Below are 115343 nucleotides of genomic sequence, written 5' to 3' on the forward strand. Positions count from 1 at the left end.
CCTCGCCCAATCGGTTCGGCTCGATACCAATACCGTTGTCCAAGATGCTGACCTCAAGCAAGCCACGCTCGACAAATGCTCGCATAGCGATGTCGGCCCCTTCAGCAGAATAGTGGCTCGCATTGAGTAGAACGTTACCTAAAGCTTGGGCAATTCGATCCGGATCGCAGTGCAGCCTGATGGAACGATCTGCCGTCTCCACACGCAGGAATTGCGCGCGGGCTGTAATCGAGGTGAAAGCGAAATCTACTGCGCGGTCGAGCACTTCGCCAACGTCGCTGTCGCGCGTCGCAATAGGCATGGCTTCTGGACCATCTAACCGAGCGGCTTGAAGCAAATCATCGATAAAGCGTGAAAGCTGCTTTGCTTGGCGCTCGACAACATGCGCCATGCGTGCGATCGAGGCGTCCACAGACAGCACTCGCATAGCAGTTGCCGCGCTCATGATCGGCACCAGAGGATTGCGCAGCTCATGCCCGAGCATCGACAGGAAAAGCGAGCGATCTTTGTCGGTGGCCTTCGCCTGGTCCTCGAGACGGCGACGCTCGCTAATGTCAGTGAGGGCGCAAAGCGACCCAGCCAGGCAGCCTGCGCCGTCGAAGAGTGGTCGAGCGTGAAAGACGAGGCGCCGGGACTGTCCATCCACGGCTTCCGCCAACAACTCCGTTGGAGGGACTTCCTTGCCTACAGCCGCCAAGGCGGGCGGCGAAAGCGCTGCGTCGACCGGACTTTCGTCAGGTAGCCAGAGCGCGACAAATCCACTCCAGCGGCCAGTATGCGAGTTGGGCCTGCCGCCCCACAAACGCTGCGCGGCTGCGTTGTACGACACCACGACTCCATGCGAGTCACAACGGAACGCCGGACAAGGCATCTGGGCGATTGCCCAATCCCAAGCTTGCGACCACTGGTTGCTATGCAGCAGGTGACTCGGCAAAGCGGAGTTATTGTCTCTACTCATCGATTTTGATTAGCGCAACGGCAAGCGCGCCCAATTGGCGCTGAAACGGGTCAATTATGGGTCAGCTCAATCCAAGTTGTGTAGGAATAGTTCTCATTTCGCTGTCAGCATGGAGCGTGAGAATTGATCGGCCTTTGAGCGTTCGGTTGATGACCAAGCAGCCCTGAATGGTATCGCGCATGGGCCTTATACGGGCATCCGATGGGAAGACTTACCCAAGAACTGGGCTATTGCAGCAGCATGACCTGGTGGCGACGACTGCGCAATTGGCAGGCCGCTGGCGTTTGGGACAAGTTGCACTGGCGATGCTGGTTAGGTTGCGCGAACACGATCAGATTGACTGGAGTCGCGCCAGGATCGACGAGGCAGCGTGGCCAGCCCCCGGGAAGCGGAAACTGGCCCAAAGCCAACGGACGAGGAAAACTGGGCAGCAAACGGCACATCGTCGTCGACGCTAGCGGCGTTCCGCTGGCTATCACGGTCCTGGGGGCAAACCGGCATGATTCGACAGCGTTCGAAAGCACTGAAGCGATCCCGGCCGTGCTAGGTTTGGATAGGCGACCGAGGAAACGCCCCCGCACACTGCATGCTGACAACGGCCAGGAATATACTCGATGCCGACGTTATTTGCGTAAGCGCGGCATCACAGCGCGCATTGCCCGCAAAGGCATCGAAAGCAAAGACCGCCTGGGTCGGCACCGCCGGGCCGTCGGGCGAACACATTCGAGGTTCGCCGGTTTCGGGAAGCTACGAATCCGTTTCGAACGCAGGCTCGATAGCCAGAAGGCGCTGCTTTCCATCGCAGCTGCGGTCATAACTTCACGCTTGGTAGATGACTTGTGTTAGCAGAGCTTAGTGCCGGTCAGTATCGTGCGAGGCCGCGGCGGCCTGTCTCCCTATCATGAAGCTAACTCAATGGGAGAAAACATGAAGTTTCCGATCCTGCCGCTGCTGACGGCACAGCTGACCGGCCGCGCCGCTGTGCTGTCCGCCAACGCACGCGCCGCCGTGGCGGGTAAGACTTACGTGATTACCGGCGCCTCCAGCGGTTTCGGCAAGGGCGTCGCGCTGGAACTGGCGGCGATGCGCGCCAACGTGGTACTGGCCGCGCGCCGCACCGGGGCGCTGGACGCCGTGGCCGCGGAAGCGACGGCGAAAGGCGGCAATGCCCTGGTGGTGACGACGGATGTCAGCCGGCAGGAAGAAGTGCAGCGCCTCCTCGATACGGCCGTGGCGCGCTTTGGCCGGGTGGACGTGTGGATCAACAATGCGGCCGCCGGTGCCATCGGCGTGTTCGACACGATTCCCGTCGAGGATCACGCCCGCGTGGTGGACGTCAACCTGAAAGGCCTGATATACGGCAGCCACGTGGCGCTACGGCAGTTCCGCAAGCAGGGCGCGGGGACGCTGGTTAACATGGGGTCAGTCGAGAGCGTGGTGCCGCAGGCGTATCACACCTCGTATTCGGTGACCAAGGCCGCCACGCTGGCGCTGGGCCGCGCGCTGAACGAGGAATTGCGGCTGACCGGTGCGCGCAACATTAAGGTGGCCACCGTGCTGCCTTGGGCCGCGGATACGCCGTTCTTCACGCACGCGGCCAACTACAGCGGCGGCACGCCGCGCATGCCGCTGATGGACGAACCGGGTAAGGTGGTGGATGCGATTGTGGGGGTGTCCGTGCACCCGCAGGAAGAGTTGGCCGCGGGATGGAAGGCCAAGGCCGCCTGTGCCGGTGCGCGGCTGTCACCCGACCTGGCGAACCGCTTCGCGGGAAACGTAATGCACCACTATCAGTTCGACACCGCACCGCCGGCACCAGTCACCGACGGCTCGCTGCACAGGGCGATGTTGGAAGGGACCGGCATCGACGATGGCCACCGCGACCGCATCGAGCGGGAAAACGCGGCGCGCCGTGGCAACTGACTGTAGAAGACAGTACGTAATTACGGAAAGACGAAGGCAACGCCGCATGGAGCTTGGGTTAGCGGCTCTTCGTAGCCCCTTTCTGCAGCTCGCATTCTCGTGAACGCTTTTTTGTTTCCGTCTTTTATGAACCTACTTCGGTCTCCCAACTTGAACAAGTCCCTCCGCTTAGATGGTCAACCGCTAGATGACGCTGCTTTGATAGCTGATCGCCAGACGTTGGTCGACCAGTTCAATGCTGCCGTCGGTTCACCAAGAAAAGCCATCGAAGAAATGTAAAGGAATTTTCCGAGATATCGCTGGCGCGCTATGTGTTCTGCGTTTTTACACGGACTGACATGAAGGAGGTGATTCGCCCAGCCACGCGAAAAACCACGCCAACGAAATGTGCTTTGAGAGCTGGCGAAGCTCACCAAAGGGCCGCACATAGACTCACCTGATGAGTAACGTTTCAAAAACGGCTAATGCCAAGCCATATGGACGACTTGATAGGCTATCCGCTGCACACTAAATGCGGCGCTAGAATCCGGAAATTTTTCTGTTTTAATGATGAGTTTCTCGATAAATCAATTGGATCTCAGATTTGTAAGGTGGGTGAAAAGTTTAAATTGGTCAGAGACGCCTGATCGCCCAGTTCCTGGAACGTCACTGCCCGGATTCAGGTGATGCGTTATTGACAGATGAACGCCATCTGCGCTGCCATGGTCGTGTCAGAACCCTTGATGCTATCTCGATCGAAATGTCTTTCTCGCAAAGGTAGCTCGCTGCAGCCCGAGTGCCCAGCATTTCCTGCATAACCAAGCTAACCTCTACTTCATCAGCACAAAGACGATCCGCCCTCAACTGTGCCGTATCATCATCGACTGAGTCCGTTGCCCTACGCTTAGCATCATTCATTGGTTTGCTCCAATTTTGGTCCAGTCTATGCTATCTGATTAGCTCGTACGACGATGCCAATAGACAGGACATCATTCTGTCAGAATTTGCGTACATCAAAAGTTCAGCAACCCCTGCATGGGCTACCGATCACACACTATGAATTAGCGTACATATCAGCAGAGTGCCCCAAATAGTCAAACAAGGGGGACCACAGCGCAAGATTGAAGGATCGCAGGGTAGGTCAAACCTTGGAAGTATTGAGCGCTTCTGCTTTTTGCACTCGCATCGGGTTCATCGTTGACAGTTTTCCTATAAGGTCCAAGTTTTGCTTCAACCATTGTTCCGCTGTGGCCACGCCGAGTTGGCGCAAGTGAAGTAGAAATGGCAACTCGGTGTTAAATTTGCTTGATAAGTGCAGCTTCTGAAGTTCTTCATTAGCACTAATCAGATGCAGTCGAACATCTGCTGAATGTATGCTGTCACTGTCTTCGACGTCGATTATCCCGCCCAGATGACGTATCTCGCTGATATCGCGCACGAAGCTGATATTGAAAGCGATTTCGCTAGTTCTGCTCATGATGTCGCTCATCGTCTTTGGTAGGCCAGGGCGCGCTATTGGATTATTCTGTACGATAACGATGTCAGCCGGACCTCTCTCAACCAGGGGTGATAGCGATGGATTGCCCACGAAACTACCATCCCAGTAAGATTCGCCATCGATCACTACAGGCGCGAACACGTACGGCAAACATGATGAAGCTGCAATCATCCGCGCGTCTAGTTCGCTACGAGTGAAAATACGGCCTGTGCCACTACGGATATTCGTAGCTGGGACGTATAACTCGATCTCTTCGCAAGCACGTACGCGCTCAAAGTCAATGAGCGTGCTTAGTAGAGGAATCATTGGATTCATGCTCAGCGGCGAAATAGGGGGTGCCAGAATCCCCGCAAAAAGTTGCATCAATTGGTAGCCCGGCGAAGTGGCCAATGTACCGCCGCCCGTTGCCCAGTCGACTGGCGAAGGGCGTGCTGGACTAACCATTGATGCCATAGAACTTAGCCCGTACCAAAAACGCTCCAGTGCAGCGCGAGCGCCTTCGCGACCGCCACCACGGGCATAGCCGTCGGCAACTACCGCGGCATTTACACTACCGGCGCTTGTACCGCTAATTGCAACAATCTCAAGCGCCGTTTCCTGCAAGAGGCGATCGAGAACACCCCATCCGAAGGCGCCCAGCGAGCCGCCCCCTTGTAGCCCGAGGCTAATTCGCTTGGTTCCGGCCGTCATTCATACTCTCCATCTAGGTTAGCCGAGAAGTCTATCTCAGCTCGGCTAATTGCACCGTACGGTACCGCGCGTCAAGATATCAGGACGGGCGCTTGGCTCCCTTCCTGCCTCCTTGCTAACCAGTAAGGGGGGCGCGCGCTCGTCCGCATGCATCGACACATGTTCGGACCGTTGCCGTCGAGCAGGGCATGGGGCAGGCAGTAGGGCGGGATGTGATCGGACACGCGGACCTGTCGTCGGGCAAGTTGGACAGCAAAAGCAGGGAACAGCACATTGCTGAGGACGCTGCTCGCTTTATGCACAGAACAAGTATCCGGGAAGCTAGTAGCGGTCACCCGCCTTGGCTTGACTCGGGCAGTTCTATACTCCTTGTGCAAGATAGAAATATTTTTTCGTGCTGCCGCTGTGCGCGCTCCCAGAGCGAGTATGGTTGTTCAATGTTTGCTGTCTTCCATAGGTCCACCACCTCATAGGAGGTGGCGTCGGCGGCGATGGACAAAGTCATAGCTGAGGCGGAACCACGAATTATGGAAACGAAGTTGCTTGTCACGAAACAGCGAAACCTGATTGCCAGGCCAAATGCCACCCAGTGTTCGACAGACAAAGCCCGAGAGCGTTCAAGAGTGTTACGTCACAGGCTGCACCTGCAATGTGTGCGTCGAGGCGGCTCCATGAGGATTGGAAACGTCACTCTGACGTTCCCTAACTGCTAACCAAAAGGGAATTTCCCCTTTCCTAAACGCGCAATATCCCTAAACGGATGGCGACGCCAACTTGGCGGCGTGCCATCTAAAAGGAATTTCAGCGAATGATCGCATCAATCTTCTTGACACAAGGCATAACCATGGATGAAAGAAATTATCATAGACAAGACCTTCGAACAGCGGGTGCTATTGACCACGGACTCGCGATACAAGGCATGGGCGGTCCAGCAATGGCAATGGAACACCTGTTGAGAAGCAATATTGCCATGCATACAATTCGTCGGGTAATGTCGAGCCCTAATGAGCGCAGACGCATTGGCGACGTCGGGTGTGGACATGACGGGACGTGGGGACTTTATGCCAGGGTGCACCGCTCAGCCTTGGACGAGTAATTGGGAGAAATCAACATCCATTTGTTCTTTTCTACGAAACTCACTTTGCCTCAGCGTGGGACACAACTCGACATCAATGGCATCTCTGACTAGCTTAACTTTTTCACATACCTTACACAGCTGGTCTGCCGTTGACATGGTAGGTAAAGAACTATCGACGCTGAAGAATGTGGGAACTTTAGTGCCACATTTCGTGTGCAGCGGATAATCGTGTAGATTAACCGCAGTACGTTCTAAAGCGTAATTTAACCACGCAACTTCCGAAACGTCGCTCAGTAAATGAATCTTATATCCCTTCGGCAAGCTCCGCCAACTAACGTACATGGCTCTGCGCGGAGTTAGCTGCGGTGGTGGTCTTTTCGACATTGCTCATAGGACTCCTATTTGTTGCTAATGCAACATTAATGCCGTACGTTCTGATGCACGCTACGATAGCACCTGTACTAGCGAAGAATCATTATCTCACGAATACGATGTGATATCTGCTTTGGTGATAAGTGTTCGATTGGTGGGATTGAGCCGGTCTATCTAAATCCCTTCATGCTCTGGGTAAGGCCACAACCCCGTCATAATGGTACGTAGATGTTGATTGCAGCGAATGTGACCTACTTTGCCCAATAATTTGGATCTGAGTCGGTCCCACGGTTAAGAACGCCTAACAAAACCTCTCGACATACCGCTAACAGATGAGCGAGCAGGCAAGCGACAGAAACGCTTGATGCATATCTGCTCGCCGTTCATGCCGGATGCGCAACCTGCGGAAGCGGTGCAGCCAACCCAAAATTCGTTCGACGACCCAACGCCACCGCCCAAGCCTTTCACGCGACTCTACTCCGTAGCGCGCGATGCGAGCGGCGATGCCCCGACTACGCAGCCAAGCCCGATGGGCTCTTGAAGCGTACGCTCGGTCGGCATGCAGCTTACCTGGACGCTTGCGGGCACGGCCTGCCAGCCCTTTAACCGCCGGGATTGACTCTACCAATGGGATGAGGAAACGCGAGTCGTGTACCTGCGCGCCCGAGATCTGAGCTACTAGCGGAAGCCCGCGCTCATCGACCAGCAAATGGTGTTTGCTCCGAGTTTGCCGCGATCGGTCGGGTTTCTGCCCGTGTGCTCGCCTCCGGCAGGGGCCGGTACGCTTGCAGCGTCAACGCAAGCTCAATCCCACATGATCTGGTCGTGCTCTCGGAGCCGTCGAAGTATCGCCTCGTGGATACGCTGCCAAACGCCGGCTAGCATCCATTCCTGAAGGCGACGCCAGCAAGTCATGCCACTGCCGCAGCCGAGTTCGCGCGGCAGGTATTCCCACGGTATTCCAGTTTTGAGGACAAAGAGTATTCCGGTGAACGCCGCCCGATCATCGATCCGTGGCCGGCCGCCTTTCGGTGATCGGTGATGGGCTGGAAGGTGAGCTGCTACAAGCGTCCAGAGGTCTACAGGAAGAAGTGCTCGTGCCATGGCATCAGTCCGTCTACGAATACTGACGCCATCTTAGTGCTCGGACGGAGCCTTCGCACGTCCGCTATCGACCCGAAGCGGACCTAAGGAAATCGCGTTATTAACGAGGTATCTGTACACTAAATTCCGTGCCATTTAGGTCGTCAGAGGTAACTGAGATGTCGCCGCCATGCGCAGTGGCAATTTGCTTTGCAATATAGAGACCGAGTCCAAGACTGCTTCGTGGCCTCTGCCCACTGACGTGCTCTGTCGCCTGCACTAACGAAGTGAAAAGGGTTGGTAAAACGTCTTTTGGAATCGTCTGTCCTTGGTTCTGAACTCTCAGAAGTACACGATCAGGCTCGCCCACGATGTGGACATTGATTGGGGTATTCGGTGCACCATATTGTGCGGCATTAATTGCTAAGTTTGTAAGCAATTGCTGAAGTCGTGATTGATCGAACGCACCTATCAGTTCTCCAGTTGCATGAAAATCGAACTGCGCACGGGGGTGCGCTGCGTTTGCGTCTTCAATAGCCCACTGACCCATTTCGAGGAGGTCGCATTCTTCGCGAACGATTGCAATGCCTTCGCCTAGCTGTGTACGGGCTAGTGCTAGGAGGTCATTGACCATTCCATTCATGTTTGCTGCGCTACGTTTTACACGCACACCGATCTGCTGAACCCGGTCGTCAAACGCACCCGGTCTTAGTAGATAAGTGCCAGCTGTCGCCATTGCAGCCAAGGGACTACGTAAGTCGTGCCCAAGAATTGCTAAAAACATGTCGCGAGTTTCGTTCAGCTTGTCAGAGTAGGCAACGGCCGCGTCTGCTAGTGACTGATCAATTGCTTCGTTAAAGCGCATGATGTCCTCGGGATTTTCGACTAACGCAGCAGCCCCGTCCTCCTTCCAGAGTTTGAGAACACTTGCTCGAAGCGCTCGATATTCTGCAATCAGTTGCAGAAGGGTAAACCCGCTGGCGTAACGTAACCTGCCATGAGTAACCGAAGCGCTGTCGTCTGAAGCTGAGGTCGGTTGCTCACCACGAGACTTTGCGTCAGTTTGTTCTGAGGTCTGGTCCTGTTCAATGTCGCGCGCTACGAACTCTAGAATCTGCCTGGCATGGTCTCTCAACTCAAGGCTGGACATCTTGTCTGAAGCTGCGCCAAAAGTTGCAGCAAATGCTTCCCATTCGACAAGAATCTTCTCCATATGAGTGATGATGTATTTTGAAAGATTCATAGTGCCAATTGTGAGAATAGGAAGAACGCCAGGACGGCGAAGCAATTTAACTTTCAGCATAGCCTAGCTAGCTGAGAACTGCAGCTCAAGAACCACAGGCGTGACAAGGTCTGCTTGTGGCCGAAAGTAGCCGTTCGGAATGGCTCAGTGTACGATGTTGCTATCAGGACAAGCAAGGCGTTTTGTTAGGCGCTCTAAGACACAATCCTGCTCAACAAGTTGAGTAGACCGGAGTGATTGACGTGGCATAACTAGGCATTATTTGACACTGGCACATTCGCGGCAAGGCGCCCTTGGAGGGAGCGCCAGACGCTTAGGCATCTCAAGAACAGTGTCCGGCGCGCTGGCTCTAGCTGCGCGCGGACGAGCCGGCCTAGGCCGAGCAGCGCTCTCGCAGCGCAATCGACACCCGCTCGGTCCAGCAACTTCAGCCATGCTTAAGACCGAGGCAGCTCGATCCAGGAAGCAGCGAGGTACGCTAATGCAGATCCATAAGGACCTAAAGGAATTGGGACTGAGGGGGCATACGACAGGGGGGCAGCGTGGAAGGAAGGACACACTGAGCGGGTCAATCCATCAGCAAGCGAACATCAGTAGCTGCTCACAGCAGGCGAGACAGCAATTCCCCGCTCGTTGAGGACGCTCTGCAAAGCCTCTACAATGGTTTCGAGTTTCGCTGGTTTGGTCAGGCAGCAATCGAATAGTGGGGGGCCGGCGTAAGCTCTTCCTTCTGACCCATGCCAGCCACTTAGGGCAAGGATCGCGACGTTGTCCCAGCCGGGCAGGGAACGGATCGCTTTTGCAGTTTCGTACCCGTCCAGAATTGGCATTCGGATATCCAAGAGGATAACCTTCGGTTGCCAAGTGTTCAGCACTCCAAGCGCCTGATTGCCTGAGTACACCGCCATTGCTGTGATTCCACATACCTGAAGCAGGTCAACCAACATGTCAGCGACAAGCACATCATCATCGACAACCAAGACAGGAATTGAATGCATATCCATTTGGCAATAAATTTTTGCGTACGCGATGACATGAAGTGTATCCTGGCAGCTGCTCACAATGAGTGTATCCGTGTGTAAATATCTGGATGTGCGGCGTAGATGTCACACGTTGTTGTTTTCTCGATGCCACAAGGTCAACCATTGATACGCCTCAACCCGTCCTGCTGATATGGGCTTATCGTAGAACGGGGGAGCCATGGTAAACACCAAACGGATGTCAATAGAAGCTGGCGGAGATGCCTTACAGCACCTGGCAGATGAGCTGGCCCTGACACATGGCGAGATGTTCAGCGCATACTTTTTCGAAGAGCACTGGGAGGCGATTGAAAGAGTGATCGAAAGGCTAGTCAACGATGACTAGCTTAGGCTCCCCTTCCAGGCAATTGCCTTGCGATTGAGACAGTACGCTAACTCAGTAGGCCGTGCGTTGACGCCTCTCGCCCAGTGGGTGTAGGACGCGAACAGTAACTTTGTACCCTACGCCTTTGCTAGCGAGAAAGGCCGAGCACGATCCAACTTGCCTTCCATTGCAAGTCGGATAGCAGCTTCAACGAACGCCTCGTGTAGGTGGTTTCGTCAACGATCTGGGATCACGGCTGCAATGCTTACGGCGTTATAGTGTACGGATGCTGTCACGAAGTAGCCCGGCCTCTAGAAGCCGTTTTCTGTACTTTATCGATACTTTGCAAGCCCCTGGCGCGATGGTAGGTCAGAGAGTCGCTGCGTTTTGGCTGGCGCACATACAGTGCCTGGCCCAATGCCCCGATCACAAAATTGGTTCACATCGAACTGCTTACTCGTCCTTCCTCCCAGGCGTCAGCGACCACCTTACCACTGAGGTATTGCGCCGACAAAACGGCCCTGCGACACATGCACGGCCAGCAATATCACGGTGATTGCCAAGCAACTTGCTTTCATGCACAAGACTTAGGAACGGAAAATTGCCTGGGTTTGCGACGTTGCACACTACGCCAAGTCGTAGCCGAATGAATGCCGGACCCATTCAGCTTTCATGACGATGCCGCGTGCGAGAACGGAGGTATGCGGCATCAGGAGAAAGTGACGCGTATGGAGGTTACCCAAGCGCGGCGCGACGACAAGACGACGCCGATGCACTTGCAAGCCAGCCGTATTGGGCAGCTGGACCAACTGCCATCTGCAACTTGCACATCCGGTAAAGCGTGTTCTCAGCACGCACCTTCACCAGTCAGCCATACAGTGCTGTCTTCGGACAGTCGCCTCGCGCCACCTCAACCGGCCACGTGCCTAGCGTCCGCCAAATACCCCTCATCCGCTTTACACGCATCGCTGTCCTGCACCGACCGTTAAAAAATACTTGTTTTGACGCGACTGTTGCGTGAACCACTCACAATTTCACATTCTTTCAGGTATTCTTTTTTTCAGGAGGAAACAGTGATGACTCAAGACGGCTTATCAACCTGCCGTCGCTCCGATTTCGCACGAGCCGCTCTTGTTGAGACTGCAATCCGATTGCAGGCCGAGCATGGTTCGGTTGTAGCTGTGGAGTTTCTTATCTCAGCGAACCTGCGGCCCGAAGCGATAAATCGTGTCCTTTCCGAACCAAGTGAGAGACGGACAGCACCTTTTCGATAGCTATGGCGATGGATGCTTCCCAAGCGCCTGACCCGAGGAGGCCTTGCTCCGAGTGCTGATGTGGGTGGTTTATCGCACGATAATGTTGAACCAATTCAGCTAAGCTGGCCGTTTGCTGACTCGGAGAAACTTTCAAATGGGAACCCGCACAGACGTGCTTACCGGACAACATTTGCAAGTTGCACTCGTCTTCAAGAAAATGCTGGGGCTCGAAGAGGCAATAGCATATTTGCGTTCTGCTCGCGTTGAGCAACATCTAATTGACCGCGTACTTCTCAGCGATAATCATCGACACTTCCCATACCCCTCACAAAGTGATACCGGAATTAACGCGCGCAATGATTAGCCTATTGTGCTCTGCAGCAGGATTGGCACGCAGGAACGCGCAATCTCATTCCCTGCCATAGGGCTAACTACTGTGCGCTGCTGCGCCTCAAAAGTGCGCTGCCCACTTTCGTCATAGGATATGCTTCGCTAAAATTCGGAGATTTGGGCTGGCATATGTTCGAATACACCGTGGTGAGCTGCCGCCGTCGCAAATTTGTGCAGGCAGCGGTTGTGCAGGCCGTTACCAAATTGATGCATAAGATCAGCGAGCAGCGGGTGCTCAAGCTGCTTACCGATGAGCAGGTGCCGATCCATGTCATTGAGCGCGTCCTGTCACCGCTTGGTTATAGACGCGCGATGATCCATACGCGATTGCCGATGCCGAACCTGTCGATGCATTCCGGTTGGCTGCGCCTGACGCATGCCACGCCAGATCAAACCCTCGCTGCGATATGGCTTGGCCGATCCCATTTACTACAGCACAAAGACGGGTGAATTGCCATCCTAGGATATCTATAACGCCAGCGGCCTTGGTTTGCTTCGGGCGCGCCAATGCTACGGGATGGAATACGACTGCTGCGCCACGTGGAGTTCGCAGACCGCTTCGAGCTCGTAGGGCTGCGTGCTGATGCCCCCCTTTGCATCGTAGGGTACAACTTTTGGGACCAACCTTGGTACCGGCGCTGGAACCGACGCTATCCAGCAGTGTAGCTGGCGGAACATCTCCACCTTCAGCAACGCACTGAATATTGGTAACGCGTCAGACAAGATTGACGTTCAGGATGACAGTGATCTTGCCCACGTCTGCGCCCGCTTTTTGCCTTTCGTAGGACAGCAGCATGGGTTGCAACAAAGTGCTCGCTTCTGCATGGACAACGCCATGTTGTTTCAAATACTGCAGGTCTTGTTCCGCTACTTGAAAATGTTCAATTGAGTAGGGGACGTTCGCCTGGATGCAGCCAGCGGCGGCCAATTTTCGCAAGGTGCGACGACACTGATCGTCAACGCTCACATCGTCAACCCGAACCAATAGTGGTGCCGCTGGCTTCCTGTCGTGCCGTGACCGACGATTACGGGCGCCATCTGGTACCGGTCGCGGTAAGGCTGCGACCTCCCTCGGCTCTGCACTGGTATTGGTCCAACGGTGGGCGCTGTCAGCCCACTGCTCGCTTCGTTCATCGTCAGCCGTTTCGTGTCGCATAGTCACTCCTGCTGTATTGCCAACCTCTTCGGAAGCTAGCGCTACCATTTGTAGCTTGTGTTTCGCAACGCAGCAATTATGACATCTTAGTGACCAGGTGTGCAGTCTTGATAAGGCCGACTGGAGGCGCTTGAGCTTTGCGTCTGAAGTTGACACGTTGTGGAAATATTATGGCTCTACGATAGATGGCTGGTTTTCTTCCCATTTTGTTCGGAGCATCCATGACGTCTGTCCAGATCCACGTTCCCCTCACGATTACCGTATCGCTCGGCGACGCGACCATAACGCCCATCCCTGTGGCCTTGACCCAGGCCGGCCCGCTTTCTACCGGTGGCCTGGAACGCCTCGACATCGATCCCGATTACGCGGGGCGCCGTGGTTACGACCCGGATTTCCTGGGGGTGCCGGTACCACTGCCAGTCCTGGACGATGAACAACGCCGCAATGCGGCAAAAAATGCCCGTGCCAGGGAGGGGCAGGATCCGACCGTCCTGCCTTATCACCACTTCTCCATCGTCATGAACCGTCGCAGGCAACTGGCGTACTACACGGCAGTGAACATCGACGGTGCGCAGGCTAAACAGCCAAAGCGCGAACGTGATAGCTGGCACTTCGATCCGCGGATTGCCCAGTCCGAGCAGATCGGCGAGGCGCTCTACGCGCGTAATGCACTGGATCGCGGCCACTTGGTACGGCGCCTCGATCCCGCCTGGGGAGTGAGGCGCTACAGGCAAACAACGACACGTTCCACTTCACCAACTGCTCGCCGCAGCACGCCGATTTCAACCAGAGCAGTGAGACATGGCTAGGCATCGAGAATCACCTGCTCGGTATGGCAACGGGTCAGCGGCAACAGCTGACAGTGTTTACCGGGCCAGTCATGACGGACGAGGATCCCCTGTATCGCGGCGTACGCTTGCCTCGGCACTTCTGGAAGATCGCCGCATATCTTGGGGGCGACGACTCCCTGACCGTCTCGGCGTATCTGCTCGGCCAGGAAGGTTTACTCGATGGTCTGGAACGGTTCAATCCAGGTACGTGGCAGGTGCCGGTCGCGGAGATCATCGAGCGCACCGGGCTCGACTTCAGTCCGTTGTTGGCGGCGGCGGTCGCGCTGGATCGTGGACCGGGCTTGGAGGCAGCGGGGCAGGGTGGTCGTCGTCGTCTCGACTCCGTCAACGACATCGTTGCTATCTGAAGTGGGCGTGCAGAAGCTGCGTCCCGTGTACGCGCAAGCAAGTCGCCGGCTGGATCAGAAAGCCGGTACGCATGCGCAAACCCATGACCATATCGCGCGCCGCACGGTGCGGCTCCTTGATCCGGTGGTGACCGCCATGCGCGCCAGGCGATTGGTGCAATCGCCCTTGGTGGCGACGGCGTTCGATAACGACGTGGCGCAGGAACTGCGACAGCAGCCTGATGCTTGTCAATGGAGCAAGAAGGCGCAGACCCAGCTGGAACGGGTAGTCAACGATGCTGACTTTCTGCCAGTGTGGTTCCTGCAGCGCGGCGCCGATCTGCGGCGGACGGTCGCGCAGGTGCAAGCCCGATCACCAAGCGGCGTGCAAATGCATGGTACTGGCTTCCTGGTCGGGCCAGGTTTATTGCTGACCAATGCCCACGTACTGGACTGGTCCGATAACGGCGGCGAATCGCTCAATGACCTCGTACGTGAGTCGACGGTGGTATTCGATTTCGAGCAGCGTTTCGATGGTTCCTATGCGCCGATGGTCACTTTCCGTCTTGACCCAGATACGTTATTGCTGAGCAGCCCTTGGAACGAGCTCGATTTCGTGCTCGTGGCCCTGCAGCCTCACAGCGTCGATAGGCAGGCGGCAATCGCAGACTACGGTTTCAATCGCCTGACTGCAGAACTGGGCAAGGTCGCGCGGGGCGAGCCGATCTTCATCATCCAGCATCCGCTGGGAAAGGAAAAGCAGGTAGTGTTACATGGGAACCGCCTGATTGAGCGCGATGAAGCAACGACGGTGCTGGTGTACGAGGCAGACACGAACAGTGGCTCGTCCGGCGCGCCCGTGTACAACCGCCAGTGGGAAGTCGTGGCGTTGCACCATGCGCCGCAGATTGGTCGCAATCCAAACGGCGACGTGCTGGCGATCGACGGCAGTGTCTGGACCGAGGCGCATGGCGCAAGCTAGGTCAAGTTTTTGGCGCTCAACGAAGGCATCCGGATTAGCAGCCTGCTGTATCACCTTGAGAGACTGGCCAGCGGACATCGGCAGACAGGTAAGATCGCGGCGCCGCACCGCGTGACCTCGGACGGCGCGGTACGGTTGCAAGCGATGCTTCAGACAAAGCAAGCGCAGCAACCCTCCGCGCTGGTGCAGCCAGTGCCGGTAGCGGTCAAGACGCCGGTGCAGTCCGTACAGCCGGCGCGGCGATATCCTCAGCCCGACTGACTTTGTCTCAGATGTTGCGATGACGACATGCCAGCGGGCTAGGGATTTCGGTCTTACGAAGATTTACCAGGCTTTGCCGGGGTTCCTTGTGCTGCCTGTCCACCCTGTGCATTGCCTTTGAACGAAGCATGCTCGCCCTCTACATCGACCTGTGCGCTGCCATTGGCACCATCGCTCGACGACTGCATGCTGCCATGGTGCGTGCTGCCGTTGCCACGCTGCGCGCCGTCAAACTGGAACGGATCGCGGAAGTTTTTCAGGGATTCTTCCTGGCGGCGGACCGTACGATCGGTCTCGTCGGCAGCGGTACGTGCCACCTGGTCGGCCAAGGCTTGCGCGGTGCGGGTGGTCTCCTGCACATGCTGTTCCGTGACCTTGGCAAAGCTCACCTGGGAATCGGCTGCAACGCGCGAAATATGTTGCTGGTACGCGCGCAGCTTTTCGGAGGCAGGTTGGACGCGGGCTGCCGAGACGGAGATCAGATCGCTAGGGCGATCAGAGCTCAGGAGCTGGTGGCCCACGATAGTGCTTTCTTCGAGCAGCGTCTGACCTAACTGGATAGTGAGCTGGCACATCTCCTGGAAGGACAGCGACAGCGATTTGGACATGTCGTTCAGGAATGCGGCCTGTGCATTCAGGTGATTACGGACTGCCGGCGTGACGGATTGCAAGAACGGGAACATGGATGACCTCGTGAGGTGATTTTGCCAGTAGGTGACCCGCCATGATCACTCACTGGCAGGACAAGTTAGAGGCCACTAACTGCTGAGCGGCCGGTCGCCGCACTCGGTAGTGGAGTGCGAAGTGGACTACCGTATGCCCCGCATGTGACAGGCATTTGACAGGGACCGGACAAATTTTCATGCGAACAGCGCATTCATGGCGGCGGGCGAATTAGCGCGTGGCATCGACGCCGAACATATCGCCCAAGAAGCAATAGCGGTAGGACTCGTGTTCATCGACATTCGCCCCAATGAACCAGACCGAATGTTGGGAGAACGTCGCGACCGGAAACAGGTAAGAAGCGTCGATCGTACCGTTACTGATGTTGAGGCGCGCGCCTAGTACAAAATCGCAGGGACGTGGTGAGCGAAGGGTGATCTTCCAAGGGCGAGCGTGCTCTTCGTGTCGACAGCAAGACACTGCGACCCGAACGAATGCCGTCGATTACACGCAGCAGCCCTCGGCCTAGCCGTTTACGCCACGCACCGGCAGTGGGGACCCTCTTTTCGACCTGCGGCTCAAGCTGATCCTGCAGCGCAAAGATGGCAGCCTTGGTCCAGGCGGTGCGAGCTGTTCGCTCCAGTAGCGCTTTTGGATCGAACGAGCGCTGCTCTTGAACATCTGTGCTGCAGTTTGGCCAGTAGCGTTTGCTTAACGATCCTATTCTTCATCCTTGTGGCGGCGCTGCCAAGAGTAGCCCCGGTGTTTTCCCAGATGTATCGCCGATCGTATGGCGTCTTCGGTTTTTCGCGTGGAAGCTCTGCGCAGGCTGCTCACAAGAATATGATAACCTTACCGACTGCGATTGATTCGAGCTGTTGCTGAGCAGCTATTCGTGCTGTCCACAGTGCTGAGGCAATACCGAAAAATTGACCACTGGAATCGAACTCAAGAACCAGTTGCATTTGTCGGTACTTTTGACGGTACTTTTTGGCAAAACGATGTTTCTTGCGCTCTATAGTGCGATTCCGGTCAGCGGAACATGTGATCAGGTTATCGGGTCGCCGACAGGCAGGCAGTCGTCAGGCAACGTCGATCAGGGACGAGAGTCGCCGTGAAGGGAAGGGCGTGGGCTAGCAGTGCGCAGTGCCGCTTAGATTATTGATTGGGGCATTGCGCGTTCACCGAGAGCATTGCGCCGCCCACGCTAACATTAATTCTCGGCGCTTATTGAAGAGGTCGCTCCGGAAGTACGCTGCCTCAGTTGAATTCTTTACTGAGTGCGCAAGGGCCGCTTCGCAAACCTCCCGCGGGAAGTTAGTCTGCTCGGCAGCCCAGTCTCGGAATGTCGAGCGGAAGCCATGCATAGTAAATTTCATTCCCTGCTCGCGAAGGAGTAGTAGAAATTTGTTCTCCCAGAACGCCTTGCCGTCCGGCGTAGGGAATACCAGGTTGCTTGCGCTGGCATTGCCTTCACACTCGTTCTTACGCGCCTTCAGAATCGCCAAGGCGCGTGGCGCAAGCGGCACACGGAACTCGACGCCGGCTTTCATGCGCGCTGCAGAGAGAGTCCATCTTTGCTCTTCGAGATCGAATTCGTCCCAGGTTGCCAGCCGGACCATGCCGATTCGCGCAGCGGTCAGGATGGCAAATTCCATAGCATGTTTCACGACCGCGGATGCCGCAGAGGTTTGTATCGTCCTGATGACAGCTCCAACCTGCACATAGGGGCAGGCCGGGAAGTGAGTTGGTTTGTGCAAATCTTTGATTGCAGGAAGGGCGAGGGCAATCTGGTCCCACAGAAGTGGATCGTGCACCGTCCGAAGGTCGCGTGCCGACGCCCAATCCAGCACTGCTTTCACGCGTTGGCGCACGCGGTTTGCCGTGTCGGTGCGGGTGAACCAAATGGGTTCGAGTGTCGCCAATATCTCTCCCTTGCCAATCTCATTGATGTCCAGTTCACCGAGAATGGGGAAGACATATGTCACCAGTGAATCGAACCATTGCTTGCGTGACTTGGGATTGCGCCAGATGTTGCTGTGCGTTGCATGATATCTGGTAGCACACTGGCGAAAGGTCTGCACTTTACGCGCGGCATCATCTACCTTCTGTCTTTGCGCCTTGCGATGCTCGATCGGGTCGATGTGGGCCAACAGGAGCTGGTGGTACTGCACTACCTCCTCTCTGGCCTGGGCGAGCGGCTTGTAGAGCACTGAACCGAGGCCCATCTCCCTGGCGCGCCCACGTAACATGTAGCGGAAGATCCATGACTTGGTGCCGCCCGGCGCCACGCGCAAGTACAGGCCGTTGCCATCAGCGTAGTAGCCCGGGTCTTTTTTGGCCTGGATACCCAGGGCCGTTAACGCTTGCTTGCGATGCCTTGCCATATCATCTCTCCATGGGCTTTGCCCACAAAATTGTTTTCAGGGCGTCCCACAAATCTGCCCCCAAAAGTGTCCCACAAACCTGCCCACAAATCAGAACGCGCTCGCGTGATATTTCGTGAGCCATCTGGAGACGCGTGACTTGAACGACGCGCTCTTTTCTCTGTGAGCGGCGTGCCATTTGAGCTACGGTGAGCCGTCCCGAGATTCCCGATCAGCAGAGACAACGGCTGGTGTTGGCGCATGGCGCGCTGCCATTCGGCATGCAACGTGTCGTCGAAGCAGCGGCGATTCGCCAAGCCCGTCAAGCCGTCGCGCGTGGCCAGCTGTTCGAGTGCGATCTGGGCCTGCTTTTCCTCCGTCATGTCGCGCAGCGTTTCCACGACCGCCGCGAGGCGGCCATGCTCGTCGCAGATCGGGCTCACATCCGCCGCCAGATAGCGGCGCTGTCCGGCATTGGGCATGTCGCACCAGCCTTCGGCGCTCAGGTGGCCCGGCTCTTCGCAGGCGCGGCTGTGCGCGTCGTACAGCGTCGAGGCTTCACTGGTGCGTTGCTGCACCACGAGGTCGGCCAGCGTGGGGCGTTCGTCATGGTGGAAGCAGCGCCACGTGTCGGCACTGCCAAGCACCTCATAGCCGGACACCCCCGTGAGGCGTTCACACGCGCGATTCCACACGATCGCGCGGCCGCGCGCATCGAGCACGAACGCCGGAATGGCCAGCAGTTCGAGCAGCCTGAACGCTTCGCTCCGCGAAGGGCCTGCGTGGGGAAAGTCCATCAGGTGCTGTGCTGTCTGCAAGTTGTTCATGGGCGACCTTGCGGTAGGAGCGGATGTCATATTGATCGTTATTTCAGCTTTTCTTGCGTTGAGTCTTGATTTTGCAGCGCGGTATGGCGGCATTATTTGATCAGGAACAAACATGCGGTCGAGACATACGGAAGCGCGCTGGACGACATGGCGACTGTGCCGCGCGTCGTTGTATTGCTGAGGATCAAGGTGGTTGGGTGGTTCGCTGCCGGTGCAGCGGGCCGGTGTGGACAGTCGATACCGCCCGGGCGTTAGGGCGCGCGCGGCTTTTGGCCTATAATCGAGGGTTCGCCATTCGGCCATGCTCGCCCGCCCCGGTTGCCGGCGGCCCGGCCCATCAGGATCCAACGTGACTTACAGTATCAAAGAAATTTTCTACACGCTGCAGGGCGAGGGCGCCCACGCGGGCCGGCCGGCGGTGTTTTGCCGGTTCGCCGGCTGCAATCTGTGGACCGGCCGCGAAAGCGACCGCGCCACCGCCACGTGCCAGTTCTGCGACACCGACTTCGTCGGTACCGACGGTGAGCGCGGCGGCAAGTTTGCCTCGCCGGAGGCACTGGTCGCCGTCATCGATGGCTTGTGGCCGGACACTTATCCGGCGAGCAAGTACGTCGTGTTCACCGGCGGCGAACCGCTGCTGCAGCTCGATGCGCCGCTGATCGATGCGATGCACGCCGCGGGTTTCACGATCGCCATCGAAACCAACGGCACGGTTGCCGTCCCGCCCGGCATCGACTGGGTGTGCGTCAGCCCGAAAGTGGGTTCACAGCTCGTCGTCTCGAAAGGCAACGAGCTGAAAGTGGTGATCCCGCAGGCGAACCAGGACCTTGCCGACTATGAGCACCTGGATTTCGACAACTTTTTCGTGCAGCCGATGGACGGCCCGCTGGCCGCCTTCAACACCACGCTGGCGATCGAGACGTGCAAGCGCAATCCGAAATGGAAGCTGTCGCTGCAGACCCACAAACTCCTGAACATTCCCTGAATTGCCTCTCCTATGCTGACCATTACCCGCAAGCTGGAATTCGATGCCGGCCACCGCATTCCCGACCATAAAAGCCAGTGCCGTAACCTGCACGGTCACCGCTATACGCTGGAAATCACGCTGGCCGGCGAGGTGATCTCCGCCGAAGGCAATTCCGACAACGGCATGATCATGGACTTTTCCGACGTGAAGGCGCTTGCCAAGGAACACCTCGTCGACGTCTGGGACCATGCCTTCCTCGTGTACGACAAGGACGCGGCCGTGAAGGAATTCCTCGCGTCGCTGCCGGGCCACAAGACCGTGGTCATCGACCGCATTCCCACCGTGGAAAACCTGGCGGCCGTGGCGTTTAACATCCTGAAGGCGGCCTACAAGGACCGCTATGGCACCGGCCTCAAGCTGCACAAGCTGGTCCTGCACGAGACCCCGAACTGCTGGGCCGAGATCACCGATGCCTGAAGTGCAGGCCGGTGACTTGGCGCACGACCGTGAGGCGTTCATGCGCGAAGCCCTCGTCGAGGCGCAGCGCGCATGGGATCTCGGCGAAGTGCCGGTCGGCGCGGTGGTCGTGAAGGATGGCGTCGTCATTGCGCGCGGATTCAACCAGCCGATCGCCGGCCACGACCCCACGGCGCATGCCGAGATCGTGGCGCTGCGCGCCGCCGCGCAGGCCCTCGGCAATTACCGGCTGCCCGGCTGCGAACTGTACGTCACGCTGGAGCCCTGCGTGATGTGTTCCGGCGCGATGATGCATGCCCGGGTCGCGAAAGTGGTGTACGGCGCGCGCGATCCCAAGACCGGTGCCGCCGGGTCGGTCGTCGACCTGTATGCGTCCGCGCAGCTGAATCATCACACGCAGGCCGTCGGCGGTGTGCTCGACGAGGAATGCGGCAAGCTGCTGAAAGCGTTCTTCGCCAGCCGCCGCGCCGCGTCGCGGGCCGCCCGCGCGGAGCGGGAGAAGGAACAGGACCAGGAGCAGGAGCTGGGGTAGTAACAGGAGCTGCCAAGGGGCGCGAACATCCCGCGCCTTGCTGGCATCGGTACCGGCGGGTAAGATGGCTGCGCCATCGACAACCACGGATCGACCTTGAAAGACATTGGTATCGCGATCGCCGCCCCCGGCGGCTATGCGCTCGACGAAGCGGCCCTGGCGCGCGGCATCGCCCGCCTCGAGGCGGGCGGCTGCACCGTCCACAATTATTACGAGCCGGCCAACAGGTTCCAGCGCTTCGGCGGCACCGATGCGGGCCGGCTCGCGCAACTGGAAGCGGCGGCGCGCGACCCCGACGTGCAGGTCGTCATCGCCCTGCGCGGCGCCTATGGTATCTCGCGCATCCTGCCGCGCATCGACTTTAAGCTCATGGCCGACAGCGGCAAGCTGTTTACCGGCTACAGCGATTTCACGGCCTTCCACATGGGCATGTACGCGGCAACGGGGCGCAAGAGTTTTGCCGGCCCCATGGTCTGCGACGACTTCATCCGCGATGAGCCGGTGGCGTACACGCTCGATCAGTTCTGGGACTGCCTGCGCGGTCCGGTGCACACGGTGCGCGGCACGGCCACCGGCAACCCGGCCGTCGACGTCGAAGGGCGGCTGTGGGGCGGCAACCTGGCCATGCTGAACCACCTCGTCGGCACACCCTATTTTGCCCGCGTGCCAGGCGGCATCCTGTTCGTCGAGGATATCAATGAGCACCCGTACCGCGTCGAGCGCATGGTGCTGCAACTGCTCTACGCGGGCGCGCTGGAAGGCCAGCATGCGCTCGTGCTGGGTGACTTTTCCGGCTACCGGCTGGCCCCTTTCGACAATGGCTACGATTTCGACACCATGCTGGCCTACCTGCGCGAAACGCTGCCAATCCCGGTACTTGCCGGCCTGCCGTTCGGCCACGTGAAACACCGCTGCACGCTGCCGTTCGGCGGGCTGGCCCGCCTGGTATCGGATGCGGAAGGCTTCGACCTTACCGTCACCGACTATCCGACGCTGGCCCGGCCGTACGTGTGACGGTCGCCATTGCCTGGACCGTGCCGGGCAGGCAATGGAAATGATAAAATGCGCGGTTCATCGAAATACATCTACGCAAGGGCTCATCAGTGCTATCCACCGCAAACATCACCATGCAATTCGGCGCCAAGCCGCTGTTCGAGAATATCTCCGTCAAGTTCGGCGACGGCAACCGCTACGGTCTGATCGGCGCCAACGGCTGCGGCAAGTCCACCTTCATGAAGATCCTCGGCGGCGACCTGGAGCCGTCGGCCGGCAACGTCATGCTCGACGTGAACGAGCGCCTGGGCAAACTGCGCCAGGACCAGTTCGCGTATGAGGAAATGCGCGTGCTCGACGTGGTCATGATGGGCCACACCGAGATGTGGGCCGCGATGCAGGAACGCGATGCGATCTACGCGAATCCGGAAGCCACCGACGACGACTACATGAAAGCCGCCGACCTGGAAGGCAAGGTTTCGGAATACGACGGCTACACGGCCGAGGCGCGTGCCGGCGAACTGCTGCTGGGCGCCGGTGTCGAGATCGAGCTGCACCAGGGGCCGATGAGCGCCGTGGCGCCGGGCTGGAAGCTGCGTGTGCTGCTGGCGCAGGCGCTGTTCTCGAATCCCGATATCCTGCTGCTGGACGAACCGACCAACAACCTGGACATCAACACGATCCGCTGGCTCGAAGATGTGCTGAACCAGCGCAATTCGACGATGATCATCATCTCCCACGATCGCCACTTCCTGAACCAGGTGTGCACGCACGTGGCCGACATGGATTACGGCACGCTGAAGATCTATCCGGGCAACTACGACGAATACATGCTCGCTTCCACGCAGGCGCGCAACCAGCAGCTGGCCAACAACGCGAAGGCCAAGGAAAAGGTCGCCGAACTGCAGGACTTCGTGCGCCGCTTCTCGGCCAACAAGTCCAAGGCACGCCAGGCCACGTCGCGCGCCAAGATGATCGACAAGATCAAGGTCGAGGACATCAAGCCTTCCTCGCGCGCCTATCCGTTCGTGCGCTTCGAGGGCGAGAAAAAGCTGCACCGCCTGGCCGTCGAAGTGGACAGCATCTCGAAAACCTACGACAAGACCCTGTTCAGGAATTTCAGCATCATGGTCGAGGCAGGTGAACGCATCGCGATCATCGGCGCCAACGGTGCCGGTAAAACCACCATGCTGCGTTGCATCGCCGGCGAGCTGGCCAACCTGCAGCCCGATACCGGTTTCGTGAAGTGGGCGGAAAACGCCAATGTCGGCTACATGCCGCAGGATCCGACCGAGGACTTCGCCACCGATGCGAACCTCACCGACTGGATGGGCCGCTGGACGAAAGAAGGCGACGATGACCAGGCCGTGCGCTCGATCCTCGGCCGCCTGCTGTTCGGCGGCGACGAGGTGAAGAAATCCGTGCGCGTGCTGTCCGGCGGCGAAAAAGGCCGCATGATGTACGGCAAGCTGATGCTGGGCCGCCACAACGTGCTGCTGCTCGACGAACCCACCAACCACATGGACATGGAATCGATCGAATCGCTGAACATCGCGCTCGACAAATACGCCGGCACGCTGATCTTCGTCTCGCACGACCGTGAATTCGTGTCGTCGCTGGCGAACCGCATCATCGAGATCAAGGAAAACGAAGTGGTCGACTTCCGCGGCAACTACGAGGAATACCTGACCAGCCAGGGTATCAACTAAGTCGGGACAGAGCGATGAACAGCGTAGCCATACCAATTAAAACCGTCGAGTACGAGAAGCCGCTGCTGGAGGAGAACGAGCAGGGCGGCAGCTGCGTGGCCCACGCCTGGGCCCGGACGCCGGCCCCCGTGCCGGCCGATGAAAAGATCCTGCTGAAGGAGCGCATCCGCACCTTGCTGCGCGAACGCGATGCCGTGCTGGTTGCCCACTACTACGTCGATGGCGACCTGCAGGACCTGGCCGAGGAAACCGGCGGGTGCGTGTCCGATTCGCTCGAGATGGCGCGCTTCGGGCGCGACCATCCGGCGAAGACGCTCGTCGTCGCGGGCGTGAAGTTCATGGGCGAAACGGCGAAGATCCTGTCGCCGGAAAAGACCATCCTCATGCCCGACCTGGATGCAACCTGCTCGCTGGACCTGGGCTGCGACCCGGATGAATTCGCGTCGTTCTGCGACCAGCACCCGGACCGCACCGTCGTCGTGTATGCGAACACCAGCGCCGCCGTGAAGGCGCGGGCGGACTGGATGGTCACGTCGTCGATCGGCCTCGATATCGTCCAGCACCTGCACGCGCAGGGCAAGAAGATCCTGTGGGCGCCGGACAAGCACCTGGGATCGTACATCCAGAAGCAGACCGGCGCGGACATGCTGCTGTGGCAGGGCTCCTGCCTGGTGCACGACGAGTTCAAGGGCATCGAACTCGACCTGCTGAAGGCACAGCACCCGGAGGCGAAAGTGCTGGTGCACCCGGAGTCGCCCGCCAACGTGGTCGACCAGGCCGACGTGATCGGTTCCACGTCGCAGCTGATCGCGGCGGCCGTCAGCCTGCCCGCCACCACCTTCATCGTCGCCACCGACAACGGCATCCTGCACAAGATGCGCCTCGCCGCGCCAGGCAAGACGTTCATCGAAGCGCCGACGGCCGGCAACAGCGCCACGTGCAAGAGCTGCGCGCACTGTCCCTGGATGGCGATGAACGGCTTGCGCAACCTGGCCGACGTGCTGGAAAACCTGTCCAATGAAATCCACGTCGACCCGGCCGTGGGCGAGCAGGCCAAGGTATCGATCAACCGCATGCTGGACTTCGCAGCCGCGAAAAAAGCCAGGATCGCGCCCGGCGCCGACCTGGCGCAGGAAGCAAAACTGTTCTCTGGAATCGGACCCGCATGAGTACCTTGTTGAACCCTTTCGCGCCGTTCGATCCGGCCCTGAAACAGGCCTTTGAAGCCAACCTGCTGGCCGCGCTGCTGGAAGACGTGGGCCCTGGCGATTTGACCGGCAATCTCGTGCCCGAGGCAAGCCGCTCGGCCGCGCGCGTCATCGTCCGCGAAGACGCCGTGCTGTGCGGCGCGCCCTGGTTCGAGGGCATCATGCATGCGATGGAACCGGCGATCGGCATCGAATGGCATTACGCCGAAGGTGACCTGATGAAGGCCGATACGCCGGTGTGCACGCTGGTCGGCCCGTCGCGGGCAATCCTGACCGCCGAGCGTTCGGCGCTCAATTTCCTGCAACTGCTGTCCGGCGTGGCAACGGCCACGCGCCGCTATGTCGATGCGATCGCCGGCACCCGTGCCGCCATCCTCGACACCCGCAAGACACTGCCGGGCCTGCGCCTGGCGCAGAAGTACGCGGTGCGCGTCGGCGGCGGCCAGAACCAGCGGCTGGCGCTGTATGACGGGATCCTGATCAAGGAAAACCACATCGCGGCGGCGGGCGGCATCACCGCCGCGCTGGTGGCGGCGAAGCAGGTCGGCGGCGCGGTGTCCGTCCAGGTCGAGGTGGAAAACCTCGTCGAACTCGAAGAGGCGCTGACGGCGGGCGCCACGTCGATCCTGCTCGATAACTTCGACCTGGGCATGATGCGCGAAGCCGTGCAGGTCAACCGCGGCCGCGCGCTGCTGGAAGCTTCCGGCGGCGTCAATTTCGACACCGTGCGGGCCATCGCCGAAACCGGCGTGCACCGCATTTCGATCGGCGCGCTGACGAAAGACGTCAAGGCCACCGATTATTCGCTGCGCATCATCGACGGCGCGCTGGGCGCATCGTCACCCCAGGCGCAAACGCATCGCCTGCTCGGCTAGGCCGCTGCGGCGCCCGCTCCTGTCCGCCATCGGGACAGGGGCGCCCACCTCTTCGAATCCCAAACGCCGGTAGAGCCGCACCGCCGGTGTATCGCCCGTGGTCACGCCGAGCTCGACCGCCCGCGCGCCTTGCTCGCGTGCCCAGCCGATCGCCCGGGACAGAAGCGCCTGCGCGATGCCGCGGCCGCGGTGCTCCGGCGCCACCCATACCTGGTACAACGTGACCGCCTCGGCCTCGTATTGCGCCCAGGCGAGACCGGCCGGCTCATCGCCGACCTCGGCCAGCAGTGGCAGGTGCCGCGCCGACGCCACCGTTTCCGCCAGCAGCGCTTGCCACGTCTCATCCGCACGCGCCTGCGCATCGGCCAGTGTCACGGCGAACGCCTCGGGAGCATCGCCCAGCGCCCGCAGGCGCAGCGCGCGCCACGTCGGCCATTCAGCGGCTGCAAGGGGCCGGATCGTCAGCGCATGTTCTGTCATCGGGATATGGTCAAGTTGTTTTCGGTAACCCATTCTAATGGCGCCAGCGAAACGTTGCCAAAAATCGGGGACTGTCCCGGCTGTTGTATTACGACCAGCTCAACAATACGCATGCAGTGAGCAATCCGAACAAATTCAAGCACCTGCAAATGTTGCCAAAAATCGGGGACAGTCCCCAGCCTTATCCGGCGTTGTTTTGCGACCAGCGCGACCGTAAAAAAGGCCACCCGAAGGTGGCCTTGAAAAATGCGGCGCCGTGGCGCCGCCTCACGAAAATCAGTCCCCGGCGTAGATGTCGCGGTCCTTGGTTTCACGCACGAACAGGGCGCCGATCACGAACGTGACGAGCGCCACCACGATCGGGTACCACAGACCGTAGTAGATGTCGCCCTTGAACGCCACGAGGGCAAACACCGTGGTCGGCAGCAGGCCGCCGAACCAGCCGTTGCCGATGTGGTAGGGCAGCGACATCGACGTGTAGCGGATCTTGGTCGGGAACATCTCGACCAGCATCGCGGCGATCGGGCCATATACCATCGTCACGTACAGCACAAGAATGAACAGGAACAGCACCATCATCGGCTTGTTGATCTGTTCCGGGTCGGCCTTGGCGGGATAGCCGGCGTCGCGGATGGCCGCCGTCACCTGGGCCTTGAACGCCGTTTCCTGCGTTTTGCTGGCGGCATCGAAGTTCAGGTTGTCCGCCGTCATGGCCGCATTGAACGATGTCAGCGCCTTGTCGCCCACCTTGATCGTGGCGACCGTGCCTGCCGGTGCATCCTGGCGCGTGTAGTTCACGGCCGAAGCCGACAGCACGCTGGTCGCGATATCGCACGACGACGGGAATTTCTTCTGTCCCGTCGGGTTGAACAGGAAGTGGCACGAGGCCGGGTCGGCCACTACCACGACCGGCGAGTTGGTCTGGGCGGCTTCGAGTTGCGGGTTGCCGTAGTGCGTCAGCGCCTTGAAGATCGGGAAGTACGTCAGCGCGGCGATCAGGCAGCCGCCCAGGATGATCCACTTGCGCCCGATGCGGTCCGACAGCACGCCGAACACCACAAAGAACGGCGTGGCCAGCAGCAGCGCGACCGCGATCAGGATGTTCGCGGTGGCCGATTCGATCATCAGGATTTTCTCCATGAAGAACAGCGCATAGAACTGGCCCGTGTACCACACCACGGCCTGGCCCATCGTCAGGCCGACCAGCGCCAGGATCACGATCTTGAGGTTTTTCCATTGGCCGAACGCTTCGGACAGCGGTGCCTTCGACGTCTTGCCCTCGGCCTTCATCTTGGCGAAGGCCGGCGATTCCTGCATCGCCATGCGGATCCACACCGAGATACCCAGCAGCAGCACGGACACGAGGAACGGGATGCGCCAGCCCCATGCCTGGAATTCCTCCTCGCCAACGGCCGTGCGGGTGGCCAGGATCACCAGCAGCGACAGGAACAGGCCCATCGTGGCCGTGGTCTGGATCCAGGACGTGAACAGACCGCGCTTGCCTTCCGGCGCATGCTCGGCCACGTAGGTGGCGGCACCGCCATACTCGCCGCCCAACGCCAGCCCTTGCAGAATACGGAGCGTGACAAGGATGATCGGCGCGGCAATGCCGATCGATGCATGGCCCGGCAGCAGGCCGACGATGAACGTGGACAGGCCCATCAGCAGGATCGTGATCAGGAACGTGTACTTGCGGCCAATCATGTCCCCCAGTCGACCGAAGACCACGGCGCCGAACGGACGCACGATGAAGCCGGCGGCGAACGCCAGCAACGCGAAGATGAAGGTGGTGGTCGGGTCGCCGATGAAGAACTGCTTGGCGATGATCGATGCGAGCGAGCCGTACAGGTAAAAGTCGTACCACTCGAACACGGTGCCGAGCGAGGAAGCAAAGATGACCTTCCTTTCCTCCTTCGTCATCGGCGTAGACTTGCCCTTGCCCCCAAGGTTCCGCGGATCCGCGGTGCCAGATGTGCTTGCCATGATAGTAGTCTCCAGTTTATCGGTTGCGCCGTCCGGTGATTCCGGTTTTATAAGATTTGGCGAGTCCAGTGTGGGCGCCGAAACTTACGCGATTCTTTCTTGAAACTTACACGAAACTGACAAGTATCGTTCCGGCGGAACCGCCTGCGGGCGCTGTGGTATCCTCCCGCGCTCGTACGCTTATGCAAACAACAAGGATGCAGGATGATCAAGCACATCGTGATGTGGAAGCTGAAGGATGAAGCGGAAGGCGCCGATCGCGCCACGAATGCCCGCAAGGTGAAGGAATTGCTCGACGCGTGCATCGGCCTGGTGCCGGGCATGGGCACGTTCGAAGTGGTGCTGGCCCAGCCGGGCCTGGAAGCCACGTACGACGTGGTGCTGTATTCCGAGTTCGCCGACAAGGCAGCGCTGGACGCGTATCTCGACCATCCGCAGCACGTTGCACTCAAGCCCTTCATCGCCGCCGTGCGCGAGGGGCGCCAGTGCATGGACTACGAGGTTTGACGTGACGGCCGTGCGCGAGCTCTTCAGCCTGGCGGGGAAGACTGCCCTGGTGACGGGCGGCTCGCGCGGGCTGGGCTTGCAAATGGCGCTGGCGCTGGGCGAGCAGGGCGCCGCGGTCGTGATCAGCGCGCGCAAGCAGGCGGGGATCAACGAGGCGCTGGCCGCATTCGCGGCACGGGGCATCACCGCCCACGGCGTCGTGGCCGACCTGGCCGACCCGGCGGCCGCCGAAGCGCTGGCCGTGGCGGCGATCGACAAGCTCGGGCACATCGACATCCTCGTCAACAACGCCGGCGCCGGCTGGGCTGCGCCAGCCGAGGACCTGCCGCTCGACGCATGGGACAAGGTGATGAACCTGAACGTGCGCGGCGTCTTCCTGCTCACGCAGGCGGTCGGGCGCCTTTCGATGATCCCGCGCCGCACCGGCAGCATCATCAACATCGCATCGATCGCCGGGCTGGCCGGCAACCGGCCGGACACCATGAAGACATTGGCCTACAACACGTCGAAAGGCGCGATCGTGAACTTTACGCGCACGCTGGCCGGCGAATGGGGCGCCTACGGCATCAACGTGAACGCGATCGCACCCGGCTTCTTCCCGTCAAAGATGACGCATGGCCTGCTGCGGGAAATGGGAGAGCGCCTTGCTGCCGACACGCCGCTGGGGCGCCTGGGCGGCGACGACGACCTGAAAGGCGCCGTCGTGCTGTTTGCCTCGCGTGCCGGGCGGCATATCACTGGCCAGATCCTCGCCATCGATGGCGGCGTCTCGGCCGTCTGAAAGGTTTTATCGGAATGAACACGTATCAAAGAATCGTACTGGCTTCACGCCCGCAGGCGGAAGTGAAGCCCGAGCATTTCCGCCTGGAGACAGTGGCGGTGCCCGAACTGGCAGACGGCCAGCTACTGATCCGCAACCATTACCTGTCGCTGGACCCCTACATGCGCGGGCGCATGAACGACGCTCGCAGCTACGCGGCGCCGCAGGCGTTGGGCGAAACGATGATCGGCGGCACAGTCGGCGAAGTGGTCGCATCGCGGCACCCTTCGTTCGCGCCGGGAGAATTCGTTGCCGCAATGGGCGGCTGGGCCGAGATGGCCGTCTCGGACGGCGCCGGCCTGCGCAAGCTCGATGCGTCCGGCGTGCCGCTGTCCGCCCATCTCGGCGTAGTCGGCATGCCCGGCATGACGGCGTGGTATGGCCTGAACCGCATCCTCGACCTGCAACCCGGGCAGACGGTCTGCGTGTCCGCGGCCAGCGGCGCCGTCGGCAGTGCCGTCGGCCAGCTGGCGAAGCTGCGCGGCTGCCGCGCCATCGGCATCGCCGGTGGCCAGGAAAAATGCGACCACGTCGTGCGCGAACTGGGCTTCGATGCCTGCGTGGACTACAAGGCCGGCAACCTGCGCGCCGACCTGAAGGCGGCCGCGCCGGACGGTATTGACGGCATCTTTGAAAACGTGGGCGGCGAAGTCTTCGATGCGGCGCTGGCGCGCACCAACCCGTTTGCCCGCGTGGCCCTGTGCGGCATGATCGCCGGCTACGATGGCGCGGACATTCCAATGCGCAACGTGCGGCTGCTGCTGGCGAACAGGATCACGCTGCGCGGCTTCATCGTCACCGAGCACCTGGACTGCTGGCCCGAAGGCCTGGCCGAGCTGGGCGCGCTGGTGGCGGCGGGGCGGCTCAAGTACCGCGAGACGGTCTCGCAGGGCCTGGCGTCCGCGCCCGAGGCGTTCATGGGCCTGCTGAAAGGCCGCAACTTCGGCAAGCAACTGGTCAAACTGGTCTAGGTGTCCGCAGGCACACCGGCAAGAGCGAGGAGAAGATGACTTCCGTTGAAATCCGCTATGGCGACTGGGCCACGCTCAGCGCAGACGCGCAGGAGATCCGCATCGCGGTCTTCGTGCAGGAGCAGAACGTGCCACCCGAACTGGAGATGGACGAGAAAGATGCTGTGTGCCTGCACGCGGTCGCGTACGACGCGGCCGGCGTGCCGGTCGGCACGGGCCGCCTGCTGCCCGATGGCCACATCGGCCGGATGGCCGTCATGAAGCATGCCCGGGGCACCGGCATCGGCAGCGCGCTGCTGCGCGGCCTGATGGCGCATGCCCGCGAACGGGGCCATCCGGACGTCATGCTGTCCGCCCAGACGCACGCGGCGCCGTTCTACCTCGCCCACGGTTTTACGCAGGTCGGCGGCGAGTTCCACGAGGCGGGAATCCCGCACATCGAGATGCGGCACGTGTTCTGACACACGCCAGGCCCGGCCGAAACGTCAGACCAGCTTCGCCACGTCCAGGATCGCCTGCGCAAATGCGCGCGGCGCTTCCTGCGGCAGGTTGTGCCCGATGCCGCCGTCCAGATGGCGGTGTTCGTACCGACCCCTGAACTTCTTCGCATAGGCCTTCGGGTCGGGATGCGGTGCGCCGTTGGCGTCACCTTCCATCGTGATGGCCGGCACCGTCACGTCGGGAAAGGCGGCCAGTCGCCGTTCCAGGCTGGCGTAACGGTCCTCGCCCGGTGCTAGCCCCAGGCGCCAGCGGTAGTTGCCGACCGATATGGCAACGTGGTCGGGGTTGTCGAGCGAGCGCGCCGAGCGCGCGAACGTCGCGTCGTCGAACTGCCATTGCGGCGACGCCAGCTCCCAGATCAGCCGCGCGAACGCATGCGTGTTTTCCCGGTAACCGAGTTCGCCGCGCGGCGTGGCGAAGTAATACTGGTACCACCATTGCAGTTCCGCCTTGGGCGACAGAGGCTTGCGGTTGGCTTCCTGGCTGCCGATCAGGTAGCCGCTGACGGAAACCAGGCCAATGAACCGCTGTGGCCACAGCGCGGCCAGCGTGGTGGCAATCCGCGCGCCCCAGTCGAAGCCGGCCACGATCGCCTTGTCGATCTTCAGCGCATCGATGAACGCTACCGCATCCGCCGTGAAACTGGCCTGCTGGCCATTGCGCGGCGTGGCCACATCGAGGAACCGGGTCGTGCCATACCCGCGCAGGTGCGGGATGATCACGCGGTAGCCGGCGGCGGCGAGGATCGGCGCCACGTCGATGAAAGCGTGGATATCGTACGGCCAGCCATGGAACAGCACGACCGCTTGTCCGTCGGCGGGGCCTGTATCGACGTAGCCGACGTCCAGCAGGCCGGCGTGGATCTGCCGGATATCGGCAAAGGTATGGCTGGCCGGCGACATGCCGCCGGCCAGCGGCGGTGCGCCGGCCGGGGCCGCCGATGCGCTGCCGGCAAGGCCCAGCGGGGCCGCGGCAATACCGAGTGCCGCGGTGCCGAGGAAATTCCTGCGGCGGGGATTGAATCCTTCGTTCCTGACTGCTTCATCCATGGTCTGCTCCTTTGTCTGGGGGCGCAGCGCCGGAGACCGGCGGGCCTGTGCGGCGCTGCAACGGTTCCATTACACCGCCAGCACGTATCCGCGCGATGTCGGGACAGGAGCCATGCGCAATCCCATGTGTATCCGGCCGGCGTGGATACACCGGCATACAAATCCGCATGCGTGCGCTGATCGTCGCGCGACGCTGCGAAGATAGTCGCCTGCGAAAGGTGGCCAAAGGAGACAGATCGATGGATGCGTTACAGGAACGGGTGCTGGCCGAGCTGCGGCGCTATGCGGCCAACCGCCTGAAGGATGTGGCGCGGGGCGCCGAAACGCGCGAACTGGCGGGCCTGCTGGTGGAAAAATATGGCTACGGACTGGCGAAGGCCCTGGCGATCGCTGGCGAGCTGGCCGGCGTGCCGGCGCCGGACCTGGGACGGGAGATCGAACGTGTCGTGCTCGAGGTGGACCCGGACGCGGTGGAACACCGCAGCAGGCGGTGGGATGCGGCATCCGCCGGGCTGTCGTTGCCCCGCCGCGGGTAACTCTGTATTGAACCGTGTGTCGCGCCTACGGGGGCAGGCCGATCTCCGCGCATCGCTCGGCGAGCAGCGCGTGCAACTGCCGCACGGCGGGCGAAAATTGCCGCCGGTGCGGGCAGATCAGCTGCAACGGTGCCGCTTCGCCCGGCTGCGTGGGCAGCACGACCACGAGCCGGCCAGCGCGCACGTCGGCGCTGACGTCGAGCCACGATTTGTACGCGATGCCTTCGCCGGCGATGGCCCAGCGGCGCACCACGTCGGCGTCGTCGCTGGCCAGGGGCCATTCACGTGCACGGTGCGGCGGCCCTTGTCCGTCGGGAAGCCCCATCGGTCATACAGCCGCCCGCCCATGTGCCACAGCAGGCAGGAATGGCGCGCCAGCTCGTCCAGCGAAGCCGGCATGCCGCACTGCTCGAGGTACCCCGGCGCGGCCACGAGCACGCGCCGGTTGTCGGCGGCCACGGGCAGTGCCACGAAGCTTGCGTCGTCGATGCTGCCATAGCGCAGGGCGATGTCGACCGGGTCGCGGAACACATTCGTCAACCCGTCGGAGAACTGCACCCGCAGCGACAGCTTCGGGTGGTGGCGCCGGAACGCCGTCAGCCAGGGCAGCAGCACGTTGCGGCCGAAATCCGATGGCGCGGCGATCTGCAGGGTGCCGGACAGTGCATCGTCGCCGCGGCGCAGCTCGTCGCGGCCGCTGTGCAGCAGGGCGATCATGTCCTTGGCATAGGGCAGGTAGCGTTCACCCTCGTTCGTCAGGCGCAGGCTGCGCGTGGACCGGGCGAACAGGCGGGTGTCGAGATCCCGCTCGAGCCGCATGATGGCGGCGCTGACCTGGCCCGGCAGCAGGTTCGCTTCCCGCGCGGCCTGCGTGAAACTGCCGCAGGCGGCGGTGCGGACAAACAGGGACAGGTCTTCGAAGCGGATCATGCCACGTGATTTTCATTCGGCGAGAGAAAGTGCTACCCGATTATATGGGTTTTCAGCTTGCCACTCGCGCCATATGATGTTTCCAACCTGATCAATTGGAGCAAGACATGAAAGCGATTGTTTACACCGAACACGGCCTGCCGATCGACAGCGCGGCTTCGCTGGTCGAGATGGAGCTGCCGGACCCCATCCCCGGTCCGCGCGACCTGCTGGTCCGCGTCCACGCGGTCTCGGTGAATCCCGTCGACACGAAGGTGCGCCGCGGCGCCGCGGTCACCGCGCCGCGCGTGCTGGGCTGGGATGCCGCCGGCATCGTCGAAGCCGTGGGCAGCGACGTCACCGCCTTCAAGCCCGGCGACGAAGTGTATTACGCGGGTTCGCTGACCCGGCCGGGGTCGTACAGCGAATTGCACCTGGTCGACGAACGCATCGTCGGCCACAAGCCCAGGACATTGGGATTCGCCGATGCGGCCGCGTTGCCGCTGACATCTCTTACCGCATGGGAGCTGCTGTTCGACCGCCTGAAGGTCCCGGAAGAAGGTGGCAGCGGCCGCACGCTGCTGGTCATCGGCGCGGCCGGCGGTGTCGGTTCGATCCTCACGCAGCTGGCCAATGAACTGACGGGCCTGACGGTCATCGGCACGGCCTCCCGTCCGGAGACCAAGGAATGGGCTCGCGCGGCGGGCGCCCACCACGTCGTCGACCATGCAAAGCCGATGAAGGCCCAGTTGCAGGCGCTGGGCTTCGAGTACGCGGACATCGTCATCAGCCTCACGCATACCGACCAGCACTATGCCGACATCGTCGACATCCTCGCGCCGCAGGGCCAGTTCGCGCTGATCGACGACCCGGACACGCTGGACGCGATGCCGCTCAAGCGCAAGAGCATCTCGTTGCACTGGGAGCTGATGTTCACACGGTCGATGTATGAAACAGCCGACATGGCGCGCCAGCGCGAGATCCTCGACCGCGTGGCGGCGCTGGTCGACAGCGGCACGGTCAGGACGACCGTCGGCAAACACGTCGGCAAGATCGACGCGGTCAACCTGCGCCGCGCCCACGCGATCATCGAAAGCGGCAAGGCACGCGGCAAGCTCGTGCTGGCCGGCTTCTGACCACCGTTTGCGCGCCGCCGTCGGTTCCGCGTTGCCGGATCCGGCGGCGGCGCAGTACCATGCCCCGATTTGAACACCAGAAAGGAAAACACCCGATGGATATCGTTGCCAAGGCGCGCCAGCGCTACACCGTGAAATCGTACGACCGTGAACGCAAGGTCCCGGCGGACATCGTTGCCCAGCTGCGCGAAGTGCTGCGCCTCGCGCCGTCGTCGGTCAACTCCCAGCCATGGCATTTCGTCGTCGCCGCCACGCCGGAAGGCAAGGAGCGCATTGCCAGGGCCGCCGATGCCGGCTTCCAGTACAACGCGGCGAAGATTCGCGATGCGTCGCACGTGATCGTGCTGGCGACCAAGGTTGCACCGGACGAAGCGCAACTGGCTGCCGTGCTGGAACAGGAAGCAAAGGATGGCCGCTTCGTCAACGACGCGGCGAAATCATCGCAGCACGCAGGCCGTATGTCGTACACGAACCTGCACCGCTTCACGCAGAAGGATGTGCCGTTCTGGTATGAAAAGCAGACCTACATCGCGCTGGGCAACCTGCTGCAGGCCGCCGCGCTGCTCGACGTGGGGGCGACGCCGATGGAAGGTTTCAGTGCGGAAGTGCTGGACAAGGAACTGGGCCTGCGCGACAAGGGCTTTTCCGCCACCGTGATCGTCTCGCTGGGCTACAGCAGCGGCGAAGACTTCAATGCCAAGCTGCCCAAATCCCGCCTGCCGGCCGACCAGGTCTTCACCGACATCTGATACAGCGAAGCAAAACAGGGGACGTACCCCTGTTTCCAGGAAACTGTCGACATGCCATAGGGCCCACGGCCGTGCATGCGCGGCCTATCCTTAAAACAAGGGTACGTCCCCAGTTTTTCCTAGCGGATCAGTTGCTCGTGCAGCACGGCGGGCGCCTGTGCATACAGCTTGACGACGGTCGACGTGCGCGTGCCGTAGTCGGGCGACTCGATCCTGACCGCCGACAGCTGGCGCTCGCGCTCCAGCGGAATGCCAGTGTCCGGCAGCCGCTGGTCCGGCGCGCGCGTGGTATCGGCCAGCATCTCGAAATACGCTTCCTCCGGGGCGCCCAGGCACAGCAGGCTGGCGAATTGCGCCTTCGTGCGCACGACCTTCGGCCATGGTGCATCGAGCAATGCATTCGACAGGCCGTAGACGCCCGGCGCCAGCGGCTGCCCGTTGCGCGGGTCGGCATCGCCGCGGTTCGAGAACCACACGAGTTCCGCGCCGTCGCACAGCACGAGGTTGAAGCCGTTGTAGGCCTGGGCGCCGGGGCGGATCTGTTCGACGTAGTCGCGCGCGCTCATCGTCGCCGACAGAAAATTCGACACCAGCATGCCGCGCGATGGCGCCTGCGGGTTGAAGTCATGCGGCGCGCGGATGTTGGTGATGGCGGCAAAGCGCGACGGCGCCTGGCCCGCATCCTCGATCGGCGCCAGCGCGCCGCCCTGGCAACGCGCGCGCAGTGGCGACAGGCGTTGCAGTGCGTCGGCCGGCCACTGGCACTCGGGGCCGTCCGGGCGCGTCACGCCCATCCAGCTGCCGCCGGCCTTCAGGTCGCGGCCGGCGATCACCTGCGGGTTATCGTCCCACGGCGCGGCCGCGGCGCTGGCGCGGTCGTAGTATTCATCGCGGTTGGCGGCGGCGATCAGCGGCACGCCGGGTACCACGCGCCAGGCGAAAACGATCAGGCACATGAGGAGATATCCATGAACACTTCGGTATGTCGGGGGCCGGCAACGAGCGGGCCCAGGTTCGACGCATCGGCGGCGTGCGCCAGCGCGTCCGTGAAATCGGGCAGGGTGGCCGGGTAGACCTCCATCCACGTCTGCATGCCGCCGGTGCTTTCCGGGCGGCGTTTCAGTTGCGGGGCCACGCCATGCGCGGCCGCCAGTTGCGCCTGCATGACGCGCACGCGGGGCAGCAACTGTCCCGCGTCCTCGTCGCGGACGCGGTAATAGACATACAGGTCCATCAGACGTCCAGCTTGTCCAGCACGTACGGGAGCGGCTGGAACTTGAGCGCCGGGCCATCGGCCGCGCCGGCCCGCACATCGCCGGCTTCCAGCGCATCGAGCTTCATCTCGACGAGGGCGTCGACGCCGCCGGCACCATTCGGTACCGCGTTGACGACCATGCCGCAAGGCTGGCCCGGGTCCGCCGGGGTGAAGACCTCGCTGCCGGCGGCGATGCCGGCGGCGTCGATGGTCGCCAGCGCCGTGCGGCGCTTCAGCTTGCCCAGGTACTGGCTGCGCGCCACGATTTCCTGCCCCGGATAGCAACCCTTCTTGAAATTCACGCCGCCCAGCAGCTCGAAATTGATCATCTGGGGCACGAACTGTTCCTGCGTGGCCGCGGCGATCAGCGGTACGCCGGCGTGGATGTCCGACAGGCGCCAGGCGTCATTGCCGGCCACGACGAGCCGGTCGGCCAGCTCCGGCGCGACCGTGGCGACGGTTTCCGGCAGGGCCAGCCACAGGTAGCGCGGTGCGCCGAACGCATCGGCTACGCGCAGCAGCGTGCCGAGCGGGTGATCCAGCTTCGTGTACGGTGCCGGCGGCAGCGCATCGAACCACGTTTGCAGCACGGCCTCCGCCAGCGCGCCGCCCAGGCCCAGCGTCACGCGAGCCTGCGTCACGTCCGCCGCCTTGGTCTTCGCGCGCAGCACGAACATCTGCAGGCGTTTCTGCACGGCCGGCTGGATGTCGCTTGCCAGTTGCAGGTAGATGGACTGCTCGTCCTTCCACATCAGGAAGCTGGCCAGCAGCCGCCCCTTCGGCGAGCAGTAGCCAGCCAGGCGCACGTCGTTCGCACCAAGATGCTCGACATCGTTGGTCAGCTGCGAATGCAGGAACGTGGCCGAGTCGTCGCCGGTGAAGGCGATCAGACCCAGGTCCGTCACGGGTGCCACGAAGCCGGCGGCCAGCGTGCCGGGCGTTGGCGTTTCGGCCGGCTGGCCGAGAAGTTGATTCCAGGTGGTCATATAGTTGGATACTTTGGCTACGAATTGCACACTGAGTGCGCTTGAAAGCATTATCATTACGGGCTCATTATAAAGATCCCGCGCCAAACGCGCCGGCCACCCCCAAAACGGGTCGCGCGGCCCCGCGCGGGCACACACGACATGGCATTCATCACAAAAACGATCGCGCTGGGCGTGCTGGTCGCCGCCGCCGCGGCAGGCGGATTCGCCTGGTGGTCGAAGCAGCCCATCGTTGGCGAGGGAGACAACATCCCGTTTACGATCAACAAGGGCAGCGGTGCCCACGCAGCCGGCCAGCAGATCGCCGAAGCGGGCGTGCCGATCCAGCCGCTGCTGTTCAACCTGCTGGCGCGCTTTACGGGCAAGAGCGGCAACTTGAAGGCCGGCTCGTACGAACTGAAGCCCGGCACCACGCCGCTGCGGCTGATCGACCAGCTGGTGCGCGGCGAGTTCGCCCAGGAATCGCTGACGATCATCGAAGGCTGGACGTTCCGCCAGATGCGCCAGGCGATCGCCGCGCACAAGGGCCTGAAGCATGACACGCTCGGCCTGTCCGACAACGAGCTGATGGAAAAGATCGGCTCCACCTACAAGCAGCCCGAAGGCCTGTTCTTCCCGGACACGTACCTGTTCGCGAAGGGCGCGTCCGAGCTGCAGATCTACCGGCAGGCGCACACCGCGCTGCTGGAGCACCTCGATGCCGCCTGGGCGCAGCGGGCGCCGGACCTGCCGTACAAGGACAAGTACCAGGCGCTGACGATGGCATCGATCGTGGAAAAGGAAACGGGGCAAAAGTCCGAGCGGGCCATGATCGCCTCGGTCTTCGTGAACCGGCTGAAGCTGGGCATGATGCTGCAGACCGATCCCACCGTGATCTACGGGCTCGGTGAAAAATTCGACGGCAACATCCGCAAGAAGGACCTGGAAACGGACACCCCGTACAATACGTATACCCGTAACGGCTTGCCGCCCACGCCGATCGCCCTGCCGGGCCTGCAGTCGCTGGGCGCGGCGCTGGCGCCGGCAAAGTCGGAAGCACTGTATTTTGTTTCCCGTGGCAACGGCACGAGCCAGTTTTCCGATAACCTGCCCGACCATAACCGGGCGGTCAACCAGTACCAGCGCAAGCAATGACGGATGCAATGAAGTACGCAGCGACGCACGCAACCATGGACGCAACAGCGAACGCAACGACGCAGGCCACGATGGCGGCAACCCCATCGGCACGCGGCCGTTTCATTACGTTCGAAGGCATCGACGGTGCCGGCAAGTCCACGCATATCCAGTATGTCGCGGAACTCCTTCGCGCGCGCGGCGTGGAACTCGTCAGTTCGCGCGAACCGGGCGGCACGCCGCTGGGCGAAAAACTGCGCGAGCTGGTCTTGCACGAAGCGATGCACCTGGAAACCGAGGCGCTGCTCGTCTTCGCCAGCCGCCGCGAGCACATCGCGCAAGTGATCGAACCGGCCCTGGCGCGCGGTGCCTGGGTGATTTCCGACCGGTTTACCGACGCCAGCTTTGCCTACCAGGGCGGCGGCCGTGGCCTGGAACTCGTCAAGCTCGACACGCTGGCGAACTGGGTGCACCCGGAACTGTGGCCCGACCTGACGATCCTCTTCGACGTACCGCTCGAGATCGCGCGCGCCCGGCTCGACGCCACGCGCCAGCTCGACAGGTTCGAGAAGGAGAAGGCCGACTTCTTCCTCGCCGCCCGCAATGAATACCTGCGCCGCGCCGCGCAGGAGCCGGGGCGCTTCCGCGTGATCGATTCCACGCAGTCGATCGAGGCCATCCGCCTGCAACTGGCGGACATCGTCGGCGCACTGGAGTGAGCATGGAAACGAGTTCCGCCATTTATCCCTGGCAGCAGGACGCCTGGCTGGCGTTGCAGCAGATCCGCCAGCGCATGCCGCACGCGGTGCTGTTCCACGGCCCCGCGGGCATCGGCAAGGCCGACTTCATCGAGCACTTTGCCCAGGCGCTGTTGTGCGAGGATGTGCGCGCCGACGGCCACCCGTGCAACGCCTGTGCCTCGTGCGGGTGGTTCGTGCAGCAAAGCCACCCGGACTTTCGCCGCATCCGGCCCGAAGCGTTCGACGAGGATGGCGCCGGCGACGGCGAGGAGGGCGAGGAAAAGAAGAAAGCCAGGGCACCCTCGAAGGAAATCAAGATCGAGCAGGTGCGCCAGCTGGCCGACTTCATGAACATCTCCACGCACCGGCAGGGCTTGCGGGTGGTGGTGCTGTACCCGGCCGAGGCGCTGAACATGCCTGCCTCGAACGCGCTGCTGAAAACGCTGGAAGAGCCGCCGCCGGGGACCGTGTTCCTGCTGTCATCGAACAGCCTGGACCGACTGTTGCCGACGATCCTGTCGCGCTGCCGCAAGTTTACGCTCACGATGCCGCCTCATGCCGACGCGCTGGCGTGGCTGGAATCGCAAGGCGTGGCGCAGGCCGACGGCTGGCTGAGCGAGCAGGGCGGTGCCCCGCTTGCCGCGCTGGCGCAGGCGGAAACCGGCAACCGCGAGGACATGGACACGCTGCTGCAATACCTGGCCCATCCATCCGTCGACACGGCGCTGCGCACGGCGGACAAGATGCAGAAGGTACCGCTCACGTCGGTGGTCGCATGGCAGCAGCGCTGGCTGTACGACCTGTTCTCGCTGAAGCTGTCGGGCCGCATCCGCTACTATCCCCGCTACCAGCGCGAATTGAAGGGACTGTCGGACCGGGTGCCCGTGTCAAGCCTGCTGGCCGCGATCAAGGGCACGGCCGAGCGGCGCGCCACGTCGGACCATCCGCTGTCGCCGAAGCTGTTCCTCGAAGACATGCTGCTCGACTATACGTCCTGCTGCGGCTGATGCACCGATGAGCACGCGCCCACCCGATCCCGCCAGCGCGGCCAATGCCGCCGGCCCGCCCACGCGGCCGGCCGTGCTGTCGCTGGCGATCAAGGAAAAGGCGGCGCTGTACGCGGCATACATGCCGTTCCTGAAGAACGGCGGCATTTTCGTGCCGACCACCCGCACCTACAACATCGGCGACGAGATCTACCTGATCCTGTCGCTGATGGATGACCAGGCCAGGTACCCGATTGCCGGCAAGGTCGTGTGGATCACGCCGGCCGGTGCGAACAACAACAAGGCGCAGGGCATCGGCGTCCATTTCCCGGACGACGAGGTGGGCCAGCGCACCCGCGCGCGCATCGAGGAGATCCTCGGCGCGGCCCTGCGCTCTTCCCGCGCCACCCATACACTCTGAACCAGCACTTCACCTCATCTTCATGTCTTTCCGCCACCGCATCGCCACCCTGGACGACCTGCCGACCATCGTCGCCATCTATAACAGCACCATCGCCTCGCGCGAAGTCACCGCGGACACGGAGCCGGTCTCCGTCGAGTCACGGCTGAACTGGTTCCACGACCACCAGCCCGAACGCCGGCCGCTGTGGGTCATCGAGCGTGCCGACGATACGTCGGACCAGCCCGAGATCCTCGGCTGGATCTCCTACTCGAATTTCTATGGCCGCCCCGCGTATTCCGGCACGGCCGAGGTGTCGATCTACATCCACGAAGCATGGCGCGGCAAGGGCATCGGCCGCTACGCGCTGACCGAAGCCATTGCCTTCGCCCCGCAGGTGAACGTGCACACCGTACTGGGCTTCATCTTCGGCCACAACGGCGCCAGCCTGGCACTGTTCCGCAAGTTCGGCTTCGAGGAGTGGGCACATTTTCCCCGCGTGGCCAACCTCGACGGCGTGGAACGCGACCTGATCATCCTCGGCAAGCGCGTCGCCTGAGCAACTGTTTCCAGAAAACCGGTGACAGTCACCGGTTTATTTGAAATGTTTCTGGAAAACCGGTGACAGCCACCTATTTTTCGGGAACATTCCCGGTGGATGAGAGCCAGTCACCGGTTTTCCGCGCATCGGCTACAATCAAGCCATGTTTATTGATTCGCATTGCCATATCGATTTCCCGGAGCTGGCAGCCCGGATGCCGGAACTGCGCGCCAAGATGGCGGAAAACAAGGTGACGCACGCGTTGTGCGTCTCCGTCGACCTGCCCGACTTTCCCCGCGTGCTCGCGCTGGCCGAGCAATATCCGAATATCTATGCGTCCGTCGGTGTCCATCCCGACTATGAAGAGACGCCGGAGCCCACCGTCGAGCAGCTCGTCGCGCTGGCCCGGCACCCGAAGATCGTTGCCATCGGCGAGACGGGGCTCGACTATTACCGCCTCGAAGGCGACCTCGAATGGCAGCGCGAGCGCTTCCGCACGCATATCCGCGCCTCGCGCGCATCGGGCAAGCCCCTGATCATCCATACGCGCTCGGCCAGCGAGGACACGATCCGCATCATGCGCGAGGAGGGCGCGGGCACCGACAACGGCGGCGTGGCCGGCGTCATGCACTGCTTCACCGAGTCGCTCGAAGTGGCCAGGGCATCGATGGCCATGGGCTTCTATATCTCGTTCTCGGGCATCGTCACGTTCAAGAGCGCGAAGGAACTGCAGGCGGTGGCGCTAGAAGTCCCGCTGGACAGGATGCTGATCGAAACCGATTCGCCCTACCTGGCGCCGGTGCCGTACCGTGGCAGGATGAATGAACCCGGCTATGTGGCCCATGTGGGCGAGTTCATCGCAAAGCTGAAAGGCGTCACGGTCGAGGAAGTGGCGGCGGCAACCACCGCCAACTTCTTCAAACTGTTCTCGGCGGCGAGCGCGTGATGCGAAACGCACTGCGCACGCTTGCCAAACGCCTGCGAAAGATGCGCTCCCGCCTGCGCAACCGCATCGCGCTGCGGCTCGGTATCGCCACGGTGGCCGTGGCGTCGGCGATCGCCCCGGCGTCGGTTGCCCACGCCGATGATGCAGTCTCCTTTTTCCGCGCCGCCCAGGTGAATGACGCGGGGCGCATCAAGCCGCTGCTGTCGCGTGGCCTCGACCCGAACGTGCGCGAACCGGAGCGGGGCGAGACGGGCATGATCGTTGCCCTGCGCAACGATGCGATGGCCGTGTTCCAGCTGCTGCTGGCGCAGCCGAAGATCGACCTGGAAGCCCGGGCCGGCAACGGCAACACGGCCCTGATGATGGCCGCCTTCAAGAACAACATGCCGGCGGTGAAGGCGCTGCTGGCAAAGGGCGCCCAGGTCAACCGCCCCGGCTGGACCGCGCTGCACTACGCCGCCGCGGCCGGCGCGCTCGACATCGTGCGCGTGCTGCTCGATCACCACGCCTACATCGACGCCGAATCGCCCACGAAAATGACGCCGCTGATGCTGGCCGCCCGCGAGGGGCAGGAAGACGCCGTCAAGCTGCTGCTGCAGGAAGGCGCGGACGCCAGCCTGCGCGACAGCGGGTTCGGCATCGACGCCGCCGAATTCGCCGAGCGGGCCGAGAAGCCGTGGATCGCCAAGGCCATCCGCCAGTACCAAGCCGAACAGGTCATGGCGCGCTGACGTCCTTCAGCGGCCCGGCCTGCGCACAGTCCGGCATGCAGGTCGGCACGCAACCGATCGAATTGGGCCACTTTTCCCGTCAACCTCGGCGTTTTGCCCGGGCAACTCGTTGCACATAATATCGGTGTCGCCACGAGAAGGAAATGCCATGCTGTCCGAACGCGAACTCGAGAGTTGCTACCTGGGCCAGTTCATCCCCGTTCACTACCATCACAACATGCTGATGGACACGAACCGCATGCACAGTTTCCGCGCGGCGATCGAATACGTCGTGCAACCGGGCATGAAGGTACTGGAACTGGGCGGTGGCACGGGCGCGCTGTCGTTCTTCGCGGCGCAGCGCGCCGAGAAGGTGTATTGCGTGGATTTCAACCCGGACATGGTGCAGGAAGCACGCCGCTTCCTGGCGCTGAACCGCTGCGCCGGCAAGGTCGAAGTGATCCATGCCGATGCCTTCGAATACCTGCCGCCGGAACCCGTTGACGTTGTCATTTGCGAGATGATCCACGTGGCGATGCTGCGTGAAAAGCAGGTCGAGGTCATTGAAAACTTCAAGCGGCGCTATGCGCAGAAGTTCGGCGGCCCGCTGCCGGTCTTCCTGCCCGAGGCCGTGCTGATGGCTGCCCAGCCATTGCAGCAGGAATACGACTTCGAAGGCTTCCATGCGCCGATCGTGCAGTTCCAGCAGCCCGCCATCGCCCAGCCGGGCACGGTGGAGATGGCCCAGCCGGCCGTGTATTCAGTGATCGATTTCACCCAGGCGAACGACACCAGCTACCGCTGGGAGGGCAAGTTCGTCATCGACCGCGACGGCACCGTCAATGCGATCCGCTTCATCACAAAGAACATCCTGTCCGTCGTGCAGGAACGGGCCAGTACGATCGACTGGCTGAACCACTACATGTCCCTGCCACTGGAGCAGCCGGTGCGTGCCAGGGCAGGCGACGTGCTGCAGGTCGGCTTTGCCTACCGGGCTGGCGGTTCGATTCAGTCCTTGCAGGCCCGCCTGACAGCCCACGTGCTGTACCAGGCCGCGCTGCAACCGCAGGTCGTGGCCTACGCCTGACCGTTCATCGCCCGTATTCCGCCGTCCGTCGCAGCGTCGTTGAGCCACGCGGCCGGGCCGGCACCATGGCTGCTTCGATAATCGTCGCGAGGACGCCATGGTGGGCTTCATCCTGTGGGTGGTGCTGTTGCTGGTCTGCTGGCCGCTGGCCCTGCTGGCGCTGCTGCTGTATCCGGTCGTCTGGCTGCTGTTGCTGCCGTTCCGGCTGATCGGCATCGGCGTCGATGCCGTGTTCGAACTGCTGCGCGCGGTGGTGATGCTGCCCGCGCGCGTGCTCGGCGGCGGGCGGCGCTGAGCCTAGAATCCGACGAGGAAGCCGGCGCCCAGCGACATCTGCGAGTAGTTGTAGTCGATCAGGCTCTGGCCATAGCCGGAGAAGAACTGTACATACCCCTTCAGGTTCGACCGCAGCGGCGTCGCCCAGCCCAGCTGCAGCGCGCCATGGTCCGTGTGCAGGTTGCGCCGCGCCAGCAGCGAATACTCGGTGCCGCCGTCGCGGTAGACGAGCCGCAGGTCCCCATGGCCCATGAAGTCGGTGATGTCCAGGTTGTCGTTGTCTGAGCGTGAATTGTCCAGCCGCTTCCAGATCCGCGCCGTCACGGCCAGCTTGCCGTATTCGGCGCCCAGTTCCCCATACACGCGGTTCCAGCTGCGCGACAGCGTCGCCGTCTGGCCGTTCGACTGGTGCACGAAGCCCAGGCCCGCATAGCGGAAGTCCACGCCGCCCAGCCACTTGCCGATCGGCGCGATGGCCATGATCTCCGGCTGGTAGTTGGTTTCGCGGAACGGGCTCGATTCGTCCCGGTTGTATGCCTGCCAGAAGCTTTGCTGCGTGTAGCCGAACCACAGGTCGACCGGCGAGCCGGCGATCGTTTCCAGCATCTTCATCTTGAACGACAGCTGGTACGCCAGTTCCACGTGCTTCGCATCGATGCCCCGGGCGTCACTTCGTTGAAGGGCGCATCGTTGGTACTGTTGCTGTAGTTGGCCAGCAGCAGGTAGTTGTCGCGGTGCGGCCGGAAATTGAACACGCCGCGCTTGCTGTCCTGGTCCAGCTCCCACAGCGGTACCTGCACCGATACCACCGGCTGTTCGGCGGCCGGCGCGTTCGCGTCGACCGGTTTCGCCACGGGCCCGCCGGGGAAGGCACCCTGCTGCTGGTCCGGATTGGCCGACGGCGCGGCAGCGGCGACGGGCGCCGCATCCTGCGCGCGGTTGGCGAGCGCATCGTAGCAGCCTAGGCGCTCGGTCGGATCGGCCAGCAGCGCGCAGCGGCCCAGCGCCGGGTCGACGGCGGCAGGAACGGTCTGCGCCAGGACTGCGCAAGGAGAGAGGACCAGCAAGGCCGAAAGGCAGGGGCAAAGTGTTTTTTCATTGTCATGATCTTGTTTTTTGGCATCGCGCGAGTATAAGCACGAACGTTCCGGTCAGTCGCACGGCTGGCTTGAAAAAAAGAAACGGGGTACCAACTGCGGCGACCCGATGCTGCTACAATTTTTGAGCGCGATCAGGCGATCGCGCCCGCCAAGGAGAATGCCATGAGCCGCAAGACCCCTATCGAGCGCTACCGGAATATCGGCATCAGCGCCCACATCGATGCCGGCAAGACCACCACCACCGAACGCATCCTGTTCTACACCGGCGTGAACCACAAGATCGGCGAGGTGCACAATGGCGCGGCGACGATGGACTGGATGGAACAGGAGCAGGAGCGCGGCATCACCATCACGTCCGCCGCCACCACGGCCTTCTGGCGCGGCATGGCCGGCAATTTCCCGGAGCACCGCATCAACATCATCGACACGCCGGGGCACGTCGACTTCACGATCGAGGTGGAACGCTCGATGCGCGTGCTCGACGGCGCCGTGATGGTGTACGACGCCGTTGGTGGCGTGCAGCCGCAGTCGGAAACCGTATGGCGGCAGGCCAACAAGTACAAGGTACCGCGCATCGCGTTCGTCAACAAGATGGACCGCGTGGGAGCGGACTTCTTTCGCGTCCAGCAGCAGATCCGCGACCGCCTGAAGGGTAATGCCGTGCCGATCCAGATCCCTGTCGGCGCCGAGGACCATTACCAGGGCGTCATCGATCTCGTCAAGATGCGGGCGATCATCTGGGACGATGACAGCCAGGGCTTGAAGTTCACGTATGAAGACATTCCGGCGGAGCTGAACGACCTCGCGCAGAAATGGCACGACAACCTGGTGGAGGCGGCGGCCGAGGCGACGCCCGAGCTGACGGAAAAATACCTGGAAGGCGTCGCGCTGACCGAAGCCGAAATCAAGACGGCGCTGCGCGCCCGCACGGTGCGCGGCGAGATCGTGCCCATGCTGGCCGGCAGCGCCTTCAAGAACAAGGGCGTGCAGGCGATGCTGGACGCGGTCGTCGAGTACCTGCCGTCGCCGCTGGACGTGCCGGCCATCGCCGGCCACGACGAGGACGACAACGAGATCGAACGCCATCCGACCGATTCGGACCCGTTCGCCGCGCTCGTGTTCAAGATCATGACCGACCCGTTCGTGGGCCAGCTGGCATTCTTCCGCGTGTATTCCGGCGTGGTCAATTCGGGCGACACCGTCTACAACCCGACGAAGGGGCAGCGCGAGCGGCTGGGCCGCATCCTGCAGATGCATGCCAACGAGCGCAAGGAAATCAAGGAAGTGTTCGCCGGCGACATCGCCGCCGCCGTCGGCCTGAAGGGCGTCACGACGGGGGACACGCTGTCCAACCCCGACCACGTGATCGTGCTGGAAAAGATGGTGTTCCCGGAACCGGTGATTTCGCAGGCGGTCGAGCCGAAGACGAAGGCAGACCAGGAAAAGATGGGCATCGCCCTGTCGCGCCTCGCGCAGGAAGACCCGTCGTTCCGCGTGCATACCGACGAGGAATCGGGCCAGACGATCATGGCCGGCATGGGCGAGCTGCATCTCGAGATCCTCGTCGACCGGATGAAGCGCGAGTTCGGCGTCGAAGCGTCGGTCGGCAAGCCGCAGGTGGCTTACCGGGAAACGATCCAGAAGGCCGTGTCCGACGTGGAGGGCAAGTTCATCAAGCAGTCCGGCGGCAAGGGCCAATACGGCCACGTGGTGCTGAAACTGGAACCGCTGGAGCCGGGCAAGGGCTACGAATTCGTCGATGCGATCAAGGGCGGCGTGGTGCCGCGCGAATTCATCCCGGCGGTCGACAAGGGCATCACCGAAACGCTGCGTTCGGGCGTGCTGGCCGGTTACCCGGTCGTGGACGTGCGCGCCACGCTCACGTTCGGTTCCTACCACGACGTGGATTCGAACGAGAATGCCTTCCGCATGGCCGGCTCGATGGCCTTCAAGGACGGCATGCGTCGTGCCGACCCGCAGCTGCTGGAACCCATCATGGACGTCGAGGTGGAAACGCCCGAGGAATTCATGGGCAATGTGATGGGCGACCTGACGACGCGGCGCGGCATGGTGCAGGGCATGGACGAGATCCCGGGCGGCGGTGGCAAGCTGGTGCGTGCCCTCGTGCCGCTGGCCGAGATGTTCGGCTACTCGACCACGCTGCGTTCGCTGACGCAGGGCCGCGCCACGTACACGATGGAGTTCAAGCACTACGCCGGGGTGCCGAAGCACGTCCTCGACCAGATCGCCACGTCGAAGATCCGGGCCTGAAAACCGGTGTCCGACACATTTTCCGGATGGAACGCCCGGAAAAAAATGTCCAACACCAGGCAACGGTCGCTGATTCTCCACGAAAAAGTTTCAGGCACTGACGGCGCTGGCCTACATCCGATTCGGAAAACTCCCAATAGGCCCGCCACCAAAGCGGGACTAACATTCCTGGTTCGGTCGCACCGGTGCGATGGCGGCGCTGGTGCGGACAATGCCGTCATTACTTATTCCGTCATCCTGTTCCCAGTCCCGACAGCACGAAAGGAGAAACGATGAAACGACTACTCACGCTTGCCGCGGTCGCGGTGGGCAGCGCATATCTGGCCAAGTACCTGAAGAACAAGGGCGCCGCGCAGGGCAGCTCGACGGCGCGCGAAACGATCACCGTCGACGTGCCCGTGCGCACGGCCTACGACCAGTGGACGCAGTTCGAGCAGTTCCCGACGTTCATGGACAGCGTGCACGAGATCCGCCAGCTCGACGACAAGCGGCTGCACTGGAAGGCCGACGTGCTCGGCAAGCCGATCGAATGGGATGCCGAGATCGTCGAGCAGATTCCCGACCAGCGGATCGCCTGGCGCAGCACCACGGGCACGCCGAACAGCGGCGTGGTGCGCTTCGAGCCGCAGGGTGCGTCGCGCACGAAGATCGTGCTGGAGATGACGTACACGCCGACCGACGCGGTGGAAACGGCCGGCGACGTGCTCGGCGCCGTGGGCATGGAGGCGCGCGGCAACCTGAAGCGGTTCAAGGACATGATCGAATCGCGCGGCAAGGAAACGGGCGCGTGGCGCGGGACGATCGAGGGCGGCACCGAAGGGCCGCGGGTCACGCACTGAGCGGCCGAAGCGGAAGGGCACCGGTGTCCACCGTGGGCCCGGTGTCCACCCGCGTGGCAGTCCCGCGCCCCAGCAGCTTGCCGAACTCCTCGGCCGGCAGCGGCCGGCCGTACAGGTAGCCTTGCCCCTGCTCGCAGCGCAGCAGCTTCAGGAACTTCGCTTCTTCTTCCGTCTCGATCCCTTCGGCCACCACTTTCAGTTCCAGGTTGTGCGCCAGCGAGACGATCGTCTGGACCATGCCCATGTAGTTGGCATCCTGCGTCATCTTGACGACGAACGAACGGTCGATCTTGAGCACATCGACCGGCAGCGTGACGAGGTAGGCCAGCGACGAGTAGCCGGTGCCGAAATCGTCGATCGCCACGGGCACTTCCAGCTCGCGCACCCGGTTCAGGATATCGACCACGCGGCGCTGGTCCGATACCAGGCTGCTTTCCGTAACCTCGATCGACAACGGCTTCAGGTGCGCCTCGGCCGTGTTCAGCGCGCGCTCGATGTCGTCAAACAGCGAATCGCAGCGGAACTGGGCCGGCGCCACGTTGACGGCGATCTGCGGCGGCTTCAACCCTGCGTCATGCCATGCGCGCCAGTCTTCCATCGCCTGCTGCATCACGTTGCGGCCCACCTGGGTCACCAGGCCGCTGCGTTCCAGCACCGGCACGAATTCCGTCGGCTGGAGCAGGCCGCGCTGCGGGTGGCGCCAGCGCACGAGGGCCTCCGCGCCCGCCAGCTTGCCGGTCTTCAAGTCGATCTTGGGCTGGTAGAAGTTGACAAACTCGCCGCGCTCGACGGCCTCGCGCAATTCCGCTTCCATGCTGATCTGCCGGGCGAGCGCATGGTCGGCATCGCGATCATAGAAGCCGATCTGTTCTTCCTGGCCCCGCGCCCCGGCCAGCGCATCCCAGGCCTTGACCAGCAGCTCGTCGGCGCTGGTGCCATCCTCGGGCAGCATGGCCGCGCCCACGTTGACCGTGCACCAGATCTTTTGCTGGTCCACGGCATACGAGCCTTCCAGCAGCGGGATGATCGTATTGCGGGCATAGGCGCGCGGCGAGCGCTCTTCATCGGCCGGATAGAACAGCGCAAAGCGGCCGATGCCCACGTGCGACAGCACCATGCGGTCCGCGACTTCTTCACGCAGCCGCTGGGCCACTTGGCGCATCAGGCCGATCGCGGCCGTGTTGCCATAGGCGGAACTGATCTCGTCGAAGCGGTTGATGTTGATGAGCAAAACCGTGCCGCTGGCATTGACGGCAGCCAGCGCGGCGATTTCCTCGTCGAAATGGAGCCGGCTGGGCAGGCCGGACAGTGCGTTCGTGCGGGCCAGCCGGAACAGTTCCTGCGCATTGATCAGCCGTTCCAGCCCGAAGCTCAATTCGTTGCCGAGTTCACCCGCGCGTTCGCGCCAGAACTGGTCGAAGAATTCCGGCCGGTGCGAATAGAACGACACCACGCCCCAGCACTTGCCGTTCACGAGAAGCGGAATCGCCATGCAGGAACCCACGCGCGGATGGGCGCTGGCCAGGTTGTTCGAGCACTGCAGCCGGCCGCTGGTGACGGCGGCACCCGCCAGCTCGGGCAGGAACCAGTCCGCCACGGCGCTGCCGTCCGCGGTGCCGCCGTCCGGGTCGCGCCACTGGCGCTCGGCGCCATCGCGCGCGGCGGAGGTGAACAGTTTCAGGCCGCCCGTGCTTTCGTCGATGCGGCTGATGTCCACGATCTCCAGGCCCGGCTGGCGGCAGGCGAAGCGGCACGTGTCGAGGCACAGCGCCTCCAGGGTCTTGGCGCGCGTGATGATCGCGGACAGGCGTGACAGCAGCACGTAGAAATGATCGTGCCGGATCAGCGCGCGTTCCTTTTCTACCTCGGTGGTCATGTCGATCGCGGAGCCGCCGAGGAAAGGCTCGCCATCGACGTCGATCGGAAACTTGTGCACCAGCCAGTGGCGCGTGCCATCGTGCGAGGTTTCCATCGTCTTGATGGTTTCGCCGTTTTCCAGCACCGCGCGGTCCTGTTCTTCCAGGCTGTGCCGGACGTCTTCCGGCCAGAAATGGCTGTCGTCCATGCCGACCACGGTCGGCACGCCAAAGAAGCCATGCAATGCCGCATTGCCCATCACGTAGCTGCCGTTGCGGTCCTTGATCCACAGCGGCGAAGGCGAGTGTTCGGCGAAGCCGGACAGGAAGCTCTCGGCGCGCGCCAGCTTGTGCCTGAGTTCCTGGCAGGCGGCCGCGCTGGCCGCGAGGTCGGCCAGCGCCTGGCGCTGCTCGGCACTCATTGCCGGCGGTGCGCAGGCCAGCAGGGCGCTTTCGTCGGCCAGCGCCTGCGGCGGCACGCTGGTGCCGCACAGGTAGCTGGCAAGCCGCACGAATTCCGGCGCAAAGCCTTCCGGCTCGCTGGTGGCCGGCAGGGCCTGTTGTTCCTGGGGGGCGATATGGTTCATGGTTGGCATTGTTTTCGCCTCGCGCGCCGTCATGCGGCGGGCGGGCGTCAGTCGGAAAGCTTGAACTTGAGCTGGATGGTCAACGCGCCGTGCAGGCGGTCCTTGTACTTCGGTACGATAGCAAAGTTCACCCCCACCCGTTGGTACTCCACGCTGACCACGGGAATCAGGGCCGGGAACCAGCCGCCGTCGCGGTGCTTCGGATAGCCATCGAACGCGCCGATGACGGCGCCGAGCCGCAGCGGTCCGAGCGAGAACGGCTGGTAGTACACGCCGAGATAGTTCGAGATCGCCCGGTCGCTGTTGCGGAACCGCCCCGCGGTGGCCGATGCCACGGTCGAAAAGCGGTATTCGGCGCCAATGCCGGGGTTGGTATCGTCCAGCCCGGCATCGCGATCGAAGTGGTACGAATAAAAGCCGGGATTGACCCACAGCTCGCTGCGCGGCTGCGATTCGATGACGCCGAACGGATTGGCCTGTGCCCCGGCCTGTGCGAGCAGCAGCGCGACACCCAGCATTGCGTATTTCATGCCATTTTCCCCAGATTGTTAATAGCGCGGCAATTATAGCGACAGCGCAAGCATTGCACAGTGCTTCATCACGCGTTTGATATCGGCAAAGTAATTGCTTTTTAGAAATTGACTGCATTTGGGCAATGCTCGACAGTGGTCGTCCCACATGACAGGGAGTGCGCAATGAAGAAGCAGACCATGATGATTTGTGCCGCCGTTTCCGTCCTGACGGCGTGCGCCTCGACGACGAAGCCCGGCACGGTCGGCGTGCAGCGCCAGCAGCTGATGCTGGTGTCCGCCGAGAAGGTGGAGCAGATGGCGCTGGTGAACTACACGCAGCAAAACCGCGCGGCACAGATGAAGGGCAGGCTGGTCACGAAGGGGGCCGAGCATGAGCGGCTGAAGAAGATTGCCGCCCGCCTGCAAGCGCAGGTCACGGCATTTCGCGACGATGCCGCCAGATGGGACTGGCAGCTTGCGCTGATCGATGCGCCCGTGATCAATGCCACGTGCGCGCCTGGCGGCAAGATCACGTTCTACACGGGTCTCATACGGCAGTTGAAACTCAATGACGACGAGATCGCCATCATCATGGGCCACGAAATCGCCCACGCGCTGCGCGAACACGGCCGCGAGCGCGTTTCCCGCGCCTACGCGCAAAATGCGCTCGCGACGACCGCGCTGATGGCGGCGCCGAACAGCCAGGCGCAGGTCGAAGCGGCAAACACGGTGGCGCACTTCCTTTACACGCTGCCCAATTCGCGCCAGAACGAATCGGAAGCCGATGCGATGGGGCTGGAACTGGCGGCGCGCGCCGGTTACAAGCCCGAAGCGTCGGTAACCGTGTGGCGCAAGATGCAGGCGCTGGCCGGCAAGCCGGGTGAAGGGAGGCAGCAGGCCGAGTTCACGTCGACCCACCCGTCGAACGAAACCCGGATCGGCGAGCTCACGGCGATGCTGCCGAAGGTGGTGCCGCTGTACCGGGCGGCGCCGAAGAAGTAGGCGCCTGCAGCCGCAGCTCCCAGTAGCCCACGTCGAGCCAGCGGCCGAACTTGAAGCCCACTTCCCCGAAGTGGGCGACTTTCACGAAGCCCAGCTTTTCATGCAGTGCCACGCTGGCCTCGTTCGGCTGGGCGATCCCGGCGATCGCCAGGTGGCAGCCTTTCTCGCGCAAGCTTTCCAGCAAGCGCGCAAGCAGGGCCTTGCCCAGGCCCCTTCCCGCATTCCCGTGTGCCAGGTAGACGGACGTCTCGACGGAAAACCGGTACGCATGCCGCACCCGCCACGGCGTTGCATAGGCATAGCCGCCAATCGCGCCATCCTCTCCTTCGCATACCAGCCACGGCAAGCCCGCGGCCTGCACGGCGGCAATGCGCTCCCGCATCGCGTCGACGGACACCGGCGCTTCCTCGAAGCTGATCGTCGTGTCGGCGATATAGGGATTGTAGATGGCGGCAATGGCCGGCGTATCCGTGGGGCAGGCGTCGCGGATCAAGGTGGCTCCCTGGCGTGGTGGAATGCGACCATAATGCGCGGCATGGCTGCCGTCAATAGCGCGACGATGGCTTGTTCGAAGGGAGAGTGATGCGATGAGACGATATTTGCTGTGCTTGCCGCTGCTGGCGGCCGCACCGGTGGGAGGGCAGGCGATGGAGGATGTCGATCACGGCGTGAGCATGCAACTGGCGCTCGAAGCGCCGCCGGTGCCGGGCGAGGTACGGCTGCAGGTGGTGTTGGAGAACCACGGCCGGCGGCCGGCACTGGTGCCGCGCGCGGTGGCCTCGATGGACCGGCTGCTCGGCAACGTGTTCACGGTGAGAAATGCCGCCACGGGCGAGCCGGTACCCTATGTGGGGCCGATGGTGAAGCGGGGACCGCTGACCGCCGCGGATTACCTGGTACTGAAACCCGGCCAGCGCCATGCCCACGTGATCGACATCGGCCCGGCCTATGATTTCAGGCCGGGCACGCACGCCTATGAAGTGTCGTACGCGGGGCATTACATCACCGACGCCCGCGCGCTGGTGGGGGCGGGGGCTCCGGGGCTGCCACTGGCCGCGCAGCCAGTGGCATTCCGGTTTTCGCGCTGACGGTTATTGCATGGCGCCTCGCAGATGTTGCCTAGTACATGTCGCTTACTGCAGCGCCGGCGTGTTTTCGCTGAAGTACTCGTGCGAATCGGCATTGTCGACGGCACGCGCCGGCCGTTTCTTCGCCAGCGATGCCGCGGCGGACTGGCCGTATGCCCAGTCGTCCGTGCCGGCCACCACGTTGAAGTGGCTCAGTTCGTGCACCAGCGTGCCGCCCTTCGAATCGGTGCCGGTCAATGGCGCGCTCCAGAACGCATTGCAGACATAGATCTTGTAAGGCTGCGTCGGATACACGTAGGCGTAGTAGCTCTCCGTGCAGCTGCAATCGACGGAAACGGGCTTGTTGTCGAGCGCATCCTTGATGGCCGTGAAGTGCGCTTTCACCGTGGCGTAGCGGGAGCTGTCGTAGGTCCCGAACCACGTCGTGTAGCGGGGGCCGGCCGTTCCCGCGCCGAGATAGGTTGTCGCGCCGTTCGCCATCGTCTTCGCCGCACTGAAGGCGGAAGCGATGGTGGACTGCTGCGAGGCGCTGCACTGGCTGTACGACAGGCTCGCCTCGCCGATGGGGACCTGCTGCGGCGGTTTCTGGTAGGTCCCTTCGATCCATACCTGCACGGCGCCGGACTGCACGTAGTCCTCGTCGCCGGCCGCCTTGCCGGCGTCGCCGTCGGGCTGGCCGGCGGCACCACGGGCGATGCGCGCCCGCTCCGGCAAATCGGGTGCATGGGTGCGGAAGCGGATCGCGTAGTCGCCGGTGGTGGAAAGGTCGTAAAGCGCCGTCAGCTCGACCGTGGCCGAATAGGACTTGCCGGGTTGCAGTACCACGTAGTCCGCCGCGGTGGGGGCGGGGCGCTTCACGTGCCGGCCCTCATAGTGCACCGGGATGCCGTCGCGGGTGATGTCGAACAGCGATTTCTCGATGGCGCCGAACGGGGTGTGCCATTTCAGCATGCGTTCCGGCTTGTCGCCGGTATTGGTGAGCGTCACGCGCACGACCAGATCGTCGCCCGGGCCCAGCGACTGCTTCGACACATCGATACTGGCCACCACGGCCGCCGTGGCCAGCGCCGATACGCTCCATGCCGCCAGGACCGCGCCGCCCAGCCAAACGAATTTCCTCATTGCCGACTCCTCATGTGAAGTGAATGACACACCGGCTCGTGACCGGTGTAAGACATCCTCACACGGCCGTTAAAGCCGAGTCAACATTGTTAAATCGTGTGGCGGGGCCGATGGTGGTTAATGCAGCGGGCCTGCAACAAAGATAGGCGGGAGCTGTACGGAATCGGGACACATGGCTGCGAATGTTAAATTCTGAACATTCGCAGCGCTGTGCGGCCATCCGGGTCAGGCCCGTGGGCGCTGCTTGTGGAACACCATCGGGCTGTAAGGCACGGCCGACGGCGGCGGCGAATGCAGGATGCCCGGCTTCATCGCACCGACGACATGCATCTCGCACGGCTTGCAGTCGAAGCGCAACGTGTAGGTCTCGCTGCCCGAGACGAGCGTCATCGGCTCCGCCTTGACCTGGCCCTGCACGCCCTGCACACCCTTGGCCTGCTTCGGACACAGGTTGAACGAGAAGCGCAGGCAATGCTTGGTGATCATCAGCGGCACTTCGCCCGCTTCCTCGTGCGCCTCGTAGGCCGCGGCAATCATCTGCACGCCGTGCTTGTGGTAGAAGGCGCGGGCTTTCTCGTTGTAGACGTTGGCGAGATAGGTCAGCTGCGTGTCCGGATAGACGGCCGGCGGTTCGGCGGGCGCCTTCCGCGGCGGGCGCTCCCAGGCGGCCAGGCGTGCCGCTTCATGCGCGGCGATAGCATCCCGGCGCAGCGCATTGATCGCGCCCGATGGCACGAACCACGGCTGCGAAAGCTTCAGTTCCACCTCGCCGGCCTCGAACATCGTGTTGCCCAGCTTGCCCAGGCTGGTGCGCAGCGCCGCTTCGGCCTGCGCCGCCTGTTGTGCCGGTTGCAATGCCAGTACCGCGGGCGTCGACGACGTGATGCCGTCTTCGTCGGTGACCGTCAGCGTCAGCCCGTCCGCACGCTCGCTCAGCGTCAGCTGCACGCCCACCTTGCGCTCCGACGACTTCTTGGCCAGCGCCGCTTCCCACTGGTGGTCGCGGTTGCGGTGGATCTCGGTGCCCACCTTCAGGCCCGCCAGGCTGGCCATCGGCTCGTTGGGGAACACGCGCCAGCGCTGGCCTTCGCCATCCTCGCCCAGTTTCTGCACCGTGTTCGCCTGCACGCCGGCGGAATCGCGCTTCACCATGAAATTCAGGCCATCGCCATTGGCCATCGGTGCATCGGTCAGCATGTCGAAGTGATCGCCGCCTAGCTTCGTCACGGTGCCCAGCTTGACGCCCAGGTATTTCGGCGAATCGAAGGCGCCGATATCGTCCTGGCGGCCGCCGGCAAAATAATCGGTATGGCCGCGGTGGAAGTTCTTGTCCACGTCCGGCGTAAACAGCACCTGCGTGCGGCCGCTGGAGGCGCGCACGAATTCGGGCCGCCGCTCGAGGATCTCGTCCAGCAGCAAGCGGTAGTGGGCCGTGATGTTCTTCACATAACCCATGTCCTTGTAGCGGCCCTCGATCTTGAACGAGCGGATGCCCGCGTCGACCAGTGCTTCGAGGTTGCGGCTCTGGTCGTTGTCCTTCATCGACAGCAGGTGCTTGTCATAGGCCACCACGCGGCCCTGGCCATCGGTCAGCGTGTACGGCAGGCGGCACGCCTGCGAGCAGTCGCCGCGGTTGGCGCTGCGACCATTGTCCGCATGGGAGATATAGCACTGGCCCGAGAACGCCACGCACAGCGCACCATGGATGAAGTATTCGAGCGGCGTGTCGACTTCCGCGCGGATTTTCTTGATCTGCTCGATCGTCAGCTCGCGCGCGAGCACGAGTTGCGAGAAACCAACATTGCCGAGGAATTTGGCGCGCTCGACGCCGCGAATGTCGCACTGCGTGCTTGCATGCAATTGAATCGGCGGCAAGTCCATTTCCAGCAGGCCCATGTCCTGGATGATCAGCGCATCCACGCCCGCTTCGTACAGTTGCCAGATCTGCTTGCGTGCCAGATCGAGTTCGCTGTCGTGCATGATCGTGTTCATCGTCACGAAGATGCGCGCACGGTAGCGGTGCGCAAAGGTGGTCAGCGCGGCGATGTCTTCCAGCGGATTGCTCGCATTGTGGCGCGCACCGAAGGCCGGGCCGCCGATATAGACGGCGTCGGCCCCGTGCAGGATGGCTTCGCGGCCGATCTCGGCGGTTTTGGCGGGCGACAGCAGTTCGAGTTCGTGGGCGAGGAGAGACATGACAGATCCTGGGTGAAAGACGGTAAGCCTGGGCGAAGGGGCAGATTATAGCTTTGCGGACTGCGCCTGTCATGGAAGGCGCGAAGGGAGACGGGCGCAGTCACGCCGCCGGGAGCCCAGCCGGACTCGCCCATCCGGTCGATTCCCGTACAATTCTTTCATCATAGTCCGGGGACCCGCCCATGGAATGGCTTTCCGACCCGAACATCTGGATAGGGTTGCTGACGCTGATCGTCCTCGAGATCGTGCTCGGCATCGACAACCTGATCTTCATTGCGATCGTCGCCGAGAAGGTGCCGCCGCACCAGCGGGACAAGGCAAGGCTGCTGGGACTGTCGCTGGCGCTGCTGATGCGCCTCGGCCTGCTGAGCGTGATTTCATGGATCGTCACGCTGACCGAACCGCTGTTCACGGTGGGGACGATGGCATTCTCGGGGCGCGACCTGATCCTGCTGCTGGGTGGCATCTTCCTGCTGGCCAAGGCCACGATGGAACTGCACGAGCGGGTCGAAGGGCAGGCGGCGGTCAAGAGCGGGCCGGTGGTCTACGCCAGCTTTGCCGCGGTGGTCGGCCAGATCATCGTGCTCGATGCCGTGTTCTCGCTCGATTCCGTGATCACGGCGGTCGGCATGGTCGACGAACTGGCCGTGATGATCGCCGCCGTCATCGTCTCCATGGCGGTGATGATGTTCGCGTCGAAGCCGCTGACCCACTTCGTCAATGCCCACCCGACCGTCGTGGTGCTGTGCCTGTCGTTCCTGCTGATGATCGGCCTGTCGCTCATCGCCGAAGGCTTCGGCTTCCATATTCCCAAGGGCTACCTGTATGTGGCGATCGGCTTCTCGGTGGCGATCGAGGCGCTGAATCAGCTGGCGCGGCGCAATTTCGCCCGGCAGCAGGAACACGTGCCGCTACGCGAACGCACCGCCAATGCCGTGCTGCGCATGATGGGAGAGAAGACTGACACAGACGGCGCCGAGGCGCCCACCACCAAAGGGGAGGAAGCGGAGCCCACGTTCGAATCGGCCGAGCGCCACATGGTCAGCGGCGTGCTCAGCCTGTCCCAGCGGCCGGTGCGCTCGATCATGACGCCCCGCTCGGATATCTCATGGGTCGACCTGGACGACGATGCTGCGTCGATCCGCGCCCAGCTGCTCGACGCGCCGCACAGCTTTTACCCGGCGGGCCGCGGGCAGCTGGACAATATCGTCGGCGTGGCCCGCGCAAAGGATGTGATCGCCGACCTGATGGACGGCGGCCACATCGACCCGGCGCGCAGCATCCGCCCGCCGATCGTGATGCCCGATTCGGCCGGCGTGCTGCAGGTGATGGACACGCTGAAGCGCTCGCACGGGCAACTGGTGCTGATCGCCGACGAATACGGCACGATCCAGGGGCTGGTAACGCCGATCGACATCCTGGAAGCGATCGCCGGCGAGTTCCCCGACGAAGACGAGCAGCCGGTCGTGCAAGCGCTCGGCGATGGCCGCTGGCGCGTTGATGGCGGCGCCGACCTGCACTACCTGCAGCAGGTGCTGGACTCGGATGCGCTGGGCATCGCCACCGACGACTACACGTCGCTGGCCGGTTTCATGCTGGAACGCTTCGGCACCTTGCCCCACGTGGGGCAGGTGCTGGCGCTGGACGACTTGCGGCTGGAGGTGGCGGAAGTGCGGGAGCGCCGCATCACCTCGGTATTGATCACCCGGGCGGATGCGCCGGCCGGGGGCGGTGCCTGAACGCATGCCCGGCGCGCGGGCCCCGTCCGCCGGCAGCGCTCAGGGGATCTTGCGGCGCAGCGGCATCGGCACCGGCATCTCGCGCGTGGGCATCGGCGCGCGGTCCGGCGGGTTCAGGCCCGTGACGAGGTCGGCGATGCGCACCGACTGGCCCGTTTCAAAGCACTGGTTGGCGGCCACGCCGATCAGGATCGAATAGGCACCGGAGCGCTCGTCGGCCAGCCGCTTGTACTTGTCGGCCGGCGCATTGCCGAAGATCTCCTCCAGCATCACGGCATCGCCGCCGCCATGGCCGCCCGTGCCGGTCCAGGGCTCGATGTCGCGCGGAGCACCACGCAGCGGGATGACGCGGATCTGCACCTGGTCGCTCCGGCTCTGCACTTCGGCGGCGCCCGCCGCGCCGACCTGCTCGACGATCCGGTGTTCCAGCCGGCCTTTCGTGCCGTTGAAGGCCACGTGGTAGCCCTCCCACGCATCGTAGGCGGACAAGGCATAGGTCAGCTGCGCGCCATTGTCGTAGCGCACCATCACGTTCATCGTGTCCTCGATGTTGATTTCCGGGCGCCACACGCACTGGTCGCGGAAGTAGCCGTCGTGCTTTTCATTGTCCAGGTACAGCGCCTTCAGGCCCGGGTCGGCGGCCAGGTCGAAGTAGAACGTGCATTTCTGCTTTTCCGGGCAGGTCAGGCAGCGCTCGTGCGCACCGGTCAGTCCCATGCGCTTCGCCGTGGCCGGTGTGTAGAACTGGCGCGAGCCGAACGCGTGCACCAGCTCCGGCTGCGCGCCCAGCCACCAGTTCACCAGGTCGAAGTGGTGGGTCGACTTGTGGATCATCAGCCCACCGGACATGGCCTTGTTGCTGTGCCAGCGGCGGAAGTAATCGGCGCCGTGCACGGTATTGAGCAGCCACGTGAAATCGACCGACATCACGTCGCCGATCTCGCCACTCATCAGGATGTCCTTCACCTGCGAGCGGGGCGGCGTATAGCGGTAGTTGAAGGTGACGCGGATGTGGCGCCCGGTGCGCTTGACGGCATCGAGGATGCGCTGCGCCTTTTCCGCCGTCGTCGTCATCGGCTTTTCCGTGATGACGTCGCAGCCGGCTTCCAGCGCGCGCACGATGTATTCGTCGTGCTTGGCATCGGGCGTGGTCACGATCACGTACTGCGGCTTCGTTTCGCGGATCATCTGGTCGAAATCGGCCGACTTGTAGGCGCGCGGCTGGCTGGCGCCCGTGGCGGTGATATTGCGCACGGCCAGCGCCGCCCGGCCCGGATTGCTGTCACAGATGGCCACGATCTCGTTGCCGTCACGGTATTTGCCCGTGATCGCGCCCGTAAACATGCGTGCCCGCGAGCCCACGCCCACGACCGCGTAGCGCTTGCGCGGCGTGGCGGCAAAGGCGCTGGTGGCGAGCATGACGCCGGCCGCCCCCGCGGCCTTCAGTACGGTACGGCGATCGATCGGTCCGGCATTGTTTTCGCTCATCGAAGTGTCTCCATTGGTGGGTGAAAGCGTCGCGCCATCACCCGTCTGGAGCGGGCTGATCGTTGGCGGCGGCTATGGCGATGGTAGGTCCAATCGATCCGGGTGGCAAGACCACTTTTAGTAACTGGACGGACCAATCACCGATGTGAGCAATCTTTCGGGCCGATCGTCGTGCCCGAAGCAACGGCATGCAATTTTTTCAATTGATGTCTGAATAACGCTATCATCTGAGTAGGAAATTCCTTAAGAGCGCTAAGAGTTCCCCTAATAACTTTTGGAGGCAGTCATGACGATGCGCTCATACCTGCAGATCGATGGTGTCGCGGGTGATTCAACGGATGACGGCTATGCGGGATGGATCGAATGCGATTCGGTCGGCTGGTCGCTGCGCGGTGGCGGGCCGCGGGCGGCTTGTCGGAGATCCGGTTCGTCAAGGCCGGGGATGTGGCATCGCGCGAGCTGGCCCGGCTGTGCGTCGCGGCCACGCCGCTGGCGCGTGCACGCTTTGAATTCGTCCGGCCCGGTCCGGACGGCGCATGGATCAAGCATTACGGGATCGAGCTGGAGCAGGTGACCGTGGCCAATGTCGCCACCGGCACGCAGCGCGCATCGGCGGCGATGGAAACCGTGGTGCTGGCCTTTGCCCAGGTCCGGCTGACGTCCGGCGGGCAGGGCGGCGAAGGGGACTGACCGCGAGGGCGGCGGACCGGGAACATGGCAACGGCGTGCCGGCATGCCCCACGTTCAACCATGCGCCACGTTACGGCGCCAGCCGGTAGCGCTGCTCGCGGTACAGCAGCGACGGCAGCATCACGTGCGCCATCGCCCGGTCGACCAGGCCTTGCGGCGGTGGCACCCGGTCGAGTGTCAGGTCCCCGCTCGCCGCATCGTATCGGCCCGCCAGCGGTGGCTGGCCGGGACGCAGGATGGTCGCGGAATCGCCTTCCAGCCACGCAAAGTAATTGTCGAACTGGAGCAATGCCCGGCCCGGCGTTTCGCTGTCTTGCGCCAGGTCGCGGCCGATCATCGGATGGTCGCTGGAAATCCCCATCAGCGACAGCAGCGTGGGCCCCAGGTCGATCTGGCTGGCCAGCGTGCGGATGTGCTTCGGCTGCACATCCGCACCGAGGATCAGGCCCGGAATGTGGAACTTGTTGACTGGCACGAGGCTGTTGCCGTACACGCGGTTGTCGTGGTCGGCCACGATCAGGAACACGGTATCGCGCCAGTAATCCTCCTGCTTGGCGGCGCGAATGAACTTGCCAAGGGCGAAGTCGGCATACTTCACGGCGTTGTTGACGCCCTGTTTCACCGGGTCGTGCAGCGCGATTTTCCCGTCGGGGAATTCGAACGGTTCGTGGTTCGATGAGGTGAAGATCAGGCTGAAAAAGGGCTTGCCCTGCGCATGCAGCGCTTTCAGCCGCTCCAGCGACGTGTCGAACAGGTCTTCATCCGACGCGCCCCAGCTGCCTTCGAATCGGGGATGCATGTCGCGCCGGTCCACCACGTTCTTGAAACCGTTACCGGTAAAGAAGCCGCGCATATTGTCGAAATGCGCTTCGCCGCCGTACACGAACTCCGTGTTGTACCCCTGCTTGCCCAGGCCCAGCGCCAGCGTATAGAAATCGCGCTGCGCCAGCGACAGCTTGACCACACTGCGCGCGGGCGTGGGCGCATAACCGGAAACCACCGCCTCGATGCCGCGTACCGACCGCGTGCCGGTGGCATACAGCTGCTCGAACCACCAGCCTTCTTCCTTGAGCTTTTCCAGTTCGGGCGTGACCGGCAGGCCGCCCAGCGATTTTACAAACGTGGCGCCCAGGCTTTCCTCGAGCACGATCACCAGGTTCAATGGCTTGTCGCGCCGGTAGGCGGCCTGCTGGTGGTGCAGCGTGGGCAGCTGCGTCGATGGAAAGCGGTAGCCGCGCAGCCATGGCGCGGACGTGACCTGTGCCAGCACTTGCTCATGCGGCACGCTGCCATAGATCTCCGACGATCGGGCTTCCTTGCGCATGGCACTCACGGCATCGAGCACGGACCACGCCGAGTTGATCACGAGGGAGTTGACGAGCGCATCGCCGGAGAGCGCAAACATCGCGGGGTTGGCGGGGCGATGCGCGGTGGTGGAGCGGATCTGCAGGATCACTGTCAGCAGCAGCAGGGGCCACGTGAGGAACAGCACGCGCGATGGCCACATCGTCATGCGGCGCGAGGCCGCCGCCAGCGCGCGGTGCACCAGCAGGGCCAGCGCGATGGTGGCGGCGATCGTCACGAACAGCGCCAGCCGGTAGCCGTGCCACAGCGTGCCGAATACTTCCGCCGGGTATGCCAGGTATTCGATGAACAAGCGGTTCGGCCGCACATCGTATTGCAGGATGAACTGCGGTGTCGCCAGTTCCAGGAAGCCGATGAAAACCAGGGCCAGTGTGCTCCACCAGGCCGTCAGCCGTGTCCACAGCCGTGCCGTGCGCGCATGGGCGAGCAGCGGCGCTAGCGCGAGCGGCACCGCAAGAAAATAGCCCAGCACGATCAGATCGGCGCGCATGCCCTGCACGAAGATCTCGCCAGGAAGCCCCGCCGCGGTGACGCGCTGCCATTGCCACGCCACGAGGGCAATGCGCGACGCAGACAGCAGTACCAGCCCGCCGACCAGCAGCCAGAACAGGTTCAAGTAAGGTCCGGTGCGGTACCACCAGTGCACCGGGGCGCCTGGAAAGAGGGGAGGAGATGCGGTGGCGACAGCTTGGTTCATGGGCTCGTTTGACGTGGTTGATCATGCGCGTCGAGCGCACAAGTGCCACACAGTAGCGAAGCCGCCGTAGCGCCATCGTTAAACGCCGGTTAATTTCCCGTTAAGTGGGCTACGGGTGTCCACCGGAATCGCACGTAACGCCGCTGGCGACCCACAGCGCGTGCGAGGAGGGCCGCCTGCAGCGGCCCATGGGCCCAGCCCCCCTCAAAGGCCAGGTGCGCCGGACCCGCGCGTACCGCATGGAACCGGCCGGCAATGCCGGTTGGAGAAAGATGATTCGTTGTCAATCTTGACTGAATGAAAGCGATCCCGCACCATGCCCCACAGACTGGCCAAACAACACGCACGTCCAACCGGCAGGAATAACAAACTAATTTGCAACTAACCGAAGGTCGCATCACTAATCCGACTTCACAAGAACAGGGCTACTCAACCAGCCAATCTATAAACGACGGCGCTGGCAACCAGCAATTTCGCCAGCGGGCAGGGCAATGCGCCCATTGATGAGAAGGAGAATAATGCAGGGTTCAGTCAACCTCGAGTTCTTCCGTACAGCGCTACTGTCGCTGGGGGCGTCATTCCTCGCCGGATGCGCATCGTTTGCCAATCCGGGTCCCATGCCCGCGAGCGGGCATGGGAGTGTGCATGAAATTCTGCCGGCGCTTGCGGAACACCATCGTGTCTGCAATGTGGTCGTGGCCGTCGTGCGAAACCGGAAACTCCATTCCATTGATTCCGCATCGGGTTGTAAAGCGGCCCGGCCCCCCGGCCCGGACAGCGTCTTCCAGGCCGCCTCGCTCAGCAAACCGTTGTTTGCCCACGCCGTGCTGCTCCTGGCGAAGGAAGGGCGGATCGAGCTCGAGGCGCCGGTCATGCGCTATTTGCCGGAAGGCTACCTGCATCGGTACGCCCCCCTCGAGGCGGAACCGTCCGAGCTGGTTACAGACCACCGCCTGAACGCAATCACCGTACGGATGGCGTTGAACCATACATCGGGATTACCGAACTGGTCCTCCGGCCCGCTGCGCTTCGACACGGCGCCCGGTGCAAAGTGGGATTATTCGGGGGAAGGGTACGTGTTCCTGCAGCGAGCGGTGGAAGCGGTGACGGGCCAGCCGCTCGACCGGTTCATGGCATCCGGGATTTTCCAGTCGCTCGGCATGCAGCACAGCGACTACGTGCTGGGCCCGCGCATTGCCCGGGACCTGGTACCGGGCACCAAGGCAAACGGCGCGCCCAGGGCAACGATCGAGATGACGAGCCCGGTTGCGGCGTTTTCGCTGCACACCACGGCGAACGATTACGCCAGGTTTCTTGTCGCGGTGCTCGCTGATCAACCGTCGGTGGATGTGATCACCGCGTCACCGGTCACCGTCGATGCGAAGCTGGATCTCGGCTGGGGCCTCGGCTGGGGCATCGCACGCGAACGCGACGACACGCTGATCTGGCAATGGGGGAATAATCCGGGCTACCGCGCATTTGTCATCGCATCCGTTCGCAGCGGCGATGGCATGGTCATGCTGACGAACAGTGAAAACGGATTGAAGCTGGCGGAACCGTTGACACGCAGGATCCTGCCCGGCGAGCATGCGCTTTTCAGGTCAGCGGTGATGGGAACCGATGTGTTGACCATGCTCTGCAACGGATTGAAGCTCTGCCTGTGATTCAGCGGTCGGCAGCCTGGACCTGGAAGGACGGGACCGCGTTGCCATAGCGGTGTTCCAGGTACTGCCGGTAGAAATCGATAAAGGTCCGTACTTTCGCGGAGACTTGCCGGCCGGGCGGGTAGACCGCATAAATGCCGGCGGCCGGCAGTGACCATTCCGGTAACAGCCGGACCAGCAAGCCGGACGCAATCCCGTCCTGCGCATTGAACTGGTCCAGAACCGACACCCCTGTATGCGCCTGAAGCAGTGAGCGCAATGCGCCGGGCGAATCGACCCGCACCCGCGATTTCACGTGGATCGTCTTCGTCTCACCGGCGGCGGACGAGAACTTCCACGTGAAAGGTGCCGGCAACAGCGTCAGCGCGATCCAGTCGAACAATTCGAGATCCCGCGGGTCTTGCGGGATCTGCCGACGCGCCAGATATGCCGGCGAAGCGACCACGTATTGTTCGAATCCGCCCAGCTTGACCGCCCGATTGGACGAATCGCGAAGCCAGCCCAGGCGAATGCTGACATCGATGCCGGCTTCGATCAGGTCGACAACGCGGTCGCTCGTCCGCAGGTCGATGTCGAGATGTGGGTGCTGTCTCGCGAACTCGGCCAGGGCGGGCGCAAGCGACAGGGCGGCATGGTCAACAGTCGTGCTGATCCGAAGCGTGCCGGAAAGCTGTTCCTCCCCGGTCGTGGCGCGGTCGATCGCTTCCAGCAGGCCCAGCAGGAGAGGGCGGCAATCCTCATGCAGCGCCTGGCCGGCGTCGGTCAGGACCACCTTGCGCGTCGTGCGGCTGAACAGCGTCAGGCCCAGCTTCGATTCGAGCCGGCTGATCTCCACACTCACCTTGGCGGTCGCCACACCGAGCCGTGCGGCGGCCGTCGTGAATCCGCCCGTTTCGGCCACGGCCGAGAACACCAGCAAATCGTTCAGGTCGATCTTCCCGGGATGCGCCATACGCAATGTCATCTTTAAGAAATGCGGAAAAGTGAATTATGGATTGATCTGTTTTTCTGTTCAATGGCGCGTGTGATGATGTGTTCAACGGTCGCCCACACGACCACGACTATCCACATCACCAGGAGAATTCCATGAAAGTTGCATTGATCGGCGCCACGGGTTACGTCGGCTCGGCGTTATTGCAAGAGGCGATCGCTCGCGGCCATGATGTCACCGCGCTTGTTTCGAATATCGCTAAAGTCCCGCAGTCGGAGCGTGTCACGCCCGTGCAGGCCGACGTCATGGCACGGGACGACCTGGCCGCCAGGCTGCATGGCCACGATGCGGTCATCAGCGCTTTCAGCGGCCATGCCCAGCCCGACGTGCTCGGCTACTACCTCCAGGGCATCGCGTCGATCCTTGCAGCGGCCAGACAGGCAAGCGTTCCACGCCTGCTGGTCGTCGGCGGTGCCGGCGGCCTGGAAGTGGCCCCGGGCGTGCAACTCATCGATACGCCAACGTTCCCAGACCAGTGGAAAGGCACGGCGGAAGGTGCGCGCCAGGCCTTGAACCTGCTGCGCGAGGAACGCGACCTGGACTGGACCGTACTGGCGCCGTCCGCACACCTCGAGCCGGGCGAACGTACCGGCAAGTTCCGGCTGGGCCTCGACCAGTTGCTGGTCGACGCGCAAAGTCACAGCCATATCTCATTGGCGGACTACGCGGTGGCCATGATTGACGAGCTGGAGCGACCCGCGCATTCGCGCACTCGTTTCACTGTCGGTTATTGAGCCGGAATGGTCATCACTGGCCCCTCCCATGATCGGGGCGAGTAGATGATCTTGCGCTGCTGGCCACGGTAAGAGAAGGGCGCTTGTGGCCATCTTGCGGCAATCGGCCACGGAAAGTTGCTAGAATGAAGTCATGAAAGCGCTTCTTCTGTTGATCCTGACCTTCTGTCTCTGCACGAGCGCTGTCGCTGGGCAGCGCGTGCCGCATGACTGCTGTCCGGATCAGGATCAGCATTGTTCGCTGCAGTGTATCGACATGGGCTGTGCACCTGGTGCGCTGGCGATTGCGCCGCCGCCGGTTCCTGTGCGCTGGGCAGTAGCGGACGCCAATGCCGAGCGATTCGTCGACCACGATGACGACCTGCCGTCGCCTTATCGAACCATCTGGGTTCCGCCTGATTGACGTGTGGCGTTGACCGTCTTCGCCATATTTTTCAATTCACAAGGAACGCAATCATGAAATCGAAACTCATCAAAATCTCCATCGCCGCTGGCCTGCTGGCTGCTTCCGCCGGTGCTTTCGCCGCGGCGAATGGCTGCTGCGGCAGTATCGAGTGCTGTCTGAGAATGCTGGCTTCCTGCTGCTAACCCAGTCGGCGTCAGGTAGAAGAGAAGGGCGGCTTTGGCCGCCCTTTGTCATTGTCGGCCGCTGAGGCGCTGCGCTAGGCCGGTCTGGAAAAGAGCGGAGCCTCGGAACCTGCCTCCTTTCCCGTTGCGTTAGCGGCTAAAGGCACTCTCTTCTGCGACCTGTCTGCAGGCTGGGCTTTGTCGAGCGGCGGCAGTGTTGTAGACGCGGACATTATCCGAGGGGTATGGGATTATTTCGTGCCGTGTAATGGCAGAATGACCATAGCTTCAGGTCACTTCGTGTGTCGTGCTTGCTCGACATTTATGCGGCTTGCCTAGGGACCCAATGGACAAACCCTTTCTCGTTCTTGCATGGGGCCTCGTCGCTGCCGCCGTATTAGGGGTATTCGGAGTTTATGTATTGCCCGCTGTGGGCTGGGCCATTGCGACCGTCATTGAAGCGTTTGGCGTGGCTGCCGGCCTGGCTGTCGCGACTGCCACGACTGGCCTGGCTACTGCGACCGTGCTGGCACCATGGGTTGCCGAGGTTGCCGCCGTCACTCTCGGCGCAACAGGCATGGGCGTCGGATATCTCGTCGTCCTGAAGGTCGTCGAAAAAGGCAAGGATCACCCTTATGAGTTGTTGGTGCCGGTGTTCGGCATTCTGGCTGCACTCTGCGTCGACCTGACGAAGGATGCATTGCTTGAGTCGCAGATCATGAAGGCGTTCTATCCATTCTTCACCGGGGCACTCACCATCATCGGTGGCGTGTTGCTGATCAATAAGCAACTTCCAATGCGCATCGTGGGCGGTCTACTGCCTTTCATCCCACCGTTACTCGTAGTGCAGCAGTTGCTCACCCGGAAGAAGTACGACGTTGCGAAGGCGGCCTTGCAAGACCCCACGACCCCTGAGTTCATCGCGGTTTGGGGAACCCTGATCGTTGGCCTGGTGATCGTCATAATAGGCGTCTTGCAGCCAGGAAGGGGGAAAGCAGATTGATGGAAGCGAGGCTTGGTCACCATCAATTTTAACTTTAGCTAGGGGAACGTGATGGATATCATCATTTTCGTGGTCAGCACATCGTAGATAAGGGTGGCTCCCAGTCGGACGCGACAAACAAATGGCAGCACCAGGCCGACTACAAGTCCAAGGAAAAGCTGCGCGCCGTGCGCAAAGTGGAGCGTCAGTTGGTCGAACGGGCGCTGGCCCAGACCAACGGCAATATCAGCGAAGCGGCCCAACTGTCCAATATGGAGCGGGCCACGCTGAGCCGCTGGCCAAGAAGTATCGCAACGGCGATCATGCGTGCATTGGCGAACTGCATTGATCCAGTGCTGCCCGACACGCTCCTGCTTTATGAAGGAACCGGCCTGATTGTGGACCATGCCGCTGTACATTGGTGAGGCCAGTCCGTTGCGCGGCGCGGATGGAAGAGGGCGCTGCTTGGCGTCGTTACTGTCGCATCACCCAACAACAATGCCGAAGTAGTGGTTCGGCGTGCAAACCCGAAGGTCTGCAAATCACAGCGCTCCTTTGATGGTCGTCCAGAATTTGCCCGCATGGAACTCGGCTACCGTCCAGAAAGGACCATCGACCATCGGTGCACTGATCCGGGATGAGCTGGCAAAATCGAGGCCGTCGAATGACTGGCAAGTTCCGTTGACAAATAACGGCGCGCTGCATTTGGGGCGAACCGATCGTGTTGTCGTGGTCACGCTTGCGCCTGTCCGCAAATAGTGGGATGCGAAATCCGTTCCCCACGCCTGCGAGTCGCAGCCAACCGAGCGGACCGCTGCGTTGCGGGTGAACCAGCAACGTCGGGGAAACAGGCCGGCGTTCGCCAGCGGGTAAGTTGGCGCCGGCTCTTCAGGATCGAATTCCGCCGGCGCAAAAGTGCCGGCACCACCCCACATCGAGCCACCCCCGGCGTGCCCGAAAATTACCATGTCGGCGATTGGGGAGGCCCCGCCGTTGGAAGTAAGTTCGAGATCCACATCGGGCTCGGTGCTCGATACGCTGCCCGGATAAAACAGTGCAGCAAGCTGTGCATGGTTAGGCTCGGCAGTGGCGTCGAACAGATGGATGTTTAACGTTGAACCCGTGGTCGCAGTCAGGTTCGAGATATCGAACTGGTCGCCCTTGTTGATGTAGAGCTCATATCGCGCGTTGAAATTGGCCGGTGGCGCGGGCAGGGTCGCCGCACGCATGCTGACCGGCCGAATGCATTTCCAGTCGTTGAAATGGGCGCCGGCCTTTTTCGCCAGGCCACCCAGGGTATCGGTGTCGCTATCCGACGTGGCCGTGTTGCCGTCGGTTTTCCAGCGGCGCAGCACCGGGTGTGCATCCCGCGACACGATATCGCGGACCGACCCGGCACCCAGGACCGCTGAACCCGGGGCAGGCATCAGTTGCGCTGTCACCCGGTCGGCTTCGTGCTCTGCCTGGTCCCCGGCGCGGCCGAGCATGATGTTCCCCGGCGTGGGGCCTGCGCCGGCCTGCTGAACCACATGCGTCAATTCGTGCGCCAGCAGGCGGGCGCCGTGCGCGGTACCCGGCGCAAACTGGCCTGCGTCGAAGACGATATTCCGACCAACCGTGTAGGCGTGGGCGGAAACGGCCCGGGCCGATTCCGCCGCGTGGCGATCCGTATGCACCCGGACATGGCCGAAGTCATGGCCAAAGCCTGCCTCCATGCGGACTCGCGTGGCAGTGTCCAGCGACTGGCCCGGCGCGCGCAGCACGCTGGCGACGCTGGCAGCGGCGTCGGCATGGCCCGGCGCAACCGTTCCGGATGAAGGGCGGCCATGGGGTGCCATGGGCATGGGCGACGTGGCGTCGCGCGGTTTACGAAATACATGAACGGGCGCCGCGCCGGCTGGCCGTTGCGCGCCCACGACACCGATGGCAAGGCTGGATCTGGCTTGGCAGCGGGGACACGAACCGCCGCATGCACACGAATGCGGTGGCGCCGGGATGCGTTCAGGTTGAGTGACAGGTGCTGGGGCCGCATGGCGCTGTACGAGAGAGCCGCCGATGCGGCCGCCCGATGATTTTTTCTGTTCCAGTGCCAGCATGACATGCTCCTCTTCAATGAAGGAACCAGCCTGACGGTGGCCCGCATTGACGGACCTTGGTGCGGCGATGTTAGCACGCGCGGCAGCGGAAGGTGGCGGTGGCGGGATCGGAGGGTGCTGCAGGCTGGATGTGCGGGCGAGGTGGAAATCTATCGAGCAAAGCTGTGGATTTTTTAGAACCCGCTCCGATTGCTTGAAATGACCCGATACATTTGCTTGAGCACGCTGTTGCTCGGAGCGGTGGAGCCGAAGAGTTGCAAAACGTCGCTTGCGGTCGCAATCCTGATCTTCGCATAATCTATATTATGTCAAATACGAACTGGGGATCCGTTCTGCGTACCTCTCTCCCGCAGGCGGTACCTTGGCTGATGTTGGGCAGTTTGCCCTGCACCATCTGCCGGCGTAAAGAATGCCGCATTAACCGCGGCAACTGTTTTTGTGCCCTCAGGCCGCCTTTGGCAGGTCTTCCGCTGCCAGGACGGGAAGCCCTTGATGCCCCGAGCGCGTCGGGCACGCGCCTTTGGGCAAAGTCCAGATCTGGTACAGAAAATACGTGAACGGATCATAGGCGATCTGACGGAGCGCCTGCTCGGTGGCGTGCTCCGTCAGTCCCAGCGCCGCGGCGAGCGCTGGCAGCGTGTTCCTTGCCAGCTCGCGGTCGTGCACGGCCTCGGGCTTGGTATCGTCACTGTCCAGTTCCTCGATGAAGTGGCGGATTTCAACGGCGCCGCGCATGCCCATCGGCGTGATCGCATCGCAGCCGGTGCCGAAGTACAGCCGCACAAGCGCCTGGTTCATCAGGTCCGTGATGAAGTTGAACGACAGGTTCGAACGCATCGTGATGTGCACGGGATCGCAATACGCCATCTGCAACACGGTGCGCACATCCTCGATCGCGAGGCGGTCGACGATGGCACGGTCCGTCCCCTGCAGCTTCACGATCCCGTCGCGCACTTCTTCGTTCTTCGGTTCGATCTGGAGCACGCGGTTGCTGGTTCGCTGCAGCATGTTGGTTAGCGCGGAAATCGGAAATGCGCCCAGCGCAAAGGCGACAAATGGCGCCAGCCCGTCGGTGACGATGGCGGCAAACGCATAGCCCATCGGCACGGCGATCAGCAGGCGCAGCGTGCCCCAGTGCAGGTCCGATGGCGCCATGTCGAGGCGGCGGCAGCGGGAGATCTGGTCATCGACCACCCACATGTAGGCGCCGCTGAGCGCCGCCACGGCCGGCGCCGGCAGAGGAAAATACGGACTGGTCTTGTAGTACAACATCTCCACCACCGAGAACGCCACGGCGAACACGGCGAACGATGAAACGCCGAACAGCAAGAGGCCCGGCGCAATGAACATCTTGCGCCCGTACCACCGGGTGTACATCTTCTCGAATGCCTCGCGTTCCTTGCCGGACTCAGGCTCCTGGTAGCAACTGAACATTTCGAAGTAGGCACGGCACGCCTCGCCGGACAGGCCATCGAGCACATCCCGCCGTTTGGCGAACCAGCCTGTCCGAAGGAACCGGATCAGCGGCAGCATGATCGCCACCTCGGCGATGATAGCAAGCGCGATGGCGATCGCGACCTGGTACGGGTGGTAGATCATGGCGGCTCCTCCGTGGAGCGGCCACGAGCCCCACGCATCGAATGTTCACACCGATTATTCGACGGTTACGTAACTAAAACTGTCTTCATTTGTCACGCGCGTGCTGTCGCAGCAACATGATGGGCGACGAGCGCATGGAACATCCGCAACTGCCCGGCTCGCCAGGCCAGGCATTGAAGATCCCGCTGGCTCTTTATGGTATGCCTCTTCAGGCCCCGAATGTACCTTACCGCCCTCTTTCCGATTACCGCCAGGGCAGTGGGTCTCACCGACAGCAACAACAGTCAAACTCGACAATACTAACTGTAATGTCGACTTAAATTTACGCCAATTTCCCACGGCTGACTCATCACATTCATCGCACTCTCTGATGTTCCAATGCACGGTCACGCTCTGCTGACCACATATCGGACACCTGCGACCCCATGGAAAGTCCGGGACTTTCCAGCAGTGAATGCTAAACTACCTCGATGGCCCGCAGTATCCGCGCCGGCGTCTCCGAACCCGGTCGAGACACGATGCGATGGCCACGTGCAGGCTTTGGCGGCAAGCCAACCGCCACCGTTCACGAGGAGAACCGCCATGCCTACCTCGCTTGCCACCCTTGCGAACCGGTCGACCCGACTGGGTACTTCCAGGGCCATGGACTCCCCACCCGCTTCCACCCGCCTGGCCGTCCCCGCGATCCAGCGCGAGCGCTCTGCCTCGTCCTGCGCCTGTGGCGGCACCTGCCCGCGTTGCCAGGCCAAGTCCAGCCTGACGATCGGCGCCGCCAACGATGCGCATGAGCAGGAAGCCGATCGGGTGGCCGATGCCGTGATGCGCGGAGAACATGGCATGCCCATCCGGCAAGGCTCCCCTGCCCTGCAGACCAAGCTGTATCGCAAGCTGCTCGGCCGCAGGATCTCTATGACAGCGTCGCCGCGCCAGGCGCGGCGGAGGAAGAAACCGTGCCCGAAGAGAGTGCGGAGCCGGCCAGTGTGCAGCGCAAGGAGACGGCGGGCACGCCCGATGGCGCGGTGGCCGTGTCGGCCAGCTATGAGCGGTCGCTGCAGCAAGCCGTGCGAGGCGGCGGCAGCGCCCTTCCCGCTTCGGTGCGCGGCTTCATGGAAAGCCGGTTCTCGCATGATTTCTCCGGCGTGCGCGTACACCATGATGCCCAGGCCGACACCCTGTCCGGGCAAATCGACGCACGCGCCTTCACCCTGGGCCAGGATATCTTCTTCGGGCGTTCCGAATATGCGCCGTCGTCGGACACTGGGCAGCGCCTGCTGGCGCACGAACTCACGCACGTCGTCCAGCAGGACAGCGGTACATTGTCGCGCCAGATCCGGCGGTTGCCCCGAACGCCCTGCAGCGCCTATCCCAGCTATGACGCAGGAATAAACAGGCGAACCTACAACTGCGCCGGGCTGGCGTTGCGCAGCTACGAGTTCACCTCGCCGGCATCTACCGTGTACAAGGAGATAGGGGAACGCTTCAGCGTGCCGTACTCACCCGTCGGCAACTGCGCAGCGGGTGAGGTCAAGTTCTGGACGTGGGAATACGACATGCACGCGGAAGACGATCGCGGCACGAGGTTGAGTCCAACCCATCAGGACTTCCATATCGTCGGCGGGCGCATGAACGCCGTCGGCGGTGATCCCGCCGTCTATAGCAAGAACGGCCGCCGGCCCATTCACGGCACCGGAACCGGCGCCAGTTTCAGGCCAGCCACTCGCGAGCAGTCGCTCGACGATGACGACAACCCTGTCACGCTGCCTGACGGCCGGCCCGTCTTCAAGGTGCGGGCCAATATGAGCGAGCAGGTCAGCTGCGCGGGGTGCCTGTGATGCCCGTGGCGTTTCCAGCCGATGCCGTCGAGTGCGCGGCAGGCGACTTTATCATCCATGCACAAGCCGGCCTGCAGTGGCACGTTTACCGCGTGGACGACATCCTCGCCATCGAGCGCCTGCTGGCCGCTGCCACCTCGCCCATCAGCCTGCTTCCCGAAAGTACCGTGCTCGATTCGGTGGCGCCCGCCTACCAGGGCACAGTCCACCTGCTGCTCACGGCCTTCGACCCTGTGTTTGCCGATGCCGCAGCAGCCAGGCAGGCCATCCCGCAAGGAACGCTGGTCGAGCGCGTGCGTGGCCTGCTGCGCAACGCGTCCGACTTCCCCCGGGACGCATGCGAGGTAGTCAAAGCGCAGAAAGCTTGACCCGGGCATTCGCGCACGATGCTGTCATGCTTCTTGCTATACAACGTGGGTGACCTGAGAGGAGGACGCCATGCTCGCGATGGAACACAAGACGGCCGCGAGACGCGGACATCCGACAAACGAACGGATACAGCGGCGAGCCGCCTATCATGGCCAGCACGCCGATCCGGCGCCGTCACGCGAGGGAGCCTGCGCCTGTGGCGGATCGTGCCCGCGCTGCCAGGCCAGGTCGACGCTCACCATTGGCGCCATCGGCGATGCCGGCGAACGGCAGGCCGACGCCGCGGCGGAGCAAGTGATGCGCAAGCCGGGCCCCGGTCGCGTGCCGGCGCTGGCCGCGGCTCCCGGCGGGTCTGCGACCGGCGGCGAACCCGCAGCGCCGGCCAGCGTCGACGCCGTGTTGCGCTCGCCCGGCCAGGCACTGGATGGTCCCACCCGCGACTTTTTTGGATCGGGCTATGGCCATGATTTTTCCAACGTCCGCGTGCATGCGGACGGCGCGGCGGCGCAGTCGGCCCGGCAGATGGATGCGCTGGCCTACACGGTCGGCCGCGACATCGTGTTCGACAGCGGCCAGCTGGCACCGCACACGCCGGCGGGCCGGCAACTGCTGGCTCACGAGCTGGCGCACGTGGTGCAGCAATCCGCCGCGGGTCCGGCCGGCGCGCGCGTGCAGCGGCGCGTGCGACGCGAGAACGTGAGCTGCCAGGCCGCGGGGCTCACGAACCCCGACCTGACGGGGGACGAAGTGGTCGCGGCGCTCGAAGCGGCGGACACGGAAGCCATCGGGTTGGCGCAGCTTGCCGAGGACGAGCTGACGGCGCAGCTGGCCAGTGTCCAGGGCGGCGCCGCACCGGATGCGGCTTTCAACACCATCCTGCAGGAAGAACTCGGGCTGACGCTATCGAACCCGGCCCATTTCCCGCTCGTGCGGCAGATGGCCAGCCGCTATCGCCGCGTCCGCGAAACACTGGAAAGCGGCTTCCTGCGCTACATGTGCCGGGGCGGCACCAGCACGAAACTGGTAGGGTGCACGGCGGGCGATTGCACGAACAATTTCGCCTTCACGTGCCCGGGGAATCGCCTGATGGTGCTGTGCCAGGCCTTCTGGGACAGCCCGGGGGACCGCGGGCTCACACTGCTGCATGAACCTTTCCACATCTGGTTCCATATGCCGCAGCATGCGCCGAATGCCCTGCGCCGTGCCGATGCGCTGTGCTACGAGTCCTTCGTGCTGCGCGTGGCCGGACAGGCAGCGCCCAACTCCTGCGCGGGACATACGGCTGGATGAGCTTGACCCTCAGTGAATGCTGCCCATGGCGCCCTGGATGGCGCCGAGGGCGGAGAATTCGCCGCTGCGGTATTTCTTGGCCATCCGGCTCAGCGTCGCGCGCTCCATATTGCACAGCCGCGCGGCCTCGCTGATATTGCCGTTGGTCTGCGCCAGCGCGCTTTCCACGAAGCGCCGCTCCACTTCGCGCACCGCGCGCAGCTTCTCGTTGCGCAGCAGGTTGCTGTCGATCTTCATGCCCTGCACGGGTACGCTGCGCAACGCCGCGCAGCACCGGCGCAGGTCCTCCGCATCGATACAGGCGCCACTGCTGAGCAGGTGGGCGCGCAGCAGAACGTGTTCCAGCTCGCGCACGTTGCCGGGCCATGGGTGCGTGCACAGCAGGTCGAGCGCCGCGGCGGACAGGCCTTTCGGCTTGCCGCCCTCTCCGCGCGCCGCCTTGGCCAGCAGGTGCGGCACGAGGATGCCCAGGTCTTCCACCCGTTCGCGCAGCGGCGGCATGCGTACCGACAGCACGTCCAGCCGGAACAGCAGGTCGGGCCGGAAGCCGCCACGCTCCACCAGCCGGCGCAGGTCCACGTTCGATGCCGCCACCACGCGCACGTTGCCGTGGCGGCGCTGCTCTTCTCCCACCGAGCGGAAGGAGGCGTCCTGCAGGAAGCGCAGCAGGATGACCTGTCCGCGCGCCGACAGCGCCTCGATCTCGTCCAGGAACAGCGTGCCCCCTTCCGAATCGCGTACCAGCCCGTGGCGCGCACGGCTGGCATCCGTGAACGCGCCCTTGGCGTGGCCGAACAGTTCGCTTTCGATCAGCGCGTCCGGCAGCGCGCCACAATTGACGGGAATGAAGGGGCCGTCGCGGCGCTCGCTCAGGGCGTGCGCCGCGTGCGCGGCCAGCTCCTTGCCGGTGCCGCTTTCGCCCGTGATCAGGATGGGGGCCCGGGAGCGGGCAAAGCGCCGGATCAGCGCGATCGCTTCCAGGAATGCGGGCGATGCGCCGACGAAGTTGCTCAGCAGCGCAGCACCATGGACGGAATCAGTCATGGGCATCGTTTGGCCTCCTTGCAGGGTCACATCGGGGGAACCAGCCAGTCATCCAACTTCGTGCGCAGCGTGCGATCCAGTATAGGGAGGGACGCCCGACAGATCAAGCCGTGTGCGTTCCACGCACACCCGTGACGGCGCCGACACGGCCCGCAGGGGGATGGCGGCAGTCCCGCCGCCCGCGGTTGTGCCGGACACGACACGCGCGACCGTGGCGCCCACAGTGGCCACGCTTGGCATGGCTTTTGCAGCGGATGTTGGAGTACACAGCCCGAGCGGGGCGCCCGCGTTGTCCGCGCGCCCACGCTGTCCGTATGCCCCCGTCCCGCATGCCCTGAAAGGACCGACCATGCCAAGTGCCCTGACTTACCCAGGCGTCTATATCGAGGAGCGGGCCAGCGGGGTTCGCACCATCACCGGCGTGGCCACGTCGATCGCCGCGTTCGTGGACAGCTTCCCGCGCGGCCCACTGAACGAAGCGGTGCAATGCCTCGGCTATGCCGACTTCGAGCGCGAGTTCGGCGGCATCCATACCACCAGTGAAGCCAGTTACGGCATCAAGCAGTTCTTCCAGAACGGCGGCGCCGAGTGCTGGGTCGTACGCGTTGCCACGCTGGACTCGGCCACGGTGGCCGAGAACGCCATCGAAGCGCGCGCCATGGTCGAGGACAGCCTCGGCACCGCGATGTTCCGCGTGCTGGCCGGCCGACGTCTTCGGGGGGCCATCGCCACCGACCCGGGCGACTGGGGCAATCATGTGTTCCTCGAGATCGACTACGACACCAGCGCGCCGACCGAGACCTTCAACCTGTCGATCACCGAGCAGGTCATCGAGAATGGCCGGCGCCGGGTACTGCGCAACGAGGTGTTCCGCAACCTGACGATGGAACTGGCCGCGCCGAACTACGCGGTCGACACCGTCAACGAGACCTCGCGCATCGTCCAGCTCGACCGCTTCGATCTCACCGGCACCGCCCTGGCCGCTCTGCCGACCACCGCGCCCTTCCCGCGGCCTGCCGTCTCCGGCAGCGAAGGCGCGGACCTGCCGATGCCCGCCGCGATACCGCCCAACACGTCGACCTTCGATGTCACGGTTGCCGACGACACCGACCCGGCCGTGCCCCGTGCCACGCACACGGCGACGCTGAGCTACGCCGGCGCCGCACCCCTCACGTACCAGGCGCTCCGGCCCCACATCGAAGCGGCGATCCGCGCCCTGGCCTTGCCTGCACTGGCCGAGACGGAGCGCTCGCTGCTGGCCGGCGCCACGGTGCGCCTGCTGGGCAAGGGCACCACCGCCAGCCCCTACCGGTTCGTGGTGCAGGGTGGACGCGGCAGCCCGGACTATCTTGCCGGCTCCACCCTGACCATCGAGACGGCGATCGCACAGGACATGGGCTTTCCCACCGGCTCGATCGCCAACGTGCAGCAGTACCAGCTGGCCGATGGCCTCGACGGCCTTCTGCCGGTGGACGACGTGGCACTGATCGGCAGCGAGGCGCCCAAGACCGGCATCTATGCGCTGGAAGACGTCGACCTCGTGAACATCCTGTGCATTCCCCACGCGGCCGACCTGGATGGCACCAACATGCGCGCCGTCTATGACCAGGCGGCCGTGTACATGTCGTCGCGGCGCGGCTTCCTGCTCATCGACATACCGCCGGCCACCGCCACGCTCGACGCGATGCAGACCTGGATGACGGAGAACGACCCCCTGCGCAGCCGCGACGCGGCCGTGTACTTCCCGCGCACCTTCGTGCCCGATCCCGCGAACGGCAACCGGCTGCGCAGCATCGGCGCCAGCGGCACGATCGCCGGCCTGTATGCCCGCACGGATGCGACGCGCGGCGTATGGAAGGCGCCGGCCGGTACCGACGCCAAGCTGGAAAACGTGCAGGCGCTGGCGTATGCGCTGACCGACCTGCAGAACGGCGCACTGAACCCGCTGGGCGTGAATTGCCTGCGCACCTTCCCCGGCTACAGCCACATTTCCTGGGGCGCCCGCACGCTCGAAGGGGCCGACACGCTGGCCAGCGAGTGGAAATACATCCCGATCCGGCGCCTCGCCCTGTACATCGAGGAAAGCCTGTTCCGCGGCACCAAGTGGGTCGTGTTCGAGCCCAACGACGAGCCGCTGTGGGCGCAGATCCGCCTGAACGTGGGCGTGTTCATGAATGGCCTGTTCCGCCAGGGCGCGTTCCAGGGCAAGACGCCGCAGGAAGCCTACTTCGTCAAGTGCGACAAGGAGACCACGACCCAGGCGGACCGCAACCTCGGCATCGTCAATATCCTGGTCGGATTCGCGCCGCTGAAACCGGCGGAATTCGTGGTGCTCACCATCCAGCAGATCGCCGGCGACCTGCAATAAGGAGAAGACTATGGCCCAGTTCGCCGTTAACACGCATCGCTTCGACCCGTACAAGAATTTCAAGTTCCGCATCAAGTGGGACGGCAGGTATGTGGCCGGCATCAGCAAGGTCGGCGCGCTCAAGCGCACCACCGAGGTCGTCGAACACCGCGAAGGGGGCGACCCGTCCACCTCGCGCAAGTCGCCCGGCCGCTCCAAGTACGAGGCGATCACGCTGGAGCGGGGCGTCACGCACGATCTCGAATTCGAGAACTGGGCCAACAAGATCTGGCTCGGCGGTGCCGGCCTCGGGGCCGAAGTCAGCCTGAAGGACTTCCGCAAGGACCTGATCCTGGAAGTGTACAACGAGGCTGGCCAGGTCGTGCTGGCCTACAAGATCCTGCGCTGCTGGGTCTCCGAGTTCCAGGCCATGCCGGACCTGGACGCGAATGCCAACGCGATCGCCATCCAGACCTTGAAACTCGAGAACGAGGGATGGGAGCGCGACCGGGATGTCAGCGAACCGGCCGAACCGGTGCTGACGGCTTGACGCCGCGCGCCATGGGAGCCGCATCGCCACCTGCGCCGATGCGCCCATTCGGCATGGCCCCCGACCTGGACGTGGATTTCACCCAGGCGGACCGCCCTGCCCTGGTTACCGGCGTGCTGGCGCAATGCTGCGCCCGGCCCGACCCGGCGTTCTGGTGGCACCAGCCGGTCGGCCTGCGCACCACGGCGCTGCTGCACCTCGTGGCGCTGACAGATGCGCGCGACGACATGCCGATGCACTCGACGTGCACGGCCGCCGCTTGCGAGCAAGTCTTTTCATTCGACCTGCCACTGCGCTCGCTGCCGGGCGACGCGCAGGAAGCCGGGCCGCTGCGCGTGGCGTTGTCCGACGGGCGTGCCGTCACGCTGCGGCGGCCCACCGGCGACGACCTGCGCCGCTGGCGCGCGGCACGCCCGGCTACCCGGACAGAAGCGCTACGGGTCATGCTCGACACGCTGCTGCTCGACGGCGCGGCGGGGCCGGAAGACGAAGCCGGGCTGTCGGCCGCGCTGGCCGAGCTGGATCCGATGGTCGATTTCGTCGTGGCCTGCGAATGTCCCGCATGCGGCGCGGCGAACGAGGTGGCGCTCGACCTGGAAACGCTGGCGCTGATCCGGCTGGCGGCGCGGCAACGGGCGCTGCTGCTGGAAGTGCATCGATGCGCCGCGCACTATGGCTGGACGGAAGCCGAGGTGCTGGCCATCCCGCCGGCACGCCGGGCCCACTACCTGGCATTGATCGAGGAAGAACGATGAGCGGATACTTTGGCGCGTTGCTGCGAGCCAGTGGCCTGGACACCGGCGCATCCCTGGCGCCGGGGCGTGCGGAGGCGCAAGCGGCGCTGCCCCCGTCCGGTCCGGAAATGGCAGCGCCGGCCGACGAGGAATTTCCACCGCAAGCGGGTACGCGGGTGCCGCTGGCGCACGCCGGCCCGGCGCGCGAGCAGCCAGGCAGCGTCACGATCGTCGACCTGGCCGAGGCGCACGCCGCGCAAGCTGGCGAGGTTTCGAAGGACTGGCGGCCAGCAGCGCCGTTACAGGCACCTGCGCACCAGGCGGCGCTTGCCGGCCCTCCCGCGATCGATCCCGTGCCCCGGGCCGCCCTTCCTGCGACGGCTGTCGAGGGCAGTGCCACGACGCATGTCGAAGAACCTGCCGAAGCCGTCTTGCACGAAAAGGCGCCGCCCACGCCGCTGCAGGCGGTCCTGCAGTGGGTGGCCGCCGACCCCGCGGCCGCCCCGGTGGCGCCGGCGCCCGCCGCGCGCGGCAAGGCAACGGTGGCATCCCCGCATCGCGCCGAGCCCCTGGTGGAACGCACCGCCAGCCCGGCGCCGGGGCCGGTCGCACTGGAACCGGCACGCCCCCCGATGATCCACGCCCTCCACCCAGCCGCCACGGAGCCCTTCGCCGTGCCGCCGGCGCGCCGCGACGATATCGTGGACATCTCGATCGGCACGATCCAGGTCAGGGTCGACGCGCCGGCCGCGCAGACGGTGGCACTCCCGCAGGCGCCGGCGGCACCGGTCGCCACGCCACCGCGCAGCGGTCTCGCGCGGCGTTCGCTGCGCAGGCTCTGACATGTCGCTCGGCGACTCCCTCAGGGCGATCGGCGCCGTGACACGCCTGTTGCGCGAGCGCTTGGCCGCAGCCGGCTTCAACGTCACGGTCGGCAAGCCGGAAGACGCCGCATCCAGCGACGCCAACGCCAAGGTGAACCTCTTCCTGTACGAGACGGTCTTCGATCCCTACCTGCGCAACGTGCCACTGCACGAAGGCGAACCGCCGCCCCTGTGGCTGGCGCTCAGGTACCTGCTGACCGCCTTCGATGCCGATGGCCGCAGCGACACGGCCGCGGCGCACGAACTGCTGGGCAGCGGCATGGCGGCCTTGCACCAGATGAGTTTCCTGACCATCCCGCCAGCCGTCGATCCCGCCCTGCGCTACAACCCGGAGCCGCTGAAGCTGAGCTTCGACGAATCCAGTCCCGACCTGCTGACCAAGCTCATGCAAGGCAATGAGGAACGCTTCCGCCTGTCGGTCGCGTTCCAGGTGCGCCCCGTCATGATCGTGCCGGGCAGCCTGCCGCGCAACGCGCTGCTGGTCGGCGTCGATTACAGCACGGTGCCGGAAACCATCATCGGCCAGGACGGCGTGCAGATCGACGTGCTGCCGTCGCTGGGCGCGCGGCTCGACCGCATCGAGCCGGCGCGCTTCGAGCCGGGGACCACGATCCGTGTGTTCGGCACCGACCTGGGCGGCGACCTCGAAGTCATGCTGGGTGACGTGATGCTCATACTGGTGGAACGGCGCAATGATCACCTGGTGGTCACTGCGGAAGGCAGTCCCGGCACGCCAATCGCGTCCGGCACCACGCTGTCGGCCGGCGAAGTGCCGCTGGTGGTGCGCCGCCGCCTTTCCCTTACGCACACCCGTGCCAGCAACCTGCTGGCCGCCAGGCTGCTGCCCCAGGTCGCGAGCGCGGCGCTGGTGGCGGGCGACCTGCGCCTGCAGGGCCTGCTGCTGGGCGCCGCCACGGACGACGTGATGGTGCTCATCGTGCGCGACACCGACGGCGTGTCGATCCACCTGTTCGATACCTTGACCGTCAGCGCGGACCAGCAGACGCTGACCGTGCCCGGTGCCCAGGCGGCGCTGCCGGCCGGCACCTATCGCGTGATCCTGCGGGTGAACAACCAGCAGGCCAAGGCCGCTCCCCTGATGGTGGTGCCATGACACTGCCACCGCCCGCCGCTGTCCGGCACAGCGCCCCGCCCGCCGATCCGGCTGGCGCACAGGAGGTGATCACGGCGGCCAAACCACCATCCGCACCAGCCAGCGCTGTGGTGGTCGAACCTGCGGTCGAACGCGCCTCGGAACCGGCCACCTTCACGCCCGGGCTATCCGCGCAGGAGCCGTTCGCCGCGTACTGGCTCGGCCAGGTCACGCTGCGGCTGCGCCGTGAAATCTGCTGGCTATGGCGCGAGCGGGATTGGCAGGCTGCTGCCGATCTCCCGGCATCTGCGTTGCCGCCACCGGTCGACCGGGCGCTCGCCGCGCTCGACCTGCTGCGCTACGAGCACGACAAGCAGGCATTCTTCGCCGGCGACGTGACGGCGCAGCACCTGAGCGACCGGATCGGCACCGCCGCACCGCCTCGGCCGGACGGCCATGCCCGGCGCGGTTCGTTCGGGTGGGTCGCGCGCGAGCTGGCACTGGAACCGGTCGAATGCTTCGTGCTGGCGGTGGCCCTGCTGCCGGTCCTGGACAGCGCGGCGGGCCACGTCATCGCGTGCTGCCTCAATGAACCGTCGCGGACCGCGCCCACTTTCGCGCTGGCGCAACGCCTGTGGGACGATCCGGGAGCCCTGGTGCGCTGCTTGGACCCGGCACACAGCCTGTTGCGCCACGGCTTGCTGGCCGGCGCCGGCCCGATCGACTGGCAGGCGCCGTTGTCCGTGCCGCCGCTGGTGGCCCGCGAACTGCTTTTTGCCGGCGCGCCGTTGCCCGCGGCGCTGGAGGCCATCTCTGCAGGGGACCTCCCCGAGTCGCCGGACGCCGCTGCGATGGCGCGCGCCGCGGCCCTGGTCACGAGCAACGGCGCGCCGGCACCGCGCCGCGGCATGCGCATCGTGCCGATCATCGGCGTGCGCGGTGCGCCGCTGGCGGAAGTCGCGGCGGCCTGCACGGAGCGCGCCGGCGTGCGGTCCGTACAGCCGAGCCCCGCGCTGCCACCCGAGCAGCTGGCGCAGGCCCTGAGTGCGGCCTGGCTGCGCGGTCATGCCGTTTACCTGCCCGCCCGCTTGCTGGCCGACCCTGGGGGGCACGACGGCGCACTGCGGCCGCTGCCGTTGCCTGGCCTGCCGCTGGCGGTGTTTGTCGGCGGCCACGAACGCGCCGCGCTGCGTGGCCTGGGTGCCGATGGCCCGGCAGAGGTGATGCCGGCGCTCGTGGTGCCAGCGCTGGGCTATCGGGAACGGCTGGCGGCATGGCAGCGCGCGCTGCCGCAGGCCGGCCCGCTGCTGCCGGAACTGGCGCGTCGTTTCCGCTACGAGCGCTCGGCCATCGCGCGGGTCGGGGCCGAGCTGGCCGCGCTGGAAAAGCCGCCCGGCGAGGCCGAGATGCTGGCGGCCGCGCGCGCCGACCTCGATCTGGGCACCCTGGCGCAGCCCGTGACACCCCGCTTCAGCCGGGATGAACTGATGCTGGCGCCGCTGCAGGCCCGGCAGATCGACGAGATCGTTACCGCCATGGCCGCCCTGACGCGCGTGCATTACGAGTGGGGCACGGCGCGGGCGTGGAACGAAGGCGGTCTCACGGCGCTGTTCGCCGGGCCGCCCGGCACCGGCAAGACCATGGCCGCCGAAGCCATCGCCGCCGCGCTGGACCTGCCCCTGTACCGGATCGACCTGTCCCAGGTCGTCGACAAGTACATCGGCGAAACGGAAAAGAACTTGCGCCGCCTGTTCGACGCCGCCGATTCGGCCGACGTGATCCTGTTCTTCGACGAGGCCGACGCGCTGTTCGGCAAGCGCACGGAAGTGAAGGATGCGCACGACCGCTACGCCAACCTGGAAATCAGCTACCTGCTGGAACGGATGGAGCGCTTCAAGGGCCTGGCCCTGCTGGCCACCAACCGCAAGAAGGATGTCGACGAGGCATTCCTGCGCCGGTTGCGCTTCGTCGTCGAGTTTCCGCTGCCGGAAGCGCCGGTGCGCGCACACATCTGGCGCAGCGTCATCCCGCCGGGTGTCGACGGCAGCGCGCTCGATATCGAGTTCCTGGCAAAGCGCTTCGCGCTGGCCGGCGGCCATATCCGCGCCATCGTGTTCCAGGCATGCCTGCAAAGCGCCGCCGAGGGTGCGCCACGGCGCCTCACGATGGAAGCGGTGGTGCTGGCCGTGCAGCGCGAATATGAAAAGCTCGACCGCGCCAACAGCCTGGACCAGTTCGGGCCCTATGCCGCCCTCGTGGCGGAGCAAAGGATCGTACGATGACACCCACCCGCACACGCCTGCGCATTGACCGCCTGGAACTGGACCTGCGGGGCATCGCGCCCGCCACGGCCAGCGCCATGGCGCACGCATTGGGCCCGGCCCTGGCCCAGGCCCTGGCCGTGAAGGCGGGCGCGGCGCCGCCCGCGCCGGCCGGGCAACTCGACGCCGGCCGCATCGCTGCGCCCGCGTCGACCGATGCCGGCGGCCTGGCTGGTCGGATCGCCGCGCGCATCGCCACCACCGTGCGGGGAGAATCGTCATGACCTTGCTGCGCGGCGCCCTGATCGAGTACGGCACATCGCTGATCGGGCCGATCCCGAACGTGGTGATTTTCCAGTACAACCCGGAATCCCTGGCGCGCACGCTGCAGATACCTGCGCGCCCGACCGGCAGCACACGCCGCGAAACCACCCAGGCCGGCGAGAAGACATTCGAGCGCATCGCGTTCAAGGCGCACTTCAGCGCGGCCAACATGCTCGACGAAGGCAAGGTGCTGGCCGACCTGTTCGGCATCGGCCCCCAGCTGGCGGCGCTCGAAAAGATGGTGCTGCCGAGCGCCAAGCTGGCGGGGCTGATCGGTGCCGCGATCGACGCCATCGGCAGCGCGCTGGGTGGCGGCGACACGCCGGAGCCGGCCCAGCCGATCCCGCGCGAGACCTATCCGCGCATCCTGTTCATCTGGGGCCCCACGCGGGTGCTGCCCGTCACGATCGACTCGATGAGCATCACCGAACTGGACTACGACGCGATCCTGAATCCGTTGCGCGCCGAGGTCGACATCGCCCTCAGCGTAATCGACGTGGACGACTGCTCCGACGACATCCTGGCCAAGGGCGCGCTCACCTATTCGACGATCGCCAAGGAAGCCCAGGCGATCGCCAACCTGGCCAACACGGCGGAACAGGCCGTTGACCTGATTCCCCTTTGACCCTGTCCTTTCACAAGCTGCCCGGAGAGCCCATGTTCCTGCCCAATTCACGCTATGCCAAGGTCGCCACGGTCACTGCGACGACATCGACCGGCGCCACGGTCGTGGCCCTCAAGCTGCGTCGCCTCACGCCAGCCGGCGGTCAGCCGCATACGGTGAACGCCGGCGACCGGCTGGACCTGTACGCACAGGCCCGCAGCGGCGATGCCACGCAGTTCTGGCACATGGCCGACGCCAACACGGCCCTCGACAGCCGTACGCTCGTCGAGCGGCCCGGCGTCACCATCACCTTGCCGGAGACCTGACATGCCGGGGCAACGCTTCCAGGTATGGTTCGGCAAGGAGCCGGCCACGGCGGAACAGCTGCGGCGCATCGAGGAAATCGAGGTGACGCAGGAGATGGACGCCTTCTGGGAAGCGCGGCTGCGCATGGTCCTGTGCCTGGATGCGCAAGGCACGTGGCAGCACTGGCCGGGCGACACCGCGACGCCGTTTTCGCGGGTACGGGTGGAAATCGATATCGGCGATGGCCGCTTCGCCCCGCTGATCGACGGCCCCCTCGTCAGCGTGGACGCCGACCTCGATTCGCAACCGGGACGCAGCACGGCCACCATGGTGGTGCGCGACGACAGCGCCTTCCTCGACCGCGATGAAATGATCGACCCCACCTACGAGAACCAGAGCGCCAGCGAGATTGCCGCCGCCATCTTCGACCAGTTCACCGATGTCATCCGGTCCGTCGACATCGAGGCCACCACAGGCAGGCCGCAGACCACCACGCGGCGCGGCACCGCCCTGCAGTTCCTGAGGGAGCTCGGCCGGATCAACGACCGCCATGCCTACGTGTTGCCCGGCGAGCTCCCGGGCGCCAGCATTGGCTGCTTCCGCGCCGATCCGGACGGTCCCGCCGGCCTGCCGCCGCTGGTGCTGATCGGCGCCGGGCGCAACCTGTCGAACGCGGAGATCACGCAGGACCCGCTGGGCGGCGAGCGCACGCAGGCGCAGGTTCTGCGGGTGAGCGACCAGGGCGTGACCACGCTGGAGACCAGCGCGGCGGACCTGGGGTTGATGCGCGCATTGCCGGCCCGGCCCGCCGACCTCACGCCGCGGCGCCTGCTGCATCCGGCGGACAACACGCGCGAGGATCCCGCAGCCGCCGCCACCGCCCAGGCACGCCGCAGCGGCTACGTGTACCGCCTGAGCAGCCACGTGGTGCCCGGCTGCTACGGGGCGGTGCTGGCCCCTTACCGCAAGGTGCGCGTGGACGCCGGCGCCACGGCGTACAGCGGCGACTACCTGATCACCCAGGTAGTCCACCGCATCACGCCGTCGCTGTATATGCAGGAACTGGAAGCGAAGACGGACTCCGTGACCGAGATTTCCGGCGCCGCGGTGGCCGAGGCGCTGGGCGGCGGGCTGAAATTGTCGGTGTCCTTGAGCGGAGGGATCTTCTGATGGGCAATCCAACCGAAACACTGGTCGAGCGGCTGGTCGACCGCGTCGGCGGCAGCTACTTCGGCAAGTACCGGGGCATCGTCACGGACGTCGACGATCCCGCCAACCAGTGCTGCATCCGCGCCAAGGTCCCGGCCGTGCTGGGCGACCAGCCGTGCGGCTGGGCCTTGCCGGTGGCCGCCTTCGCCGGCGACGGCCACGGCGTGGTGCTGCTGCCGGAAGTGGGCGCCGGCGTGTGGATCGAGTTCGAGGCGGGCCAGCTGGACCGGCCGCTGTGGTCGGGTGCCTGGTGGGCGGAAGGCCAGCGGCCGAACCCGCAGGGCCCCGGCAAGCGGGTCTTCGTGTCGAAGAACGGGCACAAGCTGGTGATGGACGACGAAAGCGACGAGCTGTTGCTGACGCACGGCTCCGGCCCGGAGATCAAGATGACGGGCACGGAAGTGACCATCACGTGCGGCGCCTGCGAAGTGAAGATCACCAGCAAGGAGATCTCGCTGAACAATGGCCTGATCAAGGTGGGGCTGGCCGGCGTGAGCCTCGTCAACGGCGCGATGGCGTTCGGGGTGCCGCCATGATCCCCATCCTGACTACGGCCAGTACGGTGATGTGCCCCCACGGCGGCCAGGCCCTGCTCATCACCAGCAACACGGATGCGGTGATCGCCGGCGCGCCGGCCCTGCTGCAAACGGACGTGCACCCGATCGTCGGCTGCCCGTTCACGCCGGTGGCGTATTCGCCGTGCCTGACGATCCAGTGGGTCACGGGCGCCACGCAGACCAGCGTGCGCGGCGTGCCGATGCTGTTGCAGAACAGCGTGGGACTGTGCCTGAACGCCGCGCAGGCGCCGCAAGGCACGGCCATCGTGGTCCAGGTGCAGCAACAGGCGAAAGGGATATGACGATGGCACAGCACACCCTGTCGAACGGCCGGCACCTGGCCTTCCCGTTCCGTATCGGCACCGACGGACGCACGGTGGCGCCGGCCAGCGACGACACGCACGTGCGCGACGAAGTGCTGCAGCTGCTGCTGACCAGCCCCGCCGAGCGGCTGTTCCTTCCCGAGTTCGGCGGCGGCGTGCGCCGGCTGGTGTTCGAACCGGCGTCGGAAACGCTGCGCGGCGTCGTCAAGGCGCGCATCACGAATGCGCTCACGCGCTGGCTGGGCCACCGGCTCACCGTGCAACTGGTCGACGTGACGTGGGACGACGCGGGCGCCACGCTGGAAGTCACGGTGAGCTACCTGCCGGCCGGCAGCGCCGACGCGCGCATCGTGCGCTTCCAGCGCAATTCGAGGTAAGCGCCATGACCGCCATCCTCTATCCCGATTACGTCGACGACCGTGCCGACGTGCTGGAAAGCAGTGGCTTGAACGGTCTGAAGCTGGTCCTGGTGGCGCTGCCGCCCGGCGCCGATCCGCCCCATGCGGACCTGGAACTGCATTTCTTCAACGACCTGCACCTGGCGGCGATCCTGGCCGACATCGGCGGCGACCCGGTGATGGCCCGGCAAATCTTCCGGATCCGCGGCGGCACGCGCATCGTGGCCGGCAGCGCGACCGGTCAGGTGCAGGTCATCGCCGCCTCCGCCATCGATGCCACCCGGCTGGCGATACGCGTGGCGCCCGTCGGCGACTACTCCACCTATACGCTGGAACTGGTATGGGACGCCAGCGCGATCGACCCTTTCTTCAGCGCGATCGGCTTCAAGTTCCGGCCCGGCTGCTTTACGAACGACTGCGCTCCCGTGCCGGGGGGCGGCCCGTGGCGGCCAGTCCCTCGATCGATTACCTGGCCAAGGATTACGACTCGTTCCGCCACGCGCTGATGGTGGCGATGGCGGAACGGGTACCCGGCTGGGCCAGCACGAGCGAGGCGGACCATGACCAGGTGCTGATCGGCCTGTTCGCCGCGGCGGCCGACGAACTGAGCGACTTCCAGGACCGCGTGATGGCGGAAGCCTACCTGGGCACCACGCGCAAGCGCGTCTCGCTGGCGCGCCATGCCCGGCTGATGGACTATCACCTCCACGAAGGGTACCAGGCCAGCACCTGGCTTGCGCTGGACATCCTGGCCGGCCAGGCGCCCTTCACGCTGGCCAACCAGGAATTGCTGGTGTGGACCGGCAGCGAGCCGGCGCGGGAAGACGCGGTGTTCTTCGCCACGCGCCAGCGCCGCATGCCGCCCGCGCAACGCCAGCGCTTCGATCCCCTGTTGAACCGGCTGCACCTGCACACGTGGCGCAACGCGCAGCCAGCGCTGGCCGCCGGCAGTACCAGCGCGGACGTCGTACCGCAAGCCGGCCTGGGCTCGCAGGCGGACGCCGACGCGCTGCGCGACCTGGTGCGCGACGGCCTGTGGCGCGAGATGCTCGTTGCCGAGGTGCTGAACCCGTGGACCGGCAACCTGGCCGGCTACCGGCGCGGCCGGCGCCAGTTGCTGCGGCTGCTGCCGGGTACCGATGCCGCGCGCGGCGCCGCGCAATCCGTGTTCGATCCGGTCACGGGTACGTGGCTGGTGCGCGTGCACTGGCGCCCTGAAGATGCGCTGCGCTTCGATTTCAGCTTCACCACCTTCTGCCCCGGGCCGCCGCCGGCCACGGTCGAACATGTATCGGTCTTCTATGGCAACCTCGTGATGGCGCATGAAGGGCGTTTGCTGGAAGTACATTTCCAGGAGCCGGGCAGCACGCTGCCCACCGACAGCGCCACCGTGCTGCATCGCCACTATTCCCGGCTGGACCGCTTCGGCAATGGCGCGGACTGGGCGTTCGCCAGCCTGCCGGAGGAAGTAACGCTGGCCTACCTGGCGCCGCCGCCAGGGATCCGCGCGGCCGGCGAGCTGGTGGCCCGTTCCACGTTGTACGTGGAAGTCGAGCCCCCCGGTGGCGTGCGCGACCGCTGGGATGAAGTGGAAAGCCTGGTGCACAGCGACGACTCGGCGGAGAACGGCGACCACTACATGGTGGAAACGGACGAACTGCGCCGCAGCGTGCTGCGCTTCGGTAATGGCACCAACGGCCGCAGCCTGCCGTCGGGTGCCATCGTGCACGCCGACTTGCAGGTGGGCGGCGGCCATGCCGGCAATATCGGCGCGGACCAGCTGGTGAACAGCCGGGCGCTGACGGGGGCATTGACCGGCGCGGTGGCCGCCGTCACGAATCCGTTCGATGTCACGGACGGCCGCGATCCCGAGCCGGCGGAACAGGTTCGCCGCAACGCGCCGGAAGCGTTCCGCGCCCGCCAGCTGCGGGCCGTGACGCTGGCGGATTATGTGCGCCGCGCCGAGGAGGTACCCGGCGTGGCCCGGGCCGTGGCCCGTTATGCGTGGACGGGCAGCTGGCGCACGGTGCGCATCGCGATCGATCCGGCCGGCTTCGCCGTGGCGGGCGACGCCGTGTCGGACATGCTGTGGGCCGAACTGTCGCCGCGCATCGCCAGCCACCTGGAAGCGGTGCGGCTGATCGGCGAAGACCTGGAACTGCGGCCGCCTCGCTACGTGCCGCTCGAAATCCTGGTGGTGGTGTGCGTGGCCGATACCTACTGGCGCGAGGATATCCGCGATGTGCTGGAGCAGGAGTTCTCGGACACGTGGACGCCGGATGGCCGTCGCGGTTTCTTCCACCCGGACCAGTGGACCTTCGGCCAGGCCCTGCACCGCAGCGCCATCGAGGGCCGCATCGGGCGCATCGCCGGCATCCGCCATGTCGTGCGCATCACCATGAAGCGATTCTCGGCGCCGCAGCCCGGCCTGCCGGGACGGGAGGTACTCGACATGGCGTTCGACGAAGTGGTGCTGCTGGCGAACGATCCGGCCCACCTGGAGCGGGGCAGCATCCGCTTCGAGATCCAGGGCGGGAGGCAATGATGGCCTGCAATCCGCTGATCTTCGATCCCGTGCTGTTCCCTCGCCGCGCGTTCAACCGGCCCGGCCTGCCCCGCATCGACTACCGCATCGGCCGCTATCCCGATTTCCTGGCCGCGATGATCCGTGGCATCGACGCGGCACCCGAACTGGCCGCGTGGACCCATCGCGAAGCGGACGATCCGGCCATCGCGCTGCTGGAGGGCGCGGCGATCCTGGGCGATATCCTGACGTTCTACCAGGAGCACTATGCGAACGAGGCCTACCTGCGCACGGCGGCATGGCGCGACAGCGTGGCCGAACTGGTGCGCCTGACCGGCTACCGGCTGTCGCCCGCCATCCGCGGCCGTGCCACGCTGGCCTTCGAGGTGCGCGGCGACAAGCCCGTGCCGATTGCCGCGGGGTTTCCCGTCAAGGTCGAACTGGAAGACCTGCCGGTTCCCGCCGACTTCCAGACCAATGCGCCGCTGGAGGCGTGGCCCCACCTGGGCCGCTTCCACCTGTACCGGCCGCGCGCCTACGCGGCCACGCTGGCCGCCGGCACGTTTACTTTTGAAGTGTCCAGCGTTGCCGGCGCCACCGATTCCGCCAGCCTGGCGGCCTTCGAACTGAAGCCGGGCGACCGGTTGATGTTGCTGCCGGCCGAGCCACCATGGACATCGAACGGCAGCGTTCCCGCGAACCAGGCCAGCGCGCAGGTCGTGAAGGTGAAAACGGTCACGCGGCTGCTGGGCCGCCTGCTGGTCGAGGCGGAGACGCCCATTCTGCGGCAATGGACCGCGCCGGTGGCCGCCTACCGGATCAACCGCACGTTCCGCCACCTGGGCCACAACGCGCCGCCAAAAACGGTCAGCACCACGCCGGCCAGCGGCACCATTACCGGGGCGACGCAATACGACACCCGGTACCAGCGACACCTGACGTGGGAGTGCACGGATACCGGAGCATCGCTGGACCTGCCGCCCGAGCTGCTTCCCCTCGACGTGGAAGTGGCGGACCTGCATCCCGGCGGCAGCGTGGTGATCCAGACGCGGATCAGCCGGGATGACGGCACGCCGGTGGCCGTGAGCCTCCTGCGCGGCGTGACGGCGGTGGCATTCCGCACGGTCGGCTTCGGCAACGTCAACGGCCCCGGCACGCTGCTGACGCTGGACCGGCCGCTCGTCGACGAAACGACCGCGTATTCCTATACCAGCGACGTGCGCGACTTCCGGCTGCATGAAGTCACCAGCCCCGCGTTGCGCCTGCAACCGGTGGCGCATGGAAGGAATGGCGGCTTCACGCCCACCCACGATACCCTGCACCTCTACGGCACCGCGGCGCAGGCCCGCCTGCTGGCCGGCCGCCGGCTGTTCCTGGCGCATGACGATGGCCGCAGTGTCGAGCTGGCGTGTACCAGCGCGGCCAGCCAGTTCCCGACCCTGGCGGTCGACCCGCCGGCAATGTGGCCGCTGGTCTTCCACCGACTGCCCGCGCCATTCCGGCACGCCGATTTCGACGAAACGGCACCCGCCGTCACCGTGTTCGGCAACCTCGTCGACGCGTCCCAGGGCAAGGCGGAAGGCGACGTGGTCCTGGGCAACGGCGACGCCCGCCAGGGCTGGCAGACGTTCGCGATTCCCAAGGCGCCGCTGAGCTACTTCCTGTCGTCCGACGGCGTGCCGCCGTGGGCGCCGGCGCTGGAGATTTACGTCGACGGCCGGCTGTGGCGCCGCGTGGACGCCTTCTTCGGCCATGGCCCGCGAGAACAGGTCTACATCGTGCGCGAGGATGCCGAAGGGCGCAGCTTCGTGCAGTTCGGCGACGGCCTGGCCGGCGCGCGCCTGCCGTCGGGCCTGGGGAATGTCATGGCGCGCTACCGTAGCGGCGCCGGCGCGCGCGGTCCGCTCAAGCCGGACACCAAACCCACCACGGCGGAACGGCCACCCGGCTTCGACAAGGTGACGCTGGCCGGCATCGTCTCGGGCGGCGCCGATGCCGAGGATGGCGACAAGGCCCGCGAGGCGGCGCCTGGCAAGGTGCAGAGCCTGGGGCGCCTGGTCAGCATCCGCGACTACGAAACCGAGACGCTGGGCGTGCCGGGCGTGGTCACCGCGGCGGCTGCCTGGGACTTGCACGTGGGCGTGCCGGCACTGATCCTGCGCGTGCTGCTGGAAGCGGGCCGCGAAGGCGAGTTCGCGGCCGTGCGCGCCACGCTGGCCCACGCCCAGCGCTGCCGCGGCCCGGACCGTTTCCCTCTGGTCGTGCAGCAGGCGCTGCTGCGCTACGTGTTCGTCGATGTCGGCTACGCGCGCGACCCGTCCTGGCGCCAGGAAGACGTCGAAGCGGCCCTGCGCGCGGCGCTGGGCCTGGCGGGCGATCCGATGGCCGAGCGCACGGGTCTGTTCGGCTTGCGCGCGCGGCGCCTGGGCGAACGCGAATACGCCAGTCGCATCGAGGGCCGCTTGCAGAACGTGCCCGGTGTGCTGTGGTGCAAGGTGACGGCGCTCGGCCGCTTCCCGGCCAATGCGGCCAATCCGGAAGCCCTGCCGCTGTCGCCCGCGCCGCGCCCGGCCGGGCTGGTCCTGCCTTGCGGCGCACGCGAGCTGCTGCAACTGGCGCCATCGCACCTGACATTGACGGCGCTGGCCGAACCTTCGGCGGGAGAATGCGCATGAGCACCACCTCGAACCCGCCCGTTCCCCTGTATGAACGCCTGCCGGAGATCTACCGCACGCGGGACGCGGAACAGGAACCCGCCAACCAGCTGCGCGCCTACCTGGCCGCCATCGAAGGCCCGTTCGGCGCGCTGCACGCCGACATCGCGCAGCTGTACGAAGACCTCTTCATCGATACCTGCGACGACTGGGTGATCCCGTACCTGGCCGACCTTCTGGGCACTTCCCACCTGCAGGGCGACCCGCGCACGCTGCGCGCGGACGTGGCCGATACCATCGCCCTGCGCCGGCGCAAGGGCACGCTGGGTGCCATCGAGCGGCTGGCCGCCAACCTCACGGGCTGGGCCTGCCGTTGCGTGGAGCTGCGGGAAAACCTGGGCTGGTCGCAGCACCTGAACCACCAGCGTCCCGATGCGGGCGGCCTGCCGCCGTATGCCGACCCGGCCCTGACCCGTTTCCACATCCCCCGTGGCGGCACGGCGCCGTTGCGCGATCCGGCCGCGCTGTCCCTGCTGGGCACGCCATTCGACACCTTTGCCCACACGGCGGACGTGAAGGCGGCGCAAGCCGATGTCCGCCACGTCAACCTGCCGAATCTGGCCATCTTCCTGTGGCGCCTCGCCGCCTACCGCCTGCCGCCGGTCCGGCCGCTCGCCCAGCCGGTCGTCGACCTGACACCGGCGCCGCCCGGCACCGCCAGCTTCGCGCTGCGCTTCGACCTGCACCCGCTCGACCTGCCGGTACAGCTGTTCAATACGGCGCGTCCGGGGCCGGCGCTGTCGGGTGGCGTGGCGGCACCGCTGACCGCTCCCGATGCGGTACCGGGCCCGATCCTGGCGGCGCGGCTCGACAGCGGCACGCCGGCCGGCCACCCGGAAGCCTACGTTGCCGTGGATTTCTTCAACGCCGCCGGCATGCCGCCGGACGGTTTCGACCTGGCCGACGTGGGCCTGCACCTGTTCATGCCGGAAACACTGGAAGCCCTGCTGGTGCCCGTGCCGCCGGCCACCGAGTGGCGCTGGCTGGTCCGGGGTGACAACCTGTGCGCGTGGGAGACGGGCTTGCGGCGCCCGCTGCGGGGCGGCGAGATCGTCGTCGACCCGCGCATCGGCCGCGTGCTGATCGGGCTGGACACCGCCACGCAGGCCGATGAACTGATCGTGCTGGATGGCGGCCAGGCCGTGTCGCGCATGTTCGCCAGCTTTACCTATGGCGCGGCGGGGCCGGTGGGAGCGCACCCGGTGCCGCGGCGCGCCGCCCCTTCGCCTGCCTTGGCCGACCTGCGCACGGTCGGCGCCGTGCCCGGCGGAATCACGCTGCAAGCGGCGCTGGACAATCTCGACATCGCGACAGCGCCGGTGATCATCGAGATCGCGGACAGCCTGGTGCACGACATCGACCTGGCACTGGTGCCCGGCACCGCGATCGACGGCACCGTGTCGCTGCGGCTGGCGAACGACCTGACGATCCGGGCCGCCAGCGGACAGCGCCCCATCGTACGGCTGGCGCAGCCGCTGTCGCTGCGGCCGGTGGCGGCAGGGGCCGCCACGCCCGATACGCCGGCCGTGCGGCTGGAGGGACTCTTTCTGGCGCCGGGCGCCGCATTCCCGGCCGGCGCCGCGCTGGTCGATCGCGCCGCCGTGGCGCGGCTGGAAATCCTCGGCTGCACGCTGGCGCCCGGCGGGCATGCACTGCGCGATGGCACCCGGGCCGCCATGCAGCCCGCACTGCGGCTGGAAAATGGCTACGGGTTCGCCGATCAGGGCGACGAGGACGATTTCGTGCCGACGCCCGACATCGTGATCCAGCGCTCGGTCACCGGCAGCATCGCCGTGGACGAGCGCTACCGGCTCACCATCGCCGACAGCATCGTCGATGCCGGCCTGGGTTTCGGCGACGCGCCGGCCGGCGTGCTGGCGATCGGCGCGGCGACCGACCCGGCGACCGGCTGGGGAGCACGGCTCGACTTCGACGGGCTGACCTGCTTCGGCGCCGCGCGGGTGGCCGCGGTGGGCGGACTCGGCGGCATCTTCAGCCAGCGCTTCGAAGTACTCGACAACCAGCACGGCTGCATCAAGTGGACGGCATTTTCCGGCGACGCCGACCGCTTGCCGCCGCATCACTATTGCGTGCATGCGCCGGACGCGCGCATCGTCTTCACTTCCGAACGGTTCAACGATCCCGGCTACGGCCAGCTGGCGCGCGCCACGGACCGGCGGGTGCGCGAACTGGGACCGGGCGACGACGCGATGGGGGCCTTCGGCTTCCTGCTGGAGGCGCACAAATGGGCCAACCTGCAGATCAGGTTGCGTGAATTCATGCCGGTGGGCGTGCGCCCGCTGGTATTGCCGGTGACATGAATTGCCGGCGACATGAGCTGTGACATTGGTAGTAACAAGACCGGACGACATGCCCGGTCACATGCGCGGCGACACCAGCGGCGCCAGAACAGGGGATGCTATGCAAGGCGATTTCTCGGTATTGAACTTCGATCCCCACCAGCACGAGCGCGGCGTGGACGAACCGGCCGATGGCGTGCTGCGCAATCTCAGCGGCGTGCTGCACCAGCAGGGCCGCGTGATGTCCGACGCGGACCTGACGGAAGGCGAACTGCTGGAACTGGGCTGGAACGGCCAGGCCGGTCGCGACATCATCGGCGCCGGCATCTGCGCGGTGCCGGCCACGCAACCGCAAGGCTTCAGCGTGGAATCGGCTGTCGTCAGCGGCGGCAACGTGCTGGTATCCCTTTTGCCGGGCCATGCGTGGGCCGACGGCATCCTGACCCGGCTGGCCGGCGAGGCGGCCGATCCGGCGGCACCGGTGCAGCGCCTGGCCAGCTATTTCGGCCCGCCGCTGACCACGCCGCTGCCCACGCCCGCGTCGATCGACGACGGCGTGCGCGATGCGGTGATCCTGGAGGTGTCGGAAGAGTCCATCCATGGCTTCCAGTATCCGCAGCGGCTGATCGAGCCGGCGCTGGGCGGGCCGGACACGTCGGAACGCTCGTTCGTGAATTTTCGCATCCGGCTGCTGCGCCTGGCGCCCGGCGAGGATTGCCTGTCGATCCGCGGCCGGCTGGCGGACGACCCGGCATCGAAAGGCCGGCTGACGGCTTCGCTGGCCCCGGCGGTGGCCAGCGCCGGCGATTGCCCGGTGGTGGGGGGCGGCGGCTACACGGGCTTCGAGCACAACCTGTATCGCATCGAAGTGGCCGACGTACCGCCCGCCACATCGGCCCGCTTCAAGTGGAGCCAGTGGAACGGCGGCCTGGTGGGCCGCGGCAGGTTCGAGACGGGCACCAACCCCGATCGCATCATCCTCGACGCGGGCCGCGCCCCGATCGTGCATTCCGGGCTGACCGAGTTTTACCTGGAAGCGCTGGAATACGATGAACTGATCGGCGCCTGGCAGGTCGTCTATGGCACCCTTGCCACGCTGAACACGGACCACGACCTGGAGCTGGCCGCGCCAGCCACCTTCGGCACCTTGCCGGCCACCACGGAACCGGTGTTCATCCGGCTGTGGAACGGCATCGCCAACATCGCCGATTTCCCCGACGTGGCCAACCCGGCCGAGCTGCGCGACGGTATCCGGCTCGCGTTCGACGCGCCGGCGGCCGGCAATTACCGGCCCGGCGACTACTGGACATTCACGGTGCGCGCCGGCGAGATCGCCAACCCGCAGGTGCTGGTCGACGACGCGCCGCCCACGGGCATCGTCTACCACCGCGTTCCGCTGGCCGAATTGAACTGGACGGGCCCGCGCAACAACTTCCTGCCCGTCATCGAGGACTGCCGCCACCCCTTCGGCGCGCTGACGCGCAAGACCTGCTGCACCTTCCTGATCGGCGACGGCGTGCGCACCTTCGGCGACTTCAATTCGCTGGAGGTGGCCGCCATGCACCTGCCGGCGGCCGGCGGCGAATTGTGCCTGCTGCCCGGCCTGCACCGCGCCAACCTGCGCCTGGAGGGCCGCCGCGACATCACGATCCACGGCTGCTCGCGCCGCACGGCGATCCTGCCGCGCACGGAAACACGGTTCCAGCCGATCTTCCACTTCGTCGACTGCAGCGGCATCCGCGTGCATACCGTCGACCTGCTGACCCTGGACGGTATCGATATCCTCGTCGACGCCAGCCGCGATGTGCGGATCGACGCCACGCGCATGCTGGGCCGGCTGCACTGCATCCGCGCCAATGCCTCGGCCGGGCTCCACATCGACAACAACCGCCTGCACCTGCTCGACACCGCCGATGGCCTGACGACGATCTCGCTGGAAGCGGACGACAGCCTCGTCGAGCGCAACACGCTGGTGCTGCTGCCGTTTACCGACAGGCCCGACCGGCCCGACGGTCCCGACGACGATCCAACCCGCGACCCCGCGGATCCATGCGCCAGGCCGGAGATGCTGTACCGCCAACCCCACCTGGTGCTGGCGTATGCCCAGGCGGCATGGACCTACGTGCTCGCGCTGCTGGTGCTGCGCCAGCCTTACCGGGCGCTGGGCGGCATCCACCTGCGGGTCGGCTGCGAGCGGGTGCGGCTGCTGGAGAACGAGATCACCGGCGGTGCCGGCGATGGCATCGTGCTGGGCGGCGACCTCGATCCGCCGCCCCCGCCAAACCCGGAACCGGTGCCTGACGACGATCCGCCGGTCGCCGTCGATGCGGGCGAGCGCGGCCAGTTCCGCGGCCTGGTGCAGGATGAAGCCGGGACGGCGCTGGCTGGCGTCGCCGTGTATGTGGGATCAACCGTCGACGAAGCCCACCTGGCTCCGAGCGATACGAACGGTCGGCTCGGCATCGCGACGAAGCCGGGCCCGAACCTGCTGGCTGTCGCGCCATCTTTCCGCATCGTCCGGGTGACCCCGGTGACTGAACGGAATGGCGTCCTGCACGTGATCGTGGTCGCACCGCGACAGCAGGACCGCGCGGCACCGGCCCGCTTCCTGCACGAGATCACCATCGAAGCCAACAAGGTCACGCTGATGGGCTTGTCCGGCATCGGCTTCGCGCTGCGCGCAGGGGCCAGGCTGGCGACACGCGGCGAAGCGGCGCCGGCGGGAACGCCGAAGGAGAACCTGCTGGCCCAGGTCGACGCGGCCCTGTTCAATCTCGCGCTGGCGCCGCTGCTGCGTGCCACCCATCCGGTGCGCGACCTGGTGATCCTGAATAACCGCTTGTACCGCAACCTGCGCAACCCTTTCACGGACGCGATGCTGGAGCAGGCCCAGGAAATCGGTCGCGGCGGCATTTCGCTGGCGATCGTCGATTCGCTGTTCATCGCGGGCAACCATGTCACCGAAAACGGTGCCAGCGCGGCCGATCCGGCCTGCGGCGTGTTCGTCGGCTGGGGCAACGACGTGGAAATCACCGACAACACGCTGACCGCCAACGGCGCCACCACCGCCGGCTTCGAGGACAACCGCCGCGCCGGGCTGCGCGGCGGCATCTACGTGCGCTTCGCGGGAGCGCTCAGCGAAAGACTGTCCGCCTCCAGCGGCCGCAAGCCGGCGCTGCGCGTGCACGACAACCGTGTCGACCAGCCAGCCGGGCGGGCCCTGACGGCGTTCGCGTTCGGTCCCGTGTCGGTCGCCAATAACCACTTCAGCAGCGAGTTCACGGGGCGCTTCGGCTTCATCGACGCGGCGTTCGGCTGCGTGCTGATCGTCAACCTGGGCGGCATCCACCGGCTGATCGCCCGGCTGCTGGGCGACCGGCTCGACAACCCGGACAGCTACAGCGTGCAGGCGGAACGGGCGCTGCCCGGCGGAGAAACGCTTTATGACGACAATTTCGCCCGGCTCGATACCGTCAACCGCTCGCTGATGTCACAGGCCATCCTTTGCATGGATGACGTGAGCTATGCCAGCAACACCAGTTCCGTGATGCGGCGCGAACCCTTCTTCTGCAATACGGTGCTGATCGGCGATACGGTGCGCGCCACAGGCGGGCGCCTGCGCGAGGAGGCGGTACGCACGCTGTCGATGCTGAGCCTGGGATTGCGGGGCAACATGACGGCGTTGAACCAGGCCGACCATTGCATCTTCGCCTTCCCGCCCAGGACCGGCCCGCACGTGCCACAGACGGTCGACGCGCCGAACCACATATTCGACCCCTCCTTCTGCCGCAATGCCACCGGTGGCCAGACCACGGTGGGCACGTTCGCTGCGCCGGCGCTGGCGTCGCATGCCGGTCAACTGGGCGGCACGATCGAGGCCGATGCCTTGCAGGAGCGGGAACTGGCGCCGCTGGCCCGGCGTTATACGGTGGAGTCGGTCACCCATGTCGCCACCACGCAGGCGGCGCTGACGCGCGCCTACCAGGCCGAGACGCTGCACCTGGAGGGCAAGCTGGGCGCCGACCACCCGAAGGTGCTGGAGGTGAAGGCGCAGACCGAGGCATCGATGACGACGCTGCGGGTGCTGGCCATCTCGTCGGCCGCCGTGTCGCCACAGGCACCGCCGGACGGCAAGGGCTCGTCGCTGGGCGGCCAGCTGGTGGATGCCGCGGGCCAGGGCCAGGCCGGCCATGTCATCGAACTGGCCGACGCCAACGGCGCAAAGGCGGCAAACGTCGGCGCTACCGATGGCAACGGCAACTTCGCCACCACCTTCGATGGCGAGGAAACCGCCCGGCTGGAGCAACTCGGCAAGCTGCTGCCGCGCGTGCTGGACGCCACGGGCAAGGTGGTGTTGACGGGCCAGGACAGCGTCGTGCTATCTCCCGGCGCGGATGTGCGCATCACGCTAGTGCTGCCCCGGCAGCCCGGGCGTACGCCGCTGGCCAAACTGAAGCTCGACGCCGCCCTGGAACAGCAACTGCGCAAGGGTGGCATTGACGACGTGGAGGAAATCCTGGAAACCGACAAGGACGTGCTGGCCGAGCTGGCGGGTGGCGTGGACGCGGCGGAACAGCTGATCGCGCTGGCGCGGCGGGTACTGGGCTGACGCCCACGTACGACCCAGCACGTTTGAAGCGCATGCATCCACCCCAACGGCGAAAGGCTGGGGTCTGACCCGCCGGGGTGAAGCAGGGGTTTCGCGAAGCATGCTTCGCGCCTGCATAACGGTCCTGGCATGCATGCCAGGACTCCCTCCTGACCCCGGAATTTGCACTTGGGGTGGGCGCATCTCAGCGGCGTTCCCAACAGGCGCCCTTACCGCCAGCAGCGGAACAGCCAGTAGCTTTCGTCGTGCGCCTGCCGGTCGATCAGCTCGGCCGGTGCGGTACCGGCCAGCTTGCGGCATTCGCGGCCGAGATGGGGCTGGTCGGAAAAGTCATTGGCATCGGCCAGGGTGGCCCAGTGCAGCGTGCCCTGCGCGGCGGCCTCGCGGGCGTCCAGCAGCGCGGTTTCCAGGCGCTGAGCCCGGCGCAGCGCCCGCAGCGACTGGCCGGTGGCGCGCCGGATCCTGCGTTCGGCCTGGCGTTCGCATAGCCGGTCGAATCCTGCTGCTTCGCGTAACCGGCGCAGCCAGGGAAGTCCCGGTGCCGCCGCGACTTCGCCGGTCGCAGCCACGAATGCCGACAGGCAGGCGACCCGTGCGCCGTCATCGCCGGCGGCGGCAACCTCGTCCAGGAGCGAGTGCCACGATGCCGGCAACACTTCGCGCGCGGGCAGGAGCCGGTCGGCCAGGCTGGCCGGCGCGAGGCTGGCCAGGCGCGCAAACGCGTCGGGAAAAAAGACCACGGTGAACGCGTGAATGCGCCCGGCACTGAAGGTACTCGCCGGCCGCGTGAACGGGCCGCCGACGACGACGGCGTCGAGCACGGGTGCGGCCGCCGACACACCGTCGTGGACCGTGCCCGACAAGAACCATGTGACGGTGCAGAACGGCTGCGCCGGAAAGCGGTTCAGGTGCGCAGTCGATCCGGGACCGGTGTCGCGCCGGATGTAGGCACGTACGGCAGCGCCCTGCGCGGGAACGGGCAACAGCACGCCGGTATCGGCATGTCGGAATCGTTCAAGACCGGGGTCTGGCGCCGTCATACGATGCCTCCGTCCTCATGAACGGAAACCACCCCATGCCCGACCGCGCCGCCCTCCAGGTACTCCACCGCTGCTCCGGCCTCGTGCTGGCCGCGTTCGTGTGCGTTCATCTCGTCAACCATGCGTTGCTGGCCGTTGATGCGGACAGCGCGTTTGCCTTCATGGACGTGTTCCGGCGCCTATACCGGCAGCCGCTGGTGGAAACGCTGCTGCTGGCCGCCGTGCTCGCGCAGATCGCGACGGGGCCCATGCTGGCCCGGTGTCGCCCCGCCCGTGCAGGCCGTGCCGGCATGCTTGCCGCGGCCAGCGGCTATTATCTGCTGTTTTTCCTGCTCGTGCATGTGACCGCGGTCCTGTGGGGCCGGCTGGGCCTCGGCCTGGACACCGATATCGGCTTCGCCGCGGCAGGCTTGCGGGCGTGGCCCGCCATCGCGTTCTTCGTGCCCTACTATTTCCTGGCGGTTGCCGCCGTCTGCGTTCATGCGGGACTTGGCATAGGCCGGCTCTTCGCCGTGCCGCCGCGCACCGTGGCCATGGTATCGGGCGCGGCGGGCGCTCTGGCCGGCACGGCGATCGTGGGCGGCATGCTGGCACTGCCCTAGCCGCAAAACGCATAAGCACGCACGTTAATCTTCGTGTTCAAGGAGGACGTTCGCTACTTATACTTTTTCCACACATGGCGGTGGTCGCCACATTTGGAAAACGCATAAGGAAATTCGGATGAAGCCGCACCTGCCCGGCGCCGATCGGACGCCGCATCGCCACGACAGCCTCTTGGGAACTTCATGAGCGCCGGCCCGCATCGCGCGGAGTACCTGGACGACGCCCACCGGCACGAGGTGGCGGCGGAGCGCGCGCGGCCGCTGTGGGTAGCCGAGTGGCCCACGTGGCTGCTGATCGCTGTGATCCACGGCGGCTGGCTGGCCACGCTGGCGTTCTGGCAGGCGCTCGGCGCGCCGCTCGCCACCGTGCTGATGATCTGGTGGTGCGCGTGGTACCTGTCGCTGCAGCACGAGCTGATCCACGGGCATCCAACCCGCTGGCCCGCCGTCAACCGACTCTTCGGCCAGGCCCCGCTGGCCGTCTGGTATCCGTACCGCCTGTACCGGGACAGCCACCTGGCCCATCACGTGGACGCCCACCTGACGGTGCCGGCGCTGGACACGGAAAGCTATTACGTGGCGCCCGCCGCCTGGGCCGGCATGAGCGCGCCGCTGCGCCGGCTGCACTGGTTCAACAAGACGTTTGCCGGGCGCCTGCTGGTGGGCCCGGCGATCTCGATCGTGACGATGCTTGCCGAAGCGGTGCGGCAACCGCTGCGGGGCGACTGGCGCTACGTGCCGATGTGGCTCGGCCACCTCGGCATGCTGGCCACCATGCTGTGGTGGGTCGACAGCCGGTTCGGCGTGGCGCCGCTGTATTATCTGCTGGCGATCGCCTATCCGGCGCAATCGCTGGCGATGGTGCGCTCGTATTATGAACACCGGCCCGTGGCGCAGCACAAGCAACGCATCGTGCTGAACGAAGCGGGCCCAGTGCTGCGGCTGCTGTTCCTGAACAATAACCTGCACCTGGTGCACCACGACCTGCCGTCGCTGCCGTGGTACCTGCTGCCGCGCGTGTACCGGGCGCGCCGTGCCGCGTACAACGCCCGCAGCGGCGGCTTCCACCTGCAGGGCTACGGCGCGCTGCTGCGCGAATATGCGCTGCGCCCGGTGGATGCGCCGGTGCACCCTCACCTGATGGAAGACGGACATGACGTGGCAAGCCATACTGCCCATGTATAACGTGTCACCCCGCCTGCGGCGCGGCTACAGTGAATTGCTGGCAGCGGTGCTGGCCGACGCGGGCGTCGGTGCAACGGTCGAACTGGTCGAGGAAACGGGCCCGCTGCTGGACTTCTGGCAGCAACCGGACCTGCTGCTGTCGCAGGCCTGCGGCTATCCGTGGCTCCACGCGCTGCGTGGCCACGCGACGCTGGTCGCAACGCCCGCCTTCGACGTTCCCGGCTGCGCCGGCAGCGACTACACCAGCGTGCTCATCGCGCGTGCCGGCAGCGGTATCCGCACGCTTGCCGATGCGCGCGGCCGCGTGGCAGCGGCCAACGAGCGGCATTCGAACAGCGGCATGAACGCGCTGCGCCATGCCGTGGCGCCGCTGGCCCGCGGCGGCAGCTTCTTCGACAACGTGAAATGGACAGGCAGCCATGCGGCCAGCGTCCGGCTGGTGCGTGCCGGCGCGGCCGATGTGGCGGCGATCGATTGCGTCACCTGGGCCTACCTGCGCCAGGAAGACCCGGCCGCCGCGGACGGCCTGACGGAACTGGGCTGCACGGCGGCGTCCCCGGGCCTGCCACTCATCGCCGGCAAGACCGTACCGGATGCGCTGTTGCAGCGCCTGCGCGCCGCACTGCTGGCGCCGGGCTCCCGGCTGCGAGCGGCGATGGAACCCTTGCGCATCCGGGCGTTCCACCATCGGGACGGGCGCGACTACGAGCGCATTGCGGAGCTGGAGCGACAGGCCGCGGCCCTTGGCTATGCCGTGTTGCGCTGAACGCGGCTCGGCGAGCATTTAGAGGACGTCTCAGAGGACGTTCTTCCCGGCCACCGACGCCATGATCTCGTCGTGGCGTTCCTCGTCGGTCTTGTGCAGGTAGGCGGCCGTGGTGGAAATGTTCGCGTGCCCGGCCGTTTCCTGCAACGTCTTCAGCTGCACGCCGTTGTTGGCGTGGTTGGTGAGCATGCTGTGGCGCAGCCAGTGCGTGGACGCCTGGCGCAACGTCGCGGCGGTATCGCTGTCGCCTTGCGCGGCGGCGGCCGACGCGGCGGCCAGGAACACCGCCTTCAGCGCTTCGGACGCCGCTTCGTCCGTGATGCGGTTCAAGCCTTTGCCGCGGCTCGACAGCACCAGTGGCGTCGTGTCGGTGCGGCCCGTCTGCGGCAGCAGACCGAACGCCACGCGGTAGCGGCGCAAGGCATCGAGCATGTCCGGCGGTACCGGCAGCCGCCGTGGCTTGCTGCCCTTGCCGATGACGTCGATCCACCAGCGCCCGTTGCCCTCGGTATAGATCGAGCCCATGCTCGCCCCGACGATCTCGTTCAGCCGCGCACCCGTGTGGGCATAGGCCACCAGGAGGAAGCGGTCGCGTTCGCGGCGGCGCAGCGCGGCCGGTGTTTCGGCCACGCGCGTCTCGACGGTGGCCAGTGCCAGGCGGATCGCATCCTGCGTGAGATAGCGGGTAATGCGGCTCGCCGCGGGAATCCTGACCTGCTTCACCATCGCTCCCGGGTCGCGCCGCAGGTAGCCGGTCTGCTCGGCGAATGCCAGCAAGCCTTTCACGGCAATCATGGCCTGGCGGCGGCTGGCGTCGGACAACGGCCCGGAGAACGGGCGGTAGCGCTCGTCGGTGCGCGGCCACTTGGTCGTGGAAACCCAGTCCGCCGGCGGCGCCTTGAGGAATTGCTTGTAGGCGTTCAGGTCGGCCACGCCGAGCTGGCGCAACGATTTGCCGGCTTCTTCGCGACACCAGGTCAAGAAACGGTACAGCTCCTTTTGTGTGTTCGCGATCGACTTCGGCCGCAGCTCGCCATGGCTGATGTATTCGCGGGCGATTTCGCTGTCGGTGCGCGCGTCCGTCATCGCATCGTCGGGAATGTCGCGCCATGCGTCAGGGTCGATATCGCGCCGGGCGAGGCCGCCGGCGCCGCGGTCGGTGAATGGTTGCAGGTCGAGCGGCGCGAATTTACTCATGAAGCGTAAAATACTGTTTGGATGAACAGTATTGTACAGTACCGCATACAGTACTTTTGCTCTCTTTTTAATCTCCCTTTCTGCTCCGTTTCCGCACCGCTTTTGCTACCCTTTGCGCTGTCACGCCCATTGCATGCATAAAACTACTCAGCGCTCACAGCGTTCCCATAGGCGGTCGATCTCGATCAAGGCTGCCACGTACTTGGCATAAGCAGATCCATAGCGCACTTGGCGCGGCCGTCCAGCGTCACTTACCCGTCGCGCCAGCAGTGCGCTTTGCAAATATATCCTTGAAGACCGGCATGGCAGAGAACACATTCGGCCAGCCTGCGTAGAAGGCCAGCTGGGTGAGCATCTCGGAAGCCTGCGTTTCGGTAAGGCCGCTATCCATTGCCCGGTTCAGGTGGTATGGGATCTGCGCCACCTGGCCGGAAGCGACAAGTGCACTGACAGTGACCATGCTCCGGTCGCGCGGCGCCAGGCCAGGGCGCAGCCAGAGGTCACGGAACAAGGCGTCGGTCGTGTACTGGACCACGCCCGGCGCGACCTTGCCGAAATTTTCATCGACCGACTTCGCACGCTTGTCGTCCGCTTGTTTATCAAGCGGCAGCGATTGCACTTTCGCCAAGGGTAACTGTTTGCTGGTGATCTTGCGTTCTGCAAAGACGGGCCTGGTTGCGCTGACGGCCGCCATGGCGTTTGGCCAGCCCGCATAGAAAGCCAGGTGCGTGATGATTTCCGAGATCTCTCCGGGCGTGACCCCGTTGTCGAGCGCCCGGTTCAGGTAAAACGGCAGTTCCAGAGGCTCGTTCCTGGCGATCAATACCGCGAGCGTGACAATGCTCCGGTCTCGTGGCGATAAGTCGGGACGAGCCCAGACGTCGCCGAGCAGCAGGCCTTGGGTATAGTTTTCGAGTGCGGGAGCAACCATTTGAATTTCCCTTGATGAGAGTGAGGGAGTGCTGGCTGGCTTGGACGCCTGTGCGGCTGCCTCGCCCAGCAACGCAAATATCGACAAGCCGCCTAGCGCGATGCCGTTTGCCCTTGCCCACATTGATGGGGCACGCTTACTTCCCGTATTGTTCATCGCTGACTCGCTCCATCCATTCGACATTCTTGCCATTGGCGCTCTCCTGAATGGCAATGTGTGTAACCGCGGTCGTTGGGGCGGCGCCATGCCAGTGCTTGACGCCAGGCGGGGTCCAGATGACGTCCCCCGGACGGATCTGCTCCACTACACCGCCCCATTGCTGTATCCGGCCCGCACCAGCGGTGACGACCAGTACCTGTCCCATCGGGTGCGTATGCCAGGCCGAACGTGCACCTGGTTCGAAGGTCACCGCACCGCCCGACACGGCGGACGGGGCGCGCACGCCGAACAGTGGATCAACGCGCACGCTGCCCGTGAAGTGCTGTGCGGGCCCTTTGGCCGACGCCTGGCTACCCGCGCGGGAGATGACCATTTGGGCCTGGTTGCCGTTCGCATCGACAGCAGCAGTGCCAACTGGTGTAGTTCCCGTGGTTCCGGTTTGAGCAAGCGCCGACGCACTCAGCGTGAGTGACATTACTGCTGCGGCAATCATTTTCATGTCCATCCTTTCAAGCCTCTGGCCCGACAATGCGTGTCGAGCCGATACGTTAATGACGTTCCGAACCGACTGCTTTCTCAAACGACGTCTGGCAAGCGGTCGAGGAACTTGTCCAAGGTGATGGGGTAATCGTGCACACGTACCCCCGTCGCGTTATAGACCGCGTTAGCGACTGCGGCGGCGACGCCACTGATGCCGAGCTCCCCTACCCCCTTGGCTTTCAGCGGTGACCCGGCCGGATCGACCTCATCGAGGAAGATGACTTCCTGGTGCGGAATATCGGCGTGAACCGGGACTTCGTAGCCGGCGAGATCGTGGTTGACGAAGAAGCCGGCGCGCTTGTCGACGACGAGTTCCTCCATCAATGCCGCGCCGACACCCATGGTCATACCCCCAATCACCTGGCTGCGCGCCGCCTTGGGGTTCAGGATGCGGCCTGCCGCGCAAACGGCGAGCATGCGTCGCACCCGGATCTCTCCAGTGGCTGCATCGACCCCGACTTCAACAAAATGCGCGCCGAAGGTCTGTACCGCATAACGCTTGGTGAGATCGCCGAATTCCATGACATCCTCGGCCTCCAGGTCATGCCATCGCGATGCATGTGTCAGCGGCACAGTACGGCTCCCGGCGCGCACCATGCCATCGGCGAATTCGGCGCTTGCCGGATCCATGTCGAGTTGCCGCGCCACGGCTTCACGCAGCTTCACGCAGGCGGCATACACGCCGGCCGTCGAGGAAGCCGCCCCCCATTGCCCGCCCGAACCGGCGGACTCGGGAAAGCGAGAGTCGCCGAGTTTCACGGTCACCTTGTCCACGCCGATGCCCATCATCTCGGCCGCGGTCTGGGCGATGATGGTATAGGACCCGGTGCCGATATCGGTCATGTCAGTCTCGACGGTCACGATGCCGCGATTGTCGAGACGAACACGGGCAGCAGACTTCATCACGGGCGCGCCGCGGATCGCCGCGGCCATCCCCATCCCGACCAGCCAGCGACCGTCTCGCCGGCTGCCGGGACGTACCGGGCGTTCGCTCCAGCCAAAACGCTTTGCCCCCGTCTGCAGGCATTCGACCAACTGGCGCTTCGAGAACGGGCGCTTGGGATCCTCGGGATCGACCTGGGTGTCGTTGAGCACACGGAACGCGACCGGATCCATGGCGAGCTTCTCAGCCATCTCGTCCATGGCAATCTCGAGCGCCATCATTCCCGGCGCTTCGCCGGGCGCGCGCATCGCACTCCCTTCTGCGAGGTCAAGGTGTGCCAGCCGCAGGCGCGTCATCCGGTTCGGAGCGGCATACAACAGGCGCGTTGCTGCGGTGGCTGCCTCTGGCCTGCCGCCGGCGATATTCCCCGACCAGCTCTCGTGCCCGATTGCCGTGATCCTGCCATTGCTGTCGGCCCCGATACGAATCCGCTGGATCGTGGCCGGGCGATGTGTCACGTTGTTGAACATGAGCGCGCGCTGCAGGGCCACCTTGACCGGCCGCCCCACCTTGCGCGCCGCCACGGCTGCCAGGACCGCATCGGACAGGATCGTGCCTTTGCCGCCGAATCCGCCGCCGATATAGGGCGAAACGATCCGGACATTCTCCTTGGCGATGCCGAGTGTCTTTGCAATGTCCCGCACACCCCAGTTGACCTGCTGGATGGCAGTCCAGAGCGTGAGCTTGCCGCCGTCCCATGCCGCAATCGTCGCGTGCGGCTCCATCATCGCGTGCGACTGGTCCGGGGTTGTGAAGCTCGCATCGAGCGTCACGGCTGCTTTGGCATAGCCGCCTTCGAAATCGCCGACCGTGGTTTCGGGCGGCGGTGCGAACGGGGCTACCTTCGAGAGCGGCGCGCTTTCCTTCGCTGCCGCCAGATCGAAGGCACCTTCGGTCCGGGCATAGCGCACCCGCACCAGTTGTGCGGCGGCGCGGGCCTGCTCGAAGGTCTGCGCCACGACGATCGCCGCCGCCTGGTGGTAATGATCGACCTCCGGTCCGGCGAGCGCGCGTGCCGCATAGAACTCGCCCTTGTCGAGCTTGCCCGCACTCCCGGCGGTGATCACGGCGAGCACGCCCGGGGCCCGGCTGGCAGCCCGTGTATCGATCGCCTCGATTCGCCCTTTGGCGATCGCGGCACCGACGATGTATCCATATACCGCACCCGGCGCGGCGGCGTTCTGCTCATAGGCGTAGGTTGCGGTCCCGGTTGTCTTGAGCGGTCCCTCGACGCGGTCGGTCGGTCGGCCGACAACCTTGAGCTGGTCGATCGGATTGGTGGTAGCGGGGGTGTCGAATCTCATGACTTCATACTCCGTGCTTGCGCGAGCACCGCACCGAGCGTGCGCTCGACCAGCGTCAGCTTGAATGCGTTCTCGTGCGTCGTCCTGGCGCCCCTGAGCAGGCGCGCGGTCACAGCTTTGGCGCCTTGTGGCATCTCGCGTTCGGCCTCCTCGACCCGCCACGGCATGTGGGCCACGCCCCCCAGGGCGACGCGTCCGCTGCCGTCCGGCTGCACGATGGCGCCGACCGAAACCAGTGCGAAGGCATAGGAAGCACGGTCGCGCACCTTGTGATAGATGTGCGTACCGCCGATTGGCGCCGGCAAGGTCACTGCGGTGATCAGTTCGCCACGCTGCAGGGTGGCCTCCCGCTGGGGTGTATCGCCTGGCAGGCGGTAAAAATCGGCAATCGCGATCCTGCGCCTTGCGCCATCGGCCTTCACCGTCTCGACGGTGGCATCAAGGGCCCGCATCGCCACTGCCATGTCGCTCGGATGCGTCGCAATGCACGCGTCGCTGGTGCCGATGACCGCATGCAGGCGGCTGAAGCCGCCTATCGCGCCGCAACCACTGCCGGGCTGGCGCTTGTTGCACGGCTGGTTCGTGTCATAGAAGTAGGTGCAGCGGGTCCGCTGCAGCAGGTTGCCCACCGTCGTCGCCTTGTTGCGCAGTTGACCGGACGCGCCGGCAAGCAAGGCGCGCGACAGCAGGCTGTAATCGCGGCGCACCTGCTGGTCCGCCGCAAGATCGGTATTGCGCACCAGTGCGCCGATGCGCAATCCGCCCTCCGGAGTCTGCTCGATCTTGTCCAGGCCGAGGCCGTTCACGTCCACCAGGTGGGCTGGCGTCTCGATCTCGAGTTTCATCAGGTCGAGCAGGTTCGTGCCACCGGCAATGAATTTTGCGTCGGGGTTGCGCTCGATCGCTGCTGCGGCATGCGCCGGGGACTGGGCGCGTTCATAGGTAAAGGCTTTCATGGCATGCCTTTCATGCCGCTCTTGCCAGCTACTTCAGTGATCGCATCGATGATGTTCGAATAGGCACCACAACGGCAGATGTTCCCGCTCATGCGTTCGCGGAGCTCGCTGGCACTCAGCATCGGCCGGGCCGCAAGATTCTCGCTGACGTGGCTTGGGATGCCCGCCTCGATCTCGTCGAGTACTGCCACCGCCGAACAGATTTGTCCTGGTGTGCAATAGCCGCACTGGTAGCCATCGTGCTTGACGAAGGCCGCCTGCATGGCATGCATGCGCTCGGGCGTGCCCAGGCCTTCGATCGTGGTAATGCTGTCGCTCTCGTGCATGATGGCCAGCGTCAGGCAGGCATTGATGCGGCGTCCATTCACGAGGACAGTGCACGCACCGCATTGGCCCTGGTCGCATCCCTTTTTCGTGCCTGTGAAGTGCAGGTGCTCGCGCAGTGCGTCGAGCAGGGTCGTGCGTGTGTCGATGTGAAGCTCATGGGATTGGCCATTCACCTTGAGCCGGAGCTTTGCCATAGCGCCCTGCCCGGCAACAGGTGCTTGTGCGGCGGCGCCGACTGGCATAACGCTGGCGGCCGCTGCGGCCGATCCGGCCAGCAGGAATTCCCGCCGCGACAATTCGAGACTATCTGGACTATTCATGCATGCATCTCCAATCAATAACTGTTGCTGAGGTGAGCTGTGCGAAAGCGCTGTCAGCACTTTGTGCTCTTCGGCGGAACCACCCCGAGGCCGATTCGGCGCTGCGCCGGCTAGTGGCTGGGAGGAGTGACGGTCCCTTCGACGATAATCACGCGAGAAGTAGCCGACTTATGGCGCAGGGGCATGATCTTCCGGTAGGCGGGGGAGTCGTACCAGGCCTGCGCCTGCGCCTTGCTATCGAACTCGATAACCACCATGCCCCCCTTTGGGCCATCACCTTCGAGCGTATTGATTTTTCCGCCACGCACGATGTACCGTCCGCCAAACGGCAGGAAGGTCGATTCGACCTGTGCGCTGTAAGGTTTGATACCTTCGCGGTCGGTCACGACAAACTCCGAGATGTAGAACGCCCGTGGCCTGGCTGCGGGCGCCTCCTGTGCGTGGAGACCAGCCGTGGCAAACATGCCCATCATGATTGCCGGGAGCCAGCGCCGCATGCCGGGTTTGATCTTCATGTGCTTTCCTTTGACAAGATTGAGTTCCGCTTTCGACAATCTTGCGGCCAGCACGGTTGAAGCGGTATCCTTGTTCTGTCGAATACTTGCCCGATTCTCTGAGCGCGTCATAATTCCATTTGCATTCGTCACATCCCGTCTTATCCTGATGCCGGAGATTGAGACCGATACCGTGCACCAAACTTCCCATACCGCTTTGCCCTTTTCTCTGTCCGCGCCTGATCGCCGTGAAGAATTGCGCATGCAACTGGTCAGCCGCGTGGGCGCCTTGATTGGCACTGCGGCGAGCCTGCAGACGTCGATTCCCGGAGTGACGCTGTATCGCTATTGCGCGCCGACGCTTCCTGATGCGGCGACCTATGAACCAAGCGTGGCCATGGTTCTGCAGGGGAGAAAGCGCGTTACCTTAGGCCAGACGAGTTTCGACTACGACCCCTCCCACTTCCTCTTGACGTCATTGGATCTGCCCGTGACAAGCCAGGTTGTCGAGGCCAGCCGGGAAGATCCTTACCTGTGCATGCGGCTGAAGCTGGACATTGCGATGGTTCACGAACTGCTTGGTCGTGAAACGAACCGGGCGGTGCTGATCCACACTAGCAAACCGGCGATGACCACCGCAGAGACGACTGCCGAATTCCTCGATGCGTTCTGCCGCCTTCTGGATCTTCAACACGCCCCGCAAGACATGGAATTCATGAGTGGGCTGATCAAGCGGGAAATCGTCTATCGCATCCTGCATAGCGCAGCCGGACAACGTCTTCGTTCGATCGCGACGGTCGGCGAGAACAGCCAGCGGGCAGCCAAGGCTGTCGAGTGGATCAGGGACAACTACACAAAGCCACTGCGCGTGGAAATGCTGGCCGGCCTCGCATGCATGGGCGTCTCGACACTTCACCACCATTTCCGTGCCCTGACGTCCATGAGCCCACTTCAGTATCAGAAACAGTTGCGCCTGCATGAGGCGCGGCGCCGCATGCTCATGGACGGCCTGGATGCCGCCCATGCAGCCTTCGAGGTCGGCTACGAAAGTGCCAGCCAGTTCAACCGCGAATACAGCAGGTTCTTTGGCCAGTCCCCGATGCGGGACGTTCGTGCACTGCGCATAGTGGGCGACAAGGCAGGCAGCTAGGGACACCGCAAGGGTGTTCTACCGTTCACAAGCAAATAGAGGAGTCAGGAATGACAAGCTGGAAAGACAAACCGATGGGATTACCAAAAACGCATGGCCACCCGTTTCCAAACCCGATCCGAAAATTCGTTGCGGTAGCAGCCACGACTTTTCTCCTTGGTGGTGTCAATGTCGCGCAGGCGCAAGGCCAGGAATTGATGGTACGGATCTCTGAAATAGAAGTCGATGCAAAGTACCTCGAGCAGTACAAGGCAATCCTTGAAGACGAAGCGGAAGCTTCGGTAAGACTGGAGCCCGGGGTGATCGCCATTTTCCCGATGTATCGACGAGAAAAGGATACGGAGTTCAGAATCCTTGAAATGTACGCGAGTCGCGAGGCATATGAGGCGCACCTCAAGACCCCTCACTTCCAGAAATATAAATCCGGGACGCTCCACATGGTCAAATCGTTGAAGCTGGTTGATATGCAGCCCCTGGACGCAGCGACCATGACGAGAATATTCAGGAAGTCGATAAATAATCAATAAGCTACTACAAGCATGCCAAGGCCATCAGGACTGAGCAGGATTCTCATAGCGAAGCGCGTCTATTACAAGCTTGAATGCCGGGGATGTATGTTTGCGGCTTGGATAATAGAGGTGGTAACCGGGTGTTGCTGGGCACCACTCCGCGAGGACCTGCACCAGGCTCCCGTCCTTCAAGTACCCACTGACTAAATCCTCAGGCACATACGCCAGAGCATATCCTCCAAGGGCCGCAGCCAGCATCTGCGGGGTCGTGTTGACGATCACTTGTCCCTGAACCTGAATCTCCAGTTCCTTGCCATCGCGGGCGAATTCCCAGGCATACAAGCCGCCATGGGTTGCCAAACGCAGGTTGGCACAGTTGTGCGAGACCAGATCCTGCGGCACGAGTGGTCCGGAACGCTGCGCTAAATACGCAGGCGCGCCAACCACTATATGGCGAAAATCGGGTCCGATACGCATCGCGATCATATCTTTCGCAACCCGGTCGCCAAGCCGTACGCCAGCATCGTAACGTTCGATGACGATATCGATCATTGCATAGCTGATCGCTATTTCGATGTTGAGATCAGGATACGCCGGCAACAGTGGTGACAGCTTTGGCCACAGGATCGTGCTCGCTGCATGATCATGTGCACTGATCCGGATTGTGCCTCCCGGTTTCCCGCGTCCCTCGGAAAGAGTCTTCAGCCCCGCAGCGATGCCTTCGTAGTGTGGCAGTAGATCTTCGTAGAGCTTCTCTCCCGCCTCGGTAGGTGAAACGCCGCGCGTGGAACGCGTCAGCAAGCGGACGCCCAACTTCTCTTCCAAGCTGCGGATAGTATGGCTGAGCGCAGATTGCGACACGCCGACTCGAGCCGCCGCGCGCGTAAAACTGCGTTCTCGCGCCACGACAACGAACGCTGCAAGATTGTTGAGATCGATGCGATCCATTAATGAGCCCTGTTCATATCGGTTAGCGAAGATTACCAGCTTCCCTCATCACTGGCGAATGGCTAAAGTTGATCATGGAACGCGGTTTCGGCCCCTGCCTTACTCGCAGACACGGGACTGACGCCGGCAAGGACACACGTGGATCGACGAATTTTGTAGCCAGAAAAGGCAAGTATTCACGCCGACTTCTTGCCGGCCAAGAACAGGAAAATTTATGCCAACAGAAAATCCAGAAACGAACCGGGGCCGCGAGTGGCCCCGGCGTACCTATGCGGCTGCGCTGGTAGCGATTGGCCTAAGCCTCTTGGCCGGCGGGACGATGCTGGCAAGTGCAGGGGGCTCGTTGTACTATCTGGCCGCCGGCGCGGCAATATCGCTTGGCGGCTTGCTCGCATGGCGCCGCGATCCACGCGCCGCCCGGGTGTACGGTGTGTTTCTGTTGGCCACGCTTACCTGGTCAATCTACGAGGTCGGATTCGACCCATGGGGTTTGATCGTCCGGCTCGGTGCGCTGTCCGTCATCGGTACGCCAGTCCTTTTCCTGCGCGAACCGAAGAATGCATTGCGCACTTCGGCTTCAAGCCGCCTCCGCCTTCGGCATTTCGCTTTCGCGCTTCCAGCAGCAGTATTGAGTGGCGCAGCGATTCATGCCATGGGCCCGGCGCAACCGGTCGATCCTTTATGGGCACGTGGCGAGGCACCGCCGGTAGCGGCACGTTCCGAAGTCCCGGCCAACGCGGACCGCAAGGATTGGCCTCATTATGGCAATGACGCCGGGGGCTCGCGTTTCAGTCCGCTGGCCCAGATCACGCGTGCCAATGTCGACAAGCTGGAAGTGGCGTGGGAAGCCGATGTCGGTCCCGCATCACCCGGCCCACGCGCCAGCTTGCAGGTTACGCCCATCAATATCGGCGATGCTCTTTTCGTCTGCAACGGCCACAACATGGTCCTTTCGCTCGATGCAGAGACGGGCAAGGAGCGCTGGCGCTACGACATGAACACGGGCGTCGCGCCATCGGGCAAGCCTTGCCGTGGTGTTGCATACTTCCGTGTTCCGAACGCGACCGGCATGTGCGCCGAACGTATCATCGCAACGAACCAGACACCCGAGCTGTTCGCACTCGATGCAGAAACCGGTCGCCCCTGTCCCGGCTTCGGCGAGAACGGCCGCGTACAGCTGCTGGAAGGTATGGGCGACGTTCCGACCGGCTACCATTACGTCAGCTCGGCGCCGCAGATCGTTCGTGGAAATGCTGTCTTCGGCGGCGCCATCATGGATGGGCAGTACTGGGGCGAGCCGTCCGGCGTCATTCGCGCGTATGACCTGGTCACCGGCCGCCTGGCGTGGGCGTTCGACGCAGGCCGGCCGGACCGCCGTGGGGCCCCTGCTCCTGGCGAAACCTACACACGCTCGACGCCGAACAGCTGGGCACCCATCAGTGCCGACGAAGAGCTTGGGCTGGTGTATCTGCCGACCGGTAATGCGACGCCCGATTTCTATGGTGCCCAACGGCGCTCGTTCGACGACGACCTGGCCAGCTCGGTGATCGCACTGGACGCGGAGACGGGCAAGCTGCGCTGGCGTTTCCAGACCGTGCATCACGACATTTGGGACTACGACGTCCCGTCCCAGCCAACGTTGGTCAACCTGCCCACGCCGGATGGTGTGCGGCGCGCGTTGATTCAGCCAACGAAGCGCGGGGAAATTTTCGTACTGGATCGCCTGACAGGCAAGCCGATAAAGACTGTCAGCGAACTCCCGGTGCCACAAGGCGGAATAGCGCCGGGCGAACGACTGTCGCCCACCCAGCCCTTCTCGACCGCGAT

The 115343-nt window shown here is 64.2% G+C and carries 106 protein-coding genes and 3 pseudogenes (2 of these 109 only partly in view); 71 read left to right on the forward strand and 38 right to left on the reverse strand.

From position 1 onward, the window contains the following. Positions 1–958, reverse strand: partial view of a sensor histidine kinase gene (locus tag EWM63_RS28585; protein ID WP_130189544.1) — the 5' portion only. 182 nt of this gene lie to the left of the window's left edge; only the first 958 of its 1140 coding nucleotides appear in the window; its start codon is at positions 956–958; its stop codon lies off the left edge, out of view. A 240-nt stretch (positions 959–1198) separates the two neighbouring features. Here EWM63_RS28585 and EWM63_RS28590 point away from each other — a divergent pair, with 240 nt between their 5' ends. Further along, a complete protein-coding gene (locus EWM63_RS28590; protein WP_371861262.1) occupies positions 1199–1804 on the forward strand; it encodes an IS5 family transposase in 606 nt (201 codons plus the stop codon). Positions 1805–1885: 81 nt separating this feature from the next. Continuing rightward, the gene (locus tag EWM63_RS28595; RefSeq protein ID WP_130189545.1) at positions 1886–2881 is read left to right on the forward strand and encodes an SDR family NAD(P)-dependent oxidoreductase; all 996 of its coding nucleotides are present in this window, start codon (positions 1886–1888) and stop codon (positions 2879–2881) included. 1120 nt (positions 2882–4001) lie between these two features. Here EWM63_RS28595 and EWM63_RS28600 read toward each other — a convergent pair. From EWM63_RS28600 to EWM63_RS28615, 4 genes and pseudogenes are all read right to left on the reverse strand, one after another. After that, complete coding sequence (locus tag EWM63_RS28600) at positions 4002–5048, reverse strand: patatin-like phospholipase family protein (protein WP_130189546.1); 1047 nt, start codon at positions 5046–5048, stop codon at positions 4002–4004. Between the two features lie 1775 nt (positions 5049–6823). Continuing rightward, positions 6824–7602: pseudogene (locus EWM63_RS28605) on the reverse strand (IS5 family transposase). Between the two features lie 100 nt (positions 7603–7702). Further along, positions 7703–8884: a sensor histidine kinase gene (locus tag EWM63_RS28610; protein ID WP_229487559.1), complete on the reverse strand. Its 1182-nt coding sequence runs from the start codon at positions 8882–8884 to the stop codon at positions 7703–7705. 530 nt (positions 8885–9414) lie between these two features. Continuing rightward, a complete protein-coding gene (locus EWM63_RS28615) occupies positions 9415–9885 on the reverse strand; it encodes a response regulator (protein WP_130189547.1) in 471 nt (156 codons plus the stop codon). Between the two features lie 139 nt (positions 9886–10024). On the opposite strand from EWM63_RS28615, the gene EWM63_RS31940 reads away from it, so the two are divergent. Then, on the forward strand, positions 10025–10189 hold the full coding sequence (locus EWM63_RS31940; protein WP_165390979.1) for a hypothetical protein: 165 nt from the start codon (positions 10025–10027) through the stop codon (positions 10187–10189). 1754 nt (positions 10190–11943) lie between these two features. Then, positions 11944–12264: a hypothetical protein gene (locus tag EWM63_RS28620; protein WP_130189548.1), complete on the forward strand. Its 321-nt coding sequence runs from the start codon at positions 11944–11946 to the stop codon at positions 12262–12264. 265 nt (positions 12265–12529) lie between these two features. On the opposite strand, the gene EWM63_RS28625 is transcribed toward EWM63_RS28620, so the two are convergent. Further along, complete coding sequence (locus tag EWM63_RS28625; protein ID WP_130189549.1) at positions 12530–12970, reverse strand: hypothetical protein; 441 nt, start codon at positions 12968–12970, stop codon at positions 12530–12532. Between the two features lie 221 nt (positions 12971–13191). Here EWM63_RS28625 and EWM63_RS32870 point away from each other — a divergent pair, with 221 nt between their 5' ends. From EWM63_RS32870 to EWM63_RS28645, 4 genes are read left to right on the forward strand one after another with little or no spacing between them, the layout of a single operon-like run. Continuing rightward, the gene (locus tag EWM63_RS32870) at positions 13192–13779 is read left to right on the forward strand and encodes a DNA/RNA non-specific endonuclease (RefSeq protein ID WP_165390980.1); all 588 of its coding nucleotides are present in this window, start codon (positions 13192–13194) and stop codon (positions 13777–13779) included. Further along, positions 13680–14168 (forward strand): DNA/RNA non-specific endonuclease, encoded by a 489-nt coding sequence (locus EWM63_RS28635; protein ID WP_130190671.1) that lies wholly within the window; start codon positions 13680–13682, stop codon positions 14166–14168. Before EWM63_RS32870 ends, EWM63_RS28635 begins: the two co-directional genes overlap by 100 nt. Positions 14169–14175: 7 nt before the next feature. Then, the gene (locus tag EWM63_RS28640; protein WP_165390981.1) at positions 14176–15129 is read left to right on the forward strand and encodes a trypsin-like serine peptidase; all 954 of its coding nucleotides are present in this window, start codon (positions 14176–14178) and stop codon (positions 15127–15129) included. A gap of 9 nt (positions 15130–15138) precedes the next feature. After that, the gene (locus EWM63_RS28645; RefSeq protein ID WP_130189552.1) at positions 15139–15390 is read left to right on the forward strand and encodes a hypothetical protein; all 252 of its coding nucleotides are present in this window, start codon (positions 15139–15141) and stop codon (positions 15388–15390) included. A 53-nt stretch (positions 15391–15443) separates the two neighbouring features. Here EWM63_RS28645 and phaP read toward each other — a convergent pair whose 3' ends face one another. The 3 genes from phaP to EWM63_RS28660 form a co-directional block, all read right to left on the reverse strand. Further along, positions 15444–16073 (reverse strand): TIGR01841 family phasin, encoded by a 630-nt coding sequence (gene phaP / locus EWM63_RS28650; protein WP_130189553.1) that lies wholly within the window; start codon positions 16071–16073, stop codon positions 15444–15446. A gap of 1161 nt (positions 16074–17234) precedes the next feature. Further along, positions 17235–18440 (reverse strand): tyrosine-type recombinase/integrase, encoded by a 1206-nt coding sequence (locus EWM63_RS28655; protein WP_130189554.1) that lies wholly within the window; start codon positions 18438–18440, stop codon positions 17235–17237. Next, positions 18413–19246 (reverse strand): sensor domain-containing diguanylate cyclase, encoded by an 834-nt coding sequence (locus EWM63_RS28660; protein WP_130189555.1) that lies wholly within the window; start codon positions 19244–19246, stop codon positions 18413–18415. Before EWM63_RS28660 ends, EWM63_RS28655 begins: the two co-directional genes overlap by 28 nt. Before the next feature lie 349 nt (positions 19247–19595). Between EWM63_RS28660 and queE the strand changes: the two genes are divergently transcribed. The 7 genes from queE (at position 19596) to nadC (ending at position 26007) form a co-directional block, all read left to right on the forward strand. Further along, complete coding sequence (gene queE / locus EWM63_RS28665) at positions 19596–20231, forward strand: 7-carboxy-7-deazaguanine synthase (RefSeq protein ID WP_130189556.1); 636 nt, start codon at positions 19596–19598, stop codon at positions 20229–20231. Between the two features lie 12 nt (positions 20232–20243). Next, complete coding sequence (queD, locus tag EWM63_RS28670; RefSeq protein WP_130189557.1) at positions 20244–20690, forward strand: 6-carboxytetrahydropterin synthase QueD; 447 nt, start codon at positions 20244–20246, stop codon at positions 20688–20690. Beyond that, on the forward strand, positions 20614–21222 hold the full coding sequence (tadA, locus tag EWM63_RS28675) for a tRNA adenosine(34) deaminase TadA (RefSeq protein WP_371861153.1): 609 nt from the start codon (positions 20614–20616) through the stop codon (positions 21220–21222). Before queD ends, tadA begins: the two co-directional genes overlap by 77 nt. 96 nt (positions 21223–21318) lie before the next feature. After that, entirely contained in the window at positions 21319–22236 is a 918-nt protein-coding gene (ldcA, locus tag EWM63_RS28680; protein ID WP_130189559.1) for a muramoyltetrapeptide carboxypeptidase, read from the forward strand. A gap of 89 nt (positions 22237–22325) precedes the next feature. Then, a complete protein-coding gene (locus tag EWM63_RS28685; protein WP_130189560.1) occupies positions 22326–23924 on the forward strand; it encodes an ABC-F family ATPase in 1599 nt (532 codons plus the stop codon). A 14-nt stretch (positions 23925–23938) separates the two neighbouring features. Next, positions 23939–25093, forward strand: a complete 1155-nt coding sequence (gene nadA, locus EWM63_RS28690) for a quinolinate synthase NadA (protein WP_130189561.1) — start codon at positions 23939–23941, stop codon at positions 25091–25093. After that, a complete protein-coding gene (gene nadC / locus EWM63_RS28695; protein ID WP_130189562.1) occupies positions 25090–26007 on the forward strand; it encodes a carboxylating nicotinate-nucleotide diphosphorylase in 918 nt (305 codons plus the stop codon). The genes nadA and nadC overlap by 4 nt, the downstream gene beginning before the upstream one ends. On the opposite strand, the gene EWM63_RS28700 is transcribed toward nadC, so the two are convergent. Beyond that, positions 25972–26487: a GNAT family N-acetyltransferase gene (locus EWM63_RS28700; RefSeq protein WP_130189563.1), complete on the reverse strand. Its 516-nt coding sequence runs from the start codon at positions 26485–26487 to the stop codon at positions 25972–25974. The two genes, nadC and EWM63_RS28700, sit on opposite strands and share 36 nt — an antisense overlap. Positions 26488–26763: 276 nt before the next feature. Next, entirely contained in the window at positions 26764–28470 is a 1707-nt protein-coding gene (locus EWM63_RS28705; RefSeq protein ID WP_130189564.1) for an MFS transporter, read from the reverse strand. A gap of 204 nt (positions 28471–28674) precedes the next feature. Between EWM63_RS28705 and EWM63_RS28710 the strand changes: the two genes are divergently transcribed. From EWM63_RS28710 to EWM63_RS28725, 4 genes are read left to right on the forward strand one after another with little or no spacing between them, the layout of a single operon-like run. Continuing rightward, a complete protein-coding gene (locus tag EWM63_RS28710) occupies positions 28675–28977 on the forward strand; it encodes a Dabb family protein (RefSeq protein ID WP_130189565.1) in 303 nt (100 codons plus the stop codon). Position 28978: 1 nt separating this feature from the next. Further along, the gene (locus tag EWM63_RS28715; RefSeq protein WP_130189566.1) at positions 28979–29758 is read left to right on the forward strand and encodes an SDR family oxidoreductase; all 780 of its coding nucleotides are present in this window, start codon (positions 28979–28981) and stop codon (positions 29756–29758) included. A 14-nt stretch (positions 29759–29772) separates the two neighbouring features. Next, positions 29773–30768 (forward strand): NADP-dependent oxidoreductase, encoded by a 996-nt coding sequence (locus EWM63_RS28720; RefSeq protein ID WP_130189567.1) that lies wholly within the window; start codon positions 29773–29775, stop codon positions 30766–30768. Between the two features lie 35 nt (positions 30769–30803). Beyond that, positions 30804–31229, forward strand: a complete 426-nt coding sequence (locus tag EWM63_RS28725) for a GNAT family N-acetyltransferase (RefSeq protein WP_130189568.1) — start codon at positions 30804–30806, stop codon at positions 31227–31229. A gap of 24 nt (positions 31230–31253) precedes the next feature. Here the strand turns inward: EWM63_RS28725 and EWM63_RS28730 are convergent, their stop codons facing one another. Next, positions 31254–32318 carry an alpha/beta fold hydrolase gene (locus EWM63_RS28730; protein WP_130189569.1) on the reverse strand — a complete coding sequence of 355 codons (1065 nt, stop codon included), beginning with the start codon at positions 32316–32318 and terminating at the stop codon, positions 31254–31256. Positions 32319–32557: 239 nt separating this feature from the next. Here EWM63_RS28730 and EWM63_RS28735 point away from each other — a divergent pair, with 239 nt between their 5' ends. Continuing rightward, complete coding sequence (locus EWM63_RS28735; RefSeq protein ID WP_130189570.1) at positions 32558–32854, forward strand: hypothetical protein; 297 nt, start codon at positions 32558–32560, stop codon at positions 32852–32854. Between the two features lie 25 nt (positions 32855–32879). Here EWM63_RS28735 and EWM63_RS28740 read toward each other — a convergent pair. After that, positions 32880–33784: pseudogene (locus EWM63_RS28740) on the reverse strand (LysR family transcriptional regulator). Between the two features lie 107 nt (positions 33785–33891). Here EWM63_RS28740 and EWM63_RS28745 point away from each other — a divergent pair. Beyond that, complete coding sequence (locus EWM63_RS28745; protein ID WP_130189571.1) at positions 33892–34899, forward strand: zinc-binding alcohol dehydrogenase family protein; 1008 nt, start codon at positions 33892–33894, stop codon at positions 34897–34899. A 95-nt stretch (positions 34900–34994) separates the two neighbouring features. After that, complete coding sequence (gene nfsB, locus EWM63_RS28750; protein WP_130189572.1) at positions 34995–35648, forward strand: oxygen-insensitive NAD(P)H nitroreductase; 654 nt, start codon at positions 34995–34997, stop codon at positions 35646–35648. A gap of 119 nt (positions 35649–35767) precedes the next feature. Here nfsB and EWM63_RS28755 read toward each other — a convergent pair whose 3' ends face one another. From EWM63_RS28755 to ygfZ, 3 genes are read right to left on the reverse strand one after another with little or no spacing between them, the layout of a single operon-like run. Then, on the reverse strand, positions 35768–36604 hold the full coding sequence (locus tag EWM63_RS28755; protein ID WP_130189573.1) for an NRDE family protein: 837 nt from the start codon (positions 36602–36604) through the stop codon (positions 35768–35770). Next, positions 36595–36882, reverse strand: coding sequence for a DUF4936 family protein (locus EWM63_RS28760; protein ID WP_130189574.1), 288 nt, complete (start codon positions 36880–36882; stop codon positions 36595–36597). The genes EWM63_RS28755 and EWM63_RS28760 overlap by 10 nt, the downstream gene beginning before the upstream one ends. Continuing rightward, positions 36882–37889 (reverse strand): CAF17-like 4Fe-4S cluster assembly/insertion protein YgfZ, encoded by a 1008-nt coding sequence (gene ygfZ / locus EWM63_RS28765; RefSeq protein ID WP_130189575.1) that lies wholly within the window; start codon positions 37887–37889, stop codon positions 36882–36884. Before ygfZ ends, EWM63_RS28760 begins: the two co-directional genes overlap by 1 nt. A gap of 141 nt (positions 37890–38030) precedes the next feature. Here ygfZ and mltG point away from each other — a divergent pair, with 141 nt between their 5' ends. The 9 genes from mltG to EWM63_RS28810 all read left to right on the forward strand — a co-directional run bounded on the left by mltG (position 38031) and on the right by EWM63_RS28810 (position 44707). After that, entirely contained in the window at positions 38031–39023 is a 993-nt protein-coding gene (gene mltG, locus EWM63_RS28770; protein ID WP_130189576.1) for an endolytic transglycosylase MltG, read from the forward strand. 35 nt (positions 39024–39058) lie between these two features. Continuing rightward, on the forward strand, positions 39059–39721 hold the full coding sequence (gene tmk / locus EWM63_RS28775) for a dTMP kinase (protein WP_371861156.1): 663 nt from the start codon (positions 39059–39061) through the stop codon (positions 39719–39721). A gap of 2 nt (positions 39722–39723) precedes the next feature. Beyond that, entirely contained in the window at positions 39724–40749 is a 1026-nt protein-coding gene (locus EWM63_RS28780) for a DNA polymerase III subunit delta' (protein WP_130189577.1), read from the forward strand. A gap of 7 nt (positions 40750–40756) precedes the next feature. After that, positions 40757–41149 carry a PilZ domain-containing protein gene (locus tag EWM63_RS28785; protein ID WP_130189578.1) on the forward strand — a complete coding sequence of 131 codons (393 nt, stop codon included), beginning with the start codon at positions 40757–40759 and terminating at the stop codon, positions 41147–41149. Between the two features lie 22 nt (positions 41150–41171). Beyond that, positions 41172–41687 carry a GNAT family N-acetyltransferase gene (locus tag EWM63_RS28790; RefSeq protein ID WP_130189579.1) on the forward strand — a complete coding sequence of 172 codons (516 nt, stop codon included), beginning with the start codon at positions 41172–41174 and terminating at the stop codon, positions 41685–41687. Between the two features lie 145 nt (positions 41688–41832). Further along, positions 41833–42615, forward strand: a complete 783-nt coding sequence (locus EWM63_RS28795; RefSeq protein ID WP_130189580.1) for a TatD family hydrolase — start codon at positions 41833–41835, stop codon at positions 42613–42615. Next, on the forward strand, positions 42615–43346 hold the full coding sequence (locus tag EWM63_RS28800) for an ankyrin repeat domain-containing protein (protein ID WP_229488002.1): 732 nt from the start codon (positions 42615–42617) through the stop codon (positions 43344–43346). Before EWM63_RS28795 ends, EWM63_RS28800 begins: the two co-directional genes overlap by 1 nt. 148 nt (positions 43347–43494) lie before the next feature. Then, the gene (locus EWM63_RS28805; RefSeq protein ID WP_130189581.1) at positions 43495–44412 is read left to right on the forward strand and encodes a class I SAM-dependent methyltransferase; all 918 of its coding nucleotides are present in this window, start codon (positions 43495–43497) and stop codon (positions 44410–44412) included. Positions 44413–44509: 97 nt separating this feature from the next. Continuing rightward, positions 44510–44707 carry a hypothetical protein gene (locus EWM63_RS28810; RefSeq protein WP_130189582.1) on the forward strand — a complete coding sequence of 66 codons (198 nt, stop codon included), beginning with the start codon at positions 44510–44512 and terminating at the stop codon, positions 44705–44707. Positions 44708–44709: 2 nt separating this feature from the next. Here the strand turns inward: EWM63_RS28810 and EWM63_RS32700 are convergent, their stop codons facing one another. After that, on the reverse strand, positions 44710–45330 hold the full coding sequence (locus EWM63_RS32700) for a phospholipase A (protein ID WP_229487563.1): 621 nt from the start codon (positions 45328–45330) through the stop codon (positions 44710–44712). Further along, positions 45297–45755, reverse strand: coding sequence for a phospholipase A (locus EWM63_RS32705; RefSeq protein WP_229487565.1), 459 nt, complete (start codon positions 45753–45755; stop codon positions 45297–45299). Before EWM63_RS32705 ends, EWM63_RS32700 begins: the two co-directional genes overlap by 34 nt. Positions 45756–45950: 195 nt before the next feature. Between EWM63_RS32705 and fusA the strand changes: the two genes are divergently transcribed. Further along, positions 45951–48059, forward strand: a complete 2109-nt coding sequence (gene fusA / locus EWM63_RS28820) for an elongation factor G (protein WP_130189583.1) — start codon at positions 45951–45953, stop codon at positions 48057–48059. Between the two features lie 272 nt (positions 48060–48331). Next, positions 48332–48898, forward strand: coding sequence for an SRPBCC family protein (locus EWM63_RS28825; RefSeq protein WP_130189584.1), 567 nt, complete (start codon positions 48332–48334; stop codon positions 48896–48898). On the opposite strand, the gene EWM63_RS28830 is transcribed toward EWM63_RS28825, so the two are convergent. Then, positions 48888–51350, reverse strand: coding sequence for a bifunctional diguanylate cyclase/phosphodiesterase (locus tag EWM63_RS28830; protein ID WP_165390982.1), 2463 nt, complete (start codon positions 51348–51350; stop codon positions 48888–48890). The genes EWM63_RS28825 and EWM63_RS28830 overlap by 11 nt on opposite strands. 38 nt (positions 51351–51388) lie before the next feature. Then, positions 51389–51871 carry a hypothetical protein gene (locus EWM63_RS28835; protein WP_130189586.1) on the reverse strand — a complete coding sequence of 161 codons (483 nt, stop codon included), beginning with the start codon at positions 51869–51871 and terminating at the stop codon, positions 51389–51391. A 165-nt stretch (positions 51872–52036) separates the two neighbouring features. On the opposite strand from EWM63_RS28835, the gene EWM63_RS28840 reads away from it, so the two are divergent. After that, complete coding sequence (locus EWM63_RS28840) at positions 52037–52855, forward strand: M48 family metallopeptidase (protein ID WP_207221180.1); 819 nt, start codon at positions 52037–52039, stop codon at positions 52853–52855. Here the strand turns inward: EWM63_RS28840 and EWM63_RS28845 are convergent. After that, on the reverse strand, positions 52800–53348 hold the full coding sequence (locus tag EWM63_RS28845) for an arsinothricin resistance N-acetyltransferase ArsN1 family B (protein WP_130189587.1): 549 nt from the start codon (positions 53346–53348) through the stop codon (positions 52800–52802). The genes EWM63_RS28840 and EWM63_RS28845 overlap by 56 nt on opposite strands. A 94-nt stretch (positions 53349–53442) precedes the next feature. On the opposite strand from EWM63_RS28845, the gene EWM63_RS28850 reads away from it, so the two are divergent. Beyond that, positions 53443–53943 (forward strand): hypothetical protein, encoded by a 501-nt coding sequence (locus tag EWM63_RS28850; protein WP_130189588.1) that lies wholly within the window; start codon positions 53443–53445, stop codon positions 53941–53943. A 45-nt stretch (positions 53944–53988) separates the two neighbouring features. Here the strand turns inward: EWM63_RS28850 and EWM63_RS28855 are convergent, their stop codons facing one another. Together EWM63_RS28855 and EWM63_RS28860 are read right to left on the reverse strand one after the other, a co-directional pair. Then, complete coding sequence (locus tag EWM63_RS28855; protein WP_130189589.1) at positions 53989–55065, reverse strand: M35 family metalloendopeptidase; 1077 nt, start codon at positions 55063–55065, stop codon at positions 53989–53991. Positions 55066–55290: 225 nt separating this feature from the next. After that, positions 55291–57261: a peptidase U32 family protein gene (locus EWM63_RS28860; protein WP_130189590.1), complete on the reverse strand. Its 1971-nt coding sequence runs from the start codon at positions 57259–57261 to the stop codon at positions 55291–55293. A 182-nt stretch (positions 57262–57443) separates the two neighbouring features. Here EWM63_RS28860 and EWM63_RS28865 point away from each other — a divergent pair, with 182 nt between their 5' ends. Beyond that, positions 57444–59000 carry a TerC family protein gene (locus EWM63_RS28865; RefSeq protein ID WP_130189591.1) on the forward strand — a complete coding sequence of 519 codons (1557 nt, stop codon included), beginning with the start codon at positions 57444–57446 and terminating at the stop codon, positions 58998–59000. Positions 59001–59039: 39 nt separating this feature from the next. Here the strand turns inward: EWM63_RS28865 and EWM63_RS28870 are convergent, their stop codons facing one another. Further along, positions 59040–60488 (reverse strand): Gfo/Idh/MocA family protein, encoded by a 1449-nt coding sequence (locus tag EWM63_RS28870; protein WP_130189592.1) that lies wholly within the window; start codon positions 60486–60488, stop codon positions 59040–59042. Positions 60489–60780: 292 nt separating this feature from the next. Between EWM63_RS28870 and EWM63_RS33140 the strand changes: the two are divergent. Beyond that, positions 60781–60843 (forward strand): annotated as a pseudogene (locus EWM63_RS33140) (hypothetical protein); the annotation flags it as partial. An 8-nt stretch (positions 60844–60851) separates the two neighbouring features. Further along, positions 60852–61178: a type VI secretion system tube protein Hcp gene (locus EWM63_RS31945; RefSeq protein ID WP_165390983.1), complete on the forward strand. Its 327-nt coding sequence runs from the start codon at positions 60852–60854 to the stop codon at positions 61176–61178. A 70-nt stretch (positions 61179–61248) separates the two neighbouring features. On the opposite strand, the gene EWM63_RS28880 is transcribed toward EWM63_RS31945, so the two are convergent. Next, complete coding sequence (locus EWM63_RS28880) at positions 61249–63240, reverse strand: LTA synthase family protein (RefSeq protein WP_130189594.1); 1992 nt, start codon at positions 63238–63240, stop codon at positions 61249–61251. A gap of 518 nt (positions 63241–63758) precedes the next feature. On the opposite strand from EWM63_RS28880, the gene EWM63_RS28885 reads away from it, so the two are divergent. Further along, entirely contained in the window at positions 63759–64904 is a 1146-nt protein-coding gene (locus EWM63_RS28885; protein ID WP_165390984.1) for a serine hydrolase domain-containing protein, read from the forward strand. Between the two features lies 1 nt (position 64905). Here the strand turns inward: EWM63_RS28885 and EWM63_RS28890 are convergent, their stop codons facing one another. Beyond that, complete coding sequence (locus EWM63_RS28890; protein WP_130189596.1) at positions 64906–65856, reverse strand: LysR family transcriptional regulator; 951 nt, start codon at positions 65854–65856, stop codon at positions 64906–64908. 134 nt (positions 65857–65990) lie between these two features. Between EWM63_RS28890 and EWM63_RS28895 the strand changes: the two genes are divergently transcribed. From EWM63_RS28895 to EWM63_RS28910, 5 genes are all read left to right on the forward strand, one after another. After that, positions 65991–66629, forward strand: coding sequence for an NAD(P)-dependent oxidoreductase (locus EWM63_RS28895; RefSeq protein WP_130189597.1), 639 nt, complete (start codon positions 65991–65993; stop codon positions 66627–66629). A gap of 133 nt (positions 66630–66762) precedes the next feature. After that, on the forward strand, positions 66763–67032 hold the full coding sequence (locus EWM63_RS28900) for a hypothetical protein (protein WP_130189598.1): 270 nt from the start codon (positions 66763–66765) through the stop codon (positions 67030–67032). Positions 67033–67085: 53 nt separating this feature from the next. Then, positions 67086–67217, forward strand: a complete 132-nt coding sequence (locus EWM63_RS32875) for a hypothetical protein (RefSeq protein WP_259772496.1) — start codon at positions 67086–67088, stop codon at positions 67215–67217. A 325-nt stretch (positions 67218–67542) separates the two neighbouring features. Then, positions 67543–68199, forward strand: a complete 657-nt coding sequence (locus EWM63_RS28905; protein ID WP_130189599.1) for a hypothetical protein — start codon at positions 67543–67545, stop codon at positions 68197–68199. A 167-nt stretch (positions 68200–68366) separates the two neighbouring features. Continuing rightward, positions 68367–68603, forward strand: a complete 237-nt coding sequence (locus EWM63_RS28910) for a helix-turn-helix domain-containing protein (protein WP_207221181.1) — start codon at positions 68367–68369, stop codon at positions 68601–68603. Between the two features lie 117 nt (positions 68604–68720). Here EWM63_RS28910 and EWM63_RS28915 read toward each other — a convergent pair whose 3' ends face one another. Together EWM63_RS28915 and EWM63_RS28920 are read right to left on the reverse strand one after the other, a co-directional pair. After that, positions 68721–70274, reverse strand: a complete 1554-nt coding sequence (locus EWM63_RS28915; RefSeq protein ID WP_130189601.1) for an eCIS core domain-containing protein — start codon at positions 70272–70274, stop codon at positions 68721–68723. A gap of 444 nt (positions 70275–70718) precedes the next feature. Continuing rightward, entirely contained in the window at positions 70719–71873 is a 1155-nt protein-coding gene (locus EWM63_RS28920; RefSeq protein WP_207221182.1) for a hypothetical protein, read from the reverse strand. Between the two features lie 950 nt (positions 71874–72823). Here EWM63_RS28920 and EWM63_RS28925 point away from each other — a divergent pair. From EWM63_RS28925 to EWM63_RS28935, 3 genes are all read left to right on the forward strand, one after another. Continuing rightward, entirely contained in the window at positions 72824–73705 is an 882-nt protein-coding gene (locus EWM63_RS28925) for an eCIS core domain-containing protein (protein ID WP_130189602.1), read from the forward strand. A 5-nt stretch (positions 73706–73710) separates the two neighbouring features. Continuing rightward, positions 73711–74073 (forward strand): hypothetical protein, encoded by a 363-nt coding sequence (locus EWM63_RS28930; protein WP_130189603.1) that lies wholly within the window; start codon positions 73711–73713, stop codon positions 74071–74073. A gap of 70 nt (positions 74074–74143) precedes the next feature. Beyond that, a complete protein-coding gene (locus EWM63_RS28935) occupies positions 74144–75364 on the forward strand; it encodes an eCIS core domain-containing M35 family metalloendopeptidase (protein ID WP_207221183.1) in 1221 nt (406 codons plus the stop codon). A 9-nt stretch (positions 75365–75373) separates the two neighbouring features. On the opposite strand, the gene EWM63_RS28940 is transcribed toward EWM63_RS28935, so the two are convergent. Further along, a complete protein-coding gene (locus EWM63_RS28940) occupies positions 75374–76408 on the reverse strand; it encodes a sigma 54-interacting transcriptional regulator (RefSeq protein ID WP_130189604.1) in 1035 nt (344 codons plus the stop codon). A 349-nt stretch (positions 76409–76757) separates the two neighbouring features. Between EWM63_RS28940 and EWM63_RS28945 the strand changes: the two genes are divergently transcribed. The 18 genes from EWM63_RS28945 to EWM63_RS29025 all read left to right on the forward strand — a co-directional run bounded on the left by EWM63_RS28945 (position 76758) and on the right by EWM63_RS29025 (position 100145). Beyond that, a complete protein-coding gene (locus EWM63_RS28945) occupies positions 76758–78776 on the forward strand; it encodes a phage tail sheath C-terminal domain-containing protein (RefSeq protein ID WP_130189605.1) in 2019 nt (672 codons plus the stop codon). Between the two features lie 10 nt (positions 78777–78786). Next, positions 78787–79305 carry a phage tail protein gene (locus EWM63_RS28950; RefSeq protein WP_130189606.1) on the forward strand — a complete coding sequence of 173 codons (519 nt, stop codon included), beginning with the start codon at positions 78787–78789 and terminating at the stop codon, positions 79303–79305. An 11-nt stretch (positions 79306–79316) separates the two neighbouring features. Continuing rightward, a complete protein-coding gene (locus EWM63_RS28955) occupies positions 79317–80060 on the forward strand; it encodes a hypothetical protein (protein ID WP_130189607.1) in 744 nt (247 codons plus the stop codon). Then, a complete protein-coding gene (locus EWM63_RS28960; RefSeq protein ID WP_130189608.1) occupies positions 80057–80881 on the forward strand; it encodes a hypothetical protein in 825 nt (274 codons plus the stop codon). The genes EWM63_RS28955 and EWM63_RS28960 overlap by 4 nt, the downstream gene beginning before the upstream one ends. Before the next feature lies 1 nt (position 80882). Continuing rightward, positions 80883–82037 (forward strand): Pvc16 family protein, encoded by a 1155-nt coding sequence (locus tag EWM63_RS28965; protein ID WP_130189609.1) that lies wholly within the window; start codon positions 80883–80885, stop codon positions 82035–82037. Next, on the forward strand, positions 82034–84298 hold the full coding sequence (locus EWM63_RS32710) for an ATP-binding protein (protein WP_130189610.1): 2265 nt from the start codon (positions 82034–82036) through the stop codon (positions 84296–84298). Before EWM63_RS28965 ends, EWM63_RS32710 begins: the two co-directional genes overlap by 4 nt. Then, on the forward strand, positions 84295–84561 hold the full coding sequence (locus tag EWM63_RS28975) for a hypothetical protein (RefSeq protein ID WP_130189611.1): 267 nt from the start codon (positions 84295–84297) through the stop codon (positions 84559–84561). Before EWM63_RS32710 ends, EWM63_RS28975 begins: the two co-directional genes overlap by 4 nt. After that, complete coding sequence (locus EWM63_RS28980; protein WP_130189612.1) at positions 84558–85226, forward strand: hypothetical protein; 669 nt, start codon at positions 84558–84560, stop codon at positions 85224–85226. The genes EWM63_RS28975 and EWM63_RS28980 overlap by 4 nt, the downstream gene beginning before the upstream one ends. A gap of 32 nt (positions 85227–85258) precedes the next feature. Next, positions 85259–85531 carry a hypothetical protein gene (locus EWM63_RS28985; protein WP_130189613.1) on the forward strand — a complete coding sequence of 91 codons (273 nt, stop codon included), beginning with the start codon at positions 85259–85261 and terminating at the stop codon, positions 85529–85531. Position 85532: 1 nt separating this feature from the next. Beyond that, positions 85533–86681 carry a hypothetical protein gene (locus EWM63_RS28990; protein ID WP_130189614.1) on the forward strand — a complete coding sequence of 383 codons (1149 nt, stop codon included), beginning with the start codon at positions 85533–85535 and terminating at the stop codon, positions 86679–86681. After that, positions 86681–87256, forward strand: a complete 576-nt coding sequence (locus tag EWM63_RS28995) for a phage baseplate assembly protein V (RefSeq protein WP_130189615.1) — start codon at positions 86681–86683, stop codon at positions 87254–87256. Before EWM63_RS28990 ends, EWM63_RS28995 begins: the two co-directional genes overlap by 1 nt. Next, a complete protein-coding gene (locus EWM63_RS29000) occupies positions 87253–87579 on the forward strand; it encodes a hypothetical protein (protein ID WP_130189616.1) in 327 nt (108 codons plus the stop codon). The genes EWM63_RS28995 and EWM63_RS29000 overlap by 4 nt, the downstream gene beginning before the upstream one ends. A gap of 2 nt (positions 87580–87581) precedes the next feature. Then, complete coding sequence (locus tag EWM63_RS29005; protein WP_130189617.1) at positions 87582–87977, forward strand: GPW/gp25 family protein; 396 nt, start codon at positions 87582–87584, stop codon at positions 87975–87977. Between the two features lie 5 nt (positions 87978–87982). Beyond that, positions 87983–88504, forward strand: a complete 522-nt coding sequence (locus EWM63_RS32180; RefSeq protein WP_207221184.1) for a hypothetical protein — start codon at positions 87983–87985, stop codon at positions 88502–88504. Continuing rightward, positions 88441–90543, forward strand: coding sequence for a baseplate J/gp47 family protein (locus EWM63_RS29010; RefSeq protein WP_207221185.1), 2103 nt, complete (start codon positions 88441–88443; stop codon positions 90541–90543). The genes EWM63_RS32180 and EWM63_RS29010 overlap by 64 nt, the downstream gene beginning before the upstream one ends. Next, entirely contained in the window at positions 90540–93197 is a 2658-nt protein-coding gene (locus EWM63_RS29015) for a baseplate J/gp47 family protein (RefSeq protein WP_130189618.1), read from the forward strand. The genes EWM63_RS29010 and EWM63_RS29015 overlap by 4 nt, the downstream gene beginning before the upstream one ends. Next, the gene (locus EWM63_RS29020) at positions 93194–95557 is read left to right on the forward strand and encodes a phage tail protein (protein WP_130189619.1); all 2364 of its coding nucleotides are present in this window, start codon (positions 93194–93196) and stop codon (positions 95555–95557) included. The genes EWM63_RS29015 and EWM63_RS29020 overlap by 4 nt, the downstream gene beginning before the upstream one ends. A 100-nt stretch (positions 95558–95657) precedes the next feature. Beyond that, entirely contained in the window at positions 95658–100145 is a 4488-nt protein-coding gene (locus EWM63_RS29025) for a hypothetical protein (RefSeq protein ID WP_130189620.1), read from the forward strand. A 209-nt stretch (positions 100146–100354) separates the two neighbouring features. On the opposite strand, the gene EWM63_RS29030 is transcribed toward EWM63_RS29025, so the two are convergent. After that, complete coding sequence (locus tag EWM63_RS29030) at positions 100355–101185, reverse strand: helix-turn-helix domain-containing protein (RefSeq protein WP_130189621.1); 831 nt, start codon at positions 101183–101185, stop codon at positions 100355–100357. Between the two features lie 35 nt (positions 101186–101220). Between EWM63_RS29030 and EWM63_RS29035 the strand changes: the two genes are divergently transcribed. From EWM63_RS29035 to EWM63_RS29045, 3 genes are all read left to right on the forward strand, one after another. Next, on the forward strand, positions 101221–101787 hold the full coding sequence (locus tag EWM63_RS29035; protein ID WP_130189622.1) for a hypothetical protein: 567 nt from the start codon (positions 101221–101223) through the stop codon (positions 101785–101787). A 183-nt stretch (positions 101788–101970) separates the two neighbouring features. Further along, positions 101971–102972, forward strand: a complete 1002-nt coding sequence (locus tag EWM63_RS29040) for a fatty acid desaturase (RefSeq protein ID WP_130189623.1) — start codon at positions 101971–101973, stop codon at positions 102970–102972. Continuing rightward, complete coding sequence (locus EWM63_RS29045) at positions 102941–103738, forward strand: phosphate/phosphite/phosphonate ABC transporter substrate-binding protein (RefSeq protein ID WP_130189624.1); 798 nt, start codon at positions 102941–102943, stop codon at positions 103736–103738. The genes EWM63_RS29040 and EWM63_RS29045 overlap by 32 nt, the downstream gene beginning before the upstream one ends. A gap of 30 nt (positions 103739–103768) precedes the next feature. On the opposite strand, the gene EWM63_RS29050 is transcribed toward EWM63_RS29045, so the two are convergent. From EWM63_RS29050 to EWM63_RS29080, 7 genes are all read right to left on the reverse strand, one after another. Further along, a complete protein-coding gene (locus tag EWM63_RS29050) occupies positions 103769–104935 on the reverse strand; it encodes a tyrosine-type recombinase/integrase (RefSeq protein WP_130189625.1) in 1167 nt (388 codons plus the stop codon). A gap of 247 nt (positions 104936–105182) precedes the next feature. Further along, positions 105183–105866 carry a carboxymuconolactone decarboxylase family protein gene (locus EWM63_RS29055; protein ID WP_229487566.1) on the reverse strand — a complete coding sequence of 228 codons (684 nt, stop codon included), beginning with the start codon at positions 105864–105866 and terminating at the stop codon, positions 105183–105185. A 136-nt stretch (positions 105867–106002) separates the two neighbouring features. Further along, positions 106003–106524 carry a (R)-mandelonitrile lyase gene (locus tag EWM63_RS29060; protein WP_165390985.1) on the reverse strand — a complete coding sequence of 174 codons (522 nt, stop codon included), beginning with the start codon at positions 106522–106524 and terminating at the stop codon, positions 106003–106005. Between the two features lie 77 nt (positions 106525–106601). After that, complete coding sequence (gene paoC, locus EWM63_RS29065; RefSeq protein WP_130189626.1) at positions 106602–108812, reverse strand: aldehyde oxidoreductase molybdenum-binding subunit PaoC; 2211 nt, start codon at positions 108810–108812, stop codon at positions 106602–106604. Then, positions 108809–109768 (reverse strand): FAD binding domain-containing protein, encoded by a 960-nt coding sequence (locus tag EWM63_RS29070; protein WP_130189627.1) that lies wholly within the window; start codon positions 109766–109768, stop codon positions 108809–108811. The genes paoC and EWM63_RS29070 overlap by 4 nt, the downstream gene beginning before the upstream one ends. After that, positions 109765–110415 carry an aldehyde dehydrogenase iron-sulfur subunit PaoA gene (paoA, locus tag EWM63_RS29075; protein WP_130189628.1) on the reverse strand — a complete coding sequence of 217 codons (651 nt, stop codon included), beginning with the start codon at positions 110413–110415 and terminating at the stop codon, positions 109765–109767. Before paoA ends, EWM63_RS29070 begins: the two co-directional genes overlap by 4 nt. Before the next feature lie 110 nt (positions 110416–110525). Beyond that, entirely contained in the window at positions 110526–110930 is a 405-nt protein-coding gene (locus tag EWM63_RS29080; RefSeq protein WP_207221186.1) for a DUF1330 domain-containing protein, read from the reverse strand. Here EWM63_RS29080 and EWM63_RS29085 point away from each other — a divergent pair. Next, positions 110911–112059: an AraC family transcriptional regulator gene (locus EWM63_RS29085; RefSeq protein ID WP_165390986.1), complete on the forward strand. Its 1149-nt coding sequence runs from the start codon at positions 110911–110913 to the stop codon at positions 112057–112059. The genes EWM63_RS29080 and EWM63_RS29085 overlap by 20 nt on opposite strands. A gap of 50 nt (positions 112060–112109) precedes the next feature. Further along, positions 112110–112586: a putative quinol monooxygenase gene (locus EWM63_RS29090; RefSeq protein WP_229487568.1), complete on the forward strand. Its 477-nt coding sequence runs from the start codon at positions 112110–112112 to the stop codon at positions 112584–112586. Between the two features lie 24 nt (positions 112587–112610). Here EWM63_RS29090 and EWM63_RS29095 read toward each other — a convergent pair whose 3' ends face one another. Next, the gene (locus EWM63_RS29095) at positions 112611–113516 is read right to left on the reverse strand and encodes a LysR family transcriptional regulator (RefSeq protein ID WP_130189630.1); all 906 of its coding nucleotides are present in this window, start codon (positions 113514–113516) and stop codon (positions 112611–112613) included. A 214-nt stretch (positions 113517–113730) separates the two neighbouring features. On the opposite strand from EWM63_RS29095, the gene EWM63_RS33195 reads away from it, so the two are divergent. Beyond that, on the forward strand, positions 113731–115343 hold the 5' portion of the coding sequence (locus EWM63_RS33195) for an outer membrane protein assembly factor BamB family protein (protein ID WP_207221187.1). The gene runs 835 nt beyond the window's last position; 1613 of the gene's 2448 nt are visible here — the first part of the coding sequence; it begins with the start codon at positions 113731–113733; the stop codon falls past the right edge of the window.

Source organism: Pseudoduganella lutea (assembly GCF_004209755.1).
In the GTDB taxonomy this organism is placed as follows: Bacteria; Pseudomonadota; Gammaproteobacteria; order Burkholderiales; family Burkholderiaceae_D; genus Rugamonas; species Rugamonas lutea.

Excerpts from the sequence above, each read along its gene's own strand:
- EWM63_RS28590 (WP_371861262.1), top strand. The coding sequence starts at position 1,199 with ATGACCTGGTGGCGACGACTGCGCAATTGGCAGGCCGCTGGCGTTTGG.
- EWM63_RS28595 (WP_130189545.1), top strand. The coding sequence starts at position 1,886 with ATGAAGTTTCCGATCCTGCCGCTGCTGACGGCACAGCTGACCGGCCGC.
- EWM63_RS28600 (WP_130189546.1), bottom strand. The coding sequence starts at position 5,048 with ATGACGGCCGGAACCAAGCGAATTAGCCTCGGGCTACAAGGGGGCGGC.
- EWM63_RS28610 (WP_229487559.1), bottom strand. The coding sequence starts at position 8,884 with ATGCTGAAAGTTAAATTGCTTCGCCGTCCTGGCGTTCTTCCTATTCTC.
- EWM63_RS31940 (WP_165390979.1), top strand. The coding sequence starts at position 10,025 with ATGGTAAACACCAAACGGATGTCAATAGAAGCTGGCGGAGATGCCTTA.
- EWM63_RS28620 (WP_130189548.1), top strand. The coding sequence starts at position 11,944 with ATGTTCGAATACACCGTGGTGAGCTGCCGCCGTCGCAAATTTGTGCAG.
- EWM63_RS28625 (WP_130189549.1), bottom strand. The coding sequence starts at position 12,970 with ATGCGACACGAAACGGCTGACGATGAACGAAGCGAGCAGTGGGCTGAC.
- EWM63_RS32870 (WP_165390980.1), top strand. The coding sequence starts at position 13,192 with ATGACGTCTGTCCAGATCCACGTTCCCCTCACGATTACCGTATCGCTC.
- phaP (WP_130189553.1), bottom strand. The coding sequence starts at position 16,073 with ATGTTCCCGTTCTTGCAATCCGTCACGCCGGCAGTCCGTAATCACCTG.
- EWM63_RS28655 (WP_130189554.1), bottom strand. The coding sequence starts at position 18,440 with ATGGCAAGGCATCGCAAGCAAGCGTTAACGGCCCTGGGTATCCAGGCC.
- EWM63_RS28660 (WP_130189555.1), bottom strand. The coding sequence starts at position 19,246 with ATGAACAACTTGCAGACAGCACAGCACCTGATGGACTTTCCCCACGCA.
- queD (WP_130189557.1), top strand. The coding sequence starts at position 20,244 with ATGCTGACCATTACCCGCAAGCTGGAATTCGATGCCGGCCACCGCATT.
- tadA (WP_371861153.1), top strand. The coding sequence starts at position 20,614 with ATGGCACCGGCCTCAAGCTGCACAAGCTGGTCCTGCACGAGACCCCGA.
- nadA (WP_130189561.1), top strand. The coding sequence starts at position 23,939 with ATGAACAGCGTAGCCATACCAATTAAAACCGTCGAGTACGAGAAGCCG.
- nadC (WP_130189562.1), top strand. The coding sequence starts at position 25,090 with ATGAGTACCTTGTTGAACCCTTTCGCGCCGTTCGATCCGGCCCTGAAA.
- EWM63_RS28700 (WP_130189563.1), bottom strand. The coding sequence starts at position 26,487 with ATGACAGAACATGCGCTGACGATCCGGCCCCTTGCAGCCGCTGAATGG.
- EWM63_RS28705 (WP_130189564.1), bottom strand. The coding sequence starts at position 28,470 with ATGGCAAGCACATCTGGCACCGCGGATCCGCGGAACCTTGGGGGCAAG.
- EWM63_RS28710 (WP_130189565.1), top strand. The coding sequence starts at position 28,675 with ATGATCAAGCACATCGTGATGTGGAAGCTGAAGGATGAAGCGGAAGGC.
- EWM63_RS28720 (WP_130189567.1), top strand. The coding sequence starts at position 29,773 with ATGAACACGTATCAAAGAATCGTACTGGCTTCACGCCCGCAGGCGGAA.
- EWM63_RS28725 (WP_130189568.1), top strand. The coding sequence starts at position 30,804 with ATGACTTCCGTTGAAATCCGCTATGGCGACTGGGCCACGCTCAGCGCA.
- EWM63_RS28730 (WP_130189569.1), bottom strand. The coding sequence starts at position 32,318 with ATGGATGAAGCAGTCAGGAACGAAGGATTCAATCCCCGCCGCAGGAAT.
- EWM63_RS28735 (WP_130189570.1), top strand. The coding sequence starts at position 32,558 with ATGGATGCGTTACAGGAACGGGTGCTGGCCGAGCTGCGGCGCTATGCG.
- EWM63_RS28745 (WP_130189571.1), top strand. The coding sequence starts at position 33,892 with ATGAAAGCGATTGTTTACACCGAACACGGCCTGCCGATCGACAGCGCG.
- nfsB (WP_130189572.1), top strand. The coding sequence starts at position 34,995 with ATGGATATCGTTGCCAAGGCGCGCCAGCGCTACACCGTGAAATCGTAC.
- EWM63_RS28755 (WP_130189573.1), bottom strand. The coding sequence starts at position 36,604 with ATGTGCCTGATCGTTTTCGCCTGGCGCGTGGTACCCGGCGTGCCGCTG.
- EWM63_RS28760 (WP_130189574.1), bottom strand. The coding sequence starts at position 36,882 with ATGGACCTGTATGTCTATTACCGCGTCCGCGACGAGGACGCGGGACAG.
- ygfZ (WP_130189575.1), bottom strand. The coding sequence starts at position 37,889 with ATGACCACCTGGAATCAACTTCTCGGCCAGCCGGCCGAAACGCCAACG.
- mltG (WP_130189576.1), top strand. The coding sequence starts at position 38,031 with ATGGCATTCATCACAAAAACGATCGCGCTGGGCGTGCTGGTCGCCGCC.
- tmk (WP_371861156.1), top strand. The coding sequence starts at position 39,059 with ATGGACGCAACAGCGAACGCAACGACGCAGGCCACGATGGCGGCAACC.
- EWM63_RS28780 (WP_130189577.1), top strand. The coding sequence starts at position 39,724 with ATGGAAACGAGTTCCGCCATTTATCCCTGGCAGCAGGACGCCTGGCTG.
- EWM63_RS28785 (WP_130189578.1), top strand. The coding sequence starts at position 40,757 with ATGAGCACGCGCCCACCCGATCCCGCCAGCGCGGCCAATGCCGCCGGC.
- EWM63_RS28790 (WP_130189579.1), top strand. The coding sequence starts at position 41,172 with ATGTCTTTCCGCCACCGCATCGCCACCCTGGACGACCTGCCGACCATC.
- EWM63_RS28795 (WP_130189580.1), top strand. The coding sequence starts at position 41,833 with ATGTTTATTGATTCGCATTGCCATATCGATTTCCCGGAGCTGGCAGCC.
- EWM63_RS28800 (WP_229488002.1), top strand. The coding sequence starts at position 42,615 with ATGCGAAACGCACTGCGCACGCTTGCCAAACGCCTGCGAAAGATGCGC.
- EWM63_RS28805 (WP_130189581.1), top strand. The coding sequence starts at position 43,495 with ATGCTGTCCGAACGCGAACTCGAGAGTTGCTACCTGGGCCAGTTCATC.
- EWM63_RS28810 (WP_130189582.1), top strand. The coding sequence starts at position 44,510 with ATGGTGGGCTTCATCCTGTGGGTGGTGCTGTTGCTGGTCTGCTGGCCG.
- fusA (WP_130189583.1), top strand. The coding sequence starts at position 45,951 with ATGAGCCGCAAGACCCCTATCGAGCGCTACCGGAATATCGGCATCAGC.
- EWM63_RS28825 (WP_130189584.1), top strand. The coding sequence starts at position 48,332 with ATGAAACGACTACTCACGCTTGCCGCGGTCGCGGTGGGCAGCGCATAT.
- EWM63_RS28830 (WP_165390982.1), bottom strand. The coding sequence starts at position 51,350 with ATGCCAACCATGAACCATATCGCCCCCCAGGAACAACAGGCCCTGCCG.
- EWM63_RS28835 (WP_130189586.1), bottom strand. The coding sequence starts at position 51,871 with ATGAAATACGCAATGCTGGGTGTCGCGCTGCTGCTCGCACAGGCCGGG.
- EWM63_RS28840 (WP_207221180.1), top strand. The coding sequence starts at position 52,037 with ATGAAGAAGCAGACCATGATGATTTGTGCCGCCGTTTCCGTCCTGACG.
- EWM63_RS28850 (WP_130189588.1), top strand. The coding sequence starts at position 53,443 with ATGAGACGATATTTGCTGTGCTTGCCGCTGCTGGCGGCCGCACCGGTG.
- EWM63_RS28855 (WP_130189589.1), bottom strand. The coding sequence starts at position 55,065 with ATGAGGAAATTCGTTTGGCTGGGCGGCGCGGTCCTGGCGGCATGGAGC.
- EWM63_RS28860 (WP_130189590.1), bottom strand. The coding sequence starts at position 57,261 with ATGTCTCTCCTCGCCCACGAACTCGAACTGCTGTCGCCCGCCAAAACC.
- EWM63_RS28865 (WP_130189591.1), top strand. The coding sequence starts at position 57,444 with ATGGAATGGCTTTCCGACCCGAACATCTGGATAGGGTTGCTGACGCTG.
- EWM63_RS28870 (WP_130189592.1), bottom strand. The coding sequence starts at position 60,488 with ATGAGCGAAAACAATGCCGGACCGATCGATCGCCGTACCGTACTGAAG.
- EWM63_RS31945 (WP_165390983.1), top strand. The coding sequence starts at position 60,852 with ATGCGATTCGGTCGGCTGGTCGCTGCGCGGTGGCGGGCCGCGGGCGGC.
- EWM63_RS28880 (WP_130189594.1), bottom strand. The coding sequence starts at position 63,240 with ATGAACCAAGCTGTCGCCACCGCATCTCCTCCCCTCTTTCCAGGCGCC.
- EWM63_RS28885 (WP_165390984.1), top strand. The coding sequence starts at position 63,759 with ATGCAGGGTTCAGTCAACCTCGAGTTCTTCCGTACAGCGCTACTGTCG.
- EWM63_RS28890 (WP_130189596.1), bottom strand. The coding sequence starts at position 65,856 with ATGGCGCATCCCGGGAAGATCGACCTGAACGATTTGCTGGTGTTCTCG.
- EWM63_RS28895 (WP_130189597.1), top strand. The coding sequence starts at position 65,991 with ATGAAAGTTGCATTGATCGGCGCCACGGGTTACGTCGGCTCGGCGTTA.
- EWM63_RS28900 (WP_130189598.1), top strand. The coding sequence starts at position 66,763 with ATGAAAGCGCTTCTTCTGTTGATCCTGACCTTCTGTCTCTGCACGAGC.
- EWM63_RS32875 (WP_259772496.1), top strand. The coding sequence starts at position 67,086 with ATGAAATCGAAACTCATCAAAATCTCCATCGCCGCTGGCCTGCTGGCT.
- EWM63_RS28905 (WP_130189599.1), top strand. The coding sequence starts at position 67,543 with ATGGACAAACCCTTTCTCGTTCTTGCATGGGGCCTCGTCGCTGCCGCC.
- EWM63_RS28915 (WP_130189601.1), bottom strand. The coding sequence starts at position 70,274 with ATGCTGGCACTGGAACAGAAAAAATCATCGGGCGGCCGCATCGGCGGC.
- EWM63_RS28920 (WP_207221182.1), bottom strand. The coding sequence starts at position 71,873 with ATGATCTACCACCCGTACCAGGTCGCGATCGCCATCGCGCTTGCTATC.
- EWM63_RS28935 (WP_207221183.1), top strand. The coding sequence starts at position 74,144 with ATGCTCGCGATGGAACACAAGACGGCCGCGAGACGCGGACATCCGACA.
- EWM63_RS28940 (WP_130189604.1), bottom strand. The coding sequence starts at position 76,408 with ATGACTGATTCCGTCCATGGTGCTGCGCTGCTGAGCAACTTCGTCGGC.
- EWM63_RS28945 (WP_130189605.1), top strand. The coding sequence starts at position 76,758 with ATGCCAAGTGCCCTGACTTACCCAGGCGTCTATATCGAGGAGCGGGCC.
- EWM63_RS28950 (WP_130189606.1), top strand. The coding sequence starts at position 78,787 with ATGGCCCAGTTCGCCGTTAACACGCATCGCTTCGACCCGTACAAGAAT.
- EWM63_RS28955 (WP_130189607.1), top strand. The coding sequence starts at position 79,317 with ATGGGAGCCGCATCGCCACCTGCGCCGATGCGCCCATTCGGCATGGCC.
- EWM63_RS28960 (WP_130189608.1), top strand. The coding sequence starts at position 80,057 with ATGAGCGGATACTTTGGCGCGTTGCTGCGAGCCAGTGGCCTGGACACC.
- EWM63_RS28965 (WP_130189609.1), top strand. The coding sequence starts at position 80,883 with ATGTCGCTCGGCGACTCCCTCAGGGCGATCGGCGCCGTGACACGCCTG.
- EWM63_RS32710 (WP_130189610.1), top strand. The coding sequence starts at position 82,034 with ATGACACTGCCACCGCCCGCCGCTGTCCGGCACAGCGCCCCGCCCGCC.
- EWM63_RS28975 (WP_130189611.1), top strand. The coding sequence starts at position 84,295 with ATGACACCCACCCGCACACGCCTGCGCATTGACCGCCTGGAACTGGAC.
- EWM63_RS28980 (WP_130189612.1), top strand. The coding sequence starts at position 84,558 with ATGACCTTGCTGCGCGGCGCCCTGATCGAGTACGGCACATCGCTGATC.
- EWM63_RS28985 (WP_130189613.1), top strand. The coding sequence starts at position 85,259 with ATGTTCCTGCCCAATTCACGCTATGCCAAGGTCGCCACGGTCACTGCG.
- EWM63_RS28990 (WP_130189614.1), top strand. The coding sequence starts at position 85,533 with ATGCCGGGGCAACGCTTCCAGGTATGGTTCGGCAAGGAGCCGGCCACG.
- EWM63_RS28995 (WP_130189615.1), top strand. The coding sequence starts at position 86,681 with ATGGGCAATCCAACCGAAACACTGGTCGAGCGGCTGGTCGACCGCGTC.
- EWM63_RS29000 (WP_130189616.1), top strand. The coding sequence starts at position 87,253 with ATGATCCCCATCCTGACTACGGCCAGTACGGTGATGTGCCCCCACGGC.
- EWM63_RS29005 (WP_130189617.1), top strand. The coding sequence starts at position 87,582 with ATGGCACAGCACACCCTGTCGAACGGCCGGCACCTGGCCTTCCCGTTC.
- EWM63_RS32180 (WP_207221184.1), top strand. The coding sequence starts at position 87,983 with ATGACCGCCATCCTCTATCCCGATTACGTCGACGACCGTGCCGACGTG.
- EWM63_RS29015 (WP_130189618.1), top strand. The coding sequence starts at position 90,540 with ATGATGGCCTGCAATCCGCTGATCTTCGATCCCGTGCTGTTCCCTCGC.
- EWM63_RS29020 (WP_130189619.1), top strand. The coding sequence starts at position 93,194 with ATGAGCACCACCTCGAACCCGCCCGTTCCCCTGTATGAACGCCTGCCG.
- EWM63_RS29025 (WP_130189620.1), top strand. The coding sequence starts at position 95,658 with ATGCAAGGCGATTTCTCGGTATTGAACTTCGATCCCCACCAGCACGAG.
- EWM63_RS29030 (WP_130189621.1), bottom strand. The coding sequence starts at position 101,185 with ATGACGGCGCCAGACCCCGGTCTTGAACGATTCCGACATGCCGATACC.
- EWM63_RS29035 (WP_130189622.1), top strand. The coding sequence starts at position 101,221 with ATGCCCGACCGCGCCGCCCTCCAGGTACTCCACCGCTGCTCCGGCCTC.
- EWM63_RS29040 (WP_130189623.1), top strand. The coding sequence starts at position 101,971 with ATGAGCGCCGGCCCGCATCGCGCGGAGTACCTGGACGACGCCCACCGG.
- EWM63_RS29045 (WP_130189624.1), top strand. The coding sequence starts at position 102,941 with ATGACGTGGCAAGCCATACTGCCCATGTATAACGTGTCACCCCGCCTG.
- EWM63_RS29050 (WP_130189625.1), bottom strand. The coding sequence starts at position 104,935 with ATGAGTAAATTCGCGCCGCTCGACCTGCAACCATTCACCGACCGCGGC.
- EWM63_RS29055 (WP_229487566.1), bottom strand. The coding sequence starts at position 105,866 with ATGGTTGCTCCCGCACTCGAAAACTATACCCAAGGCCTGCTGCTCGGC.
- EWM63_RS29060 (WP_165390985.1), bottom strand. The coding sequence starts at position 106,524 with ATGAAAATGATTGCCGCAGCAGTAATGTCACTCACGCTGAGTGCGTCG.
- paoC (WP_130189626.1), bottom strand. The coding sequence starts at position 108,812 with ATGAGATTCGACACCCCCGCTACCACCAATCCGATCGACCAGCTCAAG.
- EWM63_RS29070 (WP_130189627.1), bottom strand. The coding sequence starts at position 109,768 with ATGAAAGCCTTTACCTATGAACGCGCCCAGTCCCCGGCGCATGCCGCA.
- paoA (WP_130189628.1), bottom strand. The coding sequence starts at position 110,415 with ATGAATAGTCCAGATAGTCTCGAATTGTCGCGGCGGGAATTCCTGCTG.
- EWM63_RS29085 (WP_165390986.1), top strand. The coding sequence starts at position 110,911 with ATGCCGGGTTTGATCTTCATGTGCTTTCCTTTGACAAGATTGAGTTCC.
- EWM63_RS29080 (WP_207221186.1), bottom strand. The coding sequence starts at position 110,930 with ATGAAGATCAAACCCGGCATGCGGCGCTGGCTCCCGGCAATCATGATG.
- EWM63_RS29090 (WP_229487568.1), top strand. The coding sequence starts at position 112,110 with ATGACAAGCTGGAAAGACAAACCGATGGGATTACCAAAAACGCATGGC.
- EWM63_RS29095 (WP_130189630.1), bottom strand. The coding sequence starts at position 113,516 with ATGGATCGCATCGATCTCAACAATCTTGCAGCGTTCGTTGTCGTGGCG.